This window comes from Nocardia panacis, from assembly GCF_003598715.1.
Lineage (GTDB): Bacteria > Actinomycetota > Actinomycetes > Mycobacteriales > Mycobacteriaceae > Nocardia > Nocardia panacis.
In genome coordinates this window covers 57,126-170,560 of the sequence record NZ_QZFU01000015.1, presented here as the reverse complement: position 1 = coordinate 170,560, position 113,435 = coordinate 57,126, and the positions used below count along the sequence as shown (strand labels likewise).

Genomic DNA, 113,435 nt, shown 5'->3' with positions numbered 1-113,435 from the left:
CACGCCAGGCGATTCACCCTTGACCGAGTAATAGTCGGCGAGAGTCCCACGCCCACGCTCGCTCGCGTCATGGGCCGCCGTTTGCCGCAGGTAGTAGTTGAAACCATCTCCGGCCGACAGTTTATGAATCGTCGCCGTCATGCATTCAAGATACGATCTAATACCGCATCCGAATTGGAAACGGTAAGCGTGGTATCAGCCTATTCTGCGATTCTTCTGACATTTTTCTCAGAAATGATTCTGGTCGGTCGCCGTCGGGTTGGCTGGACTTCGATTGTGACCTGCTCGAATCGTCGAATAGTGCGAATATTTCTGTGATGCGCGATTGTTATCCGGAATGCAAGAGGTTCCAGGGGGAGGGCATCGCAATGGGTCATTGACGTGTAGATGAATCAATGAGGTGGATGTTTCGGGCCATCGGATGATGATGTCGGTGGATTTGTGACACAACGAAGAAAAAGGCATAATCTGGATTTTCGATCCAGCCCACCATCCGCCCGGGCCGCAGGTACGAAACGTGACTCCCCACAGGACGGAATGATCACCACGGAAATCTCGCCGACGGAAAGGGGTACCGATATGGCTACCAGAAAACAGACTGCCCTCGCCCGCGAACAGGCACACCGAAGGCTTGCGCTACAACGCCAGCAACGACTCGAACGCGAGCAGGCAAACGAAGCAGACTTGGCCGCCTACCTGCTGCTCCAGCAACGGCTCGCAGACTCCGAGCGCACCTTCCACGAAACTGTCGAGTCGATCCGGCACCAGCAAGCGGCTTGCTTGCGCGGCTGGAAAGCCCGCGGCGAGAAGCCCGCCGCCATCGCCGCGGTCACCGGTCTTTCGCTCGCCGAACTCACCAAGCTGCTGCGACTGGTGGCCGAGCCGAACCAACGCCGAACCGAGACGATGAATCCACCCGGTTCGTGGATTGATGACGCTAGCTGAGCGGCCACTTTCGTCAACGTTGTTGGGCCAGTTGGCGACCCGCTTTCAGCGTGTTGCTGCGCCGGTTGCGGTTCCTCGGCTTGTCCCGGTGGAGTAGGGGGCGCTCAGCCGCCGCTGTACGACGCGTCGCCGAGCTGTTCGGTGACGAGCCGGTACTCATCCTGCCAATGCAGAAACTCGTGGTCGCTGCCGCGGAACCTGCGCTGCTCCTCGGGGAGGCCGTCGGTGCAGGCTCTGGCCAGGAATTCCACCATCCCGTACGGCAGAACGGTCAGGTCGTCGCTGTACAAGCACACCGGCCACTCGGCACTCGATGCGCCTTCGATGCGCCAAAGGTAGTAGACACCACCGCCATCCATGCCCCAGTGAATGTAGGAGTGTCCGTCGCCCAGGACTTCGGCATGCCAGGGTTCGGTGGCAACGGCGTGGCGGAATGTGCCGGTGATCTCCACGATGCTTGAGCCGTACCACTCGATGCCCGGAACCTGAACCCTCGCCGGTGCCGCGATCGATACGAAGTCGTTGAATGTGCCCGCGCCGTAGACGGCCAGGAACTCCAGATAGTCCGGTGGCAGCCGAACCCCCAGCGCGGCCTCGGCTTCCGCGACTGTGCGAAGATCCAGCACTGCCCCCTCCGCGCTGCCCGGCGACAGCGGCAGCACCTGCCTCAAACGTTCGAGTCCGTAATCTGTCATCGGTTTCTCTCCTACTTCGTAGCGCCTGCCGGAGCTGGACTCACCGGGTTTCCGCGATCATCGAAAACGTTCTCGGCCGCGGTGTTCTCGATCGAACTCATATCATGTCCAAGCCGAGATCCGGTTCCCAACAACACCCTTCACCGCTCCTGCGAGCCGGCCCGCTTGGGCGTGAGCGGTCGGTGCTGGGGACGTCTGCCGGCTTTCCGCGAAGAAGTCGCGCGTACCCCGGCGTCCTTCGGGTGCGGGAGCATCGACCGGCCACGATCGACGCCGGCGGTGATGTACGGCATGGAACTCCTTCGTTTCCAAACGGTTTCGCCGATGACATCCTGCGGTCGATGACTTTCCGTGGGTGGGTGCGGGTCACGCGCCGGTCATGTCCATCGAGCCGGACGGGAGAGCCGACAGCGGGGGAATCCAATGCACCGGCGTTGGGTCGGATGCTGTGGAGTGGATCGGCGTGCCGGACGGTGTGACCTCTGCCGCCCACTGACGGGTACCCGGCACCCGCACGCTGTGACACCTGTCGTCGAGGCGGGCGGCGGCGTCGAGAAGGATGCACTGTGTCTCCGCTGGACCGATCGCGGTAGCACGCAGCGCGATAGCCAATGCGCGATGCTTCTCGATGTATCGCGGGTTGTCGGAATACAAATCTCCCGCGCCGCAGGAGAACACGACAACCGGCGCGTCGGTGCAGGACTCCAATAGGGTGAACGGGGTCGGTACCCGGCCCGCGACGACACCGGCCGTGTGAGGAACCAGACGCACCGTCACGTTGGGCCAACGCACCGCCGACGCGACCACCCGCAGCTGGGCGGCGGTGACAGCGGCGTCGCCGACGATCCGATACAACACCGACTCGTCCAGCAGCAGATCCAACTGCACCGGGTTGATCCCGCGAGTGAGCAGTATTCCGCGCGCGGACACCTCCACAGTGGCACGGGCGAGTGCCTGAGCCGGATCGTCGTGATCGGGGCCGCCGGCTGTCAACGCTCGGTGATACTGCGGGGTCCGGAGCAACTCCGGCACGACATCGTGATAGCCGACGATCCGGTGCGCACGTTCCTCGATCTGTGCGTACAGATCGAAATGGGCACTGGAAACGCCGTCGAGGACGACAGGATCGCTTCCGGCGCGAGCATGATCGACGACCGCGACGATGCTCTTGATCTCGGACCTACCGAGACCGTAGAACTTGCACAACGCTTCGACTTTGAACCTGCACGGGCGTTGGATGGCACCCGCCTCCAGCCGCTGTATGGCCGACTGCGTGACCGAGGTCTGCACAGCGGTCACGGCAAGCGACCGCCAGCGGACGCTATCGCGACGCTCCCGCAAATAGATACCGAGATGACGACGCAGAAGAGTCGACTTGTATACCGAGGACAGCGGTGTCATGGGTCGCTTTCAACGAGAGTCTGGGGGAGATGTTTCGCTGGTACGCCGGGCCGGGGTTGCGCGTTCGAAACCGGGACGACTCGACCGACGCAGAGCCCCGGATGAGTCAAAGTTGTTGTGTACTGATCTGTTTCGATACGGGGCTGACGAGCCCGCGCCGGGTGAATGTGTAACAGCGCCGGTTCCTGCAACGGCGGGTTGTGTAGTGTTCGGTGGCTCGAAGGGCTGCGGCGAAGAACCTGCGGGCGGCCAATGCGGGGCGCCTGCCGGTAGAGCACGAGAGGATGAAATCCGCCCACTCGGTCATCAAGCGGCTGGTGTGGGACCAGCTGGCGTGCAACTGGTGCACGTAGGTGTCGGTTCGCGGCCCCTACCGGTCCCCGATCGAGTCGGAGTTGCGGCCCGGCTGCCCGGCCCTTCCCGCGAGCCAGTCGGCGAGATCCTGGACCGCGTCGATCACGGTGATCACCGCCAACCCGAGAATGATCCCGCGCGCCCAGGAGTGGAGCGCCGTCAAGGTCTGATCGTTCACTACTGGTGTCTCTCAATCTGTTTCGATACCCGCCGAGCCGGTCTCGACGGTGGCGGATGTGCGGATCCACGTCCCAACCGCCGGTGTCGTCGGGGAACGCTCGTACGAATGAGCGCCACGCGCGATACGAGCGTCGGGGCACCTGCCTGCTTCCGGTACTGCACAGAGCTTTCGTGTGGGACTCCAGCGCGGCACTGCGCGGGTCGACCCCTTGGGCAAATCCGGCCAGCGTGAAGTGGTTACTCGGGGCGATTTGTCGCCGATCCGCCTTGCCCAGGGGGTCTCACGCCTCCCTTGTCCGACGCCTACCGGACCGAACAAGGAAGTCCTCGGTGAGGAAGTTCCCTGTGGGCGCCCGGAATTCTGGCCAGGGCTCTACCGGTGGGGCGAATGATTCGATGCCCAGGAACTTCCCTCTTGCTCCTCTCCCCGCGCCAGGCTGGCCCTGCCCGTCGTCAGAGGAGAGGAAGGTGGTGCGGGTCGCCCCCTGGGGAGTGTCTCCCGAAAATCATGGAAGCCAGGGGGCTTCCCTCCTACCTCACCCAGTGCCTCGTTGTTGTGCGGCACCTTGAGGTCCACCAGGTGAGGCAAGCTATAGACGATCGCCCCCGGGCTGGTGCTGACGAGGGATGGCGTGTCGACCTTCACCAGCCCAGGGGGTTTCGTCGCCCTCCACACCAGACACGTCCAATCGTGTGCGGAGGGTCGCCTATTCAATGCGTCTTCACGGCGGGGCGGTCCGGACCGGAAAGCAGGCGGTGACCGCCGCGAGGACCGCTGTCCCCGCCGGCAGGTACGCGTCGCGAGGTTGGCGCAACCAGGTCCGCAGCCGAGTACGGCCGGTGCCGAAGGTGGGAAGCGCGATCTGCGCGCCCGCACGGGCGATCGACACCGCGTGCCGGAACATCCCGGCGTAGATGTCGATCCGGTCGGGAATATCGGGTTCCACCAGCAGCACCCACTGCCGCTCACGCAACCCGATGACAGGCCCCAGCCGTACCCCCGCGTCTCCCAGGCGGGCCTCGACCAGTGCGCCGAGCTCGGCAGGCATCCTGACCGACCCGATCCGTGCGCCCGCCGTCACATAAATCAGACCGACCTCCGGGCGTACCGCGACGTCGAATCGACAGGTCTCCCGATAGAACTCGCACCAGCCGGCGGTGTCGGCACCGTGAGAATCCACTACGGACACGGCACCACCGACCTCGAACACACCGTCACCGGTATCCGCGACCGTGCGACGTACCTCGAAAACCGCCCGCAGTAGCCGCATCTGCTCGGCGAACGCGGCATCGATCGCGTCCAGACCGGTCAGCGGCACACCCGGTGCCACCAGGTCGTCACGAGGAACTACCACGGCAATCTCCCATCCGATAATGTTGGTGGGCAACAGATTTCGGGAATCGACCAACAGCGCCGGCGTTCAGCCGTACAACATGCGATGCAGCTCGCCCGTCGGAGCGCAGCGACCCGCCAGAACGAGAGTGCGCCACGCCTCCCGCACGCACTCGCACTCCCGCGGCGAACACTCGCGATGCTGCTGAGTCGCCCGATGCGCCTCCGCGATCGTGAACCCACCGACCGGAGCAGGGTGATCCACGTCCGTGGTGCCACCACAGCCGAGCACGGCAACCAGCAGCTCGGCGAGCAACACCGCCAGACCGAACGCGACGAGCACATGCCCGGCCGTCACCGACCTACTCGTCCTGCAGCCCGCAGGACTCATAGGCCAGCGCGGCCAACCAGAGCAAGCAATGCGGGCCATGGTCGATATGACTCGCATACACCGCACCAGCTTCAGCAGCGTTGCTGAACCCGGTGATGTCGACGCGGCAGTCGTCGTTGCGATCCGGCCGGAGTTTTGCTCCGTGGGCGCGTTCCTGGCGGCTTGACATCGCCGGAATACGAACCTCGCCGATGTGATTGTGAGCCAAACGAATTGCCATTCGAGCTACTCGCAGATCGGAGATCATCAGTACGTCCAATCCGTAGGATGCAGTGGAGTGGAGGCGAATACGCCGCCCCGCGAAACGGCCCGTCTCGATGCAGCGAAATCCTCTGGGACCGTTGTGTTTTCGGGATATGCGGAAGCCTTCCCGCTGCATCCGAGTTAACTCCCAAGCTGCGGGGTAGGGGAAGCACCGCCACCCGTGAACGTTGTGAACATTGGCAATGGGGGCGTGAAGTTCGTGAACACGCGCGATCGTGCATCGGCTACCGGGCACTTGCCGCTATCGTCGAAGCGTGCACGACGCACCGCTGGAAAATCCGGCTCCGGAGGCGCAGACGATGATGCTGCGTACCGTGCTCGGCGAGGCCGGGTGGGGACCACGCGATCTGACACGCGCGGTCAACATGTGGTTGGCCCAGCGTGGCCGCCCTGGCGACCGCATCGATGCGACCGCTGCTTACTCGTGGGTGCGATCGGGCTATTGCCCCCACGGCGACATTGCCGAAGTCGTCGCCACCGTGCTCGGTGACCGGCTCGGTCGCTACATCACCGCCAGCCAGCTCTGGCCGGGACACACCCGCGCCGAACGCATCACTTGCGGCACACGGCTGCCCAGTGAGGGAAGCATTGACGAGGCGATCCGTTCTCTGGATCAGCTCGCCGCCGGTATCCGGCCCGCGCCGATCAGCGGCTCCGATCTGGCCGCCGCCGCGATCACGGGTTTACGCGACCCGATCGAGCTGCGTGGCGGCAGCCAAGGCCGCGACCGGATACATCATTCGCAGGCCGGATTGATCGCCGATCATGTCACCGCGCTGCGCCAGCTCGACGACTGCCAGGGCGGCGGCGCACTGAGTCTCCGTTACGTCTCGCGCGAACTCGCCACCGTCATCGATCTGCTGCGCAGCGGCAGTCACGAGCCCGCCGTGCAGGATTCGCTGCTGACCTCCATCGCCGACCTCGCCCAGCTCGCCGGTTGGATGAGTTTCGACTCGGGTGCCACCGAGACCGCTCAGCGCTACCTCGTTCTCGGTATACGCATCGCGCGCGCGGCCCGCGACGGCGACCGCGCGATCAACGCGGCCGGAATGCTCGCCTATATCGCCGCCGAAGTCGACGCCGGGCACGATTCGGTCGCGATCACCGAGGCTGCGGCTACCCTTCCCACCTCCAGCTTGCTGCTCAAGGCACGGCTGGCGGGGCGTCAGGCAAGCGCGCACGCTGCGGCGGGAGATATCGCGGCTTTCCGCGCCGCCAGTGACCGGGCGCAGCACCTGCTCGATACCGCGCGCCGCGACCATACCGAGCCCTATCTGTACTACCTCACTCCCGACCAGCTTGCCGCCGAGGCGGGATACAGCCTCGTCCAATTGGCCCGGCGTACTGAGGTCCACCGCCGGCCGCTGCTCAGGCAAGCATCCGATCTGCTCACCCCGCGCGCAAACCTCGACCGCGATCCCGGATATCAGCGCTCAGCGGTGCTGCACGGCTGCCAACTCGCCCAGGTCCATCTGATGCTCGGCGACCTCGACGGCGTAGTCGCCGCCGCACGACGAGCGACGACAATGCTGGGCGATGTCCAATCCGGACGGTGTGTGACCAAACTGCGAGGATTGCACCGAGACCTGTTGCAACGGCGCCGCTCTCGAGTGGTGTGTGAGTTCCTTCCCGAGCTCGAGCACATCCTCGGCGCACTGTAATCCAGGGAAGTCGCTACCGGTGCGCGCGAGGGAAGATATCCCTATGTCCCAGGTCCTCCGCTCACCCGGCGCATCCGATACCCCGATCGCGGCCCGCGAGTTCGATCACCCTGACGCCGCAGCACTACTGGCCGCCTATGCCGCTGAGAGACAGGAGATGGTGGGGTTCGTCGATCCGCCGGGCCTGGACAATGCCGCCCAGTACGAGCCTCCGACAGGGGTCTTCCTCGTCGCCTACACCAACACCGGGGACGCGATCGCCTGCGGCGGACTGCGCGCATATCTCTCGTGCGACAGCATCGCCGAAATCCGCAAGATGTATGTGGCCCCTGCCCATCGAGGCCGCGGGCTGGGGCACCGGATCCTTGCCGAACTCGAACAGCACGCCAGCGCACACGGCGTCCGGGAGGTGCGTTTGGAGACCGGTTCCTACAACCGCCCCGCCCTGCACCTCTACCCGTCGGCCGGCTACCGACCGATCCCGCCATATGTACCCGGCCGACCGAGCTTCAACAGGGCATTCGCAAAGAAGCTATCCAGCTCTGCCTAGGCAGAGATTTCGGAGACTCCAACGAATCATGAATTCCATTGATTATGAAGGGGTTATTGAGCGGGGCGTCGGTACGTTCGGCGGTTCGGAAGCGCAAGCACATCGGCGCAGACTCGGCGTGGCTGCAAAGGCTCTCACTACGCTGACCGGGTGTAGATGGCGGTCACCTGACAGCGGTCTTCCACGCTGCGCGGCTTTCCGAATGATTGCGGTGGTTGTAGCAAGTTGTCTGTCGTGTTCGCCGCGCCATTGGGAGGCACAGTCGCAATTCGGATCGTCTTCGGCGGGTCTGGCCACATTCGGGCAGACCCTGAACATCGACCTGGTTCGGGGATGGTGCGCGGAGATGTTGTACGGGACGATGGGTTCTTCAGCGGTCGACCGAGGGGACGGAGCTGGTCGGGTGGAGCGAGTCGGTTTGAGGTCGGTGGATGGCCTCGAGTTGGATGCCGTCGTCCATACGTCGGAGAGACCGGATGTGTGCGGATCGGTGCTGTTGGTGCACGGCATCACGGTGGATCTGGACGAGGGTGGCGGTATGTTCGTGCGGCTGGCGGATCGGCTGGCCGGGGTGGGGTTCGAGGTTGTGCGGTTCTCGTTTCGAGGGCACGGCGGCAGCGATGGTACGCAGCGTGGGGTGACCGTGGCCGGGGAGTGCCTGGATTTGCAGGCTGCGGTCGAGTTGGCGCGGGGACGTCGCAGTGGCCCGATGTCGGTGGTGGCGGCGAGTTTCGGTGCTGTGTCCACGGTGTTGTCGTTGCCGTGGCTGGACGAGGAGTTGCATCGGTTGGTGTTGTGGAATCCGGTGCTCGATCTGCATCACACGTTTCTGGAGCCCGAATTACCGTGGGGGGCGGACAATTTCGGTCCTGTGCAGCGGAACCAGTTGCGGGACAAGGGGTTCTTGACGGTGGACGGCGAGTTCGAGTTGGGGCGGGTGTTGTTCGGCGAGTTCGCCTGTTACCGGCCGTTGGATGTGTTCCTGGCCAGTCGGGTTTCGACGTTGATCGTTCACGGCGATCGGGATGGGGCGGTGTCGTATCCCATTGCCGCTGAGGCGGCGTGGAAGCGGCCGTCGACTCTGTTGCATACAGTGGTCGGTTCCGATCACGGGTTCGATTCGCGGGAGCGGGAGGACGAGGCGATCACGGTGACCGTCGACTGGCTGGTCGACCAGGCGTGCGCCGCGTCATGAATCCGGTGGATCTGCGTGGGGAGGTGCGGTTCGGCGAGGGTGTGGTTGTGGGCGAGCAGTGTGTGCTGGGGTGCCCGAAGGAGACACGGATCCGTGCGGCCCAGCGCGGCGGCTGTTCGCCGGGAGATCCTGTCGTGCTGGGGGACCGCTGCCTTCTGTTCAACCAGGTCATCGTCTACGAGGGCACCACACTCGGATCGGATTGCGTCGTGGAGGACCGCATCCGAATCGGATACGGATGTGTGCTCGGCGACCGTGTCAGAGTCGTACACGGTGCGTACATCTGTGACCGTGTTCGGATCGGCGAAGATGCTTGTGTGGCCGGATTCGTTTGTGACGCAGCGTCTATCGGGAACAGGTCCACCGTTATGGGCGACCTGGTGCACGAATACACGCGTCCGGACCTGGGGTGGTGGGGCGTGGACGAGATGGCTCCGAGCGTCGCCGACGACGCGGTCGTCGGATTCGGGGCGCGAGTGATCGGGGGCGTGAGGATCGGGTCGCGCAGCTACGTGGCGGCGGGTGCGGTAGTGACCAAGGATGTCCCTTCGGGTCATGTCGTGACAGGCACCAACGTGCACACTCCGATCGGCGAGTGGCACGGTGAACGCCTCGGTGCGCTGATCGAGCGATGGATGGCCGGAGTCGATCGATAGAGACTCACGGTTCGACGAACCTGGAGTCCTCGGTGTCGCTGCCTGCTTGGTTCTTCGGCCTCTGGGTCACGAGGGCCGGGTCGAATGCCAAGGCGGACAAGCGGGGTGGGAATCTCGCGCGCAGATCGGCGCGTGGATGCGGCAGGTACATGGCGGGAAGGAATTCGTCGATCGGAACGATCGCGTCGGAGAGTCCGGCGGCCAGCAGCATCGTGAGGCCGCGGCGAGTGAGTAGGTACCCGAAGCTGCAATGGCTGTATCCGGGTCGGACGAATCCTCGTAGTGGCGTGGCCTGATCGGGTTCGAGGGGATAGCGGCCAAGATAGAGCAGGTCGAACCGCGTGCGGTGCCGCCGCAGTTCGCGCAGTCCGGCGTTGAGGGTGCCGCTGAATTCGTGGTTCAGGACCGCGTCGTCTTCGAGGATCAGGATATTGGGTGTGTCGGTGTGTTCGGCGGCATGTGCCCAGCAGGCGAGATGGGCAATGGTGCAGCCGATTTCGCCGTATTTCAGGGGCCGATTCCACCACGGGTTGTCGGAGTCGATCTGCCAGTCGAACAGTTTGATGCCGGCGGAGTGCAATCCGGCAAGGGTGAGCTGGTTGCCGTCGATGAGCGTGTCGAGATCGGAGGTATAGGTGGCGGGCAGCGTGTCGGGAAGTTGAGAACGGATCCAGGCGCGGCGATCTGGGCGTCGAGGCAGATTGACGACGTAGGTGGCGACGCCATCCGGGCCGGTCACCTTCCCAGTCCGATCGAACGCTGCCGGTCGGTGAATCGTTTGGTGTTGTCCACGACGACCGACCAGTTCTCGCCGACGCCTCGTGACAGCAGCAGCAACGGCCCGACCGCGGTCATGTCGGCGATATCGGTGATTCCGCCGACGCGGCGAGCCTCGACGACTAGCACGAAATCGTTATCGCCGACGCGGCCGGTCAGGTAGTCGGTGTTGCCGGGTCCACATTCACTGTCGAGAAGGCAGCGGGCAGCGCCGAGTACGCCGAGAGTCAGGCAGCCGCCGAGCAGGAAGACGATGGTTCCACGCAGGGTGAGTCGGGTGAATACGGCGAGGTCTTCGATCAGTTCACCGCGTGGCGTCCAACGCGGGGTCAAGGTGAGGTCATCGAGGCCGGGGACGACGAGCGGGTCGTCCTCGCCGAGCGGATGTGGCTCGAAGTGGAACGGTAGCTGCGGCAGGAATTCCCGGAATTTGGTGTTCCATGGCGGGCCGCCGATCACGATCAGGACGTCGGCGTGGGTGTCGTAGTGTTCGGAGGGGGCGAAATCGCGCACCACCACAGTGGGTGCCTGCTGTGCGAGTCGCGTGCGGACGAACATGAGTGTGTCGAGGTCGGCGAACTTCGCGTACCGCAGGTAGTTCCGATCCGCTGGGGAGGCGTACTCCGGCCGCTCATCGTCGGGGATCTCCGAACAAACGATGTCCACTCGTGCACCCGGATGCAGATGCCAGAACTCGCGCACTCGGTTCGATCTGGGTTGAATCTGTGTTGAATATTCGTCTCGCTCAGGGGGTTCCGGCACATGGCTGGCTCGACCCGGAGGGGCGAGCAGCAGGTAGGCGAGTGTGTCCAGAGCCCTCGCGGAGTGCCGCCGAACAGTTTTGGAGGCACATTCCTGGTCGGACGCCAAGGACTCCTGCCGATCGGTGAGGGTGGCAAAGTGGTGTTCAGGATGCAGATTGAAATCGACTTGGGCGTACAGGCGTTCGTCGTCGGACAGGTGATCGATCGCGTTCCGGATCGTGGCGGACACCGCCGTGATCTGTTCCACGGAGCCGGGAGAATAGCCGCGGTCACGACATAGGTAGGCGCGCATCGGATCGTCGAGCGCACTCAGCAATACGGTAGGCCGCGCCAGAGCTGGTCCCTGCCGCAGTTTCGTCAAGCACTCCCTCACATGATCGAGCGATGGCGGTGAGCTGTGCACCATGTGTCCACCATATGTCCAGCAGTCCCGGCGAGATGTCCAGGGATACGGCATACGGAAGGGATGGCCCGGTTGAGGCGCGCCGGGAAGACTCGGGGGTGTTCGCCACCTGAAAAACATTCGGAGGGAAGGAGAGTCATGGACAACGAAACGACGATCACCGCCGTCGAGGAGTACGAATCGCCGGAAGTAGAGACCAAGGTGCTCATCAGCCGCCAGTGCAACTGATGCCCTTCGGAACCGAGCGTGCCGAGATCCGGCGCGTTCGGCTCTCCCGAAAGCAGTCACAGAGGGGAAGGGTTGGGGATGTTGATCTTGTACGTCGGGGACGCGCATTTCTCGGGCTGGTCGATGCGCGGTCGAATCGCGGTGCGGGAGAAGGATATTTCATTCGAGGAACGTTGCATCGAACTCGACTGGCCCACGGGCGAGACCGCCGACGGTGTTCTGACCGTTGGCGATCTGCCCGAAGAACGAGAAGCGCGCATCGGATGCCAGTGCAGCTTCGCCGATCTCGCGGCGCACGACGTCGAACGTGCGCTGGCCGGATCCGTGGTCGGCATGTTGCCGCGCGTGCCGGTACTGGTCGACACCCTCACAGGTGCGGTGGCGTCGGATGTGGTGTCGATCGCCGAATACCTCGATGAAATAGCGCCCGAATCCGGTGTCCGGTTGATGGGCGCCACCTCGGCTCACCGCTCTGTGATCCGGTCGCTGTGCGCCTGGGCTTCGCACGATCTCGCTCGGTTGATCGATGACGCTCCGTACGCGGTATCGCTTCGCTCGCGGCCGTGGACGGACCTGGCACCGGCAGCAGTCGAGCAGGGGCGTTGGGTGTGCGAAACCGTGGCCGGATTGTTGGACAGGTACGGCGGTCCGTACGCGGTGGGGGCGTTCAGCCTGGTCGATGTCATGCTGTCGACGAACTTCCAGCAGATCACGGGCCTCGGCATGCCGATCGCCGACGCTCGAGTCGCCGATTACGCGGTGCGGCTGTTGGAACGGGCGTCGGTGCGCGACCATCTCGATTCGGCCCGCGCTGTGTACAGGGCGATCGATGAGGCACAAACCGGTAGCCCGCAATGGATTCTGCGGCACTACCGGTACAACCGGCAGCAGAGGCTGCTGCACGATTGGCAGACCGACACCTGTGTTCGACTGCGCAACCGTGCCGCCGAGCGCATCGTCGATCTCGCCTACACCGGTCACTCCGTGGACCAGATCGCCCGGACGTTGGCCGGCGAGTTCCGGGCCGGGCGAGAACAGTTGACGGTCGATGTGCTCGGGTTTCTCGATCGCCTGGCACCGGCATTCGAAAGCGGGGCCACGTCATGACGACTTCGACCGATATCACCGGACGGCTGCGCTACCGCCGCGACCTGGGACTGCTTTTCGATCCCACCTCCGGATCTTTCTATCGTCTGCGTAATGCGGTGGCGCGGTTGATGATCGACCAGATCTACGCGGGCACCGATCGGCAGGCCGTCGTCGCGACCGTCGCCGACCGATACCACGCCGATCCGATCCGCGTCGCCACCGACCTCGATGGCCTGCTGGCCACTATGACCGCGCCACCTGCACAGCGGCCCGGTCCACACGGCGAGGCGCTGCTCGAGATCGACAAACGATTCGACGCCCGGCTTGATTTCCCATTGCGGCTGGAGATCGAATTGACTGCGGTCTGCAATTGGAACTGCGGCTTTTGCTACAACGTGTGGAAGATCGACCCCACCCTGTCCGACCGCGAGATTCGCCGTGCAGTCCGCGAGTTGCCGGAGAAACACATCCCCACCGATCTCGCGATGTCGATCCTCGACGAATGTGCCGACCGAGGATGCTTCGTCCTCCGGTATAGCGGTGGAGAGACGTTGCTGCATCCGGACGCCATGGAGATCTTCGAGCACGGCGGCCGACTCGGCCTCTATCAGGTGGTGTTCACGAACGGGCATTTCATCACCGCCGACCGCGCCGCCCGCCTGGCCGCCGCGAATGTGCGCTGTGTCCTGGTGTCCATCCACGGCGACCGCGATCAGCACAATTCGCTCACCGGCCACCTCCGCGCCTACGACAAAGCCGTCACCGCCATGCGGCTGCTGCTCGACGCGGGCATCACCGTGGTCGCCGAACTCACTCTGGTTCAGCAGAACACGCTCAGCGCGCTCGATGTCATCCGCGACGCCTACCGGATAGGCGTACGCGAATTCGGTGTCATGCGCTACGTGCCGACCGGCCGCAACGACGACCGATACGGCGTCCCGGCGTCGGTCACATTGCCTCTGATCGAGGAGATCGACCGACTCATCGCCACCGAATGCCCCGGCATGACCGTCGCTTGGCCGTGCGCGCAGAAAGTGTGCACCAGCGACCTCGACACACCCCTGCGATCGGATGATCCCACTCTCGCGCTGCGGTTCTCCCAACTGGCCGGGCATTGTGAATCCGGAATGGTCTGGGCGAGCGTCAGCTACGACGGGCGGCTACGGAACTGCCCCCACAGCAACGTCTACTTCGGTCAGCTCGCCGACCACCGGCTCGCCGAACTGTGGCCGCCGCTCACCGAACGCGTGCATACCGCGGTCGCCACCCGTGACACCTGTGCGGGCTGCGCTGTGGCGGACACATGCCGGGGAGGTTGTCATCTGTCCAGTTTCTTCACCCCGAAAACCACTACCGGCCTGGGAATTCCAACTATGCCCGTCGCCGGACCCGCCGAGATCGGAGGATAGGGTATCCCGATGGCCGACGACGCAGCCGTTCGCACAGGATCGCAGCCGGTCCTGTCCATGCAGGAAGCGATTCTTCGACTCCAAACCTATTGGGCCGGTCACGGTTGCGTGATCGCGCAGCCATTCAACACCGAAGTCGGTGCGGGAACGATGAATCCGGCCACTCTGCTGAGCGTGCTCGGCCCCGAACCCTGGCGCGTCGCCTACGTCGAGCCCTCCGTACGCCCCGACGACAGCCGCTACGGCGAAAACCCCAACCGGCTCCAGACCCATACGCAGTTCCAAGTCGTCATCAAGCCGGAACCTGGCAACCCGCAGCAGCTCTACCTCGGATCCCTGGCCGCGCTCGGCATTGACCTGGACGCGCACGATGTGCGTTTCGTCGAGGACAATTGGACCCAGCCCGCCATCGGCGCTTGGGGCCTGGGCTGGGAGGTGTGGCTCGACGGCATGGAGATCACCCAGTTCACCTACTTCCAGCAAGTGGGCGGCCAGAATCTCGACCCCATTCCCGTCGAGATCACCTACGGTCTCGAACGCATTCTCATGGCCGTGCAGAAGGTCACCCACTTCAAGAACCTCGTTTACGCACCCGGCATCACCTACGGCGAGTTCCTCGGCCAATCCGAATACGAAATGTCGCGCTACTACCTCGACGACGCGGACATCGCCGCCACCCGCACCCTGCTCGACACCTACTCACGCGAAGCCGACCGGCTCATCGAACATCGGCTCCCGATCCCCGCCCACTCATTCGTGCTCAAGAGTTCGCACGCGTTCAACGTCCTCGATGCTCGCGGAGCCATCTCCACCACCGAACGAGCCACCTGGTTCCAGACCATGCGACGTCAGGCCCGCTCCGTCGCAACACTGTGGACCGAACTCCGCGCCGAAGCAGAGCATCCTCGCGGCATCGCCGAACCATTGCCGCCGGCGCTCCCAGCAGTAGATCCGGCCGAACTGCCCGCCGCCGGGTTGCTCGTATTCGAGATCGGCACCGAGGAACTCCCGCCAACAGTCGTTGACGGCACCGCCGCGGTGGTCGAACAAGAACTGACTCGGCTCCTCGCCGGCACCGAGCTGGCCCATGGCCAAATGCGGGTCGATGCCACGCCGCGGCGAATCACCGTTCAGATCGCCGATATCGCTGCCCGCGAACCCGATGGGACACAACTCCATCGCGGCCCGAAGACGGTCGCCGCCTACACCGCCGACGGCGCACCGACCCGCGCGCTGCTCGGATTCCTCGACGCGAGGCATGCCTCCGAAGACGACATCGTCCGCATCCAGGCGAACGGATCGGAATACGTCGCCGTACAGACTATTCGGCGCGGACGCGTCGCAGCCGATGTTCTGACCGGCATCCTCTCTCAGCTGGTCGTCGGATTGCGCGCGGACAAGAACATGCGCTGGAACGACCCGATCCTGAACTTCAGCCGCCCCATTCGCCGGCTGCTCGCCCTCCTCGATCGAACCGTCCTCCCAGTCACTGCGGGAGCACTGGCCGCCGACCGAATCACCCACGGCCACCGCCGAACTCCGCACTCGGGGATCAACATCACCAGCGCCACCGACTACACAGCGACCCTACGCCGGGAAGGAATCCTCCTCGATCGCGGTGAGCGCCGGGCCGCCGTCACCTCGGCCGCTGTCGGCCTGGCCGCCGCACACGACGGAGCCATCGATACAGAAGCCGAAGCAGCCCTGATCGATGAGATCACGAACCTGGTCGAATCCCCGATCGGCATCCTCGGCACATTCGATGCCGAGTACTTGCGGCTACCCGAGCAGATCCTGACCACCGTCATGCGTAAACACCAGCGCTATCTGCCGGTTCGTCGCGCCGATGGTGAGCTGCTGCCACTGTTCATCACTCTCGCCAACGGCGCCTGCGATACCGACGTCGTGCGCGAGGGCAATGAGAACGTCCTGCGGGCCAGGTTCGAAGACGCCACCTACTTCTGGAAGACCGACCTGCGCACCACGCCCGACCAATTCCGATCCCGGCTGACCGCACTCACCTTCGAAACCCGCCTCGGATCCATGAGCGACCGCTCCGAACGCATCGCCGCACTCAGTCGAAAACTCGCCACGCGAATCGATCTCCCGGCCGACGACTCCCGAACACTGGAACGCGCGGGCGCACTGGTGAAATTCGACCTGGCAACCCAGATGGTCATCGAAATGACCTCCCTCGCCGGCACCATGGCCCGCGAGTACGCCCGCCGATCCGGCGAATCCGATCCAGTCGCCGAAGCCCTGTTCGAGGCTGAACTACCACGCCACCACGCCGACCGGCTTCCCGAATCGCTTCCGGGTGCACTTCTCGCACTCGGCGACCGTTTCGATCTGCTGGTCGCCATGCTCGCGATCGGTGCCAAATTCACCGGGACATCGGACCCTTTCGGCCTGCGCCGCGCCGCCCTCGGCATCGTTCGCATTCTCCGTGCCCAGCCAGAACTGAGCAACCTCACCTTCCGCGACGGACTCACCGCCGCGGCGGACGCACTGCGCGAACAGGGCATCGCGGTCGACGATGCCGTCCTGGACACCGCCGAAGAACTCCTCATCACGCGCTACGAACAGCGATTGCGCGACGAAGGTGTCCCGGTTCTCCTGATCGAGGCCGTTCGGCCCTCGGCTGGAAGCCCGTACCGCGCCGATCGATTGCGTGCCGAGGTTGAACAGGCACGCGAACTCGTCGACCGAGAGTTCGCTGAGATCGTCGAAGGACTGCAACGCATTTCGCGTATCCTGCCGCCGGGCACGTCACCTTCGTTCGATTCCGAGATGCTCACCAAGCCGGCGGAGCGGAATCTGATTACCGCCCTCAACAACCTCGACACGAGTAGGGACCGGCCATTCGCCGTGTGGGCTGGTTCGACGCAGCCGCTTGTCCGTGCCTTGCGGGCGTTCTTCGAAGAGATTCTCGTAATGGACGAGGATCTTGCAGTCCGTACCGCGCGCCTCGGTCTACTCTCCGGCGTTCTGCACACCGCACCACCCGCGATCGACTGGAAATCCTTGCACCAGTTGCGATCTGGTGTATAGGGAAGCAGTACGGCCGAGAACACGACATAAAGTCGCCGATTGTCGATCCCATGGCCTCAAACGAGACGGCCACCGTATTCGACTGGATCCGCGACCGCCACGGCGGCGTCGACGCCCAGAGATTCGTCTGCTGACTATCTGTTCCAGCCGTGTCGGTTCATGCGATCGAAGTACGCGTCGTCCGCGGCTTGGATCTCCTCCTCGGTCAGCGGTCGTGGTGTAGTTGGCTCGGGGGTCTGGTGGAGTTCGGATATGCCTTTGCTGAGCCGTGGATCGGCCTTGCGGGCAAGCCTTTCCGCGCGCGTGCGGGCGTCGGTCCGGGCCTGTTGATGACAGTCGAGGAGGGATTTGGTCAATTGGGCGCTGGTCCAGCGCATGGCACCGGGTGCGATTTGTAGATTGGTGATATCGCCTGCGGCGTTGACCTCGACTCTGACGCCAGGTATCTCGCCCTGTCCACGGACCGCTGTGACCGCTTTGCCGAGCTCGGTTGCGTTGCTTCGAATTTCGTCGAGGTCCCGACGGAGCTTCTGTTCCCAGTCGTCGAGGTCGGTCATCGGGTCTTCTCGTCGATCTGGGAAACCGGAGCGACGAGGTGTTGTCCGATGCGGATGTCGGCTTGTCGGTCGATGACCAAGGTGTACCGTCCGGGTTCGCGGTGACCGTGGAGTTCGATCCCGATCACGGTCGCGGACGCGCCGGTCGATGCGTCGTGCAGTACGTCGCCGACGGTGATGTCCCCGGAGGCCAGTTGTCCGGCGACGAGGAGTCCGGCGCGGGTGGGGATGTCGAATACGTCGGTGACGGTGAAGCTGACCTCGGTCACTGGTGTTCTCCTCGGTATCGGGCCAGGGCGGGTGTTTCGGCTGCGTAGGCTTCGTCTTCGAGTCCTCGGATGGTGTCGGAGCCGAGGCGGACCTGGTCGCGGAGTTGCTGGACGTGTTTGGCTTCGTGGGCGAGGGTGGCGACGAGGGTTTCCTCATCGGTGAACGCCGCGGGACCGAAGCGGATCTGTCTGCCACCCATCTCGGAAGGGGTGACTCCGCAGGCGTCCTGGAAGTCGAGATAGCGGGCCTCCTCCATGTCCTTGACGATATGGAGGTCGATACCAGACAGGTCTACTCCGGCTTTCCGGGCCAAAGCGAGGATCGTTTCTTCCGTCATGGGGATGTGGTCGCCGGAGGTGAGGACGTCGATGTTGGTTCGTGTCGCGCTGCGGGAGAACAGTTGCAGCCCGGTCTCGCTGCCTCGCCAGATTTTCGCTACCGCTTGTTCGAGCCAGCGGCCGAGTTTGGAGGTCATCGTTTTGAGGGTCGTAGTGGTCAGGCTCGCGATGCGGCGGGAGACGGTGAGGACCTTGGTGCCGAGTTCGGTGATGATGCGTCCGATTCGGGTGGCGTAGATGCCGATTCGGGCGATGACACCGGCGTTGCCGAGTTCGGAGAGTCCGCCGGTGAAGAACGCGCCGACCTGGATGACGCCTTCGAGCGCGGCGGTCTCGATCAACATTTCTCGGAGTTCGGCGAGGATTTCGGAGTGGGCATCGTCGAGATGCTGGGCGAATTGCTCGCACCCGTCGCCGATCGTACGGTAGGCGGTCGCCAGTTGGTCGGCGTTGACGCCCATCTCGTTGCAGGTCCGCACCGCGCTGGGGATCTCGGGGGACTGCTGATTCTCCAATAGCGTTACCGCTGTGGGGATGGGGCCGGTTGCCTCGACTAATGCTGTTGCGGCGCTGTGCCATACGGTCTTGGCCGCTCGCAATTGATCCTGATGTCCATCGGGCCAGGCGAGGTCGGACACGGTCTTGATCAGACCCCACCCGAACGGTTCCGGCCCGCTCGCGCCGGAGGCTGGCGGGTGGAACAACGCCAGCGAAGGTTCGAAGGCGGGGGTTGGTGGTGTCGGGGGAGCACCGGCTTGCGGGTTGGAGGCGGCTTCTCCTGCGGCGTGGTTGTAGGCCCCGACCGTGAGCAGGGAGGACGTGCGACCGAATGCCGAGGCCAGTTTGGCGGAGGCTTCGAGCGCGATGCCGGTGGCGTCGTCGTATGCCTTGGCCCAGTCGGTTCCGGTCTTATCGGTTCCGGCCATCCCTTCGCACCCGATCAGCGATTGCACCAACGCGGTGTGGACGTCGACGGCGTTGTCCTTCACGGCGGCGAGCGACTCGCCTGCTGAGTGGTATTCGCCGTGGCGGATGGTGATGGCCGGGAATGACGGTGCCATCTACGGCCACATCCCCTCGTTGGTGCGGCCGACGTCGGAGTAGTGGGTGTGCGCGCGGCGCGCGGTCTCCCTCAGTTCGTCGAGGTTTTCCCGCATCTCGGCCGCGCCCGCCATCCACCGATCATGGGCATCCCGTTGAGCCGAAGCGGCCTCGCTCGACCAGGACAGATGAAGATCGGCGACATGTTGATCGACCTCGCGCAGGATGCCGTCGACCTCGGCGCCGAAGGAGGCCATGGCCTCGACCGCCTCATCGAGTTGCGTCAGATTCACCTGGTAGCTGTAGTCGTCGGACATCACTGCATCCGACTGTTGTTCCGGGCGATCTGGTCTGCGGTGTGGGCGTCTTGTGCCTGGTAGCGGTTGGCGGCCTCGACGAGTTTCAATGCCGAGGACTCCAAGCCGGCGACGACATCATCCGCGCCGGTCTTCCATTCCATCCAGCTCTCGTCGTAGACCGAGGCCGTTCTTCCACGCCACCCGCCGCAGAGCAGTCCCCGGCCGACGGTATCGTCGAGCCCTTTCACTCGATCGCGAATCGTCTGTGCCTTCTCGGCGATGAATCGCGCCGCTTCACGCAACCGCTCCGGATTGACCCGCAACTCCTCCGACATCACGCCTCCCCGCAGCTCGACCCGCTTTTTAGAGCACTATAGGACTCCGTCGTCGAGGACTGTGCGAAAGGCCCTGTGCGGGCCAATTGGCAGGGTTGACCGCGCCCGTCGGTTTTCAAACAGGGGTTCGCAAGAAGTCTTTCTTGCAGCGACAACACTTGGGGTCTACCCTGGTCCGTACCCATTCGTGAGCACACATACAGCAAATACTGTTGAGGTCGCGAAGCGTTGGGCACCCCAAGTGCCTTGGTCGAAGGTCCGAGGCGGCGGAGTGATTGCCGGGCATCTGTGTTGACAGAACCCGAAGGCGTGACCAGTTCCCTTGTCTTGGAAGCTGTTTCACGCGTCTTCCATTAAATCACCGAATTGATCCTGTGCCGGCTGGTGCTGCGGGCTTCGTGAGCATCGTCGTGCTTTGCGGTCGTGATCGCGTGCGCTGAGCACGTTCGCGGCCTCGGGATCTGTTGTGGGAGGGAGGCGTTCAATGTCAGATTTTCTGATCCGGCGAAGGGTTCCGTTTCTGTGCGGGTTGTCGGCGGTTGCGGTATCGGCTCTTGCGGTTTCGAGCGTGGGTGCGGTGGCTTCGGCGCATGCGCCGGACGCGCGGGCTTGTATGCCCTTGTTCGTGGTCGGGGTGCAGGGCACCGGCGAATCGTCGCCGGACGCTGATCCACGCACCGATTCCGGGTTCCTCGGAGATGCGGTGCTGGGGCCGTTGATGATTCGCGCGGCCGGGAAGGCGGATCGGGCGTATGTGCCCTATCAGGCTTCCTTTGGTGGTGTGGATGGCGGTGCGGCCGTTCCGTATTCGGCGTCGGTGACCGGCGGTATCGAGCGGACAAGGCAATTGGTTCGCGACGAGGCGGCCAGGTGCCCGAGCACGGTGTTCGCTGTCGTCGGCTACTCACAGGGCTCGCATGTCGCGTCGATGTTCGTTCAGGAGATCGGCCGAGGGCAGGGTGTGGTTCCAGCCGAGAAGATCGCTGCGGTGGCTCTTTTCGCCGATCCGACGCGGAATCCAGGTGCGTCCTTGTTTCCCGGTGCACCTGGCCGTGATCGGCCCGAGCCCGCGCCGGGGACCGGTGGGGCCGCGGTGCATGGGCTTCCGGCGATGTCGGCGGCCACGGTGGCCGGAGGTGGGATCGGGCCGCAGCGTGATGTGGCGGCGGATTTCGGTTCGTTGACCGGGCGGGTGGTGTCGTGGTGTACGGCTGGTGATCTGGCCTGCGATGCGCCCGATGGTGCGCCGATTCTTCGGGTGGTGGCCAATATCGTCGGCCAGTCGGATCTGCGGGATCCGTTGGCGGCGTTGCGGTCGGTGTCGGAGGCGTTGGCGTTCACCGCGTTCAAGACGGCGGTCTCGGTCGTCGACGAGGACGTTTCGGGGACGTCGTTGGCGAGTTTGTCGCTGAATCCGCGGAAGTCGTTGTCGCAGCGGATGGCTGAAGCCTCCGATCCGCGGACTCCGTTCGATCCGGATGCGGCGGTGCGGGCGTTGTTCAAGGTGGCGACGATCGGGTTGAACGCGGTCTCGACGGTCGTGAGGACTGTGCTGGCACCGGAGAATATCGCGGAGATGGTGGGGGCCGGCCTGGTGACTCCGGCTGCCGGACTGGCGGTGCTCGGCACGAAGATCGTGTCGGCGTTGCCGGAGCTGGTTCCGCCTGCGACGGTCAGTCGCCTTGTGCAGCAGGCATTCACAGCCATCGAACAGAACGTGGTGGACAACAGGGATCTGCTGGATCTGGCGACCTGGTCGAAGTTCGGCAACACGATTGCCGCGCATTTGTCGTATCGGACCACTCCAGTCGCGGCGGGCGTGACCGCGGCGTCGGCCACTGTCGATTGGCTGGTCGCCATCGCCGACGACTTGGCGGCGGCTCGCTCGGATGGTGCTCGGTGAGGGCCGCAGGGCTGCTGCATCACCGGTTGCCGCCTCGGGCGGTTGTCGCTCCACCGACCGATCGGCGGGCACCGATATGGGAGAGTGCCTGCCCGATCGCGACAGCGACCGGTGGTGTTCCGAGGTTTTGGCTCCTGGGTGCGCATGGTGGTGCGGGAGTGTCGACGTTGGCGTGGTTGTGGCGGCGGTCGGCCGATTGCGGGCGCTGGTGGCCGAAGCCGATGTCGGGGGAGGCGCGGTTCGTGGTGTTGGTGGCCAGGGAAACCGTGGCCGGTCTGGCGGCGGCCGATGCGCTGCTGCGCCAGCACCATGCGGGACTGGCCGGTGCCAGCCGGGTCGTCGGTTTGGTCACGGTGGCGGCGCGGCCGGGGCGTACTTCGGCGGTGATCCGCCGTGACTTGACCCTCTACAGCTCGCTGGTCGATCGCTGGTGGCGCATCGGCTGGCACGAGCCGTTCATCCAGCAACCACTCGATGCCCTGCCTCGCGGTGGCGTCGAGGACGAATCGAGCACGGTCCCAAAGGATGTCGTGCGGGCCGGCCGTGAGGTGGCGGCGGTGGTCGAGCAGTTGAACAGTGATGCGCGGACCGAGGAAAGGGGGTTGTGATGCACACAATCGTGTTGGCCGGTTTCGAGGCGATCGATCAGATCACTGCGGATACTCCACCGGGATCGGAGAAACTGATCCTTCTGGTTCGGTGGCTGCTGTGGGGTGTGATGCTCGCCGGTGTCGCCGGAATCATCTACGCGGGTGGGAAATTCGCGTGGGAGAAATGGAACGGTGGCGCGCTGGAGTCGCCCAAGATCGTGGTGGCGGCCCTGATCGGTGGCATCGTCGCCACGTCGGCGTCGGCCCTGATCAATACCGTGGTCCTGGCCACGTAGGCGCGGGTGATCGCCATGCCGACCAAGGTATTTCGCATCGCGGCGTCGCTGCCGAGCGAGGTGACCGCCCCACTCGCGCAGCTACTGTCCTGGTTGCTGTGGGGCTGTGAACTGATCCTGCTGGGCACGATTGTGGCCTGCGGTGCGAAGTTGTGGATGGAGCGGCGGCAACCGGAGATCCAGGGCCGACACACCAGCACCGCCATCGTCGTCACGCTGATCGCCGCCGGGATCTGCTCGGTCGCGCTCCCGATCGCCGCGACAGTCGTCGGGAACGCGTCATGAACCCCCGAATCGTCGCCGTGCTGTTCGCGGGAGTTCTCGCCCTTTCAGGGTGCGGTCAGGCCATCGACGATCCCGTTGTCGGGACAGATGTCGCCGCGCCGCCGACCGGGCTGCACTGGATTGACTACCAGGGCATCGCCATTCCGATCGCCGACCAAGGTCCCCACACCCATTCCGCCACGGCGGCGACGGGATTCGCCGATACGCCGGCCGGTGCCGCGCTGGCGGCGATCGTGCACACCGTGCGGATGTCGGTCGCGCCCGACCGGACCTGGTCACCGATCGCCGCGAGCGAACTCGCGCCGGGACCGGGCAAAGACGCCTGGATCGCGGCACGAACGTTGGTGTCGATCACCAAGCCCGCTGAGAAGGCCACCGCGCCAACAATTATCGGCTACCGGGTCACCGCCTACCTGTCGAAGGCACGCGCGGCGGTCACCGCCTACACCCGCTATCCCGACAGTTCTCTGGCCGCGACTCATGTCCGGGTGGTGTGGCTGGGCGAGGACTGGCTGCTGGACCTGCCGCACCCGGACTCGACACAGCCCACGGTCGAAACGATACGCGAGATTCCGCACGACACAGTGAGATTGGAGAACCGATGAACACCTCGCACGGCAGAATCGTCCGCTCCAAAACCGTCGTGATCACCCTCGCGGCGCTTGCGCTGACCACCGCGCTGATCGCCGCCCTCATCTACAAGCACGCAGCGTCGCGCGATATCTCCGCTGACCCACCACAATCGGTGATCCCGAGTCCGGATGTCCCGGTGGGGGACGGGTTCGGCACCCCGGTCACCGATGTCTACGGTCGTCGCGTCGATATCCCCGCCGCCGCAGCCGGGCGACCGCTGCCCCAAACCGCCTCCCCGGTAAGCGAACTCGACCCGCTGTGGCTGAGCGCCCCGCCCTTGGGGACGACCGGACGCGGTGGCTGGCAACGCGTATACGGGGTCTCGGTGCCGTTCTCCACCTCCGACGGCCCCACCCACATCAGCAACGGGATGGCCGCGGGGTTCGCACACACTCCTCGCGGTGCAGCACTCGCGGCGGTATATATCTCGCACCAGTTGGGTGCACGTCCTGCCGATCCGGCCGTGGTCGCCCGCGTGAACTACAGCCCCGAAGACCTGAACCGGTACCACGAGCGCGTGGCCGCCGGGAGGCTGCCGATGCGTCAACCCGAGCAGATCACCCGCTGGATCACCGCGCCCGACGCCTATCAGATCGTGTCGTGGTCACCGGATCTCTGCGTGCTGATGATCGCGACCCGCGCGAAAACCGGCACCCCGACCCAAATCCAGACCTGGACCGCCGCGCGATACGCGGCCGTGTGGACCGGTCGCGACTGGAACCTGCTGCCCGGCACAGAGATCGGCGGCACCCGCGAAATCACCTCGATCCTCGGGTGGACACCGTGGTAGCCGGGACGTTCTCGCCCAAGCCGTTGTCTCGCAGATGGACGCGACGCGCGGTGTACGTCGGACTCCTGATTACTGCGGTGTTGTTCGGGACGAGTTCGGGTGCGGTGTCGGCCGATCCGGGCTCTTTCGGATTCGACCAGACCTGCAATCAGATGCACGACTCCATCAGCGAGATACCGGTCATCGGCGGGATTCTCGGCGATGAAGTCTCGATCGCCTGCAAGGGCGGCAACGTCATCACCCATCCCGACCAGGCAGTCGCGGCAGTGAAGGACAAGGCATGGGATACCACATTCGGGTCTGTGGTCGAGTCGCTGCTGTCGGGGTTGGGGCAGGCACTGACCATGGCGCTGGTGTGGTGGACCAAGATCCCCAATGCCAAACTGCTCGACGAGCAGAGTCTGTGGCAGCGAATCAGCCAGTACACCAATGATATTCAGGTCTACCTACTGGCGGCCTCGGTCATGGTGGGTGCGGTCCGGATCGCCATCGCCCGCCATCACGCCCATGCCGAGGAGGCAGGCGAGATGGTGCGGGTGCTGGCCCGGTCGGTTTTCGCGGTGTGGACTGCCGGTGCGATCGTGTTCGCCGCCGCCCGTGCTGGGGATTCCTTCTCCGCGTGGGTGATTCGCGATGCCACCCATGGGAACGCCAAGGGCATGGCGGAGTTTCTCGTACAGACCTCCGCCTATACGGCGTTCTCGCCCGGCTTGGTGCTGATCCTGGCCTGCGTCGGCATCCTCGGCGCCCTCGCGATGGCGGTCATGGCCATCCTGCGGCAGGCATTGCTCGTCGTCGCGATGAGCCTGCTGCCGCTGGCGGCTGCGGGGTCGGGGCTGGGGTCGGGGAAGCAGGCACATGATCGGTTGTGGGCGTGGGTAGTTGCGTTCCTGCTGTGGAAGCCGATCGCCGCGCTGGTTTACATGGTGGCGTTCTCGACCATCGACACCGGCCCCGGAATGGATGCGTCCGCGCCGATGGACGCCGACACCGCGCAACGTCGCCTGGTCGGACTGGTCCTGTTGTGCTGCACGGTTTTCGTCCTTCCCGCGCTGATGAGATTGGTGTCACCGCTCGTAGCTGCCGCCGGTTCCGGAGGCTCGGGTGCGGCGGCGGCCGGGGCAATGCTCGCCGCAGGGTCCGCCGTCGCCTCCGGCGGCAAGACACTGATCGCCCGCGGCGCGTCGGCCACCGCCGCGCGCGCCGGATCCCGCACCGGTTCCGGCGGATCCGCCACTGGACACGCCGCGACACAGTCGGCCACCAGCGGCGGCACCCCACACGGGACCTCGCAGCGGTCGACATCGACCGGAGGTGGCAACTCGACCGGCCAAGCGGCCACACCGGTGGGAGCCGCACCCGCGGGTACGCGCACCGACAGCAAGAACTCGGGGACGAGGTCGGCCTCGGCGACAACAGCACAACCCGGCGCGGCCACCACCAGACCGACGATTCCCGCACCGCCACCCCGCCCCGGCGGTGACATTCCAGTCTGAAATCGGCGAAATCGCCAGGCAATCAGTCATTTTCACAACGACGTGAGGAGGGGCTGCAATGACGACACAGACACCGATCGAACCCGAACGCACCTACAGCGCGGGCACGATCCCGCGATCGGAGGGCCTGCTCGGCCTGTCTTGGCCCGGCATGGTCGCAGCCGGGATCGTGGTGGTCGCGGCGATGATCACTCACCTCGTCGCCGGATTCCCTGTCTCGGCAATCATGTTCGTCGCCGGGGCGCTGGTCGCCGGTCCGCTGGTGATCCGTGTGAACGGCCGCTCGGGCTATGAGCGGTGCATCCTGCTCACGCGATGGATACGGGGTCGGCGACGTCGCGAAACCCTCTATCGGGGCGGCGCGTTCTCGGCGGTGCCGGGTGGTGCCTGTCAACTGCCGGGGCTGTTGACCTCGACCCGACTCTATGAAGGCCGCGATGTCGCCGGGTGGCCGTTCGGGATGATCCATGCTCCGCGCCTGCACGAGTACACGATCATCTTGGCTTGCTGGCCCCAAGGTGCCGAAGCGATAGACCAACCGGTCGTGGACAGGTGGGTCGCCGCTTGGGGCGGATTTCTCGCCGACATAGGTGGACAGCCCGACATCGCCGCCATCGTCCCCGTTCTGGACACCGTGCCCGAAACCGGCAACCGGCTGCTCGGCGAGGTTGAAACGCTCACCATCCCGGACGCGCCGCCGGTCGCACGGGATGTGCTGCGGGCATTGGGAACCGGGCTCCCGGCCCAGCATGTGCGTCTCGAAGCGCGTCTGGCGATCACCCTTCGCGCCACCACGCCCGGTCGACGCAGAGACCCCGCCGAACAGACACTTGAGGTCGCGCGGCGACTGACGGGGATCGTGGCCGCGCTGGAAGAAGCCGGTGTGCGCGCCCGACCGATGACCGCGGCGGAGGTCGTCGCCTTCGTGCGCCGCAGTTTCGACCCCTCCTCCCAACCCGATCTGGAAGCCGCGGTGGCAGACCCGGCAGGGCATGGGTTGGAGTGGGCCGATGCCGGTCCGATCGAACACGACGAACGCCGCGACCACTACCGGCACATGGGCGCGGTCTCGGTCACCTGGGAGATGGATGCCGCCCCGCAAGGAGTGGTCACCGAACGTGTCCTGGCCCGGCTGCTGGAACCCAACGCGGAATTGCCTCGCAAACGCGTGGCGGTCGTCTACCGGCCGCATTCGGCCGCCGAAGCAACGAAGATCGCCGACAACGACTTCCGCGACGCCTTGGTCGCCACGCAGAACCAGCGCGGCGGAATCACCTCGGCCGCATCGGTCATCCGTGTCGCGGCCACCGAACAGGCCCGTATCGAACAAGCCAGAGGACACGGCGTCTCCCGCTACGGCCTGCTGGTCACTGTCACCAGTCCGGCCGATGCCGACCTGCCCCGGATCGAGGCACTGACGAAAGACCTTGCGGTGCAATGCCGACTACGGATCCGGCGCTCCTATCGCTACCAGGCCGCCGCCTTCGCCGCCTCGCTCGGAGTCGGGGTCCTGCTGCCCGAACACGCCAACGTGCCGAAGTTCCTGGAGGGCTGACCCATGCCCAAACATGAACGAAACCAGAGAGACGAACTCTCCGCTCGCCGGGGCCGACGCGCAACACCTGACAACAGCCCGGCAAGCCCGTTGACCGGCGCGATCCGTTCCGACGGATTCGACCGCCCCGCAATGCGATCCACCACCACCGGCTACGCGAGGGCCGACGGTGGCCGCTGTGCCGCGGTAGGTCGGCCGGTCGAGGTTCGCGGGACCACCGCGCAGATCGTCGGACTGTGGCCGTGGTCGGTCGGTGCCGGGGCACCGGTGATCGGTACACCGCTCGGTTCGCACCTGCGTACTGGAGCGCCGGTGTGCTTCGACCCGCTCAACTGGTTCGCCCGCGCCCGCCTGCTCTCGGCCCCGAGCCTGTTCGTACTGGGACTCAATGGATTCGGCAAGTCATCACTGGTGCGGCGCATCGTGATCGGCGGCATCGCCCAGGGCGTGACGGCACTGATCCTGGCCGATGTGAAGCCGGACTACCGTCGGCTGGTCGAGTCTGTCGGCGGCCAGGTCGTCGACCTGGGCCACGGCTACGGGCAACTCAACCCCCTCGACGGTGGCGCACTGGCCGCCGCTGTTCTCACCCTCGAACAAGCAGGCCGGGGCGACGATGCCTCCGCGATGCGCCACGAATGGCACGCGCGCCAAGCCGCCCTGATCTCCGCGCTGATCGAGCTGGTTCGCGGCGCGAAGGTCGCCGACTACGAAGAAACCATCCTCGCCACCGCCGTCCGCTTGCTCTATGCGCCGAAACCTGACGGTGGGCAGGGGTTCACCGATCGCACTCCGCCGCTGATCGACGACTTGGTGGCGGTCATCGTGCGCGGCGGTGACGAACTCCAGCTCGACGTCGCCGCCGACAACCCGGCCGCGTACCAGGCGGCGATCCTGCCGCTGCGGCGATCCCTCCGTGCCCTCACCCAGGGGCCGTTCGGGCGCATCTTCAACGGGCACACCACCACTCGCATCGATCTCGACGCGCCCGCGATCTGCGTCGACGTCTCCCACATCCGCTCCGGCGACATGAAGCTCAAGGCCGCGGTCATGATCGCCTGCTGGGCAGCAGGATTCGCCGCCATCGAGGCTCACAACGCGCTAGCCGACGCCGGTTTGGTCCGCCAACGCTACTTCCAGGCAGTCATGGACGAACTCTGGCAGGTCCTGGGCATGGGGGAGTTCATGGTCGACCGCGTCGACGAACTCACTCGCCTCCAGCGCGGCCTGGCCACCGCGCTGATCATGATCTCCCACACCATCAAAGACCTCGACAGCCTCGGCCCCAACGCCGGAAAGGCCCTCGGATTCCTCGAACGCGCCCGCGCCAAGGTCTTCGGCGCGTTGCCCGCCGACGAGATCGCCCGCCTGGACTCGCGGGTGCCGTTCACCGCCACCGAGCAGCAGATGGTCACCTCCTGGTCCTCACCCGCCGCGCTGACCGGCGACCTCACCACGCCCGGTGGAGGGCTCTCCACCCCGCCGGGCACAGGGAAGTTCCTGCTCAAGATCGGTGAGGACCGACGTCCCGGCATACCGTTCCAACTCGCCCTCACCGATATCGAGCGAGAAGCCTTCGGTGACACCAACTCACGGTTCACCACGTTCGCCACAGGGCGTGAACCCGTCGAGATCTTGGACGCTGAATTCTCACCTCCTACAGATACTTCCGAGCCAACCGCGAGTACACGATGAAACGATCAGGTGTTCTCCAGGTGATCCTCGGGGCGACAGCAATGGTGCTGATTCTGCCGTTGCTGCTCGTACTTGTCGTCCTGCCATTGAGCGACCGTGCCTGCGGGGCAACCGCTTCCGGGCCGCTACCGGCCGTCGACGGCTATTCCCCGGCGCAGGTCGCGATTGCCCGGCTGGCCATCAGCATCGGTCATCAGCGCGGTATCGATGAGCACGGGATCACCGCGGCGATGATGGCCGCTGCCGCCGAGAGCGGATTCCGCAACTACGCCAATATCAACGTCCCCGAATCCCTGCGCTACGACCACGATGCCGTCGGCTCCGACTACGACTCGGTCGGCCCCTGGCAGTTGCGTGCCTCGGTCTGGGGCGCCATGGGCATGGCACAGCTGATGGATCCCGCTCAGCAAGCCACCTGGTTCTACGACCAGCTCGACAAACTTCCCGGCTGGCATGCCATGGCCCCCGAGGCCATCGCCCAGGCGATCGAGAAATCCGCCGTTCCCGATGCCTACGCGCCGACCCACCACATGGTCCGAACCCTTCTCGCTGTGCTGGCCCCCGTTGTCGGCGGCACGGTCGCCCGCTGCCTGACCGAGGGGCCTGTCGGTCCCGGTGCCCGCGTCGTCGAACTCGCTGCGCGCTGGATCGACTGGCCCTATGTCTGGGGCGGTGGCGACCCCTCTGGACCCACCAATGGCGGATTCGACTGCTCCGGGCTCGTCCTGCACGCCGTCCACGGTGCCACCGGCGGGCGCATCACGCTGCCGCACTACACCCAATCCCAGCAGGACGACCCGCACCTCACCCCGATCGCCTTCGACGCACGTCAACCGGGCGACCTGATCTTCTTCACCACACCGGGCAGCGGCGACTCCCATCACGTCGCCATCTACGCCGGGCAGCGCGACGGTGCCGACATCATCCTGCACGCACCGACTTTCGGTGTCCCTGTCGGCTACGCGCGACTCGACCAATGGGTCACGGCAGGCGAACGCCTGGACATACGTCGAGTTCCCCTCGCCTGAACGAAGGAGCGAAAAACCGCATCAGCCACCGAATTCAGACCAAGGAGGTTCCCGAGATGACCAAGCCGACGCCCGACATCGATCAGGACCCACTGTGGGAACAGGCCAGGAACGCCGTGGCCACCCACGCCGAACGCCTGCGCACGCTCACCGAACACGGGCACCTCTACGGATGGGCCGTGCTGCACGGACTCAGCGGACCGCAGTTGTGGCCACGGGTCAAACATGAACTGCGCGACCAGCTCGGCATCGACTTCGACCACCTCCGCGCCACCACCCACGCCGCCCGCCGCGCCGCCATCGCCCAGGCTGACAACGGTCCCCACCTGCGATTGTGGGCGGCGGGCAACAGCACGCGGCAGAGCTTCGCGGTCTGCGGGCCACGTGGGGTGCTCTGGTACAACAACCTCACCATCGACGACTGGTGGTATCACGGCGACCAAGCCACCGCCGAACTCTCCGCGGCGCATCGTGCGACCTGGCTCGCCGGACGAGCCCGCACACTCGCCGGCATCGGCGCCGCCCGACTCACCTTGCATCTGAACACACCAGGAATCCACACCGATCTGCTGACCGGAACCGCCGAACGAGCACGCGTCGCCCTCACCGTGGAACCGGTTGCCGCAGACGACAACCCGGCCGTCACATGGTGTCTCGAACCCGGCTGGCGATCCTGCACCGACCTGCCGGAATTCATCGCCGCGACCGAAGACAACACCTCACCGACGGACCAGAACATGCCGGGCGACTCGGCCGAGTCTTCGCAGCACACTTCCGCCGCGACCGAAGGCGGTGTGCGATGAACGACCACGACGAACTCGACCAGGTCCGGCGAGAGATAACTCAACTCGGGCACAAGGTCCGTGAAGCGGCCACCACAGCCGCCGCATTAACCGAGGCTCGCACGCGGGAAGCCGAACGCGCTCATACTCAGGCCGAACGCACTCGCGATCGAGCCGAGCAGCGCGCCGAACGCGCGCAGCGCCTGGCCGAACGCGCGCAACGACGACTCCACGCACAGTGGCGTGCCGCCGACCGAGCTGCGGCCACCGACCTGGCAGTCGAACTCGAAGCGACCCGATCGACCCACGCCGCGCAAGAACAACTCGTCGGCCAATGGGCGTGGGCGCAGGCCCACGCCGACGAAAACCCTGAAACCGCACGAGAACTTGACGCACGCCTGCTCGCCGAAACCGGAATCGACCCCGCCACCCTGCGAAACCCGTTCACCACCACAGAACCAACAACCGACCCGACCCAACCCGCCCCACCGATCGACCTCACCACCGTCGATTCCGAAATCGGCGACGAACCCACCGTTCTCGACGGCGACGCACTGATTCGGGGACTGATCCAGGCCGCCCATCCCACCGGAGCATCGAAACCCGCTACTGGGCAAAAGATTTCGGGAGTCGTCGAACCCGACCCAGGTGTGTCTCAGGACCTGGCCGCCGACGCCGGGCTCAGCGCGTAGCGGCGAGAGACGAGACCTGCGATGAGCGACCACGATTCGCGCCACCACCTCGACGACTCCCTCCGCGTCGTTCTGGCCCTGGCCGTCCTCGCCACAGCGATCGGTATCGCCTACGGGGCCTGGCTGCTCGGGGACCGCATGGCCGGGATCGACCAGCAGATCCCGGCCAACCCGATCGCCGCCGCCGGTGAACTGGCCCTGGGGCACCTGCGCTGGCCGATCCACGCCTCGGCGCTCACCGTGCTCGGGGAAGCGGCATTCTTCGCAGTTCTCGGCGAGACAACCAAACTGCGCGGTCGCTGGTCCCGCGTTCCGCGTACCCGCCTGGACGCCCAGGCTCGGCTGATGACCGCACCTCGGCATCTGAGCGAGGTCACCGGCTCAGCCGCCCGCGAGCGTGCCCAGCGACTGCGCCCCGGCACACCCATCGCCGCCACCACGGACATCGGCATCGAACTGGGCCGCACCCTGCGCGGCGGTGTCCCGGTGTTCATGGGATGGGAAGACGTCGGAGTCTGCTTCGCTGGACCACGCACCGGCAAGACCGCGTGCCTGGCCATCCCGGCCCTGTGCGCCGCACCCGGACCGGCCATCGCCACATCCAACAAACGAGACCTGCGCGACCACTGCCGCGGCGTCCGCGAAACCGCAGGCCGCATATGGGAATCCGACCTCCAGGGAATCACCGGTAACCCGCACCAGGACTGGTGGTGGAACCCCCTCACCGGAGTCGACAGCCTCGCCGACGCCCGCACCCTGGCCGGATACTTCGTCTCCGCAGCCACCGAGGACAACGCCCGCGTCGACGCCTACTTCTCCGGCGGCTCCGCCGAACTGCTCGCCCTCTACCTTTGGGCAGCCGCCTCCGGCGGCGGCGACCTCATCCACACCCTCGCCTGGCTCTCCGACGCCGACGACACCACCGCCCACCGCCAACTCGCCACCGCCCGAGACAGCTTCGCCGCCACCAAACTCGCCACCGCACAAGCACTCAACCCCCGCCAACGCGACGGTCTCTACGACATGGCCCGCCGCAACCTGAACGTCTTCACGGACCCAACGATCGCCGCCACCGTCGTCCCACCGATCCGCACCGTATTCGACGGCGACACCACCGAACTCGCCGACTGGTCCGCCCCCGCCAACCGAAACCTGCCCGAATTCGACCCCCGCGCCTTCGTCACCTCGACCGACACCCTGTTCGCACTATCGATGGAAGGCCCCGCCTCAGCCACCGGCCTCACCACCGCACTGGTCGGTCGTATCCTCGACGAAGCCCTCACCCTCGCCCGCACCCAAGCAGGCGGGCGGCTACCGACACCGATGGTCGCGATCCTCGATGAAGCGGCCAACGTCTGCCGCCTGCGCGAACTGCCGAAGCTCTACTCCCACCTGGGATCCCAAGGCGTCGTCGTCCTGACCTTCCTGCAATCTCCGGCCCAGGGAGCCGAGGTGTGGAGCCCCGAATCCCTCAAACAACTCGCCGAACAATCCAACGTCCACTACTACGGCGGCGGCATCCGCGACCGCACCTACCTCGCCGACCTGTCCGCCCTCGCCGACGACCACGACGTCAGCCGCTGGTCGAAATCCCGAGGCCGCGGCGGCAACTCGACGTCCCAATCATGGTCACGCGAACCGATCCTGTCGATCGCCGCACTCTCGGCCCTACCCAAAGACCGCGCCGTCATCTGGACCTCCGGCAACCCGCCCGTCATGGTCGAGAAAACCCACTGGAGCACAACGATCTTCGCCGACTCCATCCGAGAATCACTGCGTCGCTACGGCCCCGCCGACCCAGCGAAGAAGGCCGCCCCATGACCGCCCCCGCAGCGCCGAAACCCCACTTCCGCAGTGTCGGTGCCTTCGTCGAACGCTGGCTCCTGCCCACCCTGGCCGGCAAACGAGCCGCCGCCGGTGGCGGCAGTGGCCGCGTGTGGTGCCCCGAATGGTGGCGACACCCCCAAGTAGCCGTCCGCCTCACGGCTCTTTGGCTCACCTGGGAAGCCGCCCGCGCGAGCGGCACCGCCGACGCGATGAGCACCTGGTGGCTCCACCACGCCGACCCCCACCTGCGTGTGCTCTGCGATGCCGATAACGGTCCCATGTACCGCTGTACCACCCGTCACCACGACCTCCCGCCTTACCCTTCCGAACCCGTTCCGCCCGGCTGGTTCGACGACGAATAGGCCCAACACCAGCGAAAGGCCGATGTCGACCTGATTCCAGCACACGAAAGGAGTCGAAAATGAAAACCAATAACGATAATCTCGGCGAGGAACGCTCCGAGCTGTTCGACTCCGTGCCACCATCAATGCAACCGATCGAGGAGGGCTCGCATGACACAGCAGATACACGCGCTCGTCGAACAAACCTGGCGCGACCACATCGGCCTGCCGCCGGAATGGACCCCCGAGCAGACACGGCGGTTCCTGAACGGGGAAGCGGCGGCGATCTGTACAGAGATCGACCGACGAATTCCGGGGGCGCAGCTGCTGACGCTCCAGCGATGGAAGTCCGAGCACGGGCACGAGCCGGACTACCCGACAACAGTGGGACTGCTCAACAACGCTCGTCAGTCGATCACCGAGCTGGTGCTGACCGAAGCGTTGTACGAGAAGATCCCCCCGGAGAACGACGCGGCCGAGCTGGAAACACCCAGCGCCGCCACATATCCGGACAACCTGGTCGACGCAGTCCAGCGGTGGAGGTACCCGTGGGCGCGGACGCCGGAACCGGATCGGGATCTCGACGACCTAGCCGACCTGCTGCTGCCGCATCGGTCGACGCTGGTGCGGGTGATGGCCGCGCATCTGCTGCAAGTGATGCGCGAGGACGGACAAACACTCCCGGTCGGCCCGGCCGACCCGGCATTGTCACCGTTTACGAACCGGCTCGAAGAGGGGATGCGAGCAGACAACCAGCCGCTCGACGGCCCCGGCGCACTCAACGCCCGGTAGACCCGAGCCAACTCTCCCTTTTCGACACCGCCACCGGTGACCGCCCGGTCGACCCCATCATGATCGACCGGGGCGGCACTCCTCTTCCCGCCACATCGGTCGAAGCCACCGCCCTCGGCGACGCGCCGGAATCGGTGGCCGCAGCGAACGACTGGTGGAAGCAAACCGACTTCGTTGAGATCGGACGTCTTGCCTACCAGGCGGGAGCCGAATACCCGGCACCGGATTCCTCCGGCCATATCGCTGCGTCGCTTACCGGGCTGAGTCCTGACGATCCGCGCACGGCTCCAGTCCTCGACGCCTACCTACGCGGCTGGAAACAAGCATTCGACGCCGAAACCCAACCGGCCCAGGTCACCTCGCCGGCCCTGCGTGAAACCCCCACAGCCACTCCGGATCGCGCGATACTCGATAACAAGGCTGCTGAGCCGGACCAGCCGCCCGAAGTCGATTTCGCTGAGGGGTCACCATCGGGGACTGCGACCGGTTCGCATTCTGCCGGTCACCGGCCTGCCTCTGCGCATACTGCGCCGGTACCGACTGCTGTTGATTCGCCCCGCGCACACAGCGACCCGCCAATCATCGAGGATGCAGGCACGGCGAAACGCGAAGCCGAAGCAGTCGCGTCCCATGCCGAGGCGAGTTTGCCTGAGCCCATTGACTTCTCGCCAGGCTCTGGACTGCGAGTTCCAACCGAGCCTAAGGCACGAGCACGAGCCAACATCCGCGTCATCGAAACACTGCGTGTGCTCGATGCCGAGAATCGATACGCGACACCGGAGGAACAGCAGGTGATCGCAGCATGGTCGGGCTGGGGCGCGCTACCGGGCATCTTCACCGACGATCCGGACCTCGCCACCGAACGCACCGCACTGTCGAACCTGCTGAATCCGGCGGAATGGGCGCGGGCCCGTGAATCCACACTTACGGCGCACTACACCGATCCAGGTGTTTCCCAAGCGATCTGGGATGCCCTCGGGCGGGCGGGCTTCTCCGGCGGTCGGGTGCTCGAACCCGGCTGCGGTGCGGGTATCTTCCTCGGACAAGCCCCCGAGACCGCGCTCATGGTGGGTGTCGAGCAGGATCCGATCACCGCGCGGGTCGCGGCGGCACTATATCCCTCGGCACAGGTTCGCTGTGAAGGGTTCGAAGACACCCGCGTGGACGCTGGAGCGTTCACCGCCGCGGTGGGAAACGTGCCATTTGGGAAGACGCGCCTTTACGACCCGATCCACAACGCCGCCAACCACACCATGCACCACCACTTCCTGCTCAAATCCCTCGACCTGGTCGGTGAAGGCGGATACGTGGCAGCGCTGACTTCCCACTTCACCAGCGAGAACACCGACACGACCGCACGCGAACAGATGGCGGCCCGCGCCGACCTCATCGGTGCGCTGCGCCTGCCCGCCAAAGCCTTTCAACGGGTCGCGGGCACGGGTGTCCTGCTCGACCTGGTCATCTGGAGGGTTCGTGAACCCGGCAAGGAACCATCCAACAACACACACCTGTATCTGCAATCCGGAATGACCACCGTCCGCAACCAGCATGGAGAGCGCAGGGAGGCCGAACTCAATCAGTACTTCCTTGCGCACCCGGACCACATCCTGGGCGAATTATGCTGGCGCAAACGGCAATACAACCGCAACGCGCTCGATGTCGACGGCCCCACCGGAGAGGCGCTCGTTCGGTTGATCACGGGGCGGTTGACCCGAATCGTCGACAACGCGCTCGATGCCGGGCTCGGACTGTCTGCGACCGCAGAAACGACCGCCATCACCAGCCCGGAAGCCTATGGCCCCGGCCTGGTGAAGCCGATCGAGCAAACCACCGACATAGCGGTCGACACCCTGCGCTGGAACAGCGAACTCGGCCATATCGAGGTCTATACGGGCACCGATTGGACACAAGCCGTCGTGCGCGGCAGACGCCGAACCGCCGAATGGCGCGAACTCCTCGGACTGCGTGATGTAGCAGCAGCACTGGTCGACGCACAACTGCACGGCCGCGACCACGCCGAACGATCCGCTCTCCGTGGGGAATTGAACCGCCGCTACGACCGCTACCGCACCACCTACGGATTCATCAACCGATTCACCTGGATCGATCCGCCCCCGGTCACCGAACAACAGCACCGCCGCCGTCTCGACACCGCAATCGAAGCCTGGCGTATCGAATCGGGAGACCCTGGCCAACCGTTCGAGGGACAGATCCCCGACCACATTGTCGAACAACTGTCGAACCAGGCGGGGGAACCAGAACGCGAACCCTTCAAAAAGCAGTCCCACCTCGAAGGGATATTGCGCCACGACCCGACGATCGCCCTGGTCTTCGCCCTCGAAATCTTCAACGAAGACACCGGCACCGCCATCAAGGGACCGCTGTTCACCAGCGACGTAGTCGCGACCGCCGCATCCCCGATCACCCACGCCACCACCGTCCAGGACGCAGTCGCCGTCAGTCTGGACGAAACCGGCGTCATCGACCTGCCGCGCATCGCCCGCCTGCTCGCCACCAGCATCGAAGACGCCCAACAGCAAGTTACAGCAGCAAAGCTGGCGTTCCGCTCGGTCGGCCACCCGGACATCTGGATAAGCGCCGCCTCATACCTGTCCGGAAACGTCTACAAGAAACTGGCTTCCGCCCGCACCCACGCACAGTCCGATCCCCGCTACCGCGCCAACGTCGAAGCTCTCACGGCCGCCATGCCCGAACGACGCACCGATGCCGATATCAGGCTCGGTGCCGTGTGGGTGCCGGTCTCGGAATACGCCCAATTCATCCGCGACACCTTCGACGTACCCGCAGAACACCACGTGCTCGTCGAGCGAGTCGCTGGGGAGTGGGTCATCGATGTCCCTGAATATCCGGCATGGTCCTCCGATGCGGAGAAATGGGGATTGGTACCGAAGATCTACCCGGACCAGGACGGCGGGTTCAACTTCGAGGACCCCCATGCCGATGAACTCGGCGTCGCCTACTCCGGTATCGCTGGAAGGGACTCCCACCACATCGCAGTGTTGACCGCGCTGTGCAACTCGAAACCCATTCAGATCAACAAGTCCAAGCAGTATCTCGACAAGAGCGGAGGCGATCGGCTGCACGCGCGCGCCACCCGCGCCGCCCAGGCCAAGGCCCGCCGCCTGGCGAACGAGTTCGAAATGTGGGCGCTGAAAAGCGATCCCGCCCGCCGCGAGCGCCTGATGGACCGCTACAACGAACTGTTCAACACCATCGTCGCTCCCGAGTTCGACGGCTCGCACCTGCGACTACCCGGCCTCGGCCTGCACTACAAACCCTACGATTATCAGCGAAACGCGGTGGCGCGCATCATCTCCGAGCCTGCTGTCCTTCTCGACCACGTCGTCGGCGCAGGCAAGACCGGCACCATGATCATGGGTGCGATGGAACTGCGCCGCCTGGGATTGGCACGCCAGCCCTGGATCGTTGTTCCCAACCATCTCATTGCCCAGATCACTCGCGAAGCCGCGCAGTGGTACCCCGCCGCGAGAGTTCTCGCCGGAACCGCGGGCACCGGCCGAGAGGCCCGGCAACGGCTGATCGCCCAATCCACCGCCCAGGAATGGGACGCGGTGATCGTGCCCACTTCGGCGTTCAAACTGATGTCTGTCTCCGCGCAGACCCGCGCAGTCTATTACCAAGTCCGAATCGACGAACTCACGGCAGCACTCGGTGAACTCGCCAGCAAACCGGCGGTCAAGATCCTCGAACTGCGTCTGAAAACTGCCACCGGACAGTTGAAAAGGCTTCTCGCAGAGATCAAGTCGGATTCCGGAATCGGCTTCGAGGCGTCGGGGTGCGACTACCTGTTCATCGATGAGGCCCATTGGGCGAAGAACCTGCTCCGCATCTCCAACATCGATGAATTGGCCTGCGCCCCTGGCAGTCAGCAATCCCAGGACCTCCTGCTGAAATTGGAGTACCTGCGCGGCAAGCGGCGACGTGAAGCCGCCGCCGCGGGAATACCCGACGACGCCTATATCGAAAGAGTCGCTACCTTCTCCACCGGAACTCCGCTGTCGAACTCCCTGTCGGAGCTGTGGGTGATAAACCGGTACCTGCGCCCTGACGTCCTCCGCGATGCCGGAGTCGAACACCTCGACTCCTGGGGCGCGGCCTTCACCGCCACCCGTGAAACCATCGAACTCAACTCATCCGGCTCCCGCTTCCAACCACGCACTCGTGTCGCCGAATTCGTCAACGTCGGCGACCTCATCGCCATGACCAGCGCATTCACCGATTCGATCGGTCGCGACCAAATCCCCGCCACCCTCCCCGAACTTCGAGAAGGACAGCGCACCGTCGTAGCCTTCGAGCCACCTCAGGAAGTTCAGGATTTCATCACCGATCTCGGCCACCGCTGCGACAAACTGGACGCACGCAGGCCGGATCTCGACAACAGTCTCAAGATCGCCACCGACGGCCGAGCTATCACCCTCGACCCCCGAGCTGCCCACCTGCGCGCCCCCGACCCCGCCGAACCGGGCGTCCTGCGCTCGACAGTGGTCTCCGAACGAATCCTCGCCAGGCACAACGTGACCAAGGACAACACCTACCTCGATCCCGATACCGGCAACCCATCGCCAACACCGGGCGGCCTACAGATCGTGTTCTGCGACCGAGCCACACCCAAAGCCGATCACTCCAGCTGGAGCATCTACGACGCCATCAAAGCAGACCTCATCGTCGGTGGGATTCCCGCTGAACGGATCGCATACATTCACGACTACCCCAGCCCGGCCGCCAAGACCCAGCTATTCGCCGACTGTTGCAGCGGCAAGATCGCAGTCCTGTTCGGATCAACGGAGAAGATGGGCACCGGTGCCAACATCCAAACCCGTGCGGTGGCACTGCATCACGTCGATGTGCCGTGGCGGCCCGCCGACCTCGAACAGCGCGAAGGCCGAATCGTGCGCCAAGGCAACCAGAACCCGGTCGTCGATATCTTCTGCTACGTCGCCGAAAAGACCTTCGACATCTACATGTGGCAAACCGTCGAACGCAAAGCCCACTTCATCGAGCAATACCGTCGCGCTGACCGCACCGCCCGCCGCGTTCCCGACCTCGGCGCCGACGACCTCGCCGAAAACGCCGCCGTCATCAAAGCCATCGCCACCGGCGACAACCGCCACATCCGCCGCATCGAACTCGAACAGACCATCGCCGAACTCCACACCGAACAAGACACCTACTTCGCCACCACCCGCAGCCGCGAACGCGAACTCGTCGCTCTCCGCGCCGCAATTCCCGCCCACGAAACCGCAATCGGCGCAATGGAAAACATCACCGCTGCACTCGAACAGCAATCCAACACCAGCGAAACACCACCGGTAGTCATCGACGGCACCACCTACACCAAACGCCCCGAAGCCTCCGCAGCCCTGCTCAACGCACTCCGCGATGCCGCTGGGCGCCTACGGAACCAACCGGCCGACCGACATCTGGACATCGGATCACTGCGCGGAGTCGATATCGAAGCCCGCTACAACACCGCCGATTCCCTGCTCTACCTCAAGCCAGTCGGGCTACCCATCCTGAAGACCATTGCTTACACAGATCTCTACCTCGACGTCGTCAAGACCATCTTCATGACCACCGACGAACAAGACGCCGCACAGGCACCCCTCGCCGCCGGAATCATGACCCGCGCCGAAAACCTCATCAACGACATCCCCAAAGCACTAGACAACCGGCGCTGGGAACTCGAACACGACCGCACCCGCCTCCACAAACTCGAAACCGAACCAGCACCCGAATTCACCCGGCTGAACGAACTGAAGTCGCTCCACCTCGAACTCGACAACCTCGAACGCGACCTCCGCAACGACGCCACCAGCCCAGAAGCCCGCGCCCGCCGCCGCGAACTCAACAACCGCCTACGTATCAAAGGGCGCGTCCCCGGCTGGTCTCTGCTGCACAACGCGACACCCGCGCTATGCAGGCGGCTCGGCTATGACAATGCCGATCAGGTTCGCGCGATGGTACGGAAACAGGAACGAGATGCGTATCTAGCTCGCGTCGAAAAGGTGCCGAATGAAAAGCCCACTGTATTAAATGAAGAGGTCGGGATCGGGACTCCAATACGGAATCTAATCGCTGCGGCGACCCCTTCGGGCATTGGGCATTTCATTGAAGTCGCTCCGGCTGTCGCTGAACTATCAGCAGTGAATCAAGAATCATCGATAGAAATCGAATGAGGTGAAATCCCCAGGAGTTCGAAACCGGGAAAACCGATTGGATATGGAGGAATTGCTATGTCGAAGACTGGTCGAATCAATTATCGACGCGGAATCAAAGGCACACCAAGGAGTGAGCGGCGCCTGATGGCGGAATGTGTCCGGCACCGCGACCTCGACCGGGCTCATAGCGAGCCGAATCCGTCTTGGTCAACCGGAAATGGATGCGAACTCCACCGCGTCAGCAATCTTGTGGCAACAAAAAGTGTCTTGCGAAAAGGCATCAAGATCGGGGAGGTTGGCCATGGACACCGGTAGCGACATCTGGCTCAGCACCGAGGAAGTCGCGCAGCGGCTGAAAGTTCCGGAGAAAACGCTCGCGGTATGGGCTTCTGGGCGTCGCGGTCCTCGGTTCGCTCGGATAGGCCGGTTCCGTCGCTACAAGCTCGATGACCTCCTTGCCTGGGAGGACGAGCAACTCGCAAATGGGGGCGGATCGAACATCTGCTCTCACAACGCCCTATAGGACCCGCAGGAAGGACATTGATGGCGAGGAAATCACTCCCCATCGGCACCTATGGCCGGATCAGCAGTAAGAAGCAGCTGAACGGCACATGGCGTGCATCGACTCGCTACCGAGACGACGACGGCAATACCCGGACCGTCCACAAGTTCGGCCCGACCCGAGGTGTTGCCGAAGACAACCTCCGCCAGGCGCTCAAGAAGCGCAACGGGATACGAGGCAAGCTGATTGCTCGGGACACCAAGCTCGGCGATCTGGCTGACCTGTGGCTGGCCGAGAAAGCACTCCAAGACGGCATCGCGCAGCAATCGCTGGATCTGTATCGGGCCGAGATCGATGTCTCGACCGACCGTCGTGCCGACAAGAATGCGATCAAGATCAAATCGGCGCTCGGCGGGCTGTGTGTATGGGAGGCGACCACCTCTCGAATCGACGCGCACCTCAAGCGGATCCTGCTCAATGGCCATCGGGCGAAGGCGCGCCGCCAACGTGTCATCCTGTCCGAGATGATGGGCATGGCCGTTCGGCACGACGCGATCGACCAGAACCCGGTTCGCGAGGTTGCCCGCCTGCCTCGCAAGAACCAGAAGCCTCGCGCCGCCGACATGGAGACGCTGGGTGAACTGCGAGCCCGATTGAAGAAGTGGCTCGCAGGCGAGGACTGTGAGGGAGGGGCGTATCACGGTCCGAAGCGAAACCCGCGCATTCTGGATGTGGCCGACGTCGAGCTGGGTACCGGGCCACGGCCCGGAGAGGCGCTTGCTCTCAGGTGGAGTGATGTGGATCTGGATGCCTCACCGCCGCGGCTCACCTTCTCCGGAACTGTCGTCCGGCTCAAGGGCAAGAAGAAGGACGGCAAGGGGCTGATCCGCCAGGAATGGACCAAAACCGACTCCGGCTACCGGACAGTGATCCTGCCGAAGTTCGTGGTCGAAACGCTCCAACGCGTCAAGGCGGAAGCAGAACCCAATGCGATGGATCTGGTGTTCCCGAGCCGAAGCGGTGGTCTGTGGGATCCGCACAACTTCAATCGCGTCTGGCGGCAGGCGCGCGGCGCAGAGTTCGACTGGGTGACCCCGAAGACGTTCCGGAAGACCGTCGCGACACTGCTGGCGGCGGAGTTCAGCCCACGGGCGGCGCAGCAGCAGTTGGGGCATGCGGACGACACGACGACCAAGCGGCACTACATCGACGAACCGAGCCTGACCCCCGACTTCAGGGCAGCGCTCGACAAGCTCGTGAGCTGAAAGCGTGTCGTTTCCGTGTCGCTCACGGCTTGAACTGGGCATTTCGGGAGATAGAATCTCCTGCTTCCGCAGGAAGAGAGTGCGCCATCAGGGACTCGAACCCCGAACCCGCTGATCTAGATCAGAGCATCAGCTAACGGTCGCCATGAGCTATTAGCTGGTAGTTTTCACTTCTGGCAAACTCATCGTTTCCCGTTGGGATTCGAAAGTTCCCGTTCATGATGGACCCATAATGGACCCGAGTTGCAGTCTCTTGCGGCTTGGCGAGTTCGATAGCGGTTCGGAATAGAATATTTGTGTAGCTCAGCCTGCCGGGATGCCACGTTGCTATCTGGGAGAGTGTACTCACAATTGGGAATATGTTCGGTAGATCCGGTTTGGCCGAGGTTCGGCCGGGTGCCCGCGTCGCTGGGCACTCGGTGTAGAGGGGCGTTCGTCGAAACTCTATTGCGTTGAGTTATCGTGGGTTCTGCGGCGTGTTTCGGAGGTATTGCCGCCGCCCAGATCGTTCGCGAGGGCGTTCGTGCGAATCGATGTAGTCTCGGAGTTCGCTCACTACTTCGGCCTGTTCGGCTCGCTTGGCAGCAGCGAATGGGTTGGCAGCGCACGTGCACAGATCGTCGCGGCCTCCGAAACTCGACGGCCAGTACTCGCGGTCATCACCAGAGAGCAGGCAGTAGCGGATCTTGAGGCAGTCGTCGGTGTGATTCATGTCGCGAACGATAGCTGTCTGCTCTGACATGAACACCCCTGTGCTGGCAGTGCGCAGCCGTTGAACCTTGTCATGGCGCGAGTACGCCGCCCCCTTCGGCGGCTTCCTGGTGAAGTGAAAGTCGGCGGCTGACGCGCCGGGGCGCGCGCCAAGCCGACACCGAGACGAAGCCTTCCTGCGGATTGCTTGCCCCACGGAACCTCGCCCGTCTTCTCTGGCATCCCGTAGATGGAAAATAGCCCAGACTGGCTGACTCCTACGTCGCCAGGCTGTTCTCGTCTACTCGGGGCTTTGCGCTGAATTCTTGTCTTCTTTTCCCTTCCGGCGTCCGATTTTTGGCCGGGAATCCGGCGGTTCGTCAACCCCCGGTCAGGAAATTTCCGCCCCTGACGGCGGGCTCGCTTCGCTCGTCCGGAATTTTCCTGACCGGGGGTTGCGCCCCGGCGGATCTCCCGGCCCGAAATCTCTTTTGCCGGAAGGGCAAAAAGAACGGGCGGTAGGTGGGGGCCGCGCTATCAGTCAGGAGGCGAACTCGCGATGAGCAGTTCCACGGATACGTTGACGCGTAGCGAGTACAGCGCGAAGCGCAAGAACGAGCACGCCGGGCCGGTGTCGGAGTTGATGCCGGAAACGGTGGAGCGGTTCAAGGCTCTGTATCCCGATTGGAAGGGCAAGAACTGGCACGTCGCGGCCGGGGCTTACGGGTTGCATTTGGGTCCGGTGAACCTGGTCCGAGACTGGCAGCCGGACGAGGCACCGACAGGCAGCACCGCGTGACACGGTGGTCACATAGCCGGTTTGGCGGACTTCGGCCCGTCATTCGGCCGGTAGCGCACTGACGAATCTTATTGCGGCACAACACCACTTGACACGGCGCGTCGGACAATTCGCGTCGATCATCCATTCTTCAGAGAAAGCCAAGATTCATGACTCAGGGCACCGAAACCGATATGTCGAATACTGATGACACCGAAATCATCGATACCAACATCGCGCCCGCTGACGCCGAGGCCCCGACTCAGGACACTGACCACTCGGCGGGCGGCGAGGTGGCTGTATTCGATGCGTCTGCGCTGGAACCGGCCGAGGTGGTCTACGACGCCGAGTTGATCGAGGAGGACCCCGAAGAGTTCCGGACGCCGGAGGTTGATCCGTCCGTACTGGATTTCGAGGTTCCCGAGGGTGAGTCGCGGTACGACCTCGACAACGATCCTGAACTTGTCGAATCCGTGCGGGCGTGGGGTGTGCTGGAGCCGGTGACGGTCTACCCCGGTGCCGGTGGCCGGTACCGGGTCGCGCGGGGCCGCCGCCGAGTGCTGGCCGCGCGGCTGACCGGGCACAAGGTGCCGATCGTCGTACGCGGCATGGTCGGGGAGGAGTCGGAAGCGATGATCCAGACGATTGCCGCCGAGATGCACACCAACGACCGCCGCGTCGATTACACCGATCGGGAGCGTGCGAATCGGTGGGCGCAGATGTCGCTGTACGGGGCGAGTCTGGCCCGGATCGTGCGCGACACCTCCGCCAAGCGTGACGAGGTGAAAGCCGCTCTCGCCGCTGTCGATTCGGGTGCGGCTATGGACGCCGTGGATTCCGGGCAGTTCAGTTTCGAGCAGGCCGCCGTGATCGCGGAGTATGAACAGGCCGGTGATGTGGACGCCGTCGCGCGACTCGTGGGTGTGTCGGCCGAGCGTTTCGGGGCAGAGGCGGGAGTGATCGCGGCCGACCGCGCCCTGATCGCCGAACAGTTCCGCGAGTCGTTGCCGTATGCCGAACGTGGATTCTTCTTTGTTGTATGCGAACGGGGTTGCGTCGGAACGGAATTGCCGGATGGCGAGTTCCTGCACGTGGGGGAGTTGAGGACCGCCGAGGGTGGCGAGGTCACTCCCGAAGTAGTGGACGCTGCGCCGGGGCTGTGGTCGATGTATCTGGAGTTGCATCCGGAATCGGTGGCGGTGGACGCCGCGACCGGTGAGCCGGTCGCCTTCGAGGAAATCGATTGGGACACGCGCTATTACCGGGCCGGCGAGGCCGACGAGGGTTTGCGCCACTTCGACAGCATCACCCTGCAAGACAGTTGGCGGCCCGAGTACTGGCTGCCGGTCGAGAACTTGGAGGCGTCCGGGCTGGTAGTTCACGAGGAGATCGCGCCCGGTCTGGTCGTGGTCAGCGATGCCCCCGAGGAAGCCGGTGAGGGCGACAACGAGGAAGACCGCGACGCCGCCGGGGCCGCTGCAATCGCGGCGTTGGAAGCGCGGCAGCGGGCCGAGGCCGAGCGCGAGGAGGCCACCCGGCAACGGCAGCGGGTTATCGCGCTCAACATCGAGGGCACGGCCGCCAAGACGCAGCGGTGTGCCTTCGTGGCGCAACTGCTCAGCCGCAAGACCCTTCCGGCCGACGCCGCCGCGTTCATCGCGGATTCGTTGTTGCTCGAGCCGGATCTGTTGAATCGGCACGGCTCGCAGTCGAGCGGACTGGATTTGCTGAATCTGGGTGACAGACAGAAAGCGTGCAAGCACAACGAGTCCGCGTCGGGAAACCGCAGTCTCGTCTTGGTGTACGGGCTGGTCCTGGGTGCGCACGAGGCCCGTATCGATCAGGACCATTGGCGCGCGAAAACCGATGGTTTCTGGGGTGACGGACCGGGCTATCGCCGCTATCTGCGCCATCTTGCCGACCAGGGCCACACCTTGGAGCCGGTGGAGCAGGTCACGGCCGGGTTACTGGATTTGGCCGATATCGACGTCGAAGCCCTGCGCGCCAAGCACAAGGCCCAGCGCGAGGAACAGAAGGCACTCGCCGCCGCAGCCTGATCACCGCCACGACTCCGGCCCGCCCGAACGAGGCGCGGCGGGCCGGTAGTGCGCGCCGAAAACCTATGTACGAGAGGACATATTCAATGTCACGCGAAACAAGCGAGTGGCTGAACACCCAAACCCTGATCGGGATGACCGATCAGCGCGGCAAAGCCTGGCACTACCGCGCCGAGCACCAAGGCGACGAGCCCAACCATTACCCAGGCTACGTACCAGTAGCCGATGTGCGCCGCCGGCTGTTCGGGTGGCGGGCCGAAGCCGTCCCACCGCACTACCCGGTGCCGTTCGGCACCACCCCGGACACTCCGGCCGATCCCGCCAACCCCGGCTATCGACTGGTCGAAGTCCCCGGTTCGCCGTTCCCGATGATGGCGGACCTATTCAGGCAACTGGTGTTCCGCAGTGACACCGGCCGACCGCTGGGGGTGTTCTCGAGCAAGTACCCGGTGATGCAGTACGGGGAAATGCTGTTGGACGGGCTCGCCGCGCTGGTGACCCCGGACGGGCTTGCGGTCTCGGATGATTCGCTGGGTATCGGGTCGGCCGGTCTGCTCAAAGGCGGAGCGGTCGCGTGGGTGCAGATCGAACGCCCCGAGACCGTAGCCACGCCCGAAGGCGTCGATTTCCGGACCTCGATTCTGGCTACCGCGTCGATGGACGGATCGCTGCCGCTGTCGTACTCGGCGGTGAATCAGGTTGTCGTGTGCGACAACACCCACGCATGGGCGTTGGACGAGGCCGAGCGGTCCGGCCGGGTGTGGAAGCTACGCCGCCGCTCCACACTGTCACAGTTCGCGTTCAAGGACGCACGCGCAGCGCTGCGAATGATCGTGCAGGCCGAAGACGGATTCGCCGCCGACATCGCGAAACTGTGCGATCTGCCGGTCAGCCCGAAACAGTTCCGGCGACTCCTGGACGATTTCGCGCCGCTGCCCGACGAGGACGCCGGCAAGTCCGCACGCACCAGGGCGGAGACCAAGCGAGGCCAGATCGAAAAGCTGTGGACCTCCGACGAGCGCGTAAAGCCATGGACCGGAACGGGTTTCGGATGGTTGCAGACGATCAACACGTGGCAGCACCACATGCGCCCCGCACAAGGCGACCGCGCAGGACGCAACACCATCAACGCCGTGACCGGCAAGACCGCCGACGCCGACACCCTCACCCTGGAACGGATGTTTCAGGTGCTCACCCCGGCCTGATGACATGGCGCGACAGACCAACACCAGCCACAAAGCCCACTACCGGCCGATGCCGGACGGCGCGATCGGCTGCCACGAGTGCGACGCGCCCGCAACCCGGTGGATTGATTGGGAGCGCTACGGAACCCGCCGCTGGCTATCCACCGCCTACTGCGCCGCCCACGGCGACTGGTGGTTACGCGAGTCCGACACCACCGCCCGCGTTCGCCAGATCCGCTGAAACGGCCACTCCCACAACTATTTTCTAAAGGAGCAGTAACCAATGATGGAGATTCCCGCCGCTGCCAAGCTGTGGAAACAGGCCCTGCGCGCGCAGTGGCCGGGCGTTCGGTGGTCGGTGCGTTCCGCCCCGCGCGGGTGGTTCACCGTGATCACTATGTGGGAAGACGGGCCGACCGCGAGCGCGGTAGCCCTGTTCTGCCAGGCATGGAAAACCGTCTACCCCGACGCCGCGACTTGGATTCGCGAGTCCGGATTCCGGCGCAGCTACAGCCCTGCCGGATACGCCACCGTGATCGACGCGATAACCCGCGAGATTCCGAGCATGCCGATTCCGCGTACCACGGACGGCGGACTGGACATTCGCGCGGCGCGCGCGTTGACCTGGGCGGGACCGGTGAAGGTCGCCGGACGGTTCTACGGCCACGATCGCCTGTACGACGTTGTGGCCGTGGTTGAGTTGGTCGCCGATGCTCACGACCACACCACCGGCCCGGCGATAGCGCCTGGAGCAGGGGACGCTTCGCCCTGAACAGAGATCCGCCGCCGAGAGGCCGGGGGCCACTCGGCTGTCTGCGGGGTGCCCCGCAGACAGCGATTCGTCGTTGCGTTGTCGGACCTCGGATCGCTATTTCTCGCGCGGGCGTTCGTAGACGACTCGATGCGGGGTGGTCTCGGGCGGCAGCCCAGCAATCGCGCCGTCGTCGGACAGGGCGGCCAGACTCAATACCCGAGATCGGTTCTTGAGGAATTTCATCACCCCGATATCTCCTCGGTACCCGGATGAGTGCCGGTTACCTCTCAGTTCGGCGAGGAGGACGGGACCCGCCAGTTCGTGGCCGCCCGCGGACTCGTAGACCGCCCCGTTCCGCACGAGTTTCACGGCCAAGTCGACATCGCTCACACGCTCCCGTGTCGGGTCCAGCATCGAACCGAACAGCACCACACGGTCAACCACCCACAAGTTCATCGGATCGGTTGCGGCCTGCTCCACTCTTTCCAGGAAACCCGCGAGCGCCTTGTCCGCGGTGGCGCGGTGCACGGGTTTCGCCGCGCTGGCATTCACCAACGCGTATGCCTTGCTCGTCAGGTGGTAGCTCGGCTGGATGACCTTGTCGTGGCTGCGGGTTTCGCGATTCCAGACATCGACGGTGACCGGTTCTTTCTCTTCCAGGTAGCCCTGCTCGATCAGGATGTCGAAGACAGTGCGCGAGTTCGCGAGATCCTTGCCGGACACCTGTTCGTACCAGTACCGCTCGACGTAGGGCTGCTTGCTCATCACGTGAAGGCAGTCGCGCACACGCAGGTAGGTGTTTCCGGTGCGTTCGAACTCCGCCTGGCCGTCGATGTTCATGATTCCCCCATCAGTGGTCGATCGAGGAAGACTGTATGTCCGGCGCGGCTTCTACCGCCGGCGCAGGGGGTATCCGCGAAGGTGCCTGGAATCCATCGCTCCTACAAGGGGCGCGCCGCTTGGCGGTCGTCGTTTCTTCGGTGCGCTCGTGTCTGCCGTGCCGACGGGTTGCCGCCGGCGCGGGCGACAGTCTGCGTGGTGCGGTGTGCGCAGCCTCGCCTGCTCGGTAGTCGGCGGCACCGCCGGACGCCGGAGCCGGGTGACGGTCGCCTCCGGGCACGGGTCGCGGCCTGGGTGCCAGGGTGAGGGCTACTCGTGGTTGCCGTGTCGACAGTGGTGAACCGGATGGGGCCGTTCGGTTGGTCCCCGTGTCTGGCAGGTCCCGCGGACTGTAGTGCGGGCGTCGTCGTCGCCAAACAGGGCTCGCGATGCTCGGCCGGGCGGTCGGAAAACTTTCTTCCCCGGACGTAGCCGGGCCGCTCGGGCGCTCGCTCAACAAACTTTTCGTTCCCGTCCGGCAAACCCTGTTTGGCGCTTCTCCGTCCCGCACTGGGCCACGAGACACACCAGACAGGAAACCAACCGAGAGGCACACTCCGATGAGCACCACCGTCAAGGGCAACATCGCCAAGATCAGCGACCCGATCACCTACGAGGCCACCGCAAACCAGGCCGAGACCATCGCGGTTTATGTGACCATCGTCGACAACCACCAGCGCCGCACCGACGACGGCTACACCGACACAGGCTCCACCTCCTACGAGGTCCGCTACTCCGGTTCCATGGCCATGCGCGTACTGCGCACCTTCGACAAGGGCGACCCGGTCAGCGCCGAAGTCCGAAATCTGCGCACCGAGGTCTTCACCTCCCGCAAAGGTGAACCGCTCGCCAGCATCCGCGCCTTCGGTATCGACCTCAGCCTCAGCTGCCGCTACCGAGAGTTCCAGATCATCCGCCCCGACCGCGATCTCCAAGCGCCAGCCTGAATGCCAGGCACCGGGTTCCTGCCCCCCGGCGGGCACCCGGCCGGGACTTCCGACTCCAACCACCCGACTGATCGAGGAGCTTCATCATGTCCGACGACCCCTGCTACTCGTGGCGCCGAGGATGGCAGCCGCGACCGCGCAGTATCTCGACCGGACCGCTCGCCTCATGAACTATCCGACGAACTCCGAACGCCTGGCGGCCTTGATCGCTGACGTGTCGGCGAACGGTGCCGATCCACATCGGATCTGGGACTCAGACATCGCGGTGCTGCCGCAGCTCCCGGTGCGTGAGGCACCGGCCGCTGAGTCCTACGGCGATGGCCCGCCACTGTCGCGGCCTCGGTGTGGCAATGATTGCAGGGAACACGCCGAGCACATCTACGTTGCGTGTTTCGATGAGCCGACTCGGCTGCATGACAGCGACGCCGGCGACTTGGAGGTGTCGCACTATGTCGGATGGACACGGCAGCCTCCGGCGCGACGCGCTAGCCAGCATGGCGCGGTGTGCCGCGAGTCGCTGGTAGCGATCATTCCTGGAACGGCCACCGAAGAGGCTCACCTGAAAATGAAGGAGCGGTGTCCGAAATGCGGCGAACCGCTACGCTACGGCCGATACTGACCACGGCGCAGCGCCGCTTCTGCTGCCGGTTCCGCCGGTCAGGGGAAACCCCGTTGACGTGACGATTGCGAAAAAGGGACGCGACGCCACGTTGTCGTGTTCCTGCTGGGGCTAGAGACCGTCCGGTCCTACATTGAAACGATGACCACACCGACACCGGAATACGCTCGACTAGAGGATCTGGTGCGCGCCGAGGCAGACGCGAAACTCGCGGCGGTCAAACCGCTCGCCGACGCCTACCGGAAACTTCTCGCCGACCGCGAAGAGTTCACCGGCCGCGACGCGGAGAACGTAGCCGCCGTGCGCGCCACCCGCGCGGCGGCGTTGAAAGCCGGATTCACCGAACGAGCACTCAACGACGCGGGCTACCGCGCGATCAACGATCTGACCAAACCCGCGGCGGCACGCAAGACCTCCGCGAAGAAATCCGCCCCGGTCACACCGCGAGCACGCAAACGCGCCGCCGCAACTCCCGGCGCGAGCAAGGCCACCACCCCGGCGCGGCCCAGCCAACCGGAACCCCTCGCGCCGCAGTAGCCGACTCGCCACAACGCCCCCCGGTTCGCGCACGCTCCGCCCGTTCACCGAGCAGGGCTAGCCGACTTGTTGCGCAGATAGGTGTGGGCGGGACGGCCGTTCGGACCTTTCGTCTTGACCACCTCGAACAGCCCGCACGTGGTCAAGAACCGGCCCGGCTTGGCCTGCGCCTTCTCCGGTAGCCGGGCGGTGATTCCTTGAGCGTGCATGCGGTGACAGACCGTCGCCAGCTCCGCGCCGCTGTCTCCTTTGCTCAGCGCGGCCACCACCTCGCGGACCGACGCCGCCCAGTCATCGGACGCCTTGCTGGACCTGGCCGCCTTGGCTGGCGTCGTGGCCGGTTTCGGTGTCGCGAGGGACTTGGCCTTCGGTGTTGCCGTTCTCGCAGCGGCCTGGACGGGTGCCGCAGCGCCACAAGCCGGTGTGGACGCGGCGCGCGCAGTGAGGTCCTCGAGGTAGACGAACCGATCGCACGCGGCGATCATCGCGCGGGCGGTTTTGCGTTCGCCGTAGCCATGGACCCCGCACCCGACTTCGCGCAGTTGCAAGGCCAGGTCCACGAAATCGGAGTCACTGGAAACGATCACCACCGTGTTCACGTCGGTCTCGCAGGCCAGGCGAATCGCATCGGCCACGATCGCGTGATCGACAGTGTTCTTTCCCGACGTCACGGTCGTCACCTGACGGGCGACGATTCCGTGCGCGATCATCGCGTGCCGCCACCCCGCCAACTGCGGCCGGAACCAATCACCGTAAGCACGCACGATCCGCAGCGAACCCAGCTCGGCCACCGAGACGAGAACCGCGCCCGCCTTCGCCGGCGCGACGTTGTCCGCATCGAACAGCACCGCAACCGAACCGCTCGCGCGCGCCTGGCGCTGCTGCGCGTCTCGGCCGATGCCCACCGGATGCATCTGGGGCAGCGGCATACGAGTCCGCAGCCGCGAAGGTCGAAGAGCCGACCACAACCATCCGGTCAAGCCTCGGCCGCGAGGCCGCGCGAACAATTCGGTGTCCGCGGCCGTCTCAAGGAACATCACCTGCGGCAAGGTAGTCGCGGGCGCATTCGAACCAGCGCATTGCACGCGAATAGGCGTGCCGGGGGCCGCAGCCCGACGACACACCCGGCAGGAGTCCCGCCGTTAGATGATGAAGTGAAACGCTGCCGCCTCGATCGCCTCGGATGCGGTGGCGAAGGGTTCGATGCGGTATTCGGGGATGTGGCCGTGCCCGCATCCACACGCGCCGGTGAACGACCACGAGAAGTACGGATCGGCACAGGCTTCGGCGGATTCGTCGATGTGGATAGTGCCGACCGGCTCGGTCTCGCGGGTGCGGTAGAGCAGACCGCCGCGGGGGCCGAAGCGCAGCCAGTCACCTTTGCCTTCGCGGGTGATGATCCACCAGCCGTTGCTATGATGGCGCTGATCGCCGGGGAACCGAACGTGTAGCGGCTGCCCACGGGATTCGGGCGCCCAGTCGACGATGTCCGCCGGGCGGCACCGGCAGCCGACCATCAATGGCCGGTCATCGCCGTAGGAGCCTTCGTAACCAGCTACGCGGTCTTTGCAGAAGCGGCACAGGACCCCGCGCGGTGTTCGCTCGGTAGCGCGCGTCGTGGTGTCGACCACCATCGCGTGGCAGCGCAGACACAGCATGCATCGCCCATCGAGGAGGCGTAGCAGTCCCAAACTCGTTCGCGGCCTCGGTTTGTGGCCTGATAGGACGGTAGCGCTGGCCTATCGAGTGGAGTCACGTCTCTAGTCGCGACCGTTAGTTTGGTAAGCCTTGACTTATGGATGGGCGCGATCCGGAGCAAGCTGGACAGTTCGATATCTAACCGGTATGGCTTCGCTCACCCCGCCGCTCCCGCAGCGGACTTGGACCCGCCTCCGGCGTCGCGCTGCGCTGGGCATTTGAACGGCTAATGGCAAATTCCGGGCTGAAAAGCCACGCGCGATGCGTCATTGTCTGAGTTCAAAGCCTTGCGAAGGTGTAGTCCGATTCCGTACTTTCGTTTCCGAGCTGACCGAATCGGTCACTCGGCTAGTTGATGGTTCACGAGAGGGTGGCCGCGTCATGGTTTCGTCGACAGGGGCAGCCCGCTCCGCTCCGAGCACGACCTGTGCAGGGACATGGTGATGGGGGACTACGCCACGGTTACGCAGATGGCGAGGCTGCCGCGCGCTCGCGCGAGAAGGCGGCAACGCCAGGTCAACACGGTCGGCGGGCGCGCGAAGGCGCACTGCGTGAAGGTGACGCCCGAGCAGGAACTCCAGCTCGTGGCGCGCGCGGCGCGGGCCAACGTGTCAGTGTCGCGGCTGTTGGTGGAGGCTGCGTTGTCGGAGGCGGGGAGTTCGGTGGGAGCGAGTCGCGATGTGGCCGATCGGCTGGCGGGTATCGAGCGGCTGTTGGCGAACGTCGCGAACAACGTCAATCAGATCGCCGTGGTCGCCAATTCCAGCGGCACCGTCGAGCATGAGGCGCTGGCCGCCAACATGGCGTTGTTGCGTCGGTTGCGGGATCGCGTCGATATTGCGCTCGATGGGTGGAGCACGGCGGCGTGATGCCGAACGTGACCCGTGGCGGTCACATGGGCGGGTTGCTGGCTTACCTCGTCGGACCGGGTCGCGCCGACGAGCACCGCTTTCCGCACCTGGTGGCCGCAGACGAGACGGTCACCGCCGACCACCCGGTCGGTGTCGAGTTGTCCCCGGTGCAAGCGCTCTCGATCGCCCGACGTCTGGATCGGGCACGTCGGCTGTTCGGTGTCGAGGTCGGCGTACCGAACTACCTGCGCGACGTCGAAGGGCGTGTTCGTCTCGATGATCGAGGCCGCAAGATCAAGGACCCTGCCAGGCCGTTGACGCCCGGACATGTGTGGCACACTTCGCTGTCACTGCGCGCCGAGGAAGGCGAGCTGGCCGACGAGACCTGGGGCCGGATCGCGACCGCGTTCATGGACAAAATGGGGTTCACTGCCGACGGGTCCGGTCGCTCACCCGCCCGCTGGGTCGCGGTGCGGCACGGTCTGTCCACCGGCGGGAACGATCACATCCATATCGTCGTGTCCGTTGTCCGCGACGATGGCACGAAAGTCGACTTGTGGCGGGAACGGAAACGAGCCCAACGCGCGGCGGGGCAACTCGAGCACGAGTTCGGGCTACAGATCCTCGAATCCCGCCACAGCCGTGTCGGCACGCGCGGATTGACCCGCGCCGAACTGACGCCCGGAGACAACCGCACCGTCGAGGAGCCGGCGCGGTGGCGGCTCGAGCGTGTCGTGCGCGCCTGCGCGGTCGCGTCGCGGGAGGAGGGCGAGTTCGTTCGTCGGCTCCGGCAGGAGAAGCTGATCGTTCTGCCGCGCTACGCACACGGCGACACCAGCGTGGTGGTGGGATATGCGGTCGCGGAGCCGACGCGCAGCCGCGGGCGGCTGGTGTACTACGGCGGTGGTCGACTCGCGTCCGATCTGACCCTTCCGGCATTGCGGAACGAATGGGACCGCAGCCCGGCTCTTGATGCCGAAGCGGTCGGGGAGTGGCGGGCCGCGCACCGCAATCGCCCGCCGGTCAATCCCGATGGCGCCGAGGTGGTGCCGGTGGACGCGGCCGAGGTCGGGCGCGCGGCTCAGGATCTGCAATGGTGGAACCGCTACCTTGCCCAGATCCCGCCCGACGACCGTGACCAGTGGGCGCGCGCGGCAGCCCGCACCGCAGGGGTCATGGCCGCATGGTCGGTGCGCACGGAACCCGTCCCTGGTCCATTGGCCACCGCCGCCCGTGCTTTGGCCAAGTCCGCCCAGCGGCCCGCCCACACCCGCTGGCGCAAACCGGCGCGGACACTGACGGCCGGCGGCGCGGCACTGATCATGCTCCAAACACGCGAGCAGTCCACGGCTGCCTCCTACCATCTGGTGCTCGCGCAGCTCACTCGCGCGGCCCGCGCTATGCGAGACGCCCATACCGCGAGGGGTGATCTGCACCGAGCGGCTGAACTCGACCGGGCTGTGCGCACCGAGCTGGCCGCAGTCCACGCCCGCTACACACCTGTCCCGCAGGCCGAGGGCGAGCGGCAGGTCTCGGCCCAGATGCAACGCGTGCTCGATGGCGCCCTCGACTTCGGCAGCGTCGCAGGCAACGAATCAAGCCGCAGGTCGGCATCGGCCACGGAGAATGACCGAGCACCCAACGATCGTGATCACGGGCTGGACCGATCCGAGGACTCTGGACCGCAGCGGTAGTAGTCGCCCCGCCACCGGGGTCCACCGCAGACTCGGAACGACGAATGATGAACAAATACCGGCGCGTACTTCGCCGGAAACGACCACAGTCTGCGGATTCGCGTCGATGAGAACGGGCGATGCCAGCACCCGGCGTCACCGTGCTCTCAAGTGTTGATCGGTCGGACGTCAGTCGGCGGTGACCCATTCGAGTTCGTGGATTATCCCCGTTGTCGAGTAGGTAACCGGTCCCATCTCAAGGTCGAAGATCGTCTGCGGATCGTTCCCGGATGCTCGGTACTCGTGTGCCTGCACACGTCCGTCCTCGAGCGTCCGCACATTGGTGTAACGGCGGACCCCCATCGGTGTTTCGAACTCCTGATACATCTTCCACCCGGCCTCGGCGGTCTCGCCCCTGAACTCGGCTGCTCCGAGTTCGAAGAGACGCTGCTTCTTGCCCGGCTCAAGGTCGGAAAACGGGTCGGTGTCGTCCATGTCGATTCCTTTCGATCGAGCCTCTACTTAGCAGTCTCAACGAACGGGCTGGTTGGTGCTGCGCGTTCTTGAGGTCTCCCCGCGCGGGGTCGGTGAGCAGGATCTGGCTTCCGCCGGGGCCGGTGATCACGTCGCTGCGGAATTCAGCGCCGGTGTCGCGCAGGTGGGTGATTTCTGCTTCAAGGTCGGTGACGATGAGGTGGATGCGGTTGGCGCCGTGATGCTGTGACAGGTGTCGGATAGTCGCAAGGCGCACCCCTTCGGTCGATACCGCGAATCGGGCCGGTTCGCAGATTCACCGGTGGATACCAGACGCCGCGCCACACCGGGACCCCGAGATGACGAGGATTCAACGGCAGTGGCTCGGCCAATGAGATGTCGGCCGTGATCCGGCGCACGGGCGGCAACAGTCCGTCGGGGACCAGATCCGCCACCATCGACAAGCAGTCCCGCACGTCGAACCCGGTCACGCCGACACCCTGTCCGAACCACGCCGCGTGCGGGTCGAATTCGATCCAGAACCGCTGCGGCGTGGCCATTTACGATCTCCTCTCAGCGGCGCCGATGTCGACCGCCGACCCTATGATCCCAGAGCTGACCGGTGCCAACCACTCGATAGTTGGCTACTGGACATTTCAAAGACCGCGACTCCAGGCCCGCATTCGGTCTCATCAGCGCCACCTGGTGGTGCGAGAACACCGCCATCTACCGCTGCGAGTCACACCCAGAGATCCGGGCCGCCGCTGCGGGTTCGCGAATCCGCAGGTCGCCGGAACCTGCTTCGGGTCAGAACTCGTGTGCGGAATCTATGAGACGAAACCGGTCGTGTCGGCCAATGGTGGGACAGTTCCGGGCATGGCACGGTTCGGGTACGCACGGGTCTCCATGCGCGGGCAGAAGGACGCTTCCCAGATCGACGCGCTCACTGCGGCGGGGTGCGAGAAGATCTGGGTCGACAGGGCATCCCCAACCCGCCCACCTCGCTGGTCGGCTCGCGAATAACCGTTTGTCGGCACTCGATCGAGCTGGTGCAGTGGGCGGCAGCCGGCCCGGAGAACATGGGAGATAGCGTGCTCGAGATCGGTGTATCTGATGAGTTCGGGGCCTTGCAGACAGTCGTGATGAGGTATGCCGGGCCGTTCACGTTGGACCTGTCTGCCCCGGCTCGGCTGGACCTGGTTCACCGCCGACAACTCGAGACCAGCCGGTGGCAACGCTATGACGACACGATCGTGCGTGCGCAGCAGGCAGACTTCATGGCCGTATTGCGCGGTCGCGGCGTCGAGGTTCTAGTGGCGGATCAGGTTCCGGGCTGCTACGCCCAGCACTACACGCGCGACCTGGGGTTCGTTGTTGACGATGTTTTTGTCGTCAGCCGTTTGAACTCTGCCAAGCGCCAGGCCGAGTTCTCCGGGATGCGCGCGCTCGTGGAACGGTTCTCCGCGGTCGCCTACCTCGACGCCGGAACGATCGAGGGCGGTGACGTGATGCTGCACGAGGGCTGTGTGCTGGTCGGGCTGAGTGAGGAGTCCTCTCGCGAAGGAGTCGACGCGCTGCGCTACCGCCTCGATCGCTGGGGAGCGGTCGGGAGGTGATCGCGGTGCCGTTCACCCGCAGCGGTGTCGTGCACCTGGACGATCATTTCAACATCGTGGCACCGGGGGTCGCGCTGGTGAATCCCGCCGTGTTCGCCCCGGCTCAGATGCGTTGGTTCGACCGGCATTTCGATCTGATCGCGATGACGGCTGAGGAAGTCGTCGGCGTCGAGGTCAACACTCTGGCGCTGGCGCCGGGTGTGGTAGCGGTCGCTGCACGGAGTCATCGGCTCGCCGAGCAGTTGGCCGCGCGCGGGATCGAGCCGGTGATGATCGACTACTCGGAGGTCACTCGGATACCGGGTTCTTTCCGATGCTCCACGCTGCCGCTGGCTCGCCGGAGCCCGGCGTGCTGAACCACGCGGACTGTCAGCGCGCGGGCAGGAGTTCGAAGTTCGATTCGGCCAGTCGTTTCCCGTTGACCTGAATGGAAACGCTCCCCGATCCGGGAGTCAGGGTGCGGCCGGCGGTTGGGCGCATGTGCTGTCCTCGGGTGAAGTGCTGAGGCTGACCCGCGGACAAGGCGAGGGTCTTGAATTTGAACACCGCTTCGCCATAACCACCGGACGGGCGAGGGTACCGCACCACGTAGTCGATGACGACCGATTCGGGCACCGGGCTGCACACGGTGAAACCGATCTCCAGGACACCACCGATCGGTATCCGCGCAGCGGTCAGCATCAGATCCGATACCCGCGCCGCAGGCTCGGTGGCGAAGCCCAGGAATTCGAACGCCCGAGGGTCTCCGCCTTTGACCAGGGTCCGCAGCGCTTGGCGGGTCAGGAAGGCGAAACTCTTGTCGTCGTGGTCTTTTCCCGATCGCCACCGCGCCAGTGTGGCGATGACCAGATCCGGATCGCTTCGTGAGAGGTCGTTGAGGTGATTGGCGACGGACATGACAACGAAACGGGACGAATCGCCGTGCAGGTTGTCCAGAACCGGAATCGCGGCAGACGGCTCGAGGGTAATTCGAGGAGACCACGGTAGAACGGGCCGGGTTCCTTCGCTGGCGAGTCGGCGCACATGATAGTCCTTGTCGAGGCTCCACTGATGGACGAATTTCATGGTCGCGTCCGGGAACGCATTGATGAAGTGCCGCACCGCATCCTCGGCGCTGAAATGCTTCGTCATTTCCCGCAGGCTCGTCAACGAGGTTTCCAGGTGCTGCGCGGTGCAGCCGTAGCGGGCGACGAAATCGGAATACGGTGCGTAGGTGTAGACCCCGAAGTCGCTGCCGGAGTAGTCGGCATCATCGTGTGGCGGAAGCGCGGCCAGGATGATCGTGATGGCCTGTTCGAAGTCGGTGGGCAGGAACTGCGCGAGATAGTCTGCGACACAAGAGATTCGCTGCTTCAACCCCAAGGGCGGCAGAGCTGCCGTCACCGCGGCGGTGAACCCGTCGGCGTCGAATTCCGGATGGACGGTCGACAGGGCGGCGGCGATCTGGGTGACACGGGCAGCATTGAGCGCCGCGTCCTTGAGCGGTATCCCCTGACTCATAGGCGGGAGTCTAAGCCACCCCTGCCGCGATTCTCGATTCTCGGTGCACGGCATGGCCGATTGATATTCTCTATCGGTGAACGGATATCGAATCGACAGTCTTGCAACGACATTCGGTGCGCGCGTGTCCGGAATCGACTTGACTCGATCTCTCGATGAGGACACCGCTGCCGCTCTCGCCGATCACCTTCTCCAATACCGGGTTCTGGTGATCGGTGATCAGCAGCTCACCCATGCCGATCATCTGCGGGTGAGCCGCGTATTCGGGGAGCCGGAAATTCATGTGCAGGATCAGTACACGGTCGCAGGCTTCCCTCAGATCGTGACCATCAGCAATATCCATCGCGATGGTGTGCCGATCGGCTTGTACGACGGCGACAACGAGGAAGAGTGGCACTCGGATCTGTCGTGGAAGCCGCGGATGAGCGCGGTGTCGCTGCTGTACTCGGTGGTCGCGGCGCAGGTCGGCGGCCAGACCCGTTTCGCGGACACGACCGCCGCCTACGACGATCTGCCTCCACTGGTCAAAGACCGGGTGGACCGATTGGTGGCAGTGCATTCGATGACTCATCTCGAACAGCGCCAGCAGGCGCACCACGCGGCGAAGGTGACCTTGACTGCCCGACAGCGCGCCCGCGTCCCCGACGTAACCCATCCACTGGTGCGCGAACATCCGGTGACGGGCCGGCGGTCACTGCTGTTGGGGGACATGATCATTGCTGCGATCGTCGGAATGCCCGATGACGCGGCAGGAGCGCTCCTGGCGCAGCTACACGCACACGCCACGGCACCGCAGTACGTGTACGCGCATTACTGGCGGGTTGGAGACCTGGTGATCTGGGACAACCGGGCGGTGATGCACACCGCCTCTCCGTGTGATCACACGCGATATCAGCGCAAGCTGTATCGCACCACCGTGATGTGAGCGGCGGGCCGGCCCCGTGCCGCGCCGGGACTCGTCCGGTGCGGCACGGCGCGAGGGTGTGAGGTCAGGAATCGACGGTTTCGATCACCGGCAGCCACGACACCGCATTGTCCTTGCAAGACTGGTGAACCGGCGTGATGCCGGTGGGATCATCCAGCGCCATCATCGTGATGCCCATCTGATCCTGGAACTCGCCCTCGCTGTCGCGGGCGGCCACGAGGCTGTGGCAGGTGGGGCAGGACCCGCGCTGAGTAGTGGGGAAAGTGTTGTACCAGTCCGGCTCGCCGGAGGTCCACCGGAAATTTTCGTTGGGGAAAGCCCGTCCAGGCCACGACCGGGCCACCGGCCAGCTTCTGGCAATGCGGGCACGAGCACGGATGCGGCCAGATCGGCTCGGCATCAGCCTCGAATCGAATCCGTCCGCTTCTCTGCATCAAGCAAGTCGACGCGCTGATGTTGTGTCGATGACGCCCCGGGGTCATGGCGGCGCCACTGGGTAACTTCCCCGACCCGATTGCTGGCCATACTCTGCTCAAGTGCGCGCTCATGCCGATGTGCGTGCGTTCGGCTGGCGCGCCAAAGGTCCTCGGTTCGTTGATCTTTCACAAGCCCGTGCTACCCGGTTCGAGCTGTGCAAGCACGTTGTCAGAGCCATTCGGCAAGATCTCGGCTATGACCAGTACCCCGACCACTCCGCCGCGGCCGTTCGACGTCACCACCGTCTTCCCTCGACTGGCTCCGCTGGCACGCACGGCGACCCGGTTGCACCCGCGCCCAGGGGCGCCGTCACCGCAGGATAGTTCCATCGGCGGACCGCTGCTCTGGCCCGCCGCCGAGCCGTGGCCGCACTGCGACGGACCTCATGTAGTGGACGGAATGAACCCGGCCCTGTCCCCAACGGACGTGAGGCGGGAACGACGGATCCGTGCGGCCTCGCGCGGCAGGACCCTGACCCCGCAGGAACGAGAGACCCTCGAGCGAATCCGCCCGGCACAGGAGCATCCGGTCACGTTGGCGATCGCCCCCTATGAGGGTTCCATAGCGATGCTGCCGGTCGCGCAGCTCTACGCGCGCGACGTGCCCGATCTGCACACGCCTGAAGGCACAGACCTGCTCCAGGTCTTGTGGTGCCCCTTCGACCACCCGATCATGCCCAAGACCGCGCTGTTCTGGCGGTCGGCCGCCACAATCACCGACATCCTCGCCATGCCCCCCGAACCGCCCGCGATGCAGTTCGACGACTACCTGCCCGAGCCGTGCCTGCTCAACCCGGAGCAGGTCACCGAATACCCCGACCACCTGGAGTTGAGCAAGGAACTCCAAGAGCAGATTGGAAACTGGAGCGTGTGGCAGGCGGCCGAGACGGGTGTGGACAGCGCCTACGCGTCGTACCCGCAGGAGTTCTACGACAATGAGTTGGCTGGCGCACCCGGCTGGAAGGTGGGCGGCTGGCCTCGCTGGGGCGCCACCGATCCCCACCCCCGGCTCTGCCCTACCTGCGGCAGCGACATGGATGCCCTACTGACCATCGCCACGTTCGAGGCCCGCGGCGACAGCAGCTGGCTCCCACACGAGGAACCGGCGCATGAACCACTTATCGGCTTCAACCACACTGCGGTCCAAATAGGTAGCGGCTACGACCAGCAGCTCTACGTCTGCCCGACGGCGCTGGAGCACGCCCACACCGAGCTGATGCACTAGCCAGCCACGCGCGGGGCGATGGTAGCGGCGGGGAAACGGCTTGGATTGGAGACGTGCCCGAATTCCGAACATTCGGCACTCGGTAGTCCTAGTCGAAGGTGGCCAGGTTGCTCACGTTGATCGCCTCAAAGTTCCGCGGGGTGCTGGCGCCACCGCACTGTATTGCCGCATACCGCGCTGAGCAAACCGGTCAGCGCGGCGCGGCAGAAGATCGACGGGGCGAGATCATCTCGGGCATCCACATGGCGGCTGGACAACTTCGCCATGTAGTCGGACTCGTTGGCGGCTGCGTGGCAGAGTGGGTCGGTGTCTGCTCGGTGGAGACATCGGATGGACGACAGGCTCTACTGATTCGTGGATGGTGCCCAACAACCGAGGAGTTAAGTGAACGGCGGCTGTCTCTGCGGCAGTATCCGGTTTTCCGCGACCGGCGACCCCGATTTTCCGCATCTGTGCAGCTGTGAGCATTGCCAGCTGCTTTCAGGTGCGCCGGCGATGTCATGGGTGTCCTTCCCTGAAGAAGGATTCGAGTGGACCGGGCCAGGTGGGGAGCCGACCTGGTTCGAGACGTTCCCGCAGATCTGCCGCGGGTTTTGCCCCACCTGCGGATCGACCATGGCGTCCAAAGGCGACGAGGCCGGCCTGGTCGGGGTCACGATAATGGCGTTGGACGATCACGCCGACATGGTGCCGGTCAAGCAGAGCTTTGCCGATAACGCGGTCTCCTGGCTTCCCCCGCTGCAATGACTCGGCGCCCGTGGGCGTGGCGTCAGGTCCGGTGTGCCCGGCGATGCTGCGTTCTCAGAAGCATGCGGATTGCCGAAATTGGGCGATATCGGCGACCCCGGTAGCAGCCATGCACAGCCGTTCGATGCCGATGCCGAGGCCGACACTGTGGGCCGGGACGGTGCCGTCCCGTACGGCGTCCACGATGCGTTGCTGCTCGGGGTTGAACAGTCCGACGCCGCGGGCGCGGGTGACGAATTCGTCGGTGTCGGTCTCGTCCTCGTAGCCGTGCACCACCTCGAGGCCGTTGATGAACACCTCGAACCGGTTGAGCACCGCTGCGGTGCCGCGACGGCGTTGCGCGCACGGCTCGTTGCCGCCCAACGGCATGTCGGTCAGTGTCGCTGCCGATCCAAGGGTGCGCGGCTCGAGCTCGGCCCGGATGTAGGCATCGAGCAGATCGCGCAGCGGCGTGTTCTTGGGTAGGTGCAGATGTTGGGCGAGTGCCCCGGTGTGCGCGTCGAGGGTCTCGCTGACGAGATCGACGCCGAGGGTGGCGGTGAGGTGTTCGGCGACTGAGATCCGCGGCAGCGGGCCGGGATAGGCGAGGTGCACCAGCCGTTCGGCCAGAGCGATCAGGAACTCGAATGACTCGTCGGCGGCGTAGAGATCGAGCATCGAGAATTCGCGGCTGTGGGTGGGGTCGGGTTGGTCTGGGCGGAAGCAGGCTCCGATCTCGTAGACGCGCGGGGTGTGTTGCAGGTTGTACCGCAGCGCCGGGCCGATCATGCTGCGCAGGAACCCGCGACCGCCGACCTCGGCGGGCGGGCGAAGCCCGGTCAGGTCGTCTGCCTGTCGAAAGACCGGTGTCACGACTTCGGCGAAGCCGAGCCCGCGCAGCAGAGTCCTTATTCGCCAAAGCAATTCGGACTTGTATCCAATCGCTTCGCCCACCGTGGCGACCTCGGTGGAGGGGCCGAGGGCGTTCATGCGAAGTAGTCCTGGAATCCGCCGGCGCGCACCGTGTCGAGGGTGAAGCAGTGGAATCCGCCGCCGAACAGGCGACGGTGACGGTGGCGGACCGGCACGACGGTCAGGCCCTGCTTCTCCAGCGTGCGCATCAGATCCGGACAGAGTGAGTTCACGATCACGGTGTTCTCGTCGATCGAGAGCACGTTGATGTCGATATAGCGGCTCGTGAGGCGGAAGCCGAACGGGCCGTAGTCGGGGAATACGGACTCGTCCTGTTCGGGCGGTATTACGATGTCCCACTCTCGAAGTGGTGCCGGGAGCATGTCGCGGTACCGCATCGAGCGCAGCATCAGCAGGCCCGGCCGCAGCGGCACCACGATGCTGTCGATGTGGGAATCGGCGATGGCGTCGAGCCGGTGCAGGCGAAATTGCGGGAACATCCTTTGAAGCCAACGAAATCCGTGCTCGTGGTTGGCGTTGGCGACGTTGACCAGCACATCGCGGCCGAAGCGCACGCATTGCGCGCCGTCGAAGATCATTTCGTAGCCCAGGCCCGGCAGGGCACGGGTCTCGGGATCGTCGGTGATACCGGTCAAATCCACGGGCCGGCCGTCGAAGTATCCGGGATCGAGAGAGCGCCGCGCCAGCGCGGGCCGGGGCATTGCGACCCACCCCGACCCCGCATCGAGGTAGCGGTAGAAATGCGGTTTGAGGTAGTCGTTCTCGAACACGCGCCCACGGATGTGCGGGGCGGTTTCCACGATGGGAGGCATATACAGGCACCTCCACCGGTCCCGACCGATCAGGACCACCAGCTGTCAGCCCAGATGCAGCGTGTGCTCGACGGCGCACGTGACTTCGGTGTAGTCGGGTCCAGCGAATCCGATCGCTCGGCGTCCACGGGCGAACCCGAACGTTTGCCACCGCAGCACGATCAGGACATCGGCGATCACTTCAACGAGCGCGGATACGACCGATAAAGACTCGGTGACCCGCAGGCAGTGTCAGGCCGGCTGCCGAGACTTGATGGGCGGCAGACATGGACTCGTGCTACGGATCGGTTGATGGTCGCCGCTGGGCGACGCGCGAGAGTGCAGCACTGAGCGATTCCCAGTGGCTCTCAGCCCGTCGCCACCAGGGGTTGGCGCACCACTGCTCGATCTTGGTTCGCAGTGCTGCGATCTCTTCAGCAGTGATGTCCTGCGGCGCACATGGTTCACCGTTGCCCAGGCACATGTTCAACCATCGCGTCATCCGGAACGCGCTGATTCCGCGTGAGACGAACGGCCAGCACGACAGTTCAGGGATGGCCGGGACATCCGAGCGTGCACCGAGTCGGACATACAGCAGGCACCGGGCTTGCCGACGCTGCCTCGCGTTGATGTATGGCCCGATCCAGATCAGCGCAGCCACGTAGAACGGTATGCCGACGCCAATCGAAATCGGCAGGAGCCACACGAGGTAGACCATTGCCATCAGGGACATGAACATCACCGCCGAGCGGTCCGTGACTCGTTGTTCGTTGGCGTCGGTCGTCACCACGAAGAGGGATTCGAGGTCTCGCTTGGCGGCGGCGAGTTCCTGTTCGATCTGCTGTGGAGGGTCATCAGTGTCCAGTGATTCCACGACCTCCTTGAGTCGCTTGATCCGCCGCTGGCGTTTGCGTGCACCGGGACGTACCTCCAGCCATCCGTCCTGGCCGTAAGTTCGGACCTGAACAAGAAACGCGGGGATGGCGAGCAGTGCCATCACGATTGGAAAGTAGCTCATTCGGCCCCCATCAACTCGGAGTCAATCCGGTCTCAGGGCCGAACGTAGCGACGACTACCGACACATTCCCCTGCCGTCTTATCACCACCGCTGGCGGGCCGAATCCAAACCCGTGGGGCGGCCCAGACTCGGCCGGTACTCCGTGGTCAGCTTCCCGCGTACAGCTCCCGATGGAATCGCCAGGCATCGCTGACGATGGTGTCCAGATCTGCGTGGTCGGGTTTCCAGCCGAGCTCCTGGTGTGCCTTGTCGCTGGCCGCGATACAGACCGCAGGGTCGCCGGGGCGTCGTTCGGCGAGTCTGACGGGGAAGTTCGAACCGGTGACCTTCCGGACGGTATCGAGGACTTCCCGGTTGGTGTGTCCGGCGCCGTTGCCGAGGTTGTAGATCTCATGGCGGCCGGGCGCAATCGCGTCCAGTGCGAGCAGGTGTGCGCTGGCGAGGTCGGCGACGTGGATGTAATCGCGGATACAGGTGCCGTCGCGGGTCTCGTAATCGGTGCCGAACAGTGTGAACTCCGGTCGCTGCCCGCCGGCGGCTTGCAGCAGGATCGGAATCAGGTGCGATTCGGGGTCGTGACGTTCGCCCAGGTGGGTTCCGTCGGCGGTGAGCACGGAGCCGCAGGCGTTGAAGTATCGCAGCGACGCCGCCCCCAGCACCTGGGATGCACCGCATTCCCCGTTGATTAGCTGATCAACGGTCGCCTTCGTGGCCGCGTAGGGGTTTTTCGGCCGGACTTCTGCGGTCTCATCGAATGCGGTTTTGCCGTCACCGGTGTACATCGAGCCCGTGGAGGAGAAGATCAGCCGCGGCACCCCTGCTGCCCGGATCGCGCGCAGCAATGCCAGGGAGCCTTCGATGTTGTTGGCCCAGTATTTGTCAGGGTTACCGACTGATTCGGCCACTTCGATGGACCCGGCGAAATGCAGCACGCCGTCAAAACCGGCGGCAGGGGTGAGGATGTCGGCGGCCTGATGGATCGACATCCGGTGAAAGCGTGCGGAGGTGGGCAAGTTGGCAGCGAAACCGGTGGAGAGGTTGTCGATGATCTCGACCTCATGGCCTGCGGTGACGAGCTTGTGGGCGACGACGGAGCCGATGTATCCGGCTCCGCCGGTGACAAGCAGTTTCACGGGTACGAATCCTCCTAGGGATACGGTCAGTTGACTGTGGCCACGACAGCGATATAGCCCTTGGGGTCACGCCACGCCTGGCCTGGGTGAGCGGCGAACCACGTGTTGATCTCCGCGGAGACCGCAGCGCGGATCTCCGCGCGATGGGGGCTATCGGGATCGACTCCGCAGAAGGAGAACAGCGCCTCGGCGAATCGCAGCAGCGGTGCCGGGCTCGCGAAGACCAAGGCGTTGTCGAAGCGGTGCACGCTGGCGTTGCCGAACACGGAGTCCATCATGTCCGGCAGCGTGGACGAGGTGACGCTGTTGGCCATCTCCTCAACCGGATCAAGCCCGTACCGGCGGGCGTGACGCGCCACCAGTTCCCGTGTGTGCGCGCAGGTTCCGGGATGGTTGACCGTGACGACGACATGGCCGCCAGGGCGCGTGATGCGACGGAATTCGCGCAAGGCGACGTCGGGATGGGGAACGTGGTAAAGCATGTGGCGAGCGGTGGTCCGGTCGAACTCCTCGTCCGCGAAGGGCAGGTGTTCCGCGTCGGCGAGAGTGGCATCGACTCCGGGGATGGCGGCGGCCGCCGCGACCATGGCGGGCGAGGTATCGACACCGACCACCCGCCCACGGTGTCCTCCGGTGATTATCTGCGCCAGGAAACGGGCATCGCCGCACCCGATATCGGCGAGGTTTTCGGTGCCGGTCAGCTCGAGCAGGCTCAAGACCGCGCCCGTGGGATCGTCGGGGTGCTCGCTGTGATGGTCGTGGGCGTCGATGCGGATCTGTAGTGCTGTGGCGGAAGCGTATTCCGACGACAGGGTAGGGCCGCTGGCACTCATGGTCGGGTGTTCTCCTCAGCTGTGGTTGTGGTGTCGGGGTAGTGCAGGTGCCCAGCGGTCGCGACCACGACAGGAGTGGTCAGCGCCCCGAGATCGGTCATCGGATCGCCGGGCACCGCGATCAGATCGCCCACGTGTCCGGCGGTGAGCGTACCGGTGAGATGGTCGATGCGGAGCGCTTGCGCGGCGGCTGCGGTGGCCAGTTCGATGATGTCGGCCGCGCTGTATCCGAGATCGGTCCAGATAGGCAGGGAATACGCGTACTGGTCGTGCGGGGTCTGCGGAATACCCGAATCGGTTCCCGGAATCAGCCGGACACCTGCGTCGAGCATGACTCGCAATTGCTCGCGGCGCACAGCCCACGGCAAACGCCCTGTCGCATCGCGCGCGTGGTGATTGATCGTGGGGCACACCATGATTCGCCGATTGACTATCTCGCGCACCACCCCGTGATCGAGGTCGAATCCGTCGGGGGTCATCCAGGTGCAGTGCTCGATGGAATCGACGCCCGCGCCGACAGCCTGGCGGATTCCGGCGGAGCCGTGCGCGTGCGCGGCGACCGGCAGGCCGTGAGCGCGGGCCGCCGTGACGATCCTGGCGAGCTGGTCATCGGTGAACTGGGGCTCGTAGGGAGAGGATCGGCCGCCAGTGGTGAAACCGCCGGTGACCATGACCTTGATCCAGTCGGCGCCGCGCGTGGCATTGGCCGCGACGAGTTGATCAATTTCGGCGGTCTCGCTGACCGCGCCGCCGAGCCCGGCGCAGTGACCTCCGGCCACGGTAAGCGGAATGGTCGCGGTCAGTACGCGCGGCCCCGCATCGAGGTCGGCCAGGGTACTGCTGTCGATGTACCGGGGCGCGCCGAGATCACGCACGGTGGTTATCCCAGCGTCCCGCAGCTGCCGCAACGCCGCATGGATCGTGGCGGCCACCTCCATACGCGTCGTGGCCAGCAGCGCGACCGGCGGCCTCGGTGCGCCACCGAAGCTCAGATGTACATGCGCGTCGATCAAACCGGGCAGGATCGTGGCTTCCGGCAACCGGATTCGCGCGGTGGCCGGTACCGCTGCCCAGGGCTTGGGCAACTGTCGGGACAGGCCGACCCAAACGATGCGCCGATCGGTGAGCACTACTGTGCCGGGGGTCAGGACTTGTCCCCGGCCGGTGAGAACTCGTGCGGCCTCAAGGATGTGGACCGTCACGATGCGGGCGGGGTCGGGGTATGGCGGTCGTTGTCGGAGAATATTTCGACCACCAGCGTTCCTGGTCCTACGGTCGCCGAATGCGGCACCTGGTTCCCGAGTGCGAAGCTTTCCCCAGCCGCCACTCTGCGGGTGATCCCCTCCGTTGTCAGCTCCACCGCGCCGGCGACGACGACGCCGATCTGCGGGCCGTGCTGGTGGCGCGGAACCAGCGCGCCGTGGGGAAAAGACCAGAGCACCACTTGCCCGTGCGGGCTCGCGATCAGATATCCGCGCCCGCCAGGGTAGGGCGTGGCAAGGGTGGGCAGCGTGTGTACCCAGTCGGGCCATTCGATCATGCGTCAACCTCCTGGATACGGGTGTCGGGGGCGGGTCCCCGGTAGTTCGCCACCGGCCGCGCACCGAAGTTGTGGGGACCGAGCCAGCTGTAGTAGTCGCGCCGCAGGGCTTGAAGATGTTGATGCAGAACGTGATTCGGATGGTCTATGCCGCGACTGAATTCCACCGGCGAGATCCGCACCAAGGCGTCGACAGCGTCGCGGGAGGTAGGTAGGGTGTCGCGGTCGATCGCGGTGACAATGAGGTGCAGCGCCGAGGCGGCGGACTGCCGCAGCCGGCTCGGCCCGTAGAGAATGATCGTCGCCGCTGTTACTGCATGTTGGAAGCCGTCGAGCACATGCATTCCAGTGCGGGGCGTATGCAGTGCGGCGATGAGCTCCCGGTGACCGATCGCGACGCCGAAAAGGCAGCACATCGCCGCTACTACCAGCTCATAGCAGTGATGCGCGGCGATCGGCGACGCGGTGTTCAGCTCGCGGGCACGTACGAGCCGCGCGACCAACATCGGGTCGGCCACCTCGCACACGGCTGGATCATCGGCCAGGGCGCTGTAGCGCTGCGGGCCGGGTAGATCGCGGGCCGCGACCGCGCGCAGGGCTTCCAACGCTGTCTTGCTCTGCCAGGGGTTCGTCCCCGCAGGGCTGTCGGGACAATAGATCGTTGCCAGTTGGTGTGTGATCCCTTCCAGCGCTTCGCGTTCGCTGATGCGGGGCGCGGCGACCCCGGTCAATGGCCGGCCGGACAGCGGCTGGGTCGCCGCATGGTGCAAGTCGGCCCCGAACCGTCCCGATACTCGCCGCAGGTTTGGCCGGTGCAGCACGAACACGGTGGTGTCGATCTCGGGATGACGTTCGCGCACGCTGCACAGAAACTTCTCCACGCACAGGACGCCGTGATCGTCGTCGTGGTCGAGCACGGCCACCAGATCCACGTCCGAACCCAGCAGATAGCCGCCGTCGCGGTAGCGACAGGAAGGCTCCCCGCGTGCCAGCGACCCGGACACACAGACGCTGGTTTCTTCGCTCAGGTGGGTTCGCGCGCAATCGCGCGCCGTCTCGGTGTAGACGGCGAGTTGGTGATTGACCTGCGCGCGAGCAGCCTGCGGGGTGGTGGCGGCATGTGCGAACCAGTCACATTCCTGCCCGATCATGATGTACCCCAGTCTGATTCGCTGATCGCAGACATTTCGTAGTCCCCAAGTCCTGCCGCGTCAGCGTGGGCGAAGCGGGCGGCGGTCGCCTCGATCAAGGGCGGGACCGGGGTGTCGAAGGCGCTGCGCAGGTACCGCAGATCCTTGGCGATCACGCGCAATGAGCAGTCGGTGAGCCGGTGAGCCCCGCCGTGCATCGCCTCGCCGTAGGCGCTGGTGACCGGGGCAGCCCATCCGTACCGAGACCACGCCTCGATCAGTTGTCGTTGATCGAGACCGAATGCGCTAGCGGCGGTGAGTGTTTCGGACAGAGCTGTGAGAATCGTCGCCGCCAGGGCGTTATTGAGCAGTTTTGCCGCAGCCGCGTCGGCAGCGCGGTCGAAGTGCAGCACCTCGCAGGCCACGACCGACAGCAGGGCCTCGGCCAGATGCATGGCCGTCGTGCTACCCGCGGCGAACGCCAGCAGAGTGCCGTTCTCGACGCCGACACGACTTCCGGTCACCGCCGCCAACACTGGATGAGCCCCGGCGCTCGCGGCGCGCTCCATCCACGCATCGGCGGCACGTGGTGAGAGCGTGGAGCTTTCGATGACGATGCCACCGGTGACGGACGCGAGTGCTCCGCGCGGGCCGAACCAGCTGGCGCGACTGGCCTCGTCGTTGTGCACGAAGCTCCACACCACACCCGCCCCTTCGGCGGCCTGGGCCGCCGAAGCGCAGGCTACCGCCGGACCCTCGATCGCCGCAGGAGTGCGGTTGTAGCGACGCAGCGGATATCCGTGGGCATCAAGCACCTTGGCGACAGCGTTGGCCATGATCCCCGCACCCAGCACCGCCACGATGGGCAGATCAGTCATCACAGCCTGCCTTGCCGTAGAGCAACCACACCATCGTCGGCGCGAACTCGGCCCTGATCGCCAATTCCGGATAGCGTTGCGCGACATCCACCGAGGTGATACATGCATCAGCATCCCCGCGCGCGGCCGCCGCAGCCGCGAGCGGCTTGGCGTTCACCGTGATCAGGTGCGCACCCTGAGCATGGTGGGCGGCGAATACCCGCGTCGCCGGATGCGTGGCCACCGTCGCGACCGTGCCGCGCCCAGCGAGATTGTGGCGGGTAGCGAAACACATTGGCTTGGTTGGACTTTCCCAGCATCGTTCCAGCCGCAGGACCCCGGTGTGGGCGAAGTGCTGATCGACCCACGAATCGGTAGCGCGGGACTGCTCATCGAGCGCGAGATACCCGGCTGCGACCAACGCCCGCACCCCGGCGTCGTCGGCAGCGGTGCGCATCGCCACGGCGAAGGACTGCACTAACACCACTGCCTCGGAATGCTTTTCCGCTTCGGCTTGGGCGTCGGTTCCGTCCGGGCCGAGTGTGACGATCGGTGCCGCGACCCGAAAAGCTCCAGGCGCAACCTCACACACCGTGAGGGCTTCATTCGGGCAGCACGCTGCCGCCGCGCGCGCCTGGGCGATAGCCAGGGTGGTGGCGTCGATGGCGGTGGCGTGGCCGTCGATCAGGCGCAGATGGGGCGCCGCGATCGGCAGGCAGACACCGGTTCCGCCGCAGCGCGTGGTGTCGATAATCAGTTTGGCGTCCATGTCACATCCAATCGTTCGAGAGACCGAACTACCCGGCCTTGCCGCCAGATCCCTGCGTCGGCGGGCGCGGCCAGCCGCAGATCCGGCAGCCGCACGGTTAGGGTCTCCAGGGCGATGCGGGCCTCCAAGCGGGCGAGTCCCGCGCCAACGCAGTAGTGGGCACCGTGCCCGAATGCCAGATGCGGCAGCTTCATTCCCCGGTCGAGCGATAGTTCGTCGGGGCCGGCGAACACGGCAGGGTCGCGACCAGCGGCGTGCATCGCTGGGATTACCGCCTCCCCGGCGCGCACCAGCACCGGCCCCAGCTGAACATCCGCTGTCGCCACCCGTGTGAACCCGCCACCTACACCGACCGGGACGAACCGCAATAGTTCCTCCACTGCCGCCGGTATCCGGTCAGGGTTTTCCACCAGCTGGCGGTAATGGCTGCGCTCCCGCAGCAGTGCAAACACCGTGCTGGACAGGAACACCGTAGGAGATCCCCGGCCGCCGATGAGGCAGGCGATGATCAGGTTGAGTACGTCCTCATCCCCGCCCGGCGATTGACCGAGCATCGCGAACAACCCGACGCGATTCTCCGCGGCCATCGCGCGGGCAAGGTCTTCACACTCGTCCCGCGCGGCGGCCAGGGTCGCCGTGGTCGCGTCCCTGGCGGTCAGCGCGTCCCCGAGCGCGAACACCTGCTCCCGGAAACGGGGTGGCACACCGAACATCTCGCAGACCACCGCCGCCGCGAACGGCTCGGTGAACCCGGTCACGATATCGGCCGGCCCCCCGGTCGCGGGCAACGCATCGACCAGAGCGTTCGCCAGATCGGTCACCGCCGGGGCCATCGCCGCGACCTGGCGCGGGGCGAACATTCCCGCGATCAAGGTCCGCAGCTCGGTATGCCGGGGAGGGTCGGTCGCCAAGATCGCTTCGGCCGGAAGCACTTCCGTCGAGAGCCGGGCCACTTCGGGACGGTTGGCGTGTTCCCGGGAGAACACTGGATCGGCCAACACCCGGCGCACTAGGCTGTGATCGGTCACCAGCCATGCGAGCGCGCCCGATGGCAGCTCCACCTGGGCGACCGGTCCCGCGTCGCGATAGTCCGGCTCCAGATCCAGCGTGTGGGCCTCACCGAAGGGATACCGGAGCGGACATTCGGGTGCGGCTGTATCGGGATTTATCAAGGCGTATTCCCTTCGCTGGTGACACGGTTGAAACACTCTCTGCGGCTAAGGAATTCGTCACGCTGCCGCGCGGACTACTGATTCAGCCATTTCTCGACATCTGCCAGGGTCAAGGCGGTGCGAACCGGCTCTCGGTCGTCGGCCGTCCAGCGCCGTCCCCTCGCTGTGAGAAGAACTCGCCTCCAGGTGGCGCGAATCACTAGACCGATTGTCAACCCTTGGAACTAATCTGTCAATTGAAATACGTTGTGCTGCAATAGAATTCGCGAAAGACACGCTGAATTGGCGGTGACGCGAAATGCACGCGCACCGCCGCGCCTCACCGGCGAAATTGGTTACTGCCTCGTCGCACCTACCTCCTTGCTGCTGCGTCCGATGGCGGAGCGTCGATCAGGACGTGATGGAGTGCATGACCTCGCTCCCGTAGTCCCTCGGCCAGCTCGTTCCAGTACTGTTGGGCCACAGTGCGAACGATCACCAGATGCTCACCGCTGTCCCAGCCAATGTCGTCGGCAACGATCGGCGTCAGCCCCATGTCGGTGTGGTGTTCTCGCTTTCGAGGGGCGGGTGGTCTTCGATCCGATTCGTGGGTTCATTTGGCGGCTTCCTACTCCTTCCGACGGGTTGGTAGGCAGTGACGTGGTAGAGGCAGCGGAAGCGATGCAGCCAGGTCACGACCCGATGCATGTCCGTCGCGGATTCACCTGCCAGCCAGGCGATTTCATCGCCGGTACGCGCACCGCACCTGTGCAAGACTGTGACCGCGATGCGTTGGCGGTGACTGAACGAATCCGGCCGTTTGACCAGCCGGTCATGGGTGGCTGCGGTCGGTAGCCACGCGGCGACACGTTCGACCGATCCGCGGCGTTCCAGCTGATCCAGCGCGGCGGCTGTCACGTCCAGCCCGTATCGGGTGAAGGTCGCGATGTCCTCAACGGTCCGAGCCCCCCGCAGTCCGCCCATCTTGACCAGAATCTCCAACGCCCGCGGGTCCATTTCGATGCTGTTGGCCCGCTCACGCGCGTAGCACGTCGAGGCACTACAGAACGAGTGCATCCTCCCCTCCGATCTGCCGGGCCTGGCCGGTTCGTGTTTGCGGATTATGATGCGCTGCTTGCCTTTTCATATCCATCGAGTCATGAGCGGCTCCGGCGGGCCGACAACGTTGAGACCTTGGCGCGCGGGTCTCGGGGTGCCGCCGAAGCGTCCAGCGCCGGCGTGCAGCTCCTCGTGGTGCCCGGCCGCCTGCGTCGGGCGCGGCTCCGCGATGCCCGCCTGACGATCACTCACCACCGATGAGCGGTTCGACGGTCGTGAATTGATGTGGGATGACCACCGTGCGTACCCTCTGCTTCACACCACGGCACAGGCGGGATCAGGTCGTGGGTTTCGGGCGGCCGGAGCCGTCGACCCCGTCACTGAGGCCGGGCAGTCGGACTCATCGACCGCACACCGAAGAAACGTGCCCGAGCGCGGCCAAATAGACGGCGCAGCCGGGTCCGTGACCGGCGTGCACGCTCAATGCGACGCGGGCATGCTCGAGACCGGTGATTGTCGTGTCGGAGCATGGTTGCGTGCGCCACGCGTCGATCGCAACCGTCGGCGGTACGTTCATTGCAGGTCCTCGGAGGCTGAGGGCGGGGCCGTGGTGGGCGGTGCAGCGGGCTTCACCGGCCATGGCGGGAGTGGCTGGCCGTACTCGACCAGGGCTACGTAGTCTGCCCATTCGGTCATGAGTTGCGCTGTGCGAGACCATCCGGCGTGTATCTGGTGTTCGGTCGCGTTGCCGGAGAGCATCAGCATCTCGCCGTGCACATAGGCATCGGCCAATGCGTCAATCTTCTGGCCTACCTGTGGCGCGATGGCGTTGCTCAACTTCAGGTGCATCTCCGCCCATGTAGCCATGAGCTCGACGAGTTGTATTCGGCGGCAATCGATTTCGGTGGATCGTGCCGGGTTGATGTGTCGTGTGCGATGCAGGTGGCCAAGACTCTGCGCCCATCGCAGCAGCAAGGGATCCCCCGGACTATTGCCCTTCCGGCCCTGAAGGGCGCCCTCCAGGTCTCGCCAACCGGGCAGCAGGACATGGATCACGCGCGCGCGAATCACCTCGCATTCGTCGGCTGGCGGGGCGTAAGGATCAGTCTGGGGCGGAAGCTCGTGCGGCCCTGGTGGGATTGCCCCGCCGTCACCGGTTTGCTCTGCTGCCTCGATTTTGGGGAAACTCATCGCGCATTCCACCCCCGGTTCGGCGAGCAGCGCGCCGATAGTCGTTCGCGAATCAAGCCCCATGCGCGGTGCTGCATCTTGGCTGGTCATGGCTCGTTGCCTCCGTTGCTGCGCACTAGGTTTGGGCCGTACCCTTGTAGCCAACCGCTGGAAGGAACCACGGACCAGAGCGCACGCTGAGCGCTAATGAGGCGCAAAAGAGGCATTGCCCCGCTGTACAGGGATGGAAGGGGAACTGCTGTGGCGAACGTCGAGTTCAGGGTGCGACGTGGATTCGCGAAGCGCCGCAAGGCTCTTGGGTTCACTCAGGAGACGTTGGCCGCGCGTTTAGGCGTGGAGCGCTCGACTGTGGTGCGGTGGGAGGCTGGTAAGAGCGAGCCTTCAGCGGGGCTGTGGCCCAAGCTCGCCACCTTTTTGAAAGTTACGCCAGAGCAGCTAACCGATCTAATCACTGAAGACTCCATCGGTCCTGCGTTATCTATCCACACGGAAATAGGTAGTGAGGTGGAAGGCGATATGGATCGGCGCGCGATATCCGGCACTCTATCCTGGCGGCCTGCTGGAGTCGCTGCCACCTACTCGCCGTTGCGGCGACTCAGCGTGATGATCACCCCGGGTCGCAATACAATTTTAGATAATTCCAGTAGCAGCTCAAATGATGGCGGCATATATCATTTGCGTAGGGTACTTATGGGATGCATTCCGGATACGCCGCCTGGTGCACAGTTGGGGCTTGCGGCTGCGGTAACGCGTGCTTGGGATTTGTTCTTTCTGGCGCGGTTCGATGAAATGAAACGGACACTTCCTGATGTCTTGGCAAGCGCATATTGCGCTGCCGAGGTTGCGACGGGCGAGTCACGACGCCAGGTTAATATTTTGCTCGCTCAACTTTTGCATGCCTCGTCAAATCTACTGGGTTACGTGGCGCAGGAAGACTTGGCCGCTTTGGCGCTCCTTCGTGCAGATGCACTAGCGGCAGAAAGTGAAGACGAGCTGACGCTAGCCGCGATTAAAGGATCGCAGTCATGGCTGTTGGCAAAAAATGGCATGTATGACGATTCTGCTGCGTATGCGGAACGTGCCGCTGTCGATATCGAACCGCGCCTTTCTGCTGCGACACCGCGCCATGTCGCCATTTGGGGAGAACTTCTGTGCTACGCCGCGTTCGCGGCCTCTCGAGCGGGAGACTATCCGCAGGCGCGAAGATATTTGCGTTTATGTGAATCAGCCGAGGGTCAGCTGGAAGGAGATTATGTCACCAGACCCGAGGCGTCCAACATGTTCGGCCGCACATCTGCCGCGAGCTTCGGTGTTGTCAACGAAATGGCGGCCGACCAGCCGCGCGAAGCTCTTAAACTAGCCGTCGGCAGCGACGGCGGTGTCGGGGTCCCGCCTGTGTTGCGCAGCCGCAGATTGGTTAACGTTGCCCACGCTCAAGTTCGAAACCGGGACGACATGGAAGCGGTGAACACGCTTCGTCAGGCTTGCTTGATTGCACCAGAATTGTTTAGCCATATACCTCTGGCCCATACGCTCACCAATGAGCTACTAGGCCGAGGCAAGCAACGACCAGATGGACTCGTCGTAGTTGCCAAGCACCTCGGTGTTTCCGTCTAACCTGTAGGAGTCCGAGATGATTGTTAACCCCGGAGCGTTTACCGTCTTGTGTTTTGGTGATTCCAATACATTCGGTCAGCGTTCGGGAGAGCGCGGTCGGTGGCCCGCCGACGTGCGCTGGACCGGTCGGCTACAGCAGATTTTGGGAAATGGATATTCTATAATTGAGGAAGGTCTAGGCGGTCGTACGACTGACTTGAATGACCCGGAGCGTAACGATCGCAATGGTCGAACCTACTTTCAACCCTGTCTGCGCAGCCACTCTCCCCTGGATATGGTGGTTATCATGTTGGGGACGAACGATCTCAAAACCAGATTTGATCGAGAACCAGAGGATATCGCCACCGCGTTGGACGGTTATATCGACAACATCGAGCGCACAGCCTGGAACAATTCGGGTGGAATGCCTCTGGTCTTGCTGGTCAGCCCAATCTATCTCGATGCTGGGAAGCCTACATTTGCTGAGAACAGTTCAGAATTTGATGCCGACTCCGGACGTAAATCGCGCGAACTCGGCGCGGCGATACGCCGCGTCGCGGATAAACGTAATTCTCTGTATGCGGACGCGGCTACTGTCGCATTTCCCGGAGATGACGGAGTGCACCTGAGCCGTGACGCACACGAACCACTCTCAAAGCTGATTGCCCAAGAAATCAGGTCAATAACTACCCCTCAATCCCCCGAGTAGGACAGGAATGAACTAATCCCACCAGAAATTCCAGCGTGTTTGTCCGATCAATTTGGTCGCGTAGTCGTCTAGGGTGCCGAAGTCGAAGTTGTCGGGGCAGAAGGCCAGGTGTTCGGCGGCTATCTCGAGGGCTTGTGCATGGCTTGTCGGTGGCGCGGCCACCGAGAGGTGGAGCGTGTCGAGTCCGATCATGACCACCTGTGCGCCGAAACGTTGTTCCCAGGAACGGACGACGGCGGATATCGCCTCGGTGGAGTCGGTGAGGTTCAGTGGCCCGTGCCATCCGCAGAGTGTCAGGGCGTCCGCTCCGGACGTCGTGGGGACCAGCCCGATGAGCCGGAGTGTGCCGAAACCCAGACTGCGGGCCAATTCTCGCGCGGCCGGGCCGACGTCGGTGTCCTCGGGGGCCAGATGCAGCCACTGACTTGGTATCTCGGCATAGACGGATTCGCTCTCCGAGGGCCACAGTTCGCGTAGCACCTCGTATGGGTCGAGCGCGTCGATCTTCTCCACCGGTGTGTAGCCGAGGTTCGCGTTGTGCCAGGACTGGGCGTCGGGTTGCTCGTCTTCGTCGTATGGTGTCGGAGTCTCGAGCAGCAGCGGATACAGCCCGGTGCCGGCGCGCTGATCGTAGAGTCGGCTCCAGAGTTCTCCCAACCGGAGTTGTCGGCGGTCGCAGACCCAGAGCACGGCACGGCCTTCCCCCGGACTGTCTGCCTCGGTCGCTCGTATCAACCGTCCGGATGGCAGGTCGGTGGGCAGCGCGGGAAAGTCCGGCGACTTTGTCACAGCGGAATCGTATATCTACCTCGACCAGTCATTGGCGAGGCGGACTTGATGTTCCAGTTCCGGCTTGGCGCACGCTGATTCCGATCGGGCAAGCTATCTGCCGAGGTCGTGCTGGTTCCGATCGAGTTCCATGTCCGGTTCTGCCATCGTGGGTTCCGGGTCATGGCTGAGTTGTTTCGCTACGACCGCGTTGAGTGGGACGGCGTTGTCTTGCTCGAGGTTCATCCGGATTCGTTGCAGCGCGGGGGCAACGCCGCGATTCTGGAGCTGGGTCCGGATCGCCGTGGTGCGCTCGGTTCGGTTGTGGTCGGTGATCTCCGAAGCGCTACGGATGTGGCCTGTGGCGCCGGGATTCTTCCGTGAAGCGCGCCAGGACACCACCCTCGGTGGATATCCCATCGCCGCGGGCGAATGGGTGTTCGTGCTGCTGTTGGCGGTGCACCGTGATCCAGCGGTGTGGGGGAACGACGCGGACGAGTTCCACCCTGATCGCTGGTTGGGTGGGTTCCGGCCCAAGCCCTGGGCATATCGACCGTTCGGCACCGGCCCGCGCGCCTGCATAGGCCAGGCTTTCGCGCTACATGAAGCGAAACTGCTCATTGCGTCGCTGGTGCGCGATTATGACCTCACCGCACACGGCGAACTCGATGTCGAGGAGAATCTGACGCTGCGCCCGGCGAATCTGAAAATCTCGTTCGATCCCATCTAATGGCACAGGGCAGGGGCTGCTGGTTACCTTGTGCGGAGAGGCAGTGCGCGCAGATCGGCGATCAGCTCCCTGAGCTTGTCGCGGGTCAACGCCCTCGCCGCAAGGTGTTGCACCCCGCGATCACGCGCCAGGGTCCACATCTTTAGTCGCAGGTCGATATCCACATCTTCGTCGTCGACGGGCAACAGGTAGGCCACGTCGGTGACACCGCACAGCGTGCACAGCGCGCCAGCGACCTCGCGCGTGATCTCCAGGACCGAACCGCTGCGCAGAGCCGCGATCTCGGCGGGATCGACCGTGCGCTCTAGCGCTTCGGTCAACGCGGCGGCGATCTGCTCGTTGGTCATCGCCGGTTCGTCCCAAGCGTGCGAATAGGCGACCATCCGGTTGACCTTCCCAGCTAACGACAGCGTCATGAGAGTCCTCACCGGTTGATCCGTCGGGTTGCCGAAAATGTCTGCTCCATCTGTGACCACCGCTGCGCGAACTCCTCGTCGCGTTCGGACTCCGATTCCGGGAGCCGCCCCAGCAGCCACCGCAGATACATCAACTCCGTGTGATCGTCGGCGGTAGCTGCCTGCGGCGCACGGCGCAGATAGTGGCCCAACAGCATCTCGATGGTGGCCGCGCTCAGTGTCCCGTCGTAGCGCTGATGCTCGATGTCGGCGATAGTCCACGCCCTCAGCATGCGGTCAGCGATGGTGTTCATGTGTTCGACCAGCGGTGCGAGGCGTTCGTCATCGCCTGCGGCCTCCGTCACCGTCTCGGCCATCCGCACAGTGTCCGTGAACAGATTGGCCGGGATCGGAACATAGAGCACCCTTGACATCGGCACCGAAGCATCGGCGATCGTGATGACCCTGGGGGGCAGCTGCTTGGTGAGGGCGTCCGAGGCTGAGCCCTCCTTCCATTGCAGCGCCCTGTCCAGCCTGGTCAGTGTGTCCTTGCGGATTCGCTCAGCCTGGCCAGCCTCGACCTTGCCGATCGTGAAGGGGTTCAGCCCGACCAGCGCATGAACCGCCTGCTTGGTCAAGCCCAGCTCTTCACGCCGCGCCTGGGCAACCTGGCCTAGGTACTCGGGGTGTTGTGTAGTCATCGCCTCGACTCTGTGTAGAAGTCCTTGCAGAACGGGCTGCTAAACCCACATCCCTGTCGATACTACATGACTAGAACAAGCATCTTCTATCTGCATTGTTAGTAACTACCTACATCATGCGCGCCCACTTGGGAAGCCTAAACGCTCAGCGCAACAGCGCTTAGTGTGTATCTAAGTGTTGATACTACGTAGCTAACTGCGTACAGTGCGGGTGTGGCGACACGTAGGCGCATGTTAGGCACCCGGTGTGATGCCCGCGCCTTGGAGCCTCACGCACCGGGCTACCACGCAGACGCCATACGGCTGCCAGTTCAACTAAGGAGAGCAATGGGCAACACCGACAACACTTGGCTGACGACCAAGGAAGTCGCACTACGCCTCAAGGTCGAGGTCCGCACGGTGGACCATTGGGCCTACACCGGCTACGGACCCGACTTCATCAAGCCGGGACGTATCCGCCGCTACGCCTTGGCCGACATCATCGCGTGGGAGAACCGGCTCCGGGAAGAAGCGAAACGCCGACGGCGAATCGCCCAGGCCAACATTCGGCGATACATCGCCTAACCCGCGTCAACCTGTCAATCCGACACCGGCATCTGGCTAACAACTAGCGATCACGGGCTAGCTGGACTTACCGTACGACCTCGATATAGGAATTTCATGTCCAACAACAACGATCTGACAAGGCTTGGTTTTGAATCCCAAGGTTTGACATCACCATGGCTCACGCGACGGCAGCTCGCCGCACGACTGGGCTATTCGGAAAAAACCCTTGCCAACTGGGCCAGTCGTGGAACCGGCCCTAAATACACAATGGCAATCGGGGGTCGCGCTCGCTATCACATTAGCGACGTTGTCCGATGGGAAATATCCGCTCTAGACGAAGCTGCATAGCGTTTCTAAAAAGGAGATCAATCAATGGCTCGCGGGCGTCCGCCGCTCCCTGAGGGAGTCCCCACTAAGCCGACGTACATCGTTAGCCGAAGCGGCAAAGGTTTCGAGGCATGGGGCCGTATGCGGTTGAACGGCACGACGAGGAACTTGAGTGGCACCGGGCCTACCAAACCCTGGCCTATGCCGCGTATTTGAACAACGGCGAGGAACGTAAGCGCGCTCCTATCCAGGTCACAGCTCCCGACGAGCGTTCGCTCGATACGAAGTTCGGCGTCGTCATCGGCGAATGGAAATGGCGGCAGGAGGAGCTGAATCCCCGGCGCCGGTCCAAGACATCGCTCGAGGTATTCATGAGTGAGGTCTTCGTACCGGACAGCAAGAAAGATGCAGACGGCAAACCCATTGCTGGTTACAACGTGGTCAAGATCGAGGACCTTCGGGAGCGTACGGTCCGCGAACTCTCGGTACCGAAGCTGTTCATCGACCACATCGACAAGATCCTGAAAAGCGGCATGAACGCGAAGGCGCAGCGTCAACGCCTGATTCTCATCGAAATGATGGAAATCCCCATGCAATGGGGCGTGATCACCACCAACCCCGCCGAGGTTGTTCCTGACATCCTCGATCCAGTCGTGAAACCGAAGTCGCTTGCCGAGGACGGGATTGCTGTCGTGCGGGAAAGGATTCAGAGCTGGGCTGCTGGTGACCCAAGGCGAGAGCAAAAGCTTGCCGACATGTTCGATGTCGGCTTGGCGCTGGCGACGCGCACTGGCGAACTACTCGCGCTCCTCTGGGAAGAGAACGACCGGGACGACGGCCTCATCGGAGGAATTCATCTCGACGCGGTAGATGCCAACGGTGACCCCGCACCGTACGTCTGGATCACCGGCAAGATCATTCAACCCAAAGGCGAAGGTCCCATCCGTGTTCCGCACACGAAGACGGGCGAGGATGGAATCCGGCGCGTCCCGATTCCATTGTGGGCGGTCCCCATCTTCCGGAGGCTTCGCCAGGAGTGGCTGGACTCGCCCCTGGACAACCCGCTGACGCTGCTCTTCCCCTCGCGCAACGGCACGCCTCGCAGCGATAAGAATGTCAACAGATCCTTCCGCGATGCCCGAGGCGAAGGACTCGAATGGGTCAGCATCGGCGGCACCACCCGCAAGACGAGCGCCACGGCCATCATGCGCGAACTCGGTCCCGAAGCGACAGCCGAACAGCTAGGCCACACGACGACAAGGAACGTCAAGTACTACGCTGTCTCGCCCGGGCGCATTGTCAACAACTCCAACGCTGCTGCCTTGGAGTCTCTGGCCCCGAAGGCTGGGCGTCGGGCCGATACCGAGGTTGCATAACAGCCCGCTGCGGAGTCAGTTCTTTTCCGCCTGCATTTCCGCCTGCAAGAACGAGAGAGGCCCCTGACGTGGCGCGATTTGTGCTGGTCAGGGGCCTTCTTTGGTGCGCCATCAGGGACTCGAACCCCGAACCCGCTGATTAAGAGTCAGCTGCTCTGCCAATTGAGCTAATGGCGCTTGTTCTGTTGCTCTGGAACTGGGCCAGGCCCTGTGTTCCGGTGCGGGACAAAGATTAACAGGCGGAGGGCGGGAAAGTGAAATCGGTTTCTGACCGGGGGTTTTGTGGGGTAACGGTGGGGTGGGCGGGGTGGATGTATCGGGGAGATATAGATCGTGTCGGTGCGCGATGGCGGGGTGCGAGGGCTGGTGCCTGGCACAATGCGGAAGGGATCTGGGTGCGTGGGTCGGATCCGGAGCATCGGCGCGAGTTGGGCGTCGAGATTTGAAACGGGGTTGTTATGCGCGGTGGTAGATGGTTGGCGGTGATTGGTGCGGCGGTGGTCGCGCTGGCGGCGTGCTCGACCGCGTCGGAGTCGAAAGATGTTGCGATAGACCGTAACCCGGTGACGGAGTTGATCAGACCGAAGCTGGTGTCGCCGGTGCGGGACGGCCAGAGCGGGGTGTCGCCCGCCCAGCCGATGATGTTCGGGGTCGAGGACGGCCTTTTCAGTACTGTGACGATGCTGAATGAGGAGGATCGCCCGATCGAGGGGCGACTATCCCCGGATGGGCGCTCCTGGCGGAACGTCGAGGATCTCGGCTACGGCAAGACGTATCGACTGCGGGCGGATGCGGTGGGTATGGGGGGTGCGAGCACCACCACCGTGAGTTTCACCACCATTTCTCCGCGCAACCAGACCAAACCGTTCCTACTACCGGGTGAGGGCGATGTGGTGGGCATCGGTCAGCCGGTCGCGGTGCAGTTCGACGAGAACATTCCGGATCGTCGCGCGGTTCAGGACGCGATCACCATCACCACCGAACCGAAGGTGGAGGGTGCGTTCTACTGGGTGAACAATCGTGAGGTTCGTTGGCGGCCGGAGCATTTTTGGGCTCCGGGGACGAAGATCACGGTCGATGTGGGTGTTTATGGCCGTGATCTGGGCAACGGTCTCTATGGTCAGGACAATATCCATTCGTTTTTCACGGTCGGTGACGCGGTGATCTTCACCGCCGACGACAGCACCAAGATGGTGACGGTGGAGCGCAATGGCGAGGTGATCCGCACCATGCCGACGTCGATGGGGAAGAACAGCACTCCCACCGACAACGGTGTCTATCTTGTCGGGGATCGCTTCGACAAGATCATCATGGATTCCTCCACCTACGGTGTTCCGGTGAATTCCTCCGACGGCTACAAGACGCCCGTCGACTACGCCACCCGCATCTCCTACAGCGGTATCTTCTTCCATTCCGCGCCCTGGTCGGTGGGGCAGCAGGGCTATACGAACACCAGCCACGGCTGCCTGAACCTGAGTCCGAGCGATGCCCGCTGGGTCTACGAGAACGCCAAGCGGGGGGATATCACGGTCATCAAGAACACGCTGGGCGGCACCCTGTCCGGTGTGGACGGGTTGGGTGACTGGAATATCCCCTGGCCGGAATGGAAGGCGGGCAACGTTTAAGCGGGGACGCAGCGGGTGACCTGTCGTTCGGTCAGCAGCGGCACGACCTCGCCGAGCACGAATCGCTGGAAGTGCTCCGATGCGCAGTGGTCGGTGAAGTCCTGTTCGGTGTCGTACTCCTCGACGATGACCGCCACCCGTCCTCGACCCCCGTATGTAGGGTGTATCTGCGGCAGCCGGGTTCGCGCAGTGACGTCTCGTCAAAACAAACACCTCTAGTGCGCAGCAGTTCCGCCCGACTGACCACGCCCAGCGCGTCGTAGAGGCTGCGTATCCGCCGATACATCGATCGCTCCGACATATAGCTGCGCCGGGCGATCTCCGCGACTGTCATCGACGACCGCAGCATGTCGAGCAGTTCGGTATCGTCGCGGCGGACGGGGGAGCGATGCCCGCTCAGATGCGCCCGCAGCGTCTCGGTCTGCCGATCCCCGGAGATGGCCACATTGACCACGAAGTTCGCGCCCGCCCGAATGGCGAAATAGGTGGCGTGCCCGGTGACGTCGTTGGTGACGGCGACGATGAGCGTCATCGCCCGCTGCGCCCGCACCGCGCGCAGCAGTTCGGCCTGCTGTTCGGTGCCGACCGGGAGTGCGATGGCCGCGACATCCGGTGCGATATCGGCGAGGAGTGTGTCGTAGTCGGCGAATGCGATGCGATAGGTGGACGGGAAGAGTTCTCCGCCGAGCGGATCCAGAAACTCGCGCAGACCGGGATGGGCGAGCACCGTCTGCGGCGGTGTCCCCCCGTGCGGACACCACTGATATGTCATCGTCTGCTGACCCCCGAGAATCAATCTCCATCGAATATCGATGGTTCCTGCTGTCCTGCTATCTGTTTGGACGCACAGAAATGGGGATCGGTTCCCTCGATTCGCCGATTTCCTTGCCGCACAGGCTGTTCGGCCAGCCCCTACTTCGCCGAGTCGACCTTCAATTCCGGGGCGATCTCGACGATGTCGGCATCCCGTAAACGCTGACGCCGGTTGTGCACAATGCTGGTGGCGAAGGCGGCGGCGATGATGACGACACCGATCAGGCCCGTAGTGATCTCGTCGGTGTGATTGCCGGTGGAATACAGCAGAACGAACGCGAGCGCGCCGATGGCCCAGTGCGCGCCGTGCTCCAGGTACACGTACTCCGACAAGGTGCCCTTGCGCACCAAGTAGACGGTGATCGATCGGACGAACATGGCTCCGATGAGCCCCAGCCCCAGCGCGATGATGATCGGATCCGCGGTAATGGCGAACGAGCCGATCACCCCGTCGAAGGAGAATGACGCGTCCAACACCTCGAGATAAAGGAACAGGAAGAACGCGGCCCTTCCGGTGACCACCGTGGCCCTGGCAGGCCCGTTCGACTCCTCATTGTCGAAGTAGTTGCCCAACCCGTCGACCACGAAGTAGGTGACCATACCCAGCGCGCCCGCGACCATCACCACATCGGCTTTCGGGTCCGGCGCGATGAGACCCGCGGTGACCACCAGCACCATCAGCGCCACCACCACGGTGAACATGGGGAATTTGCCGACGCGGGCCAGCGGCTTCTCCAACCAGGACAGCCAGGGGGTCTCGCGTTCGGCGCAAACGAAATTGAGGAACAGCAGCAGCAGGAACATGCCGCCGAAGGTGGCGATCTTGGGATTGGCCTCATTGAGCAAAGTCACATAGCTGGGGCGGCCGTCCGCGAAGTACGCCGCGCCGTCCGCAGGCGGATTCAACGCCAGGTCGAGCGCTTTGATCGGATCGATGTGCGCGCCGATCGCCACCACCAGTAGCGGGAACAGTAGCCGCATCCCGAAGACCGCGATCAATACGCCCGCGGTCAGGAACAGGCGCTGCCACTTGGGCGTCATGCGTTGCAGCACACCGGCGTTCACCACGGCATTGTCGAAGGACAGCGACACCTCCAATACGCCGAGGATAGCCGCCAGGACCAGCGCCTGCGGCCCCCCATAGATCAGCGCCGCCAGCAGCGCCACCACCGTTACCCCGAAGGACAGGCCGAATACTCGCACAAACATGAGATGCCTTTCGTCAGCCACCGACCCCGGCGTCCGGGACTCCTCCGGGCAGCACGACAACTGCGGCCCTCCGCTGATTGTGACAGGCCCGCAATGGTCGGACAATCGTTGCGACACACCAGGGTCAACGGATAGGCAGCGCAATGGCCGCCGAGCCCCCGCTGCCAAATTAGGGCAGGTGTCCGATAGAGCCGAAAGTCTCTTTGTGGCAGCATGGCCGACGTTCTTTCGGACACGATATGAGGAGTCGTACTTGATGAGAAATCTGCGCAAGCCCGTTTTCGCCGCGATCGCACTAGGTGCCGCCGGTCTGATTCTCGGCGCGCCCCAGGCGTCGGCCGAGATCGGCAGTCAGGTCGTGATGGCAGGCGGTGGGCTCAGCCTGCCCGGTGGGTACGGCACGGGCTGCACCTACCAGGTGCTGGGGAACAGCTCGAGCCACTCGGGGATGAACTTCTACGACAACGGCGTCTTGTTCGCCGCCACGCCGGGAAGCCCGACCCCGAAGACGCACAGTGCCAACTGGACTCCGTCGACGACCGGGACGCACACCATCCTGATCACCCAGGACGACGACAGCAAAACGATGGTCCTGAATGTCGGCAATGGGATCAACGGCGGCAGCTCCTGCCTGGTGCTGTAAGCAACCGCATCAAGCGAAATCGAACCTGGTCAGCTCGATGCGATTGCTGACGCCGAGCTTCGGGAACGCCCGATAGAGATGATGGCCAACAGTCTTGTGGCTCAGCGATAATCGTGCCGCGATCTCCTTGTTGGTGGCTCCCTCGGCAGCGATTCGCACGACTCGCAGTTCCTGCGGAGTCAGCAGGGCCACGGCATTCGGGGATGCCGTGATCGAACCCGCGCCCGCCGCCCGCAGTTCGGTCCGCGCGCGTTCGGCCCACAGGTCCGCGCCGACGCGGTCGAAGATCTCCAGCGCCGCACCCAAATGAGTGCGCGCTTCACTTGTTCGGCGCTCCCGGCGTAACCATTCGCCGTAGGCCAGCGCCGTGCGCGCGTGGCGGAATGGTTGGCCTGCGGCGAGGTGTGTTTCCAGTGCCCTCGCCAGCAGGTCGCCATCGCCGCGCAACAGGCCATGGCTGGTGCACAGCAGTGCGTCCGCCCACGGGGTATCGAGCGCCTCCGCCCACTGTTCGAGTTCGGTCATGGCGGCGAAACCACGTTCGGGCGCGTTCGCCCGCGCCGCCGCTTCGACGAGGTCGGCGCGCAGTTCGAGCCAAGGTCCCACCGCGCCCGCCGGTCGACGATGCAAAGCCTCCAACCGAACCAGCGCCTTCTCATGGAAACCGCGCCCGAGGTCGAGCAGCGCCAGCGCCCACTGACAGAGGCTGACGTCGTACACACCGTGATATCCGCGCAGGATCCGATCGGTGAGCCGCAAGCATTCGTCCTGATCGCCCCGCACGGCGGCGATCACGGCGAGGATCGATTCGGCCCCGGACGCCCGATTGGGGTGCCCGATCCGCGCGCTGATCATGGCGGCTTCGCGCGCGACCGCCTCGGCCTCCCGGAATCGACCAAGAACCAGCTCACACAGGGCCTGCGCGGCGCCGATGGCAGGCAACCAGCCGATCATCCCCCGCTCGCGCGCCGCGCCGAACAGCGCCGCGAAAAGTTCACCGGCTGCGGCCATGTCGCCGGTAAGTGCGGCCTGGAACGCGAAGGCCAGCCGCGGCGAGATGGACTCGGCCGGAATCCCCCCGGCGTGTGCCAAATTCGCGCGCGCCACCGCCACCGCCTGACCCGGGTCCCCGGTGAGCACCGCGAGCCCGCTGCGCACCACGGCTCGCGGCGATCCCGCCGCATCCGAGGACAAACCCTCCAATCGCTCGTAGACCGCCGTATAGCTCGCCCGATCGCCCACCGACCACGCGATCCGACTCGCCTCGACCAACAACCAGGCGGCCCGCGCGGGTTCCACCTCCGCGACATGGTCCGCGCTCGCCATCGTCAGCTGGAAGGCCCGGCGCGGTGAGCCGTCCTCGAACTCCATGAACGCGCGAGCGCCGACCACCCTGGCCCGCTCGACCGCGCCGAGACCCGAACGGCGCGCTTCCCGCACGAGGTGCTGTGCGCGCTCGGTGGATCCGGAATGGGTCGCGGCTTCGATCGCGAGCATCAGCCGCCGGGCCCGTTCGCCGGGCGCGGGTGTCAGTTGGGCGGCCCGTTCGAGGACGACCGCGGCGTGCCGGGAATGATCGGCGGTGACTTCCAGTGCGGCCGCCAGGGCTTCGTCCGGTTCGATTTGCGCCGCGGCCAGGTGCCAGGCGCGTCGGGCCGGATCGGCTACGGCGTCGGCGATCGCCGTATGGACCGCGTGCCGCTGCGTCAAAGGCGCGCAGTGATAGGCGGCCGAGCGCAGCATCGGATGGTGAAAGGTCACCGATCGGCCTTCGATCAGCACCATGTCGGTGCGTTCCAGCGGTTCGATGCCGTGGCCGAGTAGTCGCGAGGCCCGCAGCACCAACCCGAGATCACCGGTTTCCTCGGCGGCGGCCACGAGCAGGGCCTGCCGCACCGATCGACCTTCCCGCGCGATCCGCGTCGCGAAGCGCGCGGCCAGTCCGGACGGCAGCGGCAGCGGACCCGGAACCGACGGGTCCACGCACGGGAATTCCAGCAGTGCCAGCGGGTTTCCGGCGGATTCGGCGACAACTCGATCGCGCTGATCGGCCGAGAGTTCCGGTCGGCGCTCCCGCAACAGGGTCTCGGCGGCGTCGGCATCCAAAGGCTGCAGACCGATTTCGGGAATATCCGCGAGTGTCGAACACCCCGCGAACAGCATGACCACCCGCGTGCCATCGAGTCGACGGGCTGCGAAACGCAAGGCGTCGAGCGTGGACCGATCGAGCAGGTGCGCGTCATCGATCGAACACAGCACCGGTCCCTCGGCAGCCAGCGCGACAAGCAATGCCAAGGTGGCGGCGCCGATCCGGAATCGGTCGACCTCCCGGCCCGGAATCAGACCGAGAGCCCCACCGAGCGCCTCGCGCTGTGCACCGGGTAGAGCGTCGATTCGATCCAGAACACCACCGAACAGCATGTGCAACCCGGAGAACGAAAGCTCGGCCTCGGACTCGACACCGGAACAGGTCAGCACCCGCCGATCCGCTCCGGCCCGCTCCCGTGCGAATCGCAGCAACGCCGACTTACCCGCCCCGAACCCGGCACTGATCATGAGCGCCCCGCTCCCAGCACTAAGCAGACCCTCGAGCCGCTCAATAGGGTGCGGTCGGCCATGCAGCGGGATTCGGCCGGTCGGGGAGCACACGGGCTGAAGTGTAAAACGCACGGTGCAGACTGCTGCCGTGTCGGTCCAACATCGCTTTTGTCGATGGTTCACCGTCGACTTTGTCGAAAGCACAGCGTCGCTTTTGTCGAACCTTGCCGGTAGCTCGGCTCGGCTGGGAGGTGTCGTGGAATCGGCACTCCGCAATCCGCGCCCGGTGTGGAGCCGGGGCATTCAATGGGTATGCCGGTATACTTCGAGTATGTCTGATATGACGACGATCAAGGTGCCCAAGGCGGTGCGAGATCGCCTGCAGCGGGTCGCGGTGTCCAACGGTCTAACCCTGGCGCAGGCGCTCGAGAAGTTGCTCGGGCGAGCCGAAGCGCGCCCGAAGCCGACCGTCGGAGGCTACCGCAGCGATCGAGCGCTATCGGCCGAAGAGATCGATCATGAGCTCGGCAGGGGATTCGGCGCCTGATGTCGATCATCGTGGATACCGGTGCCGTTCTGGCGCTGTTCGACGAGTCGTATTCCGAGCACGAGCAGTTGGCGAGGATCGTCGAGAAAGGCGATGAGCGGCTGGTCGTTTCGCCGATGGTGGTCGCCGAGACGGACTACATGCTCTACACCCGGCTCGGGTCTCGCGCGGCGCGTGATTTCGCTGCTGATGTCGCAGGCGGTGCCTACGAACTGGCGGAATGGACTGCCAATCAGCATGCTGCCGCGCTTGCGGTGATCGCGAGGTACGACGAGGGATATGTAGGGATCACCGACGCGTCGAATGTTGTTCTCGCGGATCGTGAGCGGACCGATCGAATCATGACGCTCGATCAGCGTCATTTTCGGGCACTGCGGCCGCTATGGGGTTTCTCGGCGTTCGTTCTCCTGCCGTATGACAACTAAAAAGCCCGGGTCGGGGATTTCTCCCCGACCCGGGCCGATGGGGTGAGCGACGGGACTCGAACCCGCGACAGCCAGGATCACAACCTGGTGCTCTACCAACTGAACTACGCTCACCATTGCCGGTGAAACACCGGCGCGCTAGATAGTAGCGCGAATTCGGGGGAGACTCCTAATCGGTTTCTGACGTCGGCTTTTGTGCCGGCTCCTGCCCGCTGACCTCGGCGGCGACCGCGGTGATCTCGGCGGTGCCGGGGCCGGGCGGCGCGACGAACGCGGTGCGGCGGTAGTACTCGAGTTCGCGGATGGACTCCTTGATATCGGCCAGTGCCCGATGCGCGAGACCCTTCTCCGGCTGACCGAAGTAGATGCGCGGATACCAGCGGCGGCACAGTTCCTTGATCGAACTCACATCGATCATGCGGTAGTGCAGGTGGCTGTCCAGTTCGGGCATATCGCGGGCGAGGAAGCCGCGATCGGTGGCGATGGAGTTGCCCGCGAGCGGGACGGTGCCGGGCGTCGGCACGTACTCGCGGATGTAGGCCAATACCTGACGTTCGGCCTCGGCCAGGGTGACGGTGGAGGCGCGCACCTCCTCGGTCAATCCGGAGTGCGCGTGCATCTCGGCGACCACCTGCGGCATGCCCGCCAGCGCCTCGTCATCGGCGTGGATCACGATATCCACGCCCGCACCCTGAATATTGAGGTCGCTGTCGGTCACGAGCACGGCCACCTCGATCAGCTTGTCGCTGTCCAGGCGCAGCCCCGTCATCTCGCAATCCATCCACACCAAGAATTTGTCCGACATTCCGGCAACACTAGTCCGGTTTGTTGGCCGCGCCTGCGGTACAGCTGTGGTTTGTCGGCCGCGCCTGCGGCACGGCACCGGGATACTATGCGGATTCGGTATATCAGCGATGTTTTGTGATGTCGGCCCACGACGGAGGACGCGCGATGACCAACTCGCAGCAACAGGCGCAGGAAATTGCCGCCGGATATCAATTCGACGGCGCCGCACTGGAATTGGGCACGGTGGTAGTCGACGGTCAGGTCGACCCCACCGCCCGCGTCCGAATCCCCATGCGCACCCTCAACCGGCACGGCCTGGTGGCGGGCGCCACCGGAACCGGGAAGACCAAAACGCTCCAGGGCATAGCCGAACAACTTTCCCGAGCGGGCGTCCCGGTGGTTCTCGCCGATATAAAGGGCGACCTGTCCGGCCTGAGTCGACCTGGTGAAAGCAGCGACAAACTCACCGCCCGAGCCGCCGAAACGGGCGATGCGGACTGGCATCCGAGCGCGTACCCCACCGAATTCGTCTCCCTTGGCACCACGGGTATCGGCGTGCCGATCCGCGCCACCATCACCTCTTTCGGCCCGGTGCTGCTCAGCAAGGTGTTGGGGCTCAATGAAACCCAGGAGTCGACGCTCGGTCTGATCTTCCACTGGGCGGATCGCAACGGCTTGGCGCTGCTGGACCTGAAGGATATTCGCGCCGTCATCACCCATCTGACCAGTCCCGAGGGCAAAGAGGATCTGAAGGGTATCGGCGGTGTCTCCGCGGCCACCGCCGGGGTGATCCTGCGCGCGCTGGTCAACCTGGAGGCCGACGGCGGTGACACCTTCTTCGGCGAACCGGAACTCGATCCGGCCGACCTGCTGCGCACGGCGGGCGGTCAGGGCGTGATCACCCTGTTCGAATTGGGCGCCCAGTCGGCGCGGCCGGTGATGTTCTCCACCTTCCTGATGTGGGTGCTCGCCGACCTGTTCCAGACCCTGCCCGAGGTCGGCGATGTGGACAAACCCAAATTGGTCTTCATTTTCGACGAGGCGCATCTGCTGTTCGCGGGCGCGTCGAAGGCCTTCCTGGAACAGGTCGAGCAGACGGTGCGGCTGATCCGCTCCAAGGGTGTCGGCGTCTTCTTCTGCACCCAGTTGCCGACCGATATCCCCAATCCGGTGCTGTCCCAATTGGGTGCGCGCATTCAGCACGCGCTGCGCGCCTTCACCCCCGACGATCAGAAGGCGCTGTCGAAAACCGTTCGCACCTACCCGAAGACGGCCGCCTACGACCTGGAGCAGGCACTCACCTCGCTCGGCACCGGCGAGGCCATCGTCACGGTGCTGTCCGAGCGCGGCGCGCCGACTCCGGTGGCGTGGACCAGGATCGCGCCACCGCGCTCGCTGATGGACACCATCGGCGACACCGCCATCACCCAGCGCGCCCAGGCCGGTCCGCTCTACGCGAAATACGGCCAGACCATCGACCGGGAATCGGCCTACGAGATCCTGACCGCGAAAGTGGAAGCGGCCGAACCGGAACCCGCCGCCCCCAAACCCAAACCGGAGGAGTCGACGGCGGAGCGGATCATGAGCAATCCGGCGGTCAAGAGCTTCCTGCGCTCGGCCGCGACCGCGGCGGGTCGCGAGATCAGCCGCAGTATCTTCGGCACCCGCAAACGCTGATCACTCCACCTCGCGGGCCATCAGGTCCGCCGTGGTCTCGCGGCGAATCAGCTCCCGGCACCTGCCCCCGCGCACCGCGATGATCGGCGGCCTGCCGACGCTGTTATAGGCGGAGGCCAGGCTGTGGTGGTACGCGCCCGTGCACGGCACCGCCAACACCTCGCCGGGCCGCAGGTCGGCGGGGAGGCGGATATCGGCGGCGAGGATATCGCCCGCCTCGCAGTAGCGTCCGGCCACCGTCGCGGTCATCTGCGGGCCGGTGGGATGCCGGTTGGCGACCACGACCTCATAGCGCGCCCCGTAGAGCGCGACGCGCGAATTGTCGCCCATACCGCCGTCGACGGTGACGTAGGTGTGTCCGCCGTCGATGTGCTTGATGGACAGCACCCGGTACAGCGTCACCCCGGCCCGCGCCACAATGGCCCGGCCCGGCTCCAACGCGATCACCGGACGCGGGAAGTGATGCCGCGCGCAGGCGGCGTCGAGTGCGTCCTCGATGATGTCGGCCAGTTCGGCGATATTCATCTCGGCGTCGCCGCCGCGATAGGCCACCGCATGGCCGCCGCCGAGGTCGAGTTCGGTCAGGATGACACCGTGGTCCTGACGCACATGCGCCATCTCGGCCACCATGCGGCGCACGGCCTCGCCGTAGTGGTCCGGGTCGTGGATCTGGGAGCCCAGGTGGCAGTGGAAGCCGACCAGTCGCAGATTCGGTTGCCGCAGAATCCGTGCCACCGCCTCGTTGGCGGCGTCACTGCCGAGCGGGAATCCGAATTTCTGATCGAGCACGCCCGTGCGCACCGCCGGATGCCCGTGCACATCGATACCGGGGGACAGCCGCACCAGCACCCGCTGCGGTTCGGTGGCCAATGCGGACAGCAGGGTGATCTCGGTCAGCGAGTCCACCACGATCCGCCCGACCCCGGCCCGCACCGCGGCATCGAGTTCATCGAAGGACTTGCCGTTGCCGTGCATGACGATGCGCGCGGGGTCCACGCCCGCGGCGAGTGCCACCGCCAGTTCACCGGCCGAGCACACATCGACCGAAAGGCCTTCCTGCGTCACCCATTCCGCGATCGCCTTGATCATCAACGCCTTGCCCGCGTAGATGATCTCCGCCTCCGGGAAAGCCCTGCGGTAGGCGCGGCAGCGGGTGCGCACCTCCTCCTCGTCGAGCACATAGGTCGCCGTGCCGTACTGGTCGGCGATATCGGCGAGGGCGACTCCGCCGAGAGTGATCCTGCCGTCGCCGTCATAGTGCGTATCCCGAGGCCAGACCGCGGGATCCAAGCGCGAAGGCATTCCTGTCCGGAGCGACGGGAATATGTCGAGCAGCGTCACGATGGCTTCTCCTGGGTGCGTCCCCGCTTTCTCGGAATGCGGGGCCGCTGTCAGGACTACGCCTGATAGTAGGTGCGTGCCCGGATGTTAGCGCCATCCTGACCAGCGGTGATGCGATCTTTATGCGCCTTTGACGGGCGCTCAGCTCCCCAGCCGCCGGTACAGTGCCCCCGCCACCGGCGCGGTGACGGCGCGCGGAGCGTATTGCCCGGCCACACTCATGCCCTTGCTGATCAAACCCGGCACCACCCGCATCTTGTTGCGTGCCAGCGCGTCTATCGACATCTTCGCCGTGGCCGCCGCCGAGACCCACAGAAACTCCGGGATCTTGCGGCTGTCGACGAATGCCTCGGTCTGCTCCGGATTGTCGGTGCGCACCGGACCCGGCGCGAGCAGCGTGACATGCACTCCGCTGCCGCGCAATTCGCCGCGCAGCGCCTCGGTGAAGGTGTTGGCGAAGGCCTTGCTGGCGGCATAGGTGGCATTGTGCGGGATGGGCATATTGCCCGCCGCCGACCCGGTGACCAGAATGCCGCCCGCGCGGCGCGTGAGCATGCCGGGCAGCACCGTCAGCGTCAGATCCTGGACCGCCACCGCGTTGAGTTCCAGGACGGCGCGCTCCTGGTCGGCATCGAGGGCGGCCAGCGGGCCGAAGGTGGCCACACCGGCGTTATTGCAGAGAACGGCGATTTCGCGCTCGGCCAATTCCGCGGTGAGTTCGGCGCGGCGGTCCCGATCGGACAGATCGATCGCGCGCACCTCGGCGGTGATGCCGTGCGCCAGGCTCAGCCGCTGCGCCAGTTCGGTGAGCAGTTCGCCGCGGCGGGCGACGAGGATCAGTGAATAGCCGCGGCCGGCCAGTTCGGCGGCCAGCGCGGTGCCGATTCCGGAGGAGGCGCCGGTGACGACGGCGCGATTGACGGTGGTGGGGGAAGGCAGGCTCACGGTGCGAGCCTAGGGGAGCGTGCATGATGGATTACGAGGTGTCGGCCGCGGCGTGGTCGCACCCTCGGCGGCACCGCGCACCGTCGAATACCGTTATCTCTAGGTAGAGAAGGTGGATTTCGTTGTCCAACAACGTAGTTCGTGGTGCGTGCGGGAAGGTCGCGGTGCTGCTGGCGGCGGCGGGATTGCTCGGAGCCTGCGGATCCGAGAAGCCCGAATCGACAGCCGCGCAACCGACTTCGGCCGGTCCCGAGCCGGCCGCCCTGGCCGCCGCGCTCGAGCATCTGGTCACCGAGGACCAGGTGCCCGGCGCCCAGGCCGTACTCGGCCTCGGCGACAAGGTGCGGGTCTTCAGTCACGGCGTCGGCGATATCGCGACCGGCAAACCCTTCCCGACCGATGCCCGAATCCGGATCGGCAGCAATACCAAGACCTTCGTCGCGACGGTGGCGCTGCAACTCGTCGGCGAGGGCAAACTGTCGCTCGACGCACCCGTCGACCAGTATCTGCCCGGTGTCGTGCACGGCGAGAGCTACGACCCGAAGAAGATCACCGTGCGAAATATCCTGCAGCACACCAGCGGAATTCCCGACTATCTCGAGGAACCCGAATTCGACGAGGAATCCTCCCGCTACAAGGTCTTCCAGCCCGCGCAGTTGGCGGATCTGCCTTTCGCGAGACATCCCGCCGACTTCGCCCCCGGCGCCAAGTTCGAATACAGCAATACCAACTACATTCTCGCGGGCATGGTCATCGAGGAGGTCACCGGGCAGCCGGTCGCCGCCGAGATCAAGACCCGCATTGCCGACCGCCTCGGCCTGAAATCGACCTTCCTGCCCGCACCCGGCGATATCGCCATCCCGGATCCGCATCCGTCGGGATACGCGCTGGCCGATGCGGGCAAGCCGGTCGAATTCACCGAGCAGGACCCCAGTTGGGCCGGTGCGGCGGGCGCGATGATCTCCACCGGCCGTGAACTCAACCGCTTCTATGTCGACCTGCTCAACGGAAAACTGCTGCCCCCGGCCCAACTCGCCGAAATGCAGCGCACCGTCCCCGCCGATGAGATGAGTCCCGGCTTCCAATACGGTCTCGGCCTGGCCCGCATCCCCTCCTCCTGCGGCAAAGAGGTCTGGGGCCACGGCGGCACCCTCCCCGGTTTCCGCGTCCGCAATGGCTACACCAAATCCGGCGACGCCGCCACCCTCATCGTCAACGAAATCCCCGCCGCCCCCGCCGTCTCCCCGGACATGATCAAAGCCGTGGACACCGCCCTCTGCGCGAACTGAATCTCGCGCCCAGTGTGTTCTGCCCAGTCGGATCCGGCTGGGCGGAACTACAAATAGCCACTTGAATGGAATATGCGAGTGTTGGCCCGCTCAGACTTCCTGAGCTTGAAGTACTGAGGGGTGCTGGAGGATTCCATGTGCTCGAGAGCGAATGGCAAGGCGTGCACCAGTGTTGAAGTAGGTCCAGCAATGACGTGAAAGCCGGGGGCGTGAACCTGATGGACGCCGATCCAGTGCAATTCAGCTACACGGCATGCCTCCCGCTCCGCCGCACGAGTGAGTTGAGCAAGGTCGGCGGTAATGAAAACGTGGCAGTCGGCTGCGGCGACACGACCGAACAGTTCCACATCTTCGACGCCTTTGACTCGAAGCTCTCGCACGCCGACGAACTCGTGTGGTTTGAATACGGACGAGAGGTGCGCGATCATCCCCTGCGGCATGTTCTCGTCGAGAAAGAACCTCATGCAGGCTGCCGAATATGCACAACCTGGCGGTCGAAATCTACAGCGTCCGGAACGTCTGCCGGCTGCACCGTGGGGTAGTAGTCGCCAACCGCGGATGCCGGAACATCGCCATTGGCCACCAACCTGGCGATGGTGTCGTAGGGGACTCGGGTGTCGCGGATGGTCGGCCAGCCACCGGCTCGACCTTCACGCACCGCGAGACGCGGCCGTGGATGCAGGAAGTCGACCACGTTTTCACCCCGGAAGTTGGTAAAGGGCGCGAAAACGTCGTTCAGTGTCGCGAGTACGCGCTGTCCGGGCCGCCGGACCAGGTCGGTGGCACCGTCGGCTTCGATGAGGAAGACGGTGACACCGTCGGTGGTCAACGTGTAGCGCGATGGATGTTCGGTCAGATCCATGCCTTGTAAAGAGGCGAACGCCTTGCGGATTCGCTGCAAGGAAACTTCGCTGCGCAGCTTCACCACTGTGCGCAACGCCATGAGGTCCCGGAAGGAGTACTGCGCCTGCGGCCTGACTCCGAGCTCGGGAACCAGGAGCGGAGAATCGCCGCGCCTCCAGCGACTGAGTTGACTGAGCGTCGCCCCTGTCAACGCTGAGGTGAGATCGGCCGGGAATGTCATTATTGATCACCTCCTTTCGGCGCTAACAGCCGGTATCCGAACCATCGTCGCATGTCACGGGTTCGCAGTACAGCACCGCCGGTTCCATTCATCATTCAGCCCGCCCCCATCTCTGTTCGTAGAATCCCCCAGCGACAGAACTGCCGCGGCCGGCGACGAGCTTACGCTTCGTCGTCGGCCGCGGGAGCTGTTTCCTGTTGGTTGGGCGGGCGGAGGGGGAGCAGGGTTATCAGGCCGGTGAGCAGGACCAGGAGGATGCCGAGGATGCCGGCCCGGTCGGTTTTGAAGGCCCAGGCGAAGAAGCCGAAAAGGGTTGGGGCGAGGAAGGATACGGCGCGGCCGGTGGTGGTGTAGAGGCCGAAGAGTTGACCTTCGCGGCCGGGTGGGGTCAGGCGGGTGAGGTAGGAGCGGGCGGAGGCTTGGGCGGGGCCGACGAAGATGCACAGCAGCAGGCCGAAGATCCAGAACATGCCGGGGCCGGAGACGAAAAGCAGGGTGACGCCGCAGACGAGCATGGCGACGAGGGAGCCGACGATCACGGGTTTGGGGCCGACGCGGTCGTCGAAATAGCCTGCGGTCACCGCGCCGAGCGCCGCGACGATATTCGCGGCGACGCCGAAGAGGAGCACATCGGAGTCGGCGATTCCGTAGACGCGCACGGCGAGGATCGCGCCGAAGGTGAAGACGCCGACGAGTCCGTCGCGAAAGATCGCGCTGGACACCAGGAATGCCACGGTGTGCCGATCGGTGCGCCACAGGTCGCGCACATCGCGCCACAGCACCCGGTAGGAGCCGAGGTATCCCGCCGTGTCCGCGCCGGGATCGGCTGCGGTGCGCGGGATTTCGGGGACGAAGAAGAAGATCGGCAAGGCGAACGCCGCGAACCAGACGGCGGCGAGGACGGCGACGAGCCGAATATTCAATCCGTCATCGACGGGCGCCCCCAGGAGCCCGCGATAGTCCCCTTTGCCGGAGATGAAGCCGAAGTAGCAGATCAACAGCAGGAATATCCCGCCGAAATAGCCCATGGACCACCCGAATCCGGAGACTCGCCCGACCTTCTCGGGTGTGGACACCTGCCGCAGCATGGCGTTGTAGGGCACGGTGGACAGTTCGTGAAAGGTTGCCCCCAGCGCCAGCAGCAACAGTCCGAACCACAGGTAGTGGTAGTCGGCACGCACGAAAAACATGGCGGCCATGGTCGAGATGGTCAGTGCTGTCAAAACCGCCAGGGAGCGTTTACGTTTCGCGGTCGCGTCGAACCGCTGCCCGCTGACCGGCGCGGTCACCGCGACGACGAGTCCGGCCGCCCCGAGCGCCCACCCCAACCAAGCGCTGGCCGAGATGTCTCCGGGTAGCGCCGCGCCGACTTTGTCGGTGAGGTAGACCGAGAACACGAAGGTCAGAATGACCGCGTTGAAAGCGGAAACACCCCAGTCCCACAGCCCCCATGCCAACACCTGGCCCCGCCCGGCCGCATTCGCCTCGGTCATGCGCGCAGCATAGATGCACCGCTTCGGGACCGCTCTCCGGAACATCGCTTCTGTTGGCGCGCAATCGAATACGACAATGGATGGTAGTCGGGGCCGCGAGGTCGTGGGCGGCCCCGATCCTGCAGCAGGCGCAGTACGTCCCCTCGGCCCGTGCCTTCGATCGCCAGGTCGGGACTTCCGGTTCGGTCGATACCGAAGGCATCAGGATCACGGTCGAGGAAGACTAGGCCGCGGCTTTCGCGTACAGATCGAGGATGGCGCTCCACCCGCCGCCTTCGATCGAAATGGCGTCGTGCATCGCCTTCCCCTCGACCAGTCGGTCGAGATGGCGGTGCTCGAGCGCCACGGCGGTGCTTTCCGGTCCATCGGCGGTGAACCGGACCTCGACCTCGCTGGCGTGCGCGGGATCCGGATCGTATTGCCAGCGACCATTGATCTGCCAGGTCACCACGAGGCGGTGCGGCGGCTCCCAGATCAGGACCCGACCCCAGTCGCATTCGGAGCCGTCGACGCCGCGTTCGTACCAGCGGCCGCCGACGTGCGGCTCCATAATGGCCTCGGCCAGATCGGCCTGTCCGATGTGGTGGGTGGTGGGCCACCAACTGTTGAACGAGGTGGTGAACAGCGCGAAGGCGCGTTCGAGCGGTAGTGCGACGGTCGCTTTGCCCTGTAGTGCGGGCACTGTGGTTGTGCTCATCGCGGTTTCTCCTGTTCCGGGTCGGTCGCCGCGGTATCGGCGGCCTTCTGAAAAGCGGTCAGCGCTTCGTCCCAGAGCCGCTGGAAATACGCTTGGATCGCGGCCAGGCCCTCCGGATTGATCCGGTAGATGCGCCGTGTGCCCTCCGGTGTGGCCACCACCAGTCCGCCCTCGCGCAGCACCCGCAGATGTTGGGAGACCGCCTGCGGTGTGATGGGCAGTGAGCGGGCCAACTCGCCGACCGAAGATGGTCTGCGGGCGAGTCGTTCGAAGAGGGCCTGCCGCATCGGATCTCCCAATAGTGCCAGGTCAACATCTTTGAAAGTGGCCACGTACGTAAGTCTAGGCTTTCAAATGGCAAGGGCAATATGCACTCAGTTGCATAGTACCGAGGGACACGGCTAACCTGTCCGGCATGGCCCTCGAGCACGCCCTGCTGGTCTCGCTGAGCGAGCGGTCCGGTTCCGGATACGAGCTGGCGCGCCGCTTCGACAAATCCATCGGCTACTTCTGGCGCGCCACCCATCAGCAGATCTATCGGGTGCTCAAGCGTATGGAGGAATCCGGTTGGGTCACCGGCGAATCGGTTGTTCAAGAGGGCAGGCCCGACAAGAGGGTCTACTCGGTCAGCCCCGCGGGCGGTGACGAGTTGGCCCGCTGGATCGCCGAACCGAGCGATTCGGAGATGCCGCGCATCGAACTCGGTGTGAAGATCCGCGCCGCCGCCTACGGCGATATGACCGCGCTCGTCGCCGAGGTCACGCGGCACCGCGAGCAGCACGCCCAGCGACTCGAACTGTTCGGACTCATCGAGAAGAAGGATTTCCCGGCGCCGGGTCGCCTCACCGGCACCGCACTGCACCAGTATCTGGTCCTGCGCGCGGGTATCCGCGTGGAGTCCGGATTCGTCGAATGGTGCGACGAGGTTCTGCACGCACTCGCCCCGCGCGAAGAAGGGTAACCATGAGTTCGTTCCCTCATCTTTTCCAGCCGCTGGACCTCGGCGAAGTCACCCTGCGCAACCGGGTGGTCATGGGTTCGATGCATACCGGTTTAGAGGATCGGGCCCTGGACACCAATAAGCTCGCCGCCTACTTCGCCGAGCGGGCGCGCGGCGGTGTCGGCCTGATCATCACCGGCGGCTACGCCCCGAATCGCACCGGCTGGCTGCTGCCCTTCGGCGCGAAACTCACCAACCGCACCGAGGCGTACCGGCATCGGACCATTACCAAGGCGGTGCATCGGGAGGGCGGCAGGATCGCGCTGCAAATCCTGCACGCGGGCCGCTATTCGTATATGCCGGGCAGTGTTTCGGCCTCCGCGATCAAAGCGCCCATCAACCCGTTCAAACCGCGGGCGCTCTCGGCCAAGGGTGTCGAGCAGACCATTGCCGACTACGTCCGCTGCGCCGAGTTGGCGCGGTTCGCAGGCTATGACGGCTGCGAGATCATGGGAGGGGAAGGCTATCTCGTCAATCAGTTCCTCGCCCCGCGCACCAATCGCCGCACCGACCGCTGGGGCGGCACACCGGAGAATCGCCGCCGCTTCGCCGTGGAGATCGTGCGCCGGGTGCGCGCGGCCGTGGGGCCTGGCTTCCTGATCGTCTTCCGACTGTCCATGGCCGAACTGGTGGAGAAGGGCCAGACCTTCGAGGAGATCCTCGCGCTGGCACGCGAACTCGAAGCGGCGGGCGCCGATATCCTGAATACCGATATCGGCTGGCACGAGGCGCGGGTGCCAACCATCCTCACCTCGGTGCCGCGCGCGGCCTTCGTGGAGTTCACGGCGAAAGTGGCCGCCGCGGTGGGTATTCCGGTGTGCGCGTCGAATCGGATCAATATGCCCGAGAGCGCCGAGGAGATACTGACCAGCGGCGCCGCCCAATTGGTCTCGCTGGCGCGACCGTTTCTCACCGATCCGGAGTGGGTGAACAAGGCTCGTCAGGACCGCGCCGATGAGATCAATACCTGCATCGCCTGTAATCAGGCGTGTCTGGATCACGCTTTCCAGCACAAGACCGTGTCCTGCCTGCTCAACCCGCGCGCGGGCCGGGAGACGGAGTTGAAGCTGCTGCCGACCCGGCGCGGCAAGCGTGTCGCGGTGGTCGGTGCGGGTCCGGCCGGACTCGCGGCCGCAGTCAACCTGGCCGAAAGAGGCCATCGCGTCGACCTTTTCGAGGCCGACGACAAGATCGGCGGCCAATTCGATATCGCCCGGCGCATACCGGGCAAGGAGGAGTTCGACGAATCGATCCGGTACTTCCGCCGGATGATCGAGGTCACCGGTGTCGCGCTGCATCTCGGCAAGCGGGTGACCGCGGCGGAGTTGATCGCGGGCGGTTGGGACGAGATCGTGCTGGCCACCGGTGTGCGCCCGCGCATCCCGAATATTCCGGGCGTCGACCATCCCATGGTGCTCTCCTATGCCGAACTGGTGCGCGAGCAGCGCCCGGTCGGCCGTCGGGTCGCGGTGATCGGTGCGGGCGGTATCGGCTACGACGTGAGCGAATTCCTCACTGTGGAAGGCCATCCCGCGTTGAAGCTCGACGAGTGGAAACAGGAGTGGGGCGTCCTGTCCGATGACCCGCTCGTTCCCGGTCAGCTCACCACCCCGCGTCCAGCGCCCGCTGCCCGCGAAGTCATACTGCTGCAACGCAAATCGGGCGGCTTCGGCCAGAGCCTCGGCAAGACCTCCGGCTGGGTGCATTGCGCCGCGCTGAAGGCCAAGGGCGTCGAGCAGGTCGGCGGCGTCAACTACGAGCGCATCGATGACCGCGGCCTGCACATCAGCTTCGGTGACAAGCGCGAGCGACCCCGCGTCATCCCGGTCGACAATGTCATCCTCTGCGCGGGTCAGGAATCCGTCCGCGATCTCGAAGCACCCTTGCGCGCAGCGGGTATCACCCCCCACCTGATCGGCGGCGCCGATTTGGCCGCCGAACTCGACGCCAAGCGCGCCATCGACCAGGGCACCCGCCTCGCGGCCAGGCTCTGAGTGCGGTTCGGCGGACCCGTAGGAGTTTGTTGACTAAGCTGCCCTTGGTCTGAGGGGGCTGAATGAGAATGTGGATGCGCGCGGCGCTGGTCGTGGCCGCGGTATCGGTTCTGCTGAGCGGCTGCGGCACCGCGCCGCCGCCGAAAGGCGCGGCGGGCGCCAGTGAGTTGGTGTCGCGCGCGACGCCGGATTCGCCTGCGGCGCGGCGCAATCTGGTGCCCGCGGATCTGCCGGACGGTTTTCAACTTTCGGCGGATTCGCCGCTGGCGCCCAATCCCGCCGCCACCGCGCGACCGGAACTGCCCGCCGGATTCGTGGTGGAGCCGACGCGGTGTCCGATGTCGCCGGTACTGGCGGATTCGGTCTTCCACGGCCGCTTCACCCGGATCTCGGCCGAGAACCGGCGGGCGGGTGCGGGATTCGCCTTCGGCTGGTCGGCCGATTCGGAGGCGGGTTTCAATTTCGTCGCGCTGGAACGCGATCAGGCCCAGTGCGACCGTGTTCGCGCGACCTGGCGCGACGGCGCGTACCGGGAGATGACCACGGTGCGCCTGGATACCGGACGGCTCGGCGGCGACGAATGTTTCGGTGTCACAACGCTCTTGCAGCGCGCCGTGAGTGACACCGCGGCGCCGCAGTCGGAGAAATCGGCGCGGGTCGGCTGCCGGGTCGGCTCCATCGCCGTGTTCGGCGTTCTGGGCGAACTGGGCGAAGGCGAGACGCTCGCGACGCTGGGCGAGTTTCTGAAAACCATGAAGCGCCAACTGGACAAGGTGCGCGCCGCGGGCTAGCGCGGCGTCCAGGCGCCCATCCCGAGCGCGATGAGCCGGACCTGGGCGGCGGTCCGTTCGACCAGTGCCGTCCGTTCGCGCTCCTCGGCGGCGACGTAGCCCGCGATACCGTCGGCGACGGTGGTCACGATGAGGTCGGCCGCGATCTCCAATTCGGCGGGCTCCCAGGCGTCCAGCGCGGGCATTCGGGAAAGGTCGGTCACCAGTTCGCGGCCGATGAGTCGTAGTTGCACGGCGATGGCCCGACGCAATCCGGCCGCGCCACCGTGTCTTTCGCGGGTCAGGAAGCCGAATAGTGCGCGTTGGGCCTCGACCCGTTCGAAGACGAAGCGCACACTCTGCGACAGCCGCGCGTCCGGTTCGCGGCGCACCTGCCGCAGCGCCAGCCGCAGCGCGGTGACTCCCTCGTCCACCAGGGCCGCCCCGAGATCGTCGAGCGAGGCGAAGTGCCGGTAGAAGGCGGTGGGGACGATACCCGCGCTGCGGGCGATCTCGCGCAGGCTCAATCCGGCGAAGCCGCGCTCGGCGGCCAGCGTGAGGGTGCCCTCCAGCAGCGCACGTCGGGTGCGCTCTTTGCGTTCGGTCCGGGTCTCGGGTTCAGCCATCGGGGTGAGCATACATCCGTCCACTATGTGTCACCGCGTCGATTGTTGTTCGGGTCACAGGGATTCCCGGTTGACAGCGGTATATGTCGATCGGTCACACTTGTTGAGTGTACAGACGTGCACTGAAATCGGGACTAGGGAGTGACCGAGCATGGTTGACCTCGTCGGTCTGCTGCAAACCCTGACCACGCCGCATCCACTGGATCGCTACCTCGAATTGATCCGCCCCACCCTCACCGCCCGCGACCTGCGGGCCGAGATCGTCGAGGTGCGCCGCGCCGCCGCGGATTCGGTGACCATCACCCTGCGCCCGACCCGGCAGTGGCGCGGACACGCGGCCGGTCAGTTCGTGCGGATCGGCGTGGTCATCGACGGCGTGCGCCACACCCGCTGCTATTCGCCGGTCGATCCGGAGGGCGGCGAGCGCCGGCTGCGGCTCACCGTCAAGGCCCATCCCGGCGGCTTGGTCTCGCGCTATCTCCACGACCATGCCGCGCCCGGCATGGTGGTGGACCTGGCCCCGGCCGCCGGGGTCTTCCGGCTGGCCGATCCCCGCCCGGACCGGGTCCTGCTCATCAGCGGCGGCAGCGGAATCACCCCCGTGCTGTCGATCCTGAAAACCCTCGCCGCCGAGGACTATCGGGGCGAGGTGACCTTCCTGCACTACGCGAAATCACCTGAATCCGTGCCGCATCGGGATGAGATAGAGGCAATAGCCAAGGCGCACACAAATATCCGCATCGAGTTCCGCTATACCGCCAAGGGCACAAAGCATTTCGACTACGACGAGTTGGAGCGGGTCGCACCCTGGTTCGCCGACGGACATGCCTTCGTCTGCGGTCCGCCCGCGCTGATGGCCGCCGTGCGCCAGGTCTATGAGGCGGAGCAGTTGGCACACCGGCTGCACACCGAGGAGTTCACCGTGTCGGCCGCGCCCGCCGCCGATGTCGAGGTCACCGGCACGGTGCACTTCTCCGCCTCCGGGATCAACGCACCCAATTCCGGCGCGAGCCTACTCGAACAGGCCGAATCATCGGGTCTGACACCGGAATTCGGCTGCCGCATGGGAATCTGCTTCTCCTGCACCGCGATTCGCCGCACCGGCTGCACCCGCGACGTGCGCACCGGCATCCGCGACGCCGATCCGGACCAGCCGATCCAGCTGTGCGTCAGCGCGCCGGTCGGCGATGTGACCATCGAAATTTGACGAAGGGGACCGGCCATGACAATCCTGACCGAAACGAAAGACGGCCCACTGGTCCTGAGCGCCGAGGACGTCGAAGAATTGGGCCGTGCACTCGACGACCTGCGCGAGCGCGTGCTCGCCGACCTCGGCGCGCGCGACCGCGAGTACATCTACTCGATCATCAAGGCGCAGCGCGGCTTCGAGATCGCCGGCCGCGGCCTGCTCTACCTGGGCTTGTTCCCACCGTTCTGGTTGGCGGGGGTGGCGGCCCTCAGCGTGTCGAAGATCCTGGACAATATGGAGATCGGGCACAACGTCATGCACGGCCAGTACGACTGGATGCGTGAGCGCGGCCTGAATTCCCGTGTCTTCGAGTGGGACAACGTCTGCCCCTCGGATCAGTGGCGGCACTCGCACAACTACATGCACCACACCTACACCAATATCCACGGCCGCGACCGGGATATCGGGTACGGCATCCTGCGTATCGACGAGAACCAGAAGTGGCATCCGTACTACCTTGGCAATCCGATCTACGCCGTCGCGCTGATGCTGCTGTTCGAGTGGGGTGTGATGCTGCACGACCTGGAGGTGGACAACATCCTCCAGGGCAAGCGTGATTGGTCGGAGGTGAAGGGACTGCTGAAGGGGCAGTGGCGCAAGGCGGGTCGTCAGGTGCTCAAGGATTACCTCGTATTCCCGTTGCTGAGCGGACCGCTGTTCGTCAGCACGCTGGCGGGCAATGCCGCGGCGAATCTGGTGCGCAATATCTGGGCCTACTCCATCATCTTCTGCGGGCACTTCCCGGCAGGCGTGCAGACGTTCACCGAAGCCGAGACCGCCGAGGAGACCCGAGGCGAGTGGTACGTGCGTCAGATGCTGGGATCGGCCAATATCAGCGGCAGCAAGCTGTTCCACATCATGTCCGGCAACCTCTCCCATCAGATCGAACACCATCTGTTTCCCGATCTGCCTGCGAATCGCTATCCGGAGCTCGCGCCCTTGGTGCGCGGTCTGTGCGAGAAATACGGCCTGCCCTACAACACCGGGCCATTGCGCAAACAAATCGGTTCGGTGTGGGGGAAGATCTTCCGGCTGGCGCTCCCACCGCGCTGGGTGCGCGGCGATTCCGCGCCCGGTGTTATCGTGATGCGTCAGCGAAAGACAACCGAAGTGGGCGGGTGAATGGTGATCGGTGAATTCGAGAGCCGCAAGGATTTGATTCAGGAATTGACGTCGTCGGGCGCCAAGCGCGTGGGGAATATCGCCGCGATCATCACCGGCACCGTCGCCGAGGTCACCAGGGAGATCGGCGAGTGGATCACCGACGCGATCGAGATGAACGAGGCCGCGGCCGCCGCGCGCCGGGATGCGGCGAACGCGCCGCATCCGGGCGAGGTCGTCGGGCCCGACTGATCACCACACCGGCAGTCGTCGTCGCCGCTCGGTGACATCGGTGATCAGATCCTGGTAGCCGTCGGCGAGTTCGGCGAGGCGGCACCACTGTTGATGGACCGCGCCCTGCGTCTCCAGATGCAATGCTTCCTGCGCCGCAACCCATTTCGCGGCCATACGGTCGATGACGGCGCCGAGCGTCTCGGTGTGCAGCGAGGCCCCCGCGCGGTGGGCGACATTGCCCGCCACCCAATTGTCGATGCTGCCAACGAGTTCCGCGCGGTCGCCGTCGATATCGTCGACCTGCCTGCGGCATGCCGCAACCCGTCCGCTCGACGTGTCCGGTGCGTGCACCGCCCCGAGTGCGTTGCTGCGCCGCCGATGGCATTCGACCAGGTCGCGCGCCGCCGACAGCACCCGGTGCCCCTCGCGTCGGGCCGTGAGCGGATCCCGGAACGCGCGCAACAGCGCGGTCGCCGTCGGCAGTTCGTGGGTTCCGATGCTTGCTTCGGCGTATTCGATGGGCATGGCGCATTCCCCTGCACAATGATTCGATTCGTGGATGCGCCAGTGCCGAGGGGGATTTCGCCGCCAGGTGCACCCCTCGGCCCCGGCGCAGACCCGCGCTCGGCGCCTCCCCCCAAGGTCCACCAGCACGGCAAAGTTTCCGGGAAATCCGCGACGATGCGATGAGGAAGACGGCCCGAGAAATCGGGACTCTTTCAGGAAAGCGCGCGGGTCGATTCGGCGCAATAGTATGGTGTAAGAAGATGTGACCTGCCGGTGAATTGTTATGGTCCGTTACGGATCGGTCACATTCGTGTGCTCTTGAGCCTCGGGTCAGCGTATTCGGAGCAATCGGATCCCGCCGATGCGGCCCGCATCGACTAGCCTCGATATTCGTGGCCGCCTACGTCTCCTCGCCCGAGTTGCGCTTCGGCTTCCTGTTCGCGCTGGAAGATCCGGAGCGAATCGCGGAGGGTGTGCGCACGCTGATGGACCAGCGCCGGGTGTCGGTGTTCCGGATCGCCCGCATCTCCGATGACGCGGGTCCGCCGGAGCGTTTCGTCGTCAACTGGGCGGCGCTGCCGCACGTCTCGGTCACCACCGAGGCCCCGAGCCCGCAGGCGTTGGCCGCCACCGGCACCCTGCTGATCAACGCCTTTCTCGGCGAGGACGGCGAGGTGCGCCTGTATTCCGCGCACGATCCGGCCCCCCAGTAGACGCGCCGAAAGATCGGCGTCGATTTGTTGGCGTGTCGGTATCGGAACGTGCCGATCGGTCACGGTCCGGTTTGGGAGAATCGGAGCATTCCCAGCGGTTTGTCGCTCGACTCGAAAGCACCTGAAGGAGCGTCGATCATGCAACCCGACAACCCCGGTTATCCGGTCCGCGTCCGCGGCGACCTCGACCCCGCTCTTTCGCGGTGGTTATGGCTGGTCAAGTGGATCCTCGCTATTCCGCACTGGATCGTCCTGATCGTTCTGCACATCGGGTACGCCGTGGTCACGGTGATCGCCTTCTTCGCCATCCTGATCACCGGGGCCTACCCTCGAGCGCTGTTCGACTTCAATGTCGGGGTCATGCGCTGGTCCTGGCGGGTCACCTTCTACGCCTGCTCGGCACTGGGCACCGATAGGTACCCGCCGTTCAGTCTGGCCGCCAGCGACGACTACCCGGCCGACCTGTCGGTCGACTATCCCGAGCGCCTGCATAGGGGTCTGGTACTGGTCAAGTGGTGGCTGCTGGCCATACCGCACTACGTCATCGTCGCCGTCTTCTTCAGCGGGCTCGGTGGCATGTGGGGCACCGGCGGCGACGATTCCGACAGCACGTTGGGCCAGTACTCGGTGCCGCTGATCGTGGTGCTGCTGGTCATCGCCGCGGTGGCGCTGCTGTTCACCGCGCGATATCCGCAGGGCGTCTTCGATCTGGTCATCGGTATCAACCGGTGGCGTTATCGGGTGCGCGGCTACGCCTCCCTCATGACAGACACCTACCCGCCGTTCCGCCTCGATCAAGGCGCGCGGGAACCCGCGAGCAGTCCGGCAGGCGCCGAATAGCCCGTCGGTGCATCCGCCCGCTGCGCTCAGCGGGCGGATTCGTATATCCGGCGCACCACGTCCTCGATCCCCGGTTCCTCGATCGACAGGTCGCGCACCTCGGCCCGCTCCGAGACGGCCGCCAAAAGCTGTGCGGCCGTGGTGATCTCGGCATCGAAAGCGAGCCGCTGCCGCATACCGCCCGCCTCGCTGGCCAGCAGGTGCGCCTCGGGCAGATCGTGCAGATCCGGTGTCGGCTCGGCCAGATCCACCACCAGCACCCGGCGCGCGCCGACCGTGCCCGCCAATCCGGGCAGCGTCCCGTTGTAGACCAGTCGTCCGTGGTCGACCACCAGCACCCGCTCGCACAGCCGCTCGATATCGCCCATGTCATGGGTGGTCAGCAGCAGGGTGGTGCCGCGTTCGGCCCGCTCGGCGCGCAGGAATTCGCGCAGTCGCTGCTTGGACAGCACATCCAGGCCGATGGTCGGCTCGTCCAGGATGACCAGTTCGGGGGAGTGCAGCAGCGCCGCCGCCACCTCGGCGCGCATCCGCTGCCCGAGGGAGAGCTGTCGCACCGGAGTGTCGAGCGTATCGCTCATCTCCAGTTGTTCGATGAGCTCATAGGTGCGTTTGCGGGCGGCCTCCGGATCGAGTCGGTGGATGGCCGCGAGGATCGAGAACGATTCGCGCAGCGGCAGATCCCACCACAGTTGGGACCGCTGTCCGAATACCACTCCGATCCGCCCCGCGAGTTCGCGGCGTTGCCGCACCGGTTCCAGGCCGCAGGTGCGCACCCGTCCCGAGGTGGGCACCAGGATGCCGGTGAGCATTTTGATGGTGGTGGATTTGCCCGCGCCGTTCGCGCCGATGTATCCGATCGCTGCCCCGCGTTCCACGGTGAAACTCATTCGGTCGACGGCGGTGAGCGTGTCGCGGCGGCGCAGCCTGCGCCCCGGCTCCCGCCGACGGACGGTGAAACACCTTGTCAGATCCTCGATCTCGATGATCGGCTCGGTCATCGTCAGCCTCCTCCGCTCTGATAGTGCCGAACTCCGATGCGCCACAGCAGTGCCGCGACCAGCCAGGCCCACAGCGCCGCGATCGGCGTGCACCACACCAGCCACGACGGCAGCAGTGCGGGACCCGGTATGCCCAGCAGTGCGATGGTGGGTAGGTACCCGGTGAACGCGACCGGAATCGCGAAGCCGAAGACGAGTTGCAGTGGTGTGGGGAAGACCGAGGTGGGCTGGGTGGCCGCGAAGGATCCGCCGTAGGTGAAGCTATTGGTGATCTCGCTGCCCTCGATCAAGAAGAACTGCAATCCGGCCGCGCAGACGAAAATACCCGCGAACAACACGATACTGCCGAGCAATGAAACCGCGAGTAGCGCGAAAGTGGTTGTATCCCAATGGATATCGTTGCGAGCAAGACCGAGCCCCAAGATCGCGATGGCTACCGCGGCGCGGGCGAACCGGCGCAATTCGATATCGCTGGTGATCAACTGTGCCAGCAGCGGCTGTGGGCGCAGATAGTACGAGTCCAGCGTCCCGCGCCGGACCATGGTCGAGAGCCCGTCCAGATGTCCGAAAAGCACTTGGGCCAGCGCGAATCCGGTATTGCTCAACCCGAAAAGCAGCAGCGCCCCGCGCACGTCGAGTCCGCCGAGGGTGCGCACATTGTGGAAGATCACCCACACCTCGGCGAATTCCACCACCCCCACCAGCAGCGAGGTGAGCACCTCGCTGACGAACGACAATCGATAGGTGCGCTGCGAGCGGATGCGCGAACCGAGCACCGCCGCGTATGGGGTGAACCAGGTGCCGTAGCGCTCAGCCACCCTGCACCTCCAGTTCGCGCCGTCCCGCGGCCAACAGCACCCGCCCGAACGCGCCCACAACCAGAAGCCAGAACAATTGGACGCCAACGACTTGCACCGACTCCATGCCGAGAACCCGACCGGACAGCACGTCGATAGGGGCCTGCAGGATGGATGGGAACGGCGTCGAATTCGCGATGGCGCGCAACCAATCCGGAAACATGTGCACCGGCACGAACAGTCCGGCCAAGAAGGTGCCGAGGGTCGTGTAGAACAACCGGATCCCGCGCGTCTCGACCACCCAGAATCCGAGAATCGCGATCGCGAACAACCCGCAGAACGAGATCGCCACCGCCAGAACGACACTCACCGCACCCAGCAGATAGGGCGCCGCGGTGTTCGGCATGGTCAGGCCGAAGGTCAGCGCGCCGACCAGCACGCTCGGCGCCCCGCGCGGCAGGATCGTGGCCGCCGCCCTCCCCAGATCGCTTGCCAGATAGCCCAATTGGATATCGACCGGACGAAGGAAGTCGATGGCCACATCCCCGTTGCGAATTCGATCCATCAACTCCGTCGGCGGCGACATGAACTGCACCGCTCCCAGCAGACCCTGCGACAACCAGATATAGGCGCCCATCGTGCCCCTGTCATATCCCCAGAAACTCGTCGCGCCGGCCAGCGCCGCGAACAGCACCGAGGCCCGGACGAATCCGAAGACACAGTTGGTGAACAACCCGGCGAACATTGCCATCCGATACCGCGTCTGTCGCCGGAATCCGGCCACCGCCAGCCGCCAATAGATCACCCCCGCCCCCATCGCGCTCCTTCCGCTCGACGACACAAATGTGCCAGCCTATGCGGTGCGACGCGCCTCGTCCACCTTGCCGTCGAGCAGGGCCGCGCCCAGCGTGGTCAATTCGTGCCGCACGGCATTGCGCCTGCGGTGACTGTCGATGAGGCCGGATTCGCGCAGGATGGTCGCGTGCTCACTGGCGGTGGCGGGGGATACGCCCAACTCGCGGGCCAGTTCCGAGGTGGTCCGGCCCGCGGCGACGGCTTCCAGCGCGGCGGCGCGGGTGCGACCGAGCAGCGCCACGAGCGCCTCGTTCGCGGGGCGCGGACCCCACGCCGCCGCCAGGTCGGCGAGATCGCGCGCGGCGGGAACCACGAGGATGGGTGCGGTCGCGCTGTCGACGGTGGACATGAGCAGAACCGGTCGCGGCGAAGCGAACAGGGACGGAACGACCAATAGTCCGCGCCCGCCAGGGTACTCGTCGTGGCAGTACGGAGTCCTCCGGATCTCGAGCCAGGGCGTGCGCCAACGCGCATGCGGTCGCAGCATCGCGAACAGACCCTCCACCCCCTCGCTCGCCATGGCGCGCGCCATCCGCTCCGCGGTCGCGTCGAGATAGGACTGCACATGCGCCCACCGCCCCGCGAAGGCGGCATTGTGGAAGGCAACCGCCGCCGCGGCGATCGAAGCCCGCGCGTTCGCGCGTCGATCCAACAGTCCGGCCGTCCATGTGGGCAGCGGCGCTTCGCCGTCCGCAGCGCGATGCCGCACGGTACAGGCGAGTTCGCGGCAGATTTCCCGGTTGGAGGCCAAGTGCAGGGCCTCGATACCCGCTTCCAGACTGCGCGCGCCCTTCGTCGGGGTGATCAGATCGACGAAGGTGTCCCGCGCGGGCACGATATCGGCGAGTACGCCGAAATCCGTGGGCATCGCCGAGCGCACCTGTCTGCGCCACCCGTCGAACAGCGCCGCGTCCGGACGTTGCAGCACCCTGGTGGCCAGCATCGTCTCGGCGAACGCGCCGAGCGGCGCCCCGACCCGCACGCGCACCAAATCCTCCGGGGTGAGGTGAATTCTCTTCATCGGCGCGCCTGCTTCTTCTGGGATGGCGCTCCCACAGTACCCGCACTCACCTGGGCATGCGCCCCGGCGCGGGCGTCAATGGATCGGTGCCGGTCACCAATTCGAGCGCCGTCGGCAGCCGCTCGGGGCTATGCCGAACCCTCCTGCGCCACAACCATATCCGCGCGACTCCCGCCGACCGGATATTCGCGCTCACCGCCATTGCCGTCATCGTCGCACTCCTGTCTCGCTGTAGCCCGCAGCGTAGGAGTCGGCGAATCAGTAGCGCACGCTGTTTCGGTCATGGCCGAAACATCCGCGTCGCGCCGCGACCTTTGATAGCTAAATGATTGCTAATCTCTTCGAAAGTAGCTGCTGGACCCGCCGAAGGAACGATTCCATCGAGGCGAGGAGCGTCCATGACACGCGTTGCGCGAGAACCGATGGCCCTGGGTGACGAGGCCGCGCGGCGGCTGGCCACCACCACCAAGACGGCGCCGGAGATGGCCGCCATCACCCCGCGCTGGCTGGTCCGCCTGCTCGGTTGGGTTCCGGTGGAGGCGGGCGTATACCGGGTCAACAAGGTGGTGCATCCGGAATCGGTCCACATCCAGTGCGACCATTTCGACGAGTCGCCCGTGCCGGAGACCTTCGTCGACAACGAGTCCGAGCCCGAGGAGTTCCGGCTCACGGCCGTGCACACCATCCTCGATGTGCACACCAGGATCTCCGACCTCTATTCCAGCCCGCACGACCAGATCGCCCAACAGTTGCGGTTGACCATCGAGTCGATCAAGGAACGGCAGGAGGGCGAGCTGATCAATAGCCCGCACTTCGGGCTCATCGCCAAAACCGCGAAAGATCAACGCATTCCGACCATCGCCGGGCCACCCACCCCCGACGATCTGGACAACCTCATCGCCAAATGCTGGAAGGAGCCCGGCTTCTTCCTGACCCACCCGCGGGGTATCGCCGCGTTCGGCCGCGAATGCACCCGGCGTGGCGTACCGCCGCCGACCGTGAGCATGTTCGGTTCGCAATTCCTCACCTGGCGCGGCCTGCCGCTCATCCCGTCCGACAAGGTTCCGGTCACGAACGGCAAGACCGACTTCCTGCTCATCCGCACCGGCGAAGCTCGGCAGGGCGTGGTCGGGTTGTATCAGCAGGGCTTGGCGGGGGAGCGGAGTCCAGGGCTGTCGGTGAAGTTCATGGGGATCGATCGCAGTGCCATCGCCTCGTACCTGGTTTCGCTCTACAGCTCGCTGGCCATCCTCACCCCCGATGCCACCGCGCTGCTCGAAGGCGCGCAGATCGACAAATTCCATGACTACGCCCCGCGATACCACGGCTGACGGCTTCGTTCCGGACTGGCTTCCGGACGAAGCAACGCTGAATAAGATAGCGGCAGAATACTTTTCAAGCCAGCAGACCGATCCGAGCGACTACTACTTTCTGCACGAACCGAATCCGTTTCACGCGCCGACCTTCGACGTGGACAGCCTCCGTCGCGACTTCCCCCTCCTCGACGAACGCGTCAACGGCCACCAACTGATCTGGTTCGACAACGCCGCCACCACCCAGAAGCCCCGGCAGGTCATCGACCGCCTGACCCACTT

Annotated in this window: 118 protein-coding genes and 2 tRNA genes (2 of these 120 cut by a window edge); 64 read left to right on the top strand and 56 right to left on the bottom strand. The window is 64.9% G+C overall.

What is annotated here, in order from left to right:
* Positions 1-141 carry the beginning of a MobF family relaxase gene (gene mobF / locus D5S18_RS08060; RefSeq protein WP_120039202.1) on the bottom strand. It extends 5,487 nt beyond the left edge of the window, so 141 of the gene's 5,628 nt are visible here — the first part of the coding sequence; it begins with the start codon at positions 139-141; its stop codon lies beyond the left edge, outside the window.
* A 396-nt stretch (positions 142-537) separates the two neighbouring features.
* On the opposite strand from mobF, the gene D5S18_RS34395 reads away from it, so the two are divergent.
* The gene (locus tag D5S18_RS34395) at positions 538-945 is read left to right on the top strand and encodes a hypothetical protein (RefSeq protein ID WP_147403897.1); all 408 of its coding nucleotides are present in this window, start codon (positions 538-540) and stop codon (positions 943-945) included.
* 104 nt (positions 946-1,049) lie between these two features.
* Here the strand turns inward: D5S18_RS34395 and D5S18_RS08050 are convergent, their stop codons facing one another.
* The 6 genes from D5S18_RS08050 to D5S18_RS08030 form a co-directional block, all read right to left on the bottom strand.
* A complete protein-coding gene (locus D5S18_RS08050; RefSeq protein ID WP_120039200.1) occupies positions 1,050-1,640 on the bottom strand; it encodes an SMI1/KNR4 family protein in 591 nt (196 codons plus the stop codon).
* 366 nt (positions 1,641-2,006) lie between these two features.
* On the bottom strand, positions 2,007-3,041 hold the full coding sequence (locus tag D5S18_RS08045; RefSeq protein ID WP_120039199.1) for a helix-turn-helix domain-containing protein: 1,035 nt from the start codon (positions 3,039-3,041) through the stop codon (positions 2,007-2,009).
* Positions 3,042-3,411: 370 nt separating this feature from the next.
* Entirely contained in the window at positions 3,412-3,573 is a 162-nt protein-coding gene (locus D5S18_RS34805; protein WP_158607835.1) for a hypothetical protein, read from the bottom strand.
* 724 nt (positions 3,574-4,297) lie between these two features.
* Positions 4,298-4,930 (bottom strand): hypothetical protein, encoded by a 633-nt coding sequence (locus D5S18_RS08040; RefSeq protein ID WP_147403896.1) that lies wholly within the window; start codon positions 4,928-4,930, stop codon positions 4,298-4,300.
* Positions 4,931-4,996: 66 nt separating this feature from the next.
* Positions 4,997-5,266 (bottom strand): hypothetical protein, encoded by a 270-nt coding sequence (locus D5S18_RS08035; protein ID WP_147403895.1) that lies wholly within the window; start codon positions 5,264-5,266, stop codon positions 4,997-4,999.
* 4 nt (positions 5,267-5,270) lie between these two features.
* The gene (locus tag D5S18_RS08030) at positions 5,271-5,546 is read right to left on the bottom strand and encodes a hypothetical protein (RefSeq protein ID WP_147403894.1); all 276 of its coding nucleotides are present in this window, start codon (positions 5,544-5,546) and stop codon (positions 5,271-5,273) included.
* A 271-nt stretch (positions 5,547-5,817) separates the two neighbouring features.
* Here D5S18_RS08030 and D5S18_RS08025 point away from each other — a divergent pair, with 271 nt between their 5' ends.
* Genes D5S18_RS08025 through D5S18_RS08010 form a run of 4 tightly spaced genes read left to right on the top strand, consistent with a single transcriptional unit; the run spans position 5,818 to position 9,625 of the window.
* Positions 5,818-7,224 (top strand): NsdA family TPR-like regulatory protein, encoded by a 1,407-nt coding sequence (locus D5S18_RS08025; RefSeq protein ID WP_120039195.1) that lies wholly within the window; start codon positions 5,818-5,820, stop codon positions 7,222-7,224.
* Positions 7,225-7,267: 43 nt separating this feature from the next.
* Positions 7,268-7,774 (top strand): GNAT family N-acetyltransferase, encoded by a 507-nt coding sequence (locus D5S18_RS08020; protein ID WP_203236652.1) that lies wholly within the window; start codon positions 7,268-7,270, stop codon positions 7,772-7,774.
* Between the two features lie 28 nt (positions 7,775-7,802).
* Positions 7,803-8,969, top strand: coding sequence for an alpha/beta hydrolase (locus tag D5S18_RS08015; protein WP_239003617.1), 1,167 nt, complete (start codon positions 7,803-7,805; stop codon positions 8,967-8,969).
* Positions 8,966-9,625, top strand: coding sequence for a DapH/DapD/GlmU-related protein (locus tag D5S18_RS08010; RefSeq protein WP_120039252.1), 660 nt, complete (start codon positions 8,966-8,968; stop codon positions 9,623-9,625). Before D5S18_RS08015 ends, D5S18_RS08010 begins: the two co-directional genes overlap by 4 nt.
* 4 nt (positions 9,626-9,629) lie before the next feature.
* Here D5S18_RS08010 and D5S18_RS08005 read toward each other — a convergent pair whose 3' ends face one another.
* Positions 9,630-10,364 (bottom strand): glycosyltransferase family 25 protein, encoded by a 735-nt coding sequence (locus D5S18_RS08005; protein ID WP_120039193.1) that lies wholly within the window; start codon positions 10,362-10,364, stop codon positions 9,630-9,632.
* Positions 10,361-11,068 (bottom strand): hypothetical protein, encoded by a 708-nt coding sequence (locus D5S18_RS35605; protein ID WP_239003616.1) that lies wholly within the window; start codon positions 11,066-11,068, stop codon positions 10,361-10,363. Before D5S18_RS35605 ends, D5S18_RS08005 begins: the two co-directional genes overlap by 4 nt.
* 807 nt (positions 11,069-11,875) lie before the next feature.
* Here D5S18_RS35605 and D5S18_RS07995 point away from each other — a divergent pair.
* Genes D5S18_RS07995 through D5S18_RS07985 form a run of 3 tightly spaced genes read left to right on the top strand, consistent with a single transcriptional unit; the run spans position 11,876 to position 17,346 of the window.
* The gene (locus D5S18_RS07995; RefSeq protein WP_120039191.1) at positions 11,876-12,904 is read left to right on the top strand and encodes a PqqD family peptide modification chaperone; all 1,029 of its coding nucleotides are present in this window, start codon (positions 11,876-11,878) and stop codon (positions 12,902-12,904) included.
* Positions 12,901-14,295, top strand: a complete 1,395-nt coding sequence (locus D5S18_RS07990; RefSeq protein ID WP_120039190.1) for a radical SAM/SPASM domain-containing protein — start codon at positions 12,901-12,903, stop codon at positions 14,293-14,295. Before D5S18_RS07995 ends, D5S18_RS07990 begins: the two co-directional genes overlap by 4 nt.
* A gap of 9 nt (positions 14,296-14,304) precedes the next feature.
* Entirely contained in the window at positions 14,305-17,346 is a 3,042-nt protein-coding gene (locus D5S18_RS07985) for a glycine--tRNA ligase (protein WP_120039189.1), read from the top strand.
* A 134-nt stretch (positions 17,347-17,480) separates the two neighbouring features.
* Here D5S18_RS07985 and D5S18_RS07980 read toward each other — a convergent pair whose 3' ends face one another.
* Genes D5S18_RS07980 through D5S18_RS07960 form a run of 5 tightly spaced genes read right to left on the bottom strand, consistent with a single transcriptional unit; the run spans position 17,481 to position 20,186 of the window.
* On the bottom strand, positions 17,481-17,903 hold the full coding sequence (locus tag D5S18_RS07980) for a hypothetical protein (protein WP_120039188.1): 423 nt from the start codon (positions 17,901-17,903) through the stop codon (positions 17,481-17,483).
* Entirely contained in the window at positions 17,900-18,172 is a 273-nt protein-coding gene (locus D5S18_RS07975; protein WP_120039187.1) for a hypothetical protein, read from the bottom strand. Before D5S18_RS07975 ends, D5S18_RS07980 begins: the two co-directional genes overlap by 4 nt.
* A complete protein-coding gene (locus D5S18_RS07970; protein WP_120039186.1) occupies positions 18,169-19,572 on the bottom strand; it encodes a WXG100-like domain-containing protein in 1,404 nt (467 codons plus the stop codon). The genes D5S18_RS07975 and D5S18_RS07970 overlap by 4 nt, the downstream gene beginning before the upstream one ends.
* Complete coding sequence (locus tag D5S18_RS07965; RefSeq protein ID WP_120039185.1) at positions 19,573-19,869, bottom strand: WXG100 family type VII secretion target; 297 nt, start codon at positions 19,867-19,869, stop codon at positions 19,573-19,575.
* Positions 19,869-20,186: a WXG100 family type VII secretion target gene (locus tag D5S18_RS07960; protein ID WP_120039184.1), complete on the bottom strand. Its 318-nt coding sequence runs from the start codon at positions 20,184-20,186 to the stop codon at positions 19,869-19,871. The genes D5S18_RS07965 and D5S18_RS07960 overlap by 1 nt, the downstream gene beginning before the upstream one ends.
* A 577-nt stretch (positions 20,187-20,763) precedes the next feature.
* On the opposite strand from D5S18_RS07960, the gene D5S18_RS07955 reads away from it, so the two are divergent.
* The 23 genes from D5S18_RS07955 (at position 20,764) to D5S18_RS07845 (ending at position 48,339) form a co-directional block, all read left to right on the top strand.
* Positions 20,764-22,089, top strand: a complete 1,326-nt coding sequence (locus tag D5S18_RS07955; protein ID WP_158607834.1) for a cutinase family protein — start codon at positions 20,764-20,766, stop codon at positions 22,087-22,089.
* On the top strand, positions 22,086-22,697 hold the full coding sequence (locus D5S18_RS07950) for a DUF6668 family protein (protein ID WP_345789703.1): 612 nt from the start codon (positions 22,086-22,088) through the stop codon (positions 22,695-22,697). The genes D5S18_RS07955 and D5S18_RS07950 overlap by 4 nt, the downstream gene beginning before the upstream one ends.
* A complete protein-coding gene (locus D5S18_RS07945; protein WP_120039181.1) occupies positions 22,697-22,975 on the top strand; it encodes a hypothetical protein in 279 nt (92 codons plus the stop codon). The genes D5S18_RS07950 and D5S18_RS07945 overlap by 1 nt, the downstream gene beginning before the upstream one ends.
* Positions 22,976-22,990: 15 nt before the next feature.
* Positions 22,991-23,260, top strand: coding sequence for a hypothetical protein (locus tag D5S18_RS07940; RefSeq protein ID WP_147403892.1), 270 nt, complete (start codon positions 22,991-22,993; stop codon positions 23,258-23,260).
* Positions 23,257-23,865, top strand: a complete 609-nt coding sequence (locus tag D5S18_RS07935; protein ID WP_239003615.1) for a DUF8175 domain-containg protein — start codon at positions 23,257-23,259, stop codon at positions 23,863-23,865. Before D5S18_RS07940 ends, D5S18_RS07935 begins: the two co-directional genes overlap by 4 nt.
* Positions 23,862-24,683, top strand: coding sequence for a DUF8175 domain-containg protein (locus D5S18_RS07930; RefSeq protein ID WP_120039179.1), 822 nt, complete (start codon positions 23,862-23,864; stop codon positions 24,681-24,683). Before D5S18_RS07935 ends, D5S18_RS07930 begins: the two co-directional genes overlap by 4 nt.
* A complete protein-coding gene (locus tag D5S18_RS07925) occupies positions 24,668-26,179 on the top strand; it encodes a hypothetical protein (RefSeq protein ID WP_147403891.1) in 1,512 nt (503 codons plus the stop codon). The genes D5S18_RS07930 and D5S18_RS07925 overlap by 16 nt, the downstream gene beginning before the upstream one ends.
* Before the next feature lie 58 nt (positions 26,180-26,237).
* Positions 26,238-27,734, top strand: coding sequence for an SCO6880 family protein (locus D5S18_RS07920; RefSeq protein WP_120039177.1), 1,497 nt, complete (start codon positions 26,238-26,240; stop codon positions 27,732-27,734).
* 132 nt (positions 27,735-27,866) lie between these two features.
* Positions 27,867-29,429, top strand: a complete 1,563-nt coding sequence (locus tag D5S18_RS07915; RefSeq protein ID WP_147403890.1) for a putative type IV secretion/conjugal transfer ATPase — start codon at positions 27,867-27,869, stop codon at positions 29,427-29,429.
* Positions 29,426-30,457 carry a C40 family peptidase gene (locus D5S18_RS07910; RefSeq protein WP_120039175.1) on the top strand — a complete coding sequence of 344 codons (1,032 nt, stop codon included), beginning with the start codon at positions 29,426-29,428 and terminating at the stop codon, positions 30,455-30,457. Before D5S18_RS07915 ends, D5S18_RS07910 begins: the two co-directional genes overlap by 4 nt.
* 56 nt (positions 30,458-30,513) lie before the next feature.
* Complete coding sequence (locus tag D5S18_RS07905) at positions 30,514-31,260, top strand: hypothetical protein (RefSeq protein WP_120039174.1); 747 nt, start codon at positions 30,514-30,516, stop codon at positions 31,258-31,260.
* Positions 31,257-31,931 carry a hypothetical protein gene (locus D5S18_RS34390; RefSeq protein ID WP_147403889.1) on the top strand — a complete coding sequence of 225 codons (675 nt, stop codon included), beginning with the start codon at positions 31,257-31,259 and terminating at the stop codon, positions 31,929-31,931. Before D5S18_RS07905 ends, D5S18_RS34390 begins: the two co-directional genes overlap by 4 nt.
* Positions 31,932-31,952: 21 nt before the next feature.
* Positions 31,953-33,752 (top strand): type IV secretory system conjugative DNA transfer family protein, encoded by a 1,800-nt coding sequence (locus tag D5S18_RS07895; RefSeq protein WP_120039172.1) that lies wholly within the window; start codon positions 31,953-31,955, stop codon positions 33,750-33,752.
* Complete coding sequence (locus D5S18_RS07890; protein ID WP_120039171.1) at positions 33,749-34,120, top strand: DUF4913 domain-containing protein; 372 nt, start codon at positions 33,749-33,751, stop codon at positions 34,118-34,120. Before D5S18_RS07895 ends, D5S18_RS07890 begins: the two co-directional genes overlap by 4 nt.
* 150 nt (positions 34,121-34,270) lie before the next feature.
* Complete coding sequence (locus D5S18_RS36675) at positions 34,271-34,891, top strand: hypothetical protein (protein ID WP_120039170.1); 621 nt, start codon at positions 34,271-34,273, stop codon at positions 34,889-34,891.
* A gap of 59 nt (positions 34,892-34,950) precedes the next feature.
* Positions 34,951-41,109 (top strand): helicase-like domain-containing protein, encoded by a 6,159-nt coding sequence (locus D5S18_RS07880; protein ID WP_500797135.1) that lies wholly within the window; start codon positions 34,951-34,953, stop codon positions 41,107-41,109.
* Between the two features lie 199 nt (positions 41,110-41,308).
* Positions 41,309-41,614: a helix-turn-helix domain-containing protein gene (locus tag D5S18_RS07875; RefSeq protein WP_345789705.1), complete on the top strand. Its 306-nt coding sequence runs from the start codon at positions 41,309-41,311 to the stop codon at positions 41,612-41,614.
* A gap of 20 nt (positions 41,615-41,634) precedes the next feature.
* Complete coding sequence (locus D5S18_RS07870) at positions 41,635-42,858, top strand: tyrosine-type recombinase/integrase (RefSeq protein ID WP_120039167.1); 1,224 nt, start codon at positions 41,635-41,637, stop codon at positions 42,856-42,858.
* 1,249 nt (positions 42,859-44,107) lie between these two features.
* On the top strand, positions 44,108-44,347 hold the full coding sequence (locus tag D5S18_RS07865) for a hypothetical protein (RefSeq protein WP_120039166.1): 240 nt from the start codon (positions 44,108-44,110) through the stop codon (positions 44,345-44,347).
* Between the two features lie 173 nt (positions 44,348-44,520).
* On the top strand, positions 44,521-46,383 hold the full coding sequence (locus D5S18_RS07860) for a ParB N-terminal domain-containing protein (protein ID WP_158607832.1): 1,863 nt from the start codon (positions 44,521-44,523) through the stop codon (positions 46,381-46,383).
* Positions 46,384-46,469: 86 nt separating this feature from the next.
* Positions 46,470-47,588 (top strand): DUF932 domain-containing protein, encoded by a 1,119-nt coding sequence (locus D5S18_RS07855; RefSeq protein ID WP_120039164.1) that lies wholly within the window; start codon positions 46,470-46,472, stop codon positions 47,586-47,588.
* A 4-nt stretch (positions 47,589-47,592) separates the two neighbouring features.
* Positions 47,593-47,808 (top strand): hypothetical protein, encoded by a 216-nt coding sequence (locus tag D5S18_RS07850; protein ID WP_120039163.1) that lies wholly within the window; start codon positions 47,593-47,595, stop codon positions 47,806-47,808.
* Positions 47,809-47,850: 42 nt separating this feature from the next.
* Complete coding sequence (locus tag D5S18_RS07845; protein ID WP_147403887.1) at positions 47,851-48,339, top strand: LPD29 domain-containing protein; 489 nt, start codon at positions 47,851-47,853, stop codon at positions 48,337-48,339.
* 96 nt (positions 48,340-48,435) lie between these two features.
* Here the strand turns inward: D5S18_RS07845 and D5S18_RS07840 are convergent, their stop codons facing one another.
* Positions 48,436-49,161: a hypothetical protein gene (locus D5S18_RS07840; RefSeq protein WP_120039161.1), complete on the bottom strand. Its 726-nt coding sequence runs from the start codon at positions 49,159-49,161 to the stop codon at positions 48,436-48,438.
* Positions 49,162-49,760: 599 nt separating this feature from the next.
* Between D5S18_RS07840 and D5S18_RS07835 the strand changes: the two genes are divergently transcribed.
* The 3 genes from D5S18_RS07835 (at position 49,761) to D5S18_RS07825 (ending at position 51,303) form a co-directional block, all read left to right on the top strand.
* A complete protein-coding gene (locus tag D5S18_RS07835) occupies positions 49,761-50,147 on the top strand; it encodes a hypothetical protein (RefSeq protein WP_120039160.1) in 387 nt (128 codons plus the stop codon).
* 121 nt (positions 50,148-50,268) lie between these two features.
* Positions 50,269-50,766 carry a hypothetical protein gene (locus tag D5S18_RS07830; RefSeq protein WP_120039159.1) on the top strand — a complete coding sequence of 166 codons (498 nt, stop codon included), beginning with the start codon at positions 50,269-50,271 and terminating at the stop codon, positions 50,764-50,766.
* 141 nt (positions 50,767-50,907) lie between these two features.
* On the top strand, positions 50,908-51,303 hold the full coding sequence (locus tag D5S18_RS07825) for a hypothetical protein (RefSeq protein ID WP_120039158.1): 396 nt from the start codon (positions 50,908-50,910) through the stop codon (positions 51,301-51,303).
* Positions 51,304-51,347: 44 nt separating this feature from the next.
* Here D5S18_RS07825 and D5S18_RS07820 read toward each other — a convergent pair whose 3' ends face one another.
* Positions 51,348-52,232: an NYN domain-containing protein gene (locus D5S18_RS07820; protein ID WP_158607831.1), complete on the bottom strand. Its 885-nt coding sequence runs from the start codon at positions 52,230-52,232 to the stop codon at positions 51,348-51,350.
* A gap of 213 nt (positions 52,233-52,445) precedes the next feature.
* A complete protein-coding gene (locus D5S18_RS07815; RefSeq protein ID WP_120039156.1) occupies positions 52,446-52,937 on the bottom strand; it encodes a hypothetical protein in 492 nt (163 codons plus the stop codon).
* Between the two features lie 534 nt (positions 52,938-53,471).
* On the opposite strand from D5S18_RS07815, the gene D5S18_RS07810 reads away from it, so the two are divergent.
* Together D5S18_RS07810 and D5S18_RS07805 are read left to right on the top strand one after the other, a co-directional pair.
* A complete protein-coding gene (locus D5S18_RS07810; protein WP_147403885.1) occupies positions 53,472-53,870 on the top strand; it encodes a plasmid mobilization protein in 399 nt (132 codons plus the stop codon).
* Positions 53,870-55,546 carry a relaxase/mobilization nuclease domain-containing protein gene (locus tag D5S18_RS07805; RefSeq protein WP_120039250.1) on the top strand — a complete coding sequence of 559 codons (1,677 nt, stop codon included), beginning with the start codon at positions 53,870-53,872 and terminating at the stop codon, positions 55,544-55,546. The genes D5S18_RS07810 and D5S18_RS07805 overlap by 1 nt, the downstream gene beginning before the upstream one ends.
* Positions 55,547-55,714: 168 nt before the next feature.
* Here D5S18_RS07805 and D5S18_RS07800 read toward each other — a convergent pair whose 3' ends face one another.
* Positions 55,715-56,020 (bottom strand): hypothetical protein, encoded by a 306-nt coding sequence (locus D5S18_RS07800; protein ID WP_120039154.1) that lies wholly within the window; start codon positions 56,018-56,020, stop codon positions 55,715-55,717.
* Between the two features lie 52 nt (positions 56,021-56,072).
* Here D5S18_RS07800 and D5S18_RS36575 point away from each other — a divergent pair, with 52 nt between their 5' ends.
* The 3 genes from D5S18_RS36575 to D5S18_RS35270 all read left to right on the top strand — a co-directional run bounded on the left by D5S18_RS36575 (position 56,073) and on the right by D5S18_RS35270 (position 57,971).
* Positions 56,073-56,249: a hypothetical protein gene (locus tag D5S18_RS36575; protein ID WP_158607830.1), complete on the top strand. Its 177-nt coding sequence runs from the start codon at positions 56,073-56,075 to the stop codon at positions 56,247-56,249.
* A gap of 706 nt (positions 56,250-56,955) precedes the next feature.
* A complete protein-coding gene (locus tag D5S18_RS35275; protein ID WP_203236651.1) occupies positions 56,956-57,615 on the top strand; it encodes an arginine deiminase family protein in 660 nt (219 codons plus the stop codon).
* A complete protein-coding gene (locus D5S18_RS35270; protein WP_203236650.1) occupies positions 57,612-57,971 on the top strand; it encodes an arginine deiminase family protein in 360 nt (119 codons plus the stop codon). The genes D5S18_RS35275 and D5S18_RS35270 overlap by 4 nt, the downstream gene beginning before the upstream one ends.
* A 13-nt stretch (positions 57,972-57,984) precedes the next feature.
* On the opposite strand, the gene D5S18_RS07785 is transcribed toward D5S18_RS35270, so the two are convergent.
* Positions 57,985-59,115, bottom strand: coding sequence for a YhaZ family DNA alkylation repair protein (locus tag D5S18_RS07785; protein ID WP_120039153.1), 1,131 nt, complete (start codon positions 59,113-59,115; stop codon positions 57,985-57,987).
* 76 nt (positions 59,116-59,191) lie between these two features.
* On the opposite strand from D5S18_RS07785, the gene D5S18_RS07780 reads away from it, so the two are divergent.
* Positions 59,192-60,040, top strand: a complete 849-nt coding sequence (locus tag D5S18_RS07780; RefSeq protein WP_120039152.1) for a TauD/TfdA dioxygenase family protein — start codon at positions 59,192-59,194, stop codon at positions 60,038-60,040.
* A gap of 64 nt (positions 60,041-60,104) precedes the next feature.
* Here D5S18_RS07780 and D5S18_RS35595 read toward each other — a convergent pair whose 3' ends face one another.
* Positions 60,105-60,257: a hypothetical protein gene (locus tag D5S18_RS35595; RefSeq protein ID WP_239003614.1), complete on the bottom strand. Its 153-nt coding sequence runs from the start codon at positions 60,255-60,257 to the stop codon at positions 60,105-60,107.
* 455 nt (positions 60,258-60,712) lie between these two features.
* Between D5S18_RS35595 and D5S18_RS07770 the strand changes: the two genes are divergently transcribed.
* Both D5S18_RS07770 and D5S18_RS07765 read left to right on the top strand, forming a co-directional pair.
* Positions 60,713-61,741 carry a hypothetical protein gene (locus D5S18_RS07770; RefSeq protein WP_120039249.1) on the top strand — a complete coding sequence of 343 codons (1,029 nt, stop codon included), beginning with the start codon at positions 60,713-60,715 and terminating at the stop codon, positions 61,739-61,741.
* Between the two features lie 384 nt (positions 61,742-62,125).
* The gene (locus D5S18_RS07765) at positions 62,126-62,488 is read left to right on the top strand and encodes a GFA family protein (RefSeq protein WP_120039150.1); all 363 of its coding nucleotides are present in this window, start codon (positions 62,126-62,128) and stop codon (positions 62,486-62,488) included.
* A 54-nt stretch (positions 62,489-62,542) separates the two neighbouring features.
* Here the strand turns inward: D5S18_RS07765 and D5S18_RS07760 are convergent, their stop codons facing one another.
* The 13 genes from D5S18_RS07760 to D5S18_RS34380 form a co-directional block, all read right to left on the bottom strand.
* Positions 62,543-63,457 carry an amino acid--tRNA ligase-related protein gene (locus tag D5S18_RS07760; RefSeq protein WP_120039149.1) on the bottom strand — a complete coding sequence of 305 codons (915 nt, stop codon included), beginning with the start codon at positions 63,455-63,457 and terminating at the stop codon, positions 62,543-62,545.
* On the bottom strand, positions 63,454-64,212 hold the full coding sequence (locus tag D5S18_RS07755; RefSeq protein ID WP_203236648.1) for a hypothetical protein: 759 nt from the start codon (positions 64,210-64,212) through the stop codon (positions 63,454-63,456). The genes D5S18_RS07760 and D5S18_RS07755 overlap by 4 nt, the downstream gene beginning before the upstream one ends.
* 277 nt (positions 64,213-64,489) lie before the next feature.
* Positions 64,490-65,209: an ABC transporter ATP-binding protein gene (locus tag D5S18_RS07750; protein ID WP_147403884.1), complete on the bottom strand. Its 720-nt coding sequence runs from the start codon at positions 65,207-65,209 to the stop codon at positions 64,490-64,492.
* Positions 65,210-65,355: 146 nt separating this feature from the next.
* Entirely contained in the window at positions 65,356-66,342 is a 987-nt protein-coding gene (galE, locus tag D5S18_RS07745) for a UDP-glucose 4-epimerase GalE (protein WP_120039147.1), read from the bottom strand.
* A 26-nt stretch (positions 66,343-66,368) separates the two neighbouring features.
* Positions 66,369-67,175 carry a class I SAM-dependent methyltransferase gene (locus D5S18_RS07740; RefSeq protein ID WP_120039146.1) on the bottom strand — a complete coding sequence of 269 codons (807 nt, stop codon included), beginning with the start codon at positions 67,173-67,175 and terminating at the stop codon, positions 66,369-66,371.
* Positions 67,172-68,377, bottom strand: a complete 1,206-nt coding sequence (locus D5S18_RS07735; RefSeq protein WP_158607828.1) for an amidohydrolase family protein — start codon at positions 68,375-68,377, stop codon at positions 67,172-67,174. The genes D5S18_RS07740 and D5S18_RS07735 overlap by 4 nt, the downstream gene beginning before the upstream one ends.
* On the bottom strand, positions 68,374-68,715 hold the full coding sequence (locus tag D5S18_RS34795) for a cupin domain-containing protein (RefSeq protein WP_158607827.1): 342 nt from the start codon (positions 68,713-68,715) through the stop codon (positions 68,374-68,376). Before D5S18_RS34795 ends, D5S18_RS07735 begins: the two co-directional genes overlap by 4 nt.
* Positions 68,712-69,866, bottom strand: a complete 1,155-nt coding sequence (locus D5S18_RS07730; protein ID WP_120039144.1) for a hypothetical protein — start codon at positions 69,864-69,866, stop codon at positions 68,712-68,714. The genes D5S18_RS34795 and D5S18_RS07730 overlap by 4 nt, the downstream gene beginning before the upstream one ends.
* Positions 69,863-70,723 carry an NAD(P)-binding domain-containing protein gene (locus D5S18_RS34385; protein ID WP_158607826.1) on the bottom strand — a complete coding sequence of 287 codons (861 nt, stop codon included), beginning with the start codon at positions 70,721-70,723 and terminating at the stop codon, positions 69,863-69,865. Before D5S18_RS34385 ends, D5S18_RS07730 begins: the two co-directional genes overlap by 4 nt.
* Positions 70,716-71,471 (bottom strand): ferredoxin, encoded by a 756-nt coding sequence (locus D5S18_RS07720; protein ID WP_120039143.1) that lies wholly within the window; start codon positions 71,469-71,471, stop codon positions 70,716-70,718. Before D5S18_RS07720 ends, D5S18_RS34385 begins: the two co-directional genes overlap by 8 nt.
* Complete coding sequence (locus D5S18_RS07715; RefSeq protein ID WP_239003613.1) at positions 71,456-72,532, bottom strand: cytochrome P450; 1,077 nt, start codon at positions 72,530-72,532, stop codon at positions 71,456-71,458. The genes D5S18_RS07720 and D5S18_RS07715 overlap by 16 nt, the downstream gene beginning before the upstream one ends.
* Before the next feature lie 636 nt (positions 72,533-73,168).
* Complete coding sequence (locus D5S18_RS07705) at positions 73,169-73,699, bottom strand: hypothetical protein (RefSeq protein WP_147403882.1); 531 nt, start codon at positions 73,697-73,699, stop codon at positions 73,169-73,171.
* Positions 73,700-74,254: 555 nt separating this feature from the next.
* Positions 74,255-74,962, bottom strand: coding sequence for a hypothetical protein (locus D5S18_RS34380; RefSeq protein ID WP_147403881.1), 708 nt, complete (start codon positions 74,960-74,962; stop codon positions 74,255-74,257).
* Between the two features lie 150 nt (positions 74,963-75,112).
* Between D5S18_RS34380 and D5S18_RS07690 the strand changes: the two genes are divergently transcribed.
* Positions 75,113-76,489: a helix-turn-helix domain-containing protein gene (locus tag D5S18_RS07690; protein WP_158607825.1), complete on the top strand. Its 1,377-nt coding sequence runs from the start codon at positions 75,113-75,115 to the stop codon at positions 76,487-76,489.
* 16 nt (positions 76,490-76,505) lie between these two features.
* The gene (locus D5S18_RS07685; RefSeq protein WP_120039137.1) at positions 76,506-77,177 is read left to right on the top strand and encodes a GDSL-type esterase/lipase family protein; all 672 of its coding nucleotides are present in this window, start codon (positions 76,506-76,508) and stop codon (positions 77,175-77,177) included.
* 12 nt (positions 77,178-77,189) lie between these two features.
* Here D5S18_RS07685 and D5S18_RS07680 read toward each other — a convergent pair whose 3' ends face one another.
* Both D5S18_RS07680 and D5S18_RS35590 read right to left on the bottom strand, forming a co-directional pair.
* Positions 77,190-77,966, bottom strand: a complete 777-nt coding sequence (locus D5S18_RS07680) for a DUF4253 domain-containing protein (RefSeq protein ID WP_158607824.1) — start codon at positions 77,964-77,966, stop codon at positions 77,190-77,192.
* A gap of 93 nt (positions 77,967-78,059) precedes the next feature.
* Positions 78,060-78,347, bottom strand: coding sequence for a hypothetical protein (locus D5S18_RS35590; protein ID WP_239003623.1), 288 nt, complete (start codon positions 78,345-78,347; stop codon positions 78,060-78,062).
* On the opposite strand from D5S18_RS35590, the gene D5S18_RS07675 reads away from it, so the two are divergent.
* A complete protein-coding gene (locus tag D5S18_RS07675; protein WP_239003622.1) occupies positions 78,298-78,675 on the top strand; it encodes a cytochrome P450 in 378 nt (125 codons plus the stop codon). The two genes, D5S18_RS35590 and D5S18_RS07675, sit on opposite strands and share 50 nt — an antisense overlap.
* Positions 78,676-78,698: 23 nt before the next feature.
* Here the strand turns inward: D5S18_RS07675 and D5S18_RS07670 are convergent, their stop codons facing one another.
* Positions 78,699-79,091: a hypothetical protein gene (locus tag D5S18_RS07670; RefSeq protein ID WP_147403880.1), complete on the bottom strand. Its 393-nt coding sequence runs from the start codon at positions 79,089-79,091 to the stop codon at positions 78,699-78,701.
* A gap of 8 nt (positions 79,092-79,099) precedes the next feature.
* Positions 79,100-79,771, bottom strand: a complete 672-nt coding sequence (locus D5S18_RS07665; protein WP_120039133.1) for a helix-turn-helix domain-containing protein — start codon at positions 79,769-79,771, stop codon at positions 79,100-79,102.
* Positions 79,772-80,098: 327 nt separating this feature from the next.
* On the opposite strand from D5S18_RS07665, the gene D5S18_RS07660 reads away from it, so the two are divergent.
* The 3 genes from D5S18_RS07660 (at position 80,099) to D5S18_RS07650 (ending at position 82,020) form a co-directional block, all read left to right on the top strand.
* Positions 80,099-80,335 (top strand): helix-turn-helix transcriptional regulator, encoded by a 237-nt coding sequence (locus D5S18_RS07660; protein ID WP_120039132.1) that lies wholly within the window; start codon positions 80,099-80,101, stop codon positions 80,333-80,335.
* Between the two features lie 96 nt (positions 80,336-80,431).
* Positions 80,432-80,665: a helix-turn-helix transcriptional regulator gene (locus tag D5S18_RS07655; protein ID WP_120039131.1), complete on the top strand. Its 234-nt coding sequence runs from the start codon at positions 80,432-80,434 to the stop codon at positions 80,663-80,665.
* A gap of 110 nt (positions 80,666-80,775) precedes the next feature.
* Complete coding sequence (locus D5S18_RS07650; RefSeq protein ID WP_120039130.1) at positions 80,776-82,020, top strand: site-specific integrase; 1,245 nt, start codon at positions 80,776-80,778, stop codon at positions 82,018-82,020.
* 101 nt (positions 82,021-82,121) lie between these two features.
* Here D5S18_RS07650 and D5S18_RS07645 read toward each other — a convergent pair.
* Positions 82,122-82,197 (bottom strand) — tRNA-Lys (locus D5S18_RS07645).
* Between the two features lie 281 nt (positions 82,198-82,478).
* Between D5S18_RS07645 and D5S18_RS07640 the strand changes: the two genes are divergently transcribed.
* A complete protein-coding gene (locus tag D5S18_RS07640; protein WP_120039129.1) occupies positions 82,479-83,645 on the top strand; it encodes a L,D-transpeptidase in 1,167 nt (388 codons plus the stop codon).
* Here D5S18_RS07640 and D5S18_RS36355 read toward each other — a convergent pair.
* Both D5S18_RS36355 and D5S18_RS07630 read right to left on the bottom strand, forming a co-directional pair.
* Positions 83,642-83,782 (bottom strand): antibiotic biosynthesis monooxygenase, encoded by a 141-nt coding sequence (locus D5S18_RS36355; protein ID WP_369410379.1) that lies wholly within the window; start codon positions 83,780-83,782, stop codon positions 83,642-83,644. The two genes, D5S18_RS07640 and D5S18_RS36355, sit on opposite strands and share 4 nt — an antisense overlap.
* Positions 83,783-84,557: 775 nt before the next feature.
* Positions 84,558-85,667, bottom strand: a complete 1,110-nt coding sequence (locus D5S18_RS07630) for a DUF475 domain-containing protein (protein ID WP_120039128.1) — start codon at positions 85,665-85,667, stop codon at positions 84,558-84,560.
* A 256-nt stretch (positions 85,668-85,923) separates the two neighbouring features.
* On the opposite strand from D5S18_RS07630, the gene D5S18_RS07625 reads away from it, so the two are divergent.
* Positions 85,924-86,310: a hypothetical protein gene (locus D5S18_RS07625; RefSeq protein ID WP_120039127.1), complete on the top strand. Its 387-nt coding sequence runs from the start codon at positions 85,924-85,926 to the stop codon at positions 86,308-86,310.
* 9 nt (positions 86,311-86,319) lie between these two features.
* On the opposite strand, the gene D5S18_RS07620 is transcribed toward D5S18_RS07625, so the two are convergent.
* Entirely contained in the window at positions 86,320-89,151 is a 2,832-nt protein-coding gene (locus D5S18_RS07620; RefSeq protein ID WP_120039126.1) for a helix-turn-helix transcriptional regulator, read from the bottom strand.
* Positions 89,152-89,179: 28 nt separating this feature from the next.
* On the opposite strand from D5S18_RS07620, the gene D5S18_RS07615 reads away from it, so the two are divergent.
* Positions 89,180-89,395: a hypothetical protein gene (locus D5S18_RS07615; protein ID WP_147403879.1), complete on the top strand. Its 216-nt coding sequence runs from the start codon at positions 89,180-89,182 to the stop codon at positions 89,393-89,395.
* A complete protein-coding gene (locus D5S18_RS07610; protein WP_120039124.1) occupies positions 89,395-89,820 on the top strand; it encodes a PIN domain-containing protein in 426 nt (141 codons plus the stop codon). The genes D5S18_RS07615 and D5S18_RS07610 overlap by 1 nt, the downstream gene beginning before the upstream one ends.
* A 38-nt stretch (positions 89,821-89,858) precedes the next feature.
* Here D5S18_RS07610 and D5S18_RS07605 read toward each other — a convergent pair.
* Together D5S18_RS07605 and orn are read right to left on the bottom strand one after the other, a co-directional pair.
* A tRNA-His gene (locus D5S18_RS07605) sits at positions 89,859-89,934 on the bottom strand.
* 55 nt (positions 89,935-89,989) lie between these two features.
* On the bottom strand, positions 89,990-90,625 hold the full coding sequence (orn, locus tag D5S18_RS07600) for an oligoribonuclease (RefSeq protein WP_120039123.1): 636 nt from the start codon (positions 90,623-90,625) through the stop codon (positions 89,990-89,992).
* A 146-nt stretch (positions 90,626-90,771) separates the two neighbouring features.
* On the opposite strand from orn, the gene D5S18_RS07595 reads away from it, so the two are divergent.
* On the top strand, positions 90,772-92,283 hold the full coding sequence (locus D5S18_RS07595; RefSeq protein ID WP_239003611.1) for a helicase HerA-like domain-containing protein: 1,512 nt from the start codon (positions 90,772-90,774) through the stop codon (positions 92,281-92,283).
* Here the strand turns inward: D5S18_RS07595 and lysA are convergent, their stop codons facing one another.
* Entirely contained in the window at positions 92,284-93,624 is a 1,341-nt protein-coding gene (gene lysA, locus D5S18_RS07590) for a diaminopimelate decarboxylase (RefSeq protein ID WP_120039121.1), read from the bottom strand. It lies immediately after the preceding gene.
* A gap of 141 nt (positions 93,625-93,765) precedes the next feature.
* A complete protein-coding gene (gene cmrA / locus D5S18_RS07585) occupies positions 93,766-94,569 on the bottom strand; it encodes a mycolate reductase (protein ID WP_120039120.1) in 804 nt (267 codons plus the stop codon).
* Between the two features lie 122 nt (positions 94,570-94,691).
* Between cmrA and D5S18_RS07580 the strand changes: the two genes are divergently transcribed.
* Entirely contained in the window at positions 94,692-95,858 is a 1,167-nt protein-coding gene (locus D5S18_RS07580) for a serine hydrolase domain-containing protein (protein WP_158607822.1), read from the top strand.
* 47 nt (positions 95,859-95,905) lie between these two features.
* Here D5S18_RS07580 and D5S18_RS07575 read toward each other — a convergent pair whose 3' ends face one another.
* From D5S18_RS07575 to D5S18_RS07555, 5 genes are all read right to left on the bottom strand, one after another.
* A complete protein-coding gene (locus D5S18_RS07575) occupies positions 95,906-96,322 on the bottom strand; it encodes a PIN-like domain-containing protein (protein ID WP_120039118.1) in 417 nt (138 codons plus the stop codon).
* Entirely contained in the window at positions 96,319-96,942 is a 624-nt protein-coding gene (locus D5S18_RS07570) for a DUF433 domain-containing protein (protein ID WP_120039117.1), read from the bottom strand. The genes D5S18_RS07575 and D5S18_RS07570 overlap by 4 nt, the downstream gene beginning before the upstream one ends.
* Positions 96,943-97,103: 161 nt before the next feature.
* Positions 97,104-98,435, bottom strand: a complete 1,332-nt coding sequence (locus D5S18_RS07565) for an MFS transporter (RefSeq protein WP_120039247.1) — start codon at positions 98,433-98,435, stop codon at positions 97,104-97,106.
* A 223-nt stretch (positions 98,436-98,658) separates the two neighbouring features.
* On the bottom strand, positions 98,659-99,132 hold the full coding sequence (locus D5S18_RS07560) for an SRPBCC family protein (RefSeq protein ID WP_120039116.1): 474 nt from the start codon (positions 99,130-99,132) through the stop codon (positions 98,659-98,661).
* Positions 99,129-99,464 (bottom strand): ArsR/SmtB family transcription factor, encoded by a 336-nt coding sequence (locus tag D5S18_RS07555; protein ID WP_120039115.1) that lies wholly within the window; start codon positions 99,462-99,464, stop codon positions 99,129-99,131. Before D5S18_RS07555 ends, D5S18_RS07560 begins: the two co-directional genes overlap by 4 nt.
* A gap of 83 nt (positions 99,465-99,547) precedes the next feature.
* On the opposite strand from D5S18_RS07555, the gene D5S18_RS07550 reads away from it, so the two are divergent.
* From D5S18_RS07550 to D5S18_RS07540, 3 genes are all read left to right on the top strand, one after another.
* Positions 99,548-100,093: a PadR family transcriptional regulator gene (locus D5S18_RS07550; protein WP_120039114.1), complete on the top strand. Its 546-nt coding sequence runs from the start codon at positions 99,548-99,550 to the stop codon at positions 100,091-100,093.
* A gap of 2 nt (positions 100,094-100,095) precedes the next feature.
* Positions 100,096-102,126, top strand: coding sequence for an NADPH-dependent 2,4-dienoyl-CoA reductase (locus tag D5S18_RS07545; RefSeq protein WP_120039113.1), 2,031 nt, complete (start codon positions 100,096-100,098; stop codon positions 102,124-102,126).
* A gap of 62 nt (positions 102,127-102,188) precedes the next feature.
* Positions 102,189-102,917, top strand: a complete 729-nt coding sequence (locus D5S18_RS07540) for a hypothetical protein (protein ID WP_147403878.1) — start codon at positions 102,189-102,191, stop codon at positions 102,915-102,917.
* Here D5S18_RS07540 and D5S18_RS07535 read toward each other — a convergent pair.
* Positions 102,914-103,522: a TetR family transcriptional regulator gene (locus tag D5S18_RS07535; RefSeq protein ID WP_120039246.1), complete on the bottom strand. Its 609-nt coding sequence runs from the start codon at positions 103,520-103,522 to the stop codon at positions 102,914-102,916. The genes D5S18_RS07540 and D5S18_RS07535 overlap by 4 nt on opposite strands.
* Positions 103,523-103,673: 151 nt before the next feature.
* Between D5S18_RS07535 and D5S18_RS07530 the strand changes: the two genes are divergently transcribed.
* Genes D5S18_RS07530 through D5S18_RS07520 form a run of 3 tightly spaced genes read left to right on the top strand, consistent with a single transcriptional unit; the run spans position 103,674 to position 106,124 of the window.
* Positions 103,674-104,729, top strand: a complete 1,056-nt coding sequence (locus D5S18_RS07530) for a ferredoxin reductase (RefSeq protein WP_120039111.1) — start codon at positions 103,674-103,676, stop codon at positions 104,727-104,729.
* Between the two features lie 15 nt (positions 104,730-104,744).
* Positions 104,745-105,893: a fatty acid desaturase family protein gene (locus D5S18_RS07525; protein WP_120039110.1), complete on the top strand. Its 1,149-nt coding sequence runs from the start codon at positions 104,745-104,747 to the stop codon at positions 105,891-105,893.
* The gene (locus D5S18_RS07520; protein ID WP_439651093.1) at positions 105,894-106,124 is read left to right on the top strand and encodes a hypothetical protein; all 231 of its coding nucleotides are present in this window, start codon (positions 105,894-105,896) and stop codon (positions 106,122-106,124) included.
* Here the strand turns inward: D5S18_RS07520 and D5S18_RS07515 are convergent, their stop codons facing one another.
* Positions 106,125-106,631 carry a DUF4254 domain-containing protein gene (locus D5S18_RS07515; RefSeq protein WP_120039109.1) on the bottom strand — a complete coding sequence of 169 codons (507 nt, stop codon included), beginning with the start codon at positions 106,629-106,631 and terminating at the stop codon, positions 106,125-106,127.
* A 374-nt stretch (positions 106,632-107,005) separates the two neighbouring features.
* Here D5S18_RS07515 and D5S18_RS07510 point away from each other — a divergent pair, with 374 nt between their 5' ends.
* Positions 107,006-107,326, top strand: a complete 321-nt coding sequence (locus tag D5S18_RS07510) for a hypothetical protein (RefSeq protein ID WP_120039108.1) — start codon at positions 107,006-107,008, stop codon at positions 107,324-107,326.
* Positions 107,327-107,464: 138 nt separating this feature from the next.
* Complete coding sequence (locus D5S18_RS07505) at positions 107,465-108,166, top strand: DUF4389 domain-containing protein (RefSeq protein ID WP_120039244.1); 702 nt, start codon at positions 107,465-107,467, stop codon at positions 108,164-108,166.
* A gap of 26 nt (positions 108,167-108,192) precedes the next feature.
* Here D5S18_RS07505 and D5S18_RS07500 read toward each other — a convergent pair whose 3' ends face one another.
* From D5S18_RS07500 to D5S18_RS07485, 4 genes are read right to left on the bottom strand one after another with little or no spacing between them, the layout of a single operon-like run.
* The gene (locus D5S18_RS07500) at positions 108,193-109,167 is read right to left on the bottom strand and encodes an ABC transporter ATP-binding protein (protein ID WP_120039107.1); all 975 of its coding nucleotides are present in this window, start codon (positions 109,165-109,167) and stop codon (positions 108,193-108,195) included.
* 2 nt (positions 109,168-109,169) lie between these two features.
* Positions 109,170-109,985, bottom strand: coding sequence for an ABC transporter permease (locus tag D5S18_RS07495; RefSeq protein ID WP_120039106.1), 816 nt, complete (start codon positions 109,983-109,985; stop codon positions 109,170-109,172).
* A complete protein-coding gene (locus D5S18_RS07490; protein WP_239003610.1) occupies positions 109,978-110,781 on the bottom strand; it encodes an ABC transporter permease in 804 nt (267 codons plus the stop codon). The genes D5S18_RS07495 and D5S18_RS07490 overlap by 8 nt, the downstream gene beginning before the upstream one ends.
* 36 nt (positions 110,782-110,817) lie before the next feature.
* The gene (locus tag D5S18_RS07485) at positions 110,818-111,840 is read right to left on the bottom strand and encodes a winged helix-turn-helix domain-containing protein (protein WP_120039105.1); all 1,023 of its coding nucleotides are present in this window, start codon (positions 111,838-111,840) and stop codon (positions 110,818-110,820) included.
* Positions 111,841-112,238: 398 nt separating this feature from the next.
* Here D5S18_RS07485 and D5S18_RS07480 point away from each other — a divergent pair, with 398 nt between their 5' ends.
* Together D5S18_RS07480 and D5S18_RS07475 are read left to right on the top strand one after the other, a co-directional pair.
* Entirely contained in the window at positions 112,239-113,171 is a 933-nt protein-coding gene (locus D5S18_RS07480) for a family 2A encapsulin nanocompartment shell protein (RefSeq protein ID WP_120039104.1), read from the top strand.
* A protein-coding gene (locus D5S18_RS07475; protein WP_239003609.1) for a family 2A encapsulin nanocompartment cargo protein cysteine desulfurase crosses the window boundary here: on the top strand, positions 113,143-113,435 show its 5' end (the start). It continues 1,072 nt past the right edge of the window; only the first 293 of its 1,365 coding nucleotides appear in the window; the start codon lies at positions 113,143-113,145; its stop codon lies beyond the right edge, outside the window. Before D5S18_RS07480 ends, D5S18_RS07475 begins: the two co-directional genes overlap by 29 nt.

Coding starts and splice junctions, on each gene's coding strand:
- D5S18_RS34395 (WP_147403897.1), top strand. CDS start 538: ATGATCACCACGGAAATCTCGCCGACGGAAAGGGGTACCGATATGGCT.
- D5S18_RS08050 (WP_120039200.1), bottom strand. CDS start 1,640: ATGACAGATTACGGACTCGAACGTTTGAGGCAGGTGCTGCCGCTGTCG.
- D5S18_RS08045 (WP_120039199.1), bottom strand. CDS start 3,041: ATGACACCGCTGTCCTCGGTATACAAGTCGACTCTTCTGCGTCGTCAT.
- D5S18_RS08030 (WP_147403894.1), bottom strand. CDS start 5,546: ATGATCTCCGATCTGCGAGTAGCTCGAATGGCAATTCGTTTGGCTCAC.
- D5S18_RS08020 (WP_203236652.1), top strand. CDS start 7,268: ATGTCCCAGGTCCTCCGCTCACCCGGCGCATCCGATACCCCGATCGCG.
- D5S18_RS08015 (WP_239003617.1), top strand. CDS start 7,803: ATGAATTCCATTGATTATGAAGGGGTTATTGAGCGGGGCGTCGGTACG.
- D5S18_RS08010 (WP_120039252.1), top strand. CDS start 8,966: ATGAATCCGGTGGATCTGCGTGGGGAGGTGCGGTTCGGCGAGGGTGTG.
- D5S18_RS07995 (WP_120039191.1), top strand. CDS start 11,876: ATGTTGATCTTGTACGTCGGGGACGCGCATTTCTCGGGCTGGTCGATG.
- D5S18_RS07990 (WP_120039190.1), top strand. CDS start 12,901: ATGACGACTTCGACCGATATCACCGGACGGCTGCGCTACCGCCGCGAC.
- D5S18_RS07985 (WP_120039189.1), top strand. CDS start 14,305: ATGGCCGACGACGCAGCCGTTCGCACAGGATCGCAGCCGGTCCTGTCC.
- D5S18_RS07980 (WP_120039188.1), bottom strand. CDS start 17,903: ATGACCGACCTCGACGACTGGGAACAGAAGCTCCGTCGGGACCTCGAC.
- D5S18_RS07970 (WP_120039186.1), bottom strand. CDS start 19,572: ATGGCACCGTCATTCCCGGCCATCACCATCCGCCACGGCGAATACCAC.
- D5S18_RS07965 (WP_120039185.1), bottom strand. CDS start 19,869: ATGTCCGACGACTACAGCTACCAGGTGAATCTGACGCAACTCGATGAG.
- D5S18_RS07960 (WP_120039184.1), bottom strand. CDS start 20,186: ATGTCGGAGGAGTTGCGGGTCAATCCGGAGCGGTTGCGTGAAGCGGCG.
- D5S18_RS07945 (WP_120039181.1), top strand. CDS start 22,697: ATGCACACAATCGTGTTGGCCGGTTTCGAGGCGATCGATCAGATCACT.
- D5S18_RS07940 (WP_147403892.1), top strand. CDS start 22,991: ATGCCGACCAAGGTATTTCGCATCGCGGCGTCGCTGCCGAGCGAGGTG.
- D5S18_RS07935 (WP_239003615.1), top strand. CDS start 23,257: ATGAACCCCCGAATCGTCGCCGTGCTGTTCGCGGGAGTTCTCGCCCTT.
- D5S18_RS07930 (WP_120039179.1), top strand. CDS start 23,862: ATGAACACCTCGCACGGCAGAATCGTCCGCTCCAAAACCGTCGTGATC.
- D5S18_RS07920 (WP_120039177.1), top strand. CDS start 26,238: ATGACGACACAGACACCGATCGAACCCGAACGCACCTACAGCGCGGGC.
- D5S18_RS07915 (WP_147403890.1), top strand. CDS start 27,867: ATGCGATCCACCACCACCGGCTACGCGAGGGCCGACGGTGGCCGCTGT.
- D5S18_RS07910 (WP_120039175.1), top strand. CDS start 29,426: ATGAAACGATCAGGTGTTCTCCAGGTGATCCTCGGGGCGACAGCAATG.
- D5S18_RS07905 (WP_120039174.1), top strand. CDS start 30,514: ATGACCAAGCCGACGCCCGACATCGATCAGGACCCACTGTGGGAACAG.
- D5S18_RS34390 (WP_147403889.1), top strand. CDS start 31,257: ATGAACGACCACGACGAACTCGACCAGGTCCGGCGAGAGATAACTCAA.
- D5S18_RS07895 (WP_120039172.1), top strand. CDS start 31,953: ATGAGCGACCACGATTCGCGCCACCACCTCGACGACTCCCTCCGCGTC.
- D5S18_RS07890 (WP_120039171.1), top strand. CDS start 33,749: ATGACCGCCCCCGCAGCGCCGAAACCCCACTTCCGCAGTGTCGGTGCC.
- D5S18_RS36675 (WP_120039170.1), top strand. CDS start 34,271: ATGACACAGCAGATACACGCGCTCGTCGAACAAACCTGGCGCGACCAC.
- D5S18_RS07880 (WP_500797135.1), top strand. CDS start 34,951: ATGATCGACCGGGGCGGCACTCCTCTTCCCGCCACATCGGTCGAAGCC.
- D5S18_RS07875 (WP_345789705.1), top strand. CDS start 41,309: ATGGATGCGAACTCCACCGCGTCAGCAATCTTGTGGCAACAAAAAGTG.
- D5S18_RS07870 (WP_120039167.1), top strand. CDS start 41,635: ATGGCGAGGAAATCACTCCCCATCGGCACCTATGGCCGGATCAGCAGT.
- D5S18_RS07865 (WP_120039166.1), top strand. CDS start 44,108: ATGAGCAGTTCCACGGATACGTTGACGCGTAGCGAGTACAGCGCGAAG.
- D5S18_RS07860 (WP_158607832.1), top strand. CDS start 44,521: ATGTCGAATACTGATGACACCGAAATCATCGATACCAACATCGCGCCC.
- D5S18_RS07855 (WP_120039164.1), top strand. CDS start 46,470: ATGTCACGCGAAACAAGCGAGTGGCTGAACACCCAAACCCTGATCGGG.
- D5S18_RS07850 (WP_120039163.1), top strand. CDS start 47,593: ATGGCGCGACAGACCAACACCAGCCACAAAGCCCACTACCGGCCGATG.
- D5S18_RS07845 (WP_147403887.1), top strand. CDS start 47,851: ATGATGGAGATTCCCGCCGCTGCCAAGCTGTGGAAACAGGCCCTGCGC.
- D5S18_RS07840 (WP_120039161.1), bottom strand. CDS start 49,161: ATGAACATCGACGGCCAGGCGGAGTTCGAACGCACCGGAAACACCTAC.
- D5S18_RS07835 (WP_120039160.1), top strand. CDS start 49,761: ATGAGCACCACCGTCAAGGGCAACATCGCCAAGATCAGCGACCCGATC.
- D5S18_RS07830 (WP_120039159.1), top strand. CDS start 50,269: ATGGCAGCCGCGACCGCGCAGTATCTCGACCGGACCGCTCGCCTCATG.
- D5S18_RS07825 (WP_120039158.1), top strand. CDS start 50,908: ATGACCACACCGACACCGGAATACGCTCGACTAGAGGATCTGGTGCGC.
- D5S18_RS07820 (WP_158607831.1), bottom strand. CDS start 52,232: ATGCCGCTGCCCCAGATGCATCCGGTGGGCATCGGCCGAGACGCGCAG.
- D5S18_RS07815 (WP_120039156.1), bottom strand. CDS start 52,937: ATGGTGGTCGACACCACGACGCGCGCTACCGAGCGAACACCGCGCGGG.
- D5S18_RS07810 (WP_147403885.1), top strand. CDS start 53,472: ATGGCGAGGCTGCCGCGCGCTCGCGCGAGAAGGCGGCAACGCCAGGTC.
- D5S18_RS07805 (WP_120039250.1), top strand. CDS start 53,870: ATGCCGAACGTGACCCGTGGCGGTCACATGGGCGGGTTGCTGGCTTAC.
- D5S18_RS07800 (WP_120039154.1), bottom strand. CDS start 56,020: ATGGACGACACCGACCCGTTTTCCGACCTTGAGCCGGGCAAGAAGCAG.
- D5S18_RS07785 (WP_120039153.1), bottom strand. CDS start 59,115: ATGAGTCAGGGGATACCGCTCAAGGACGCGGCGCTCAATGCTGCCCGT.
- D5S18_RS07770 (WP_120039249.1), top strand. CDS start 60,713: ATGACCAGTACCCCGACCACTCCGCCGCGGCCGTTCGACGTCACCACC.
- D5S18_RS07760 (WP_120039149.1), bottom strand. CDS start 63,457: ATGAACGCCCTCGGCCCCTCCACCGAGGTCGCCACGGTGGGCGAAGCG.
- D5S18_RS07755 (WP_203236648.1), bottom strand. CDS start 64,212: ATGCCTCCCATCGTGGAAACCGCCCCGCACATCCGTGGGCGCGTGTTC.
- D5S18_RS07750 (WP_147403884.1), bottom strand. CDS start 65,209: ATGAGCTACTTTCCAATCGTGATGGCACTGCTCGCCATCCCCGCGTTT.
- D5S18_RS07740 (WP_120039146.1), bottom strand. CDS start 67,175: ATGAGTGCCAGCGGCCCTACCCTGTCGTCGGAATACGCTTCCGCCACA.
- D5S18_RS34795 (WP_158607827.1), bottom strand. CDS start 68,715: ATGATCGAATGGCCCGACTGGGTACACACGCTGCCCACCCTTGCCACG.
- D5S18_RS07730 (WP_120039144.1), bottom strand. CDS start 69,866: ATGATCGGGCAGGAATGTGACTGGTTCGCACATGCCGCCACCACCCCG.
- D5S18_RS34385 (WP_158607826.1), bottom strand. CDS start 70,723: ATGACTGATCTGCCCATCGTGGCGGTGCTGGGTGCGGGGATCATGGCC.
- D5S18_RS07720 (WP_120039143.1), bottom strand. CDS start 71,471: ATGGACGCCAAACTGATTATCGACACCACGCGCTGCGGCGGAACCGGT.
- D5S18_RS07705 (WP_147403882.1), bottom strand. CDS start 73,699: ATGCACTCGTTCTGTAGTGCCTCGACGTGCTACGCGCGTGAGCGGGCC.
- D5S18_RS34380 (WP_147403881.1), bottom strand. CDS start 74,962: ATGACCAGCCAAGATGCAGCACCGCGCATGGGGCTTGATTCGCGAACG.
- D5S18_RS07685 (WP_120039137.1), top strand. CDS start 76,506: ATGATTGTTAACCCCGGAGCGTTTACCGTCTTGTGTTTTGGTGATTCC.
- D5S18_RS07675 (WP_239003622.1), top strand. CDS start 78,298: ATGTGGCCTGTGGCGCCGGGATTCTTCCGTGAAGCGCGCCAGGACACC.
- D5S18_RS07670 (WP_147403880.1), bottom strand. CDS start 79,091: ATGACGCTGTCGTTAGCTGGGAAGGTCAACCGGATGGTCGCCTATTCG.
- D5S18_RS07665 (WP_120039133.1), bottom strand. CDS start 79,771: ATGACTACACAACACCCCGAGTACCTAGGCCAGGTTGCCCAGGCGCGG.
- D5S18_RS07660 (WP_120039132.1), top strand. CDS start 80,099: ATGGGCAACACCGACAACACTTGGCTGACGACCAAGGAAGTCGCACTA.
- D5S18_RS07655 (WP_120039131.1), top strand. CDS start 80,432: ATGTCCAACAACAACGATCTGACAAGGCTTGGTTTTGAATCCCAAGGT.
- D5S18_RS07650 (WP_120039130.1), top strand. CDS start 80,776: ATGGGGCCGTATGCGGTTGAACGGCACGACGAGGAACTTGAGTGGCAC.
- D5S18_RS07640 (WP_120039129.1), top strand. CDS start 82,479: ATGCGCGGTGGTAGATGGTTGGCGGTGATTGGTGCGGCGGTGGTCGCG.
- D5S18_RS07630 (WP_120039128.1), bottom strand. CDS start 85,667: ATGTTTGTGCGAGTATTCGGCCTGTCCTTCGGGGTAACGGTGGTGGCG.
- D5S18_RS07625 (WP_120039127.1), top strand. CDS start 85,924: ATGAGAAATCTGCGCAAGCCCGTTTTCGCCGCGATCGCACTAGGTGCC.
- D5S18_RS07620 (WP_120039126.1), bottom strand. CDS start 89,151: ATGCCCCGGCTCCACACCGGGCGCGGATTGCGGAGTGCCGATTCCACG.
- D5S18_RS07615 (WP_147403879.1), top strand. CDS start 89,180: ATGTCTGATATGACGACGATCAAGGTGCCCAAGGCGGTGCGAGATCGC.
- D5S18_RS07610 (WP_120039124.1), top strand. CDS start 89,395: ATGTCGATCATCGTGGATACCGGTGCCGTTCTGGCGCTGTTCGACGAG.
- orn (WP_120039123.1), bottom strand. CDS start 90,625: ATGTCGGACAAATTCTTGGTGTGGATGGATTGCGAGATGACGGGGCTG.
- D5S18_RS07595 (WP_239003611.1), top strand. CDS start 90,772: ATGACCAACTCGCAGCAACAGGCGCAGGAAATTGCCGCCGGATATCAA.
- D5S18_RS07575 (WP_120039118.1), bottom strand. CDS start 96,322: ATGAGGTTCTTTCTCGACGAGAACATGCCGCAGGGGATGATCGCGCAC.
- D5S18_RS07570 (WP_120039117.1), bottom strand. CDS start 96,942: ATGACATTCCCGGCCGATCTCACCTCAGCGTTGACAGGGGCGACGCTC.
- D5S18_RS07565 (WP_120039247.1), bottom strand. CDS start 98,435: ATGACCGAGGCGAATGCGGCCGGGCGGGGCCAGGTGTTGGCATGGGGG.
- D5S18_RS07560 (WP_120039116.1), bottom strand. CDS start 99,132: ATGAGCACAACCACAGTGCCCGCACTACAGGGCAAAGCGACCGTCGCA.
- D5S18_RS07550 (WP_120039114.1), top strand. CDS start 99,548: ATGGCCCTCGAGCACGCCCTGCTGGTCTCGCTGAGCGAGCGGTCCGGT.
- D5S18_RS07545 (WP_120039113.1), top strand. CDS start 100,096: ATGAGTTCGTTCCCTCATCTTTTCCAGCCGCTGGACCTCGGCGAAGTC.
- D5S18_RS07540 (WP_147403878.1), top strand. CDS start 102,189: ATGAGAATGTGGATGCGCGCGGCGCTGGTCGTGGCCGCGGTATCGGTT.
- D5S18_RS07535 (WP_120039246.1), bottom strand. CDS start 103,522: ATGGCTGAACCCGAGACCCGGACCGAACGCAAAGAGCGCACCCGACGT.
- D5S18_RS07530 (WP_120039111.1), top strand. CDS start 103,674: ATGGTTGACCTCGTCGGTCTGCTGCAAACCCTGACCACGCCGCATCCA.
- D5S18_RS07525 (WP_120039110.1), top strand. CDS start 104,745: ATGACAATCCTGACCGAAACGAAAGACGGCCCACTGGTCCTGAGCGCC.
- D5S18_RS07520 (WP_439651093.1), top strand. CDS start 105,894: ATGGTGATCGGTGAATTCGAGAGCCGCAAGGATTTGATTCAGGAATTG.
- D5S18_RS07515 (WP_120039109.1), bottom strand. CDS start 106,631: ATGCCCATCGAATACGCCGAAGCAAGCATCGGAACCCACGAACTGCCG.
- D5S18_RS07505 (WP_120039244.1), top strand. CDS start 107,465: ATGCAACCCGACAACCCCGGTTATCCGGTCCGCGTCCGCGGCGACCTC.
- D5S18_RS07500 (WP_120039107.1), bottom strand. CDS start 109,167: ATGACCGAGCCGATCATCGAGATCGAGGATCTGACAAGGTGTTTCACC.
- D5S18_RS07490 (WP_239003610.1), bottom strand. CDS start 110,781: ATGGGGGCGGGGGTGATCTATTGGCGGCTGGCGGTGGCCGGATTCCGG.
- D5S18_RS07485 (WP_120039105.1), bottom strand. CDS start 111,840: ATGAAGAGAATTCACCTCACCCCGGAGGATTTGGTGCGCGTGCGGGTC.
- D5S18_RS07480 (WP_120039104.1), top strand. CDS start 112,239: ATGACACGCGTTGCGCGAGAACCGATGGCCCTGGGTGACGAGGCCGCG.